The 99,582-nt window shown below is 35.2% G+C and carries 110 protein-coding genes, 2 pseudogenes and 2 riboswitches; of the genes and pseudogenes, 78 read left to right on the plus strand and 34 right to left on the minus strand.

Translation table 11 applies throughout. The annotated features are described in order from the left end of the window. The first annotated feature begins 48 nt into the window (after nt 1-48). From GFJ36_RS05790 to calY, 6 genes are all read left to right on the plus strand, one after another. The gene (locus tag GFJ36_RS05790) at nt 49-276 is read left to right on the plus strand and encodes a hypothetical protein (RefSeq protein WP_000251865.1); all 228 of its coding nucleotides are present in this window, start codon (nt 49-51) and stop codon (nt 274-276) included. Between the two features lie 154 nt (nt 277-430). Then, the gene (locus GFJ36_RS05795; protein WP_002126097.1) at nt 431-1,717 is read left to right on the plus strand and encodes a D-alanyl-D-alanine carboxypeptidase family protein; all 1,287 of its coding nucleotides are present in this window, start codon (nt 431-433) and stop codon (nt 1,715-1,717) included. Nucleotides 1,718-1,914: 197 nt separating this feature from the next. Next, nucleotides 1,915-2,484, plus strand: coding sequence for a signal peptidase I SipW (gene sipW / locus GFJ36_RS05800; RefSeq protein WP_088062543.1), 570 nt, complete (start codon nt 1,915-1,917; stop codon nt 2,482-2,484). A 64-nt stretch (nt 2,485-2,548) separates the two neighbouring features. Beyond that, nucleotides 2,549-3,139, plus strand: a complete 591-nt coding sequence (locus GFJ36_RS05805) for a TasA family protein (protein ID WP_088062545.1) — start codon at nt 2,549-2,551, stop codon at nt 3,137-3,139. A gap of 156 nt (nt 3,140-3,295) precedes the next feature. Further along, nucleotides 3,296-4,039 (plus strand): DUF4047 domain-containing protein, encoded by a 744-nt coding sequence (locus GFJ36_RS05810; RefSeq protein ID WP_097890413.1) that lies wholly within the window; start codon nt 3,296-3,298, stop codon nt 4,037-4,039. A 409-nt stretch (nt 4,040-4,448) separates the two neighbouring features. Continuing rightward, nucleotides 4,449-5,042 (plus strand): biofilm matrix protein CalY, encoded by a 594-nt coding sequence (gene calY / locus GFJ36_RS05815; RefSeq protein ID WP_000053730.1) that lies wholly within the window; start codon nt 4,449-4,451, stop codon nt 5,040-5,042. 73 nt (nt 5,043-5,115) lie between these two features. Here calY and GFJ36_RS05820 read toward each other — a convergent pair whose 3' ends face one another. Together GFJ36_RS05820 and GFJ36_RS05825 are read right to left on the minus strand one after the other, a co-directional pair. After that, entirely contained in the window at nt 5,116-5,439 is a 324-nt protein-coding gene (locus GFJ36_RS05820; protein ID WP_088062549.1) for a helix-turn-helix domain-containing protein, read from the minus strand. 79 nt (nt 5,440-5,518) lie between these two features. After that, entirely contained in the window at nt 5,519-5,653 is a 135-nt protein-coding gene (locus GFJ36_RS05825; RefSeq protein WP_088062551.1) for an anti-repressor SinI family protein, read from the minus strand. Between the two features lie 342 nt (nt 5,654-5,995). Here GFJ36_RS05825 and inhA1 point away from each other — a divergent pair, with 342 nt between their 5' ends. The 11 genes and pseudogenes from inhA1 (at nt 5,996) to GFJ36_RS05880 (ending at nt 19,128) form a co-directional block, all read left to right on the plus strand. Next, on the plus strand, nt 5,996-8,383 hold the full coding sequence (gene inhA1 / locus GFJ36_RS05830; protein WP_157349514.1) for a M6 family metalloprotease immune inhibitor InhA1: 2,388 nt from the start codon (nt 5,996-5,998) through the stop codon (nt 8,381-8,383). Nucleotides 8,384-8,554: 171 nt separating this feature from the next. Beyond that, a complete protein-coding gene (locus tag GFJ36_RS05835; RefSeq protein ID WP_097890409.1) occupies nt 8,555-9,922 on the plus strand; it encodes an aldehyde dehydrogenase in 1,368 nt (455 codons plus the stop codon). Between the two features lie 233 nt (nt 9,923-10,155). After that, nucleotides 10,156-11,139 (plus strand): spermidine/putrescine ABC transporter ATP-binding protein PotA, encoded by a 984-nt coding sequence (potA, locus tag GFJ36_RS05840; RefSeq protein ID WP_000720323.1) that lies wholly within the window; start codon nt 10,156-10,158, stop codon nt 11,137-11,139. Then, the gene (gene potB / locus GFJ36_RS05845) at nt 11,136-11,984 is read left to right on the plus strand and encodes a spermidine/putrescine ABC transporter permease PotB (RefSeq protein ID WP_000715495.1); all 849 of its coding nucleotides are present in this window, start codon (nt 11,136-11,138) and stop codon (nt 11,982-11,984) included. Before potA ends, potB begins: the two co-directional genes overlap by 4 nt. A gap of 6 nt (nt 11,985-11,990) precedes the next feature. Next, complete coding sequence (potC, locus tag GFJ36_RS05850; protein WP_000714201.1) at nt 11,991-12,791, plus strand: spermidine/putrescine ABC transporter permease PotC; 801 nt, start codon at nt 11,991-11,993, stop codon at nt 12,789-12,791. A 38-nt stretch (nt 12,792-12,829) separates the two neighbouring features. Beyond that, nucleotides 12,830-13,879, plus strand: coding sequence for a spermidine/putrescine ABC transporter substrate-binding protein PotD (gene potD / locus GFJ36_RS05855; protein WP_000772499.1), 1,050 nt, complete (start codon nt 12,830-12,832; stop codon nt 13,877-13,879). Between the two features lie 59 nt (nt 13,880-13,938). Beyond that, nucleotides 13,939-14,586, plus strand: a complete 648-nt coding sequence (locus GFJ36_RS05860; protein WP_000727812.1) for a phosphatase PAP2 family protein — start codon at nt 13,939-13,941, stop codon at nt 14,584-14,586. 109 nt (nt 14,587-14,695) lie between these two features. Further along, nucleotides 14,696-16,888 (plus strand): MMPL family transporter, encoded by a 2,193-nt coding sequence (locus GFJ36_RS05865; RefSeq protein WP_157349515.1) that lies wholly within the window; start codon nt 14,696-14,698, stop codon nt 16,886-16,888. Nucleotides 16,889-16,989: 101 nt separating this feature from the next. Next, a complete protein-coding gene (locus GFJ36_RS05870; protein ID WP_060489448.1) occupies nt 16,990-17,406 on the plus strand; it encodes a hypothetical protein in 417 nt (138 codons plus the stop codon). A 100-nt stretch (nt 17,407-17,506) separates the two neighbouring features. Continuing rightward, a pseudogene (locus tag GFJ36_RS05875) lies at nt 17,507-18,431 on the plus strand (RluA family pseudouridine synthase). Nucleotides 18,432-18,522: 91 nt separating this feature from the next. Then, on the plus strand, nt 18,523-19,128 hold the full coding sequence (locus tag GFJ36_RS05880) for a DUF1648 domain-containing protein (protein ID WP_060489453.1): 606 nt from the start codon (nt 18,523-18,525) through the stop codon (nt 19,126-19,128). A 40-nt stretch (nt 19,129-19,168) separates the two neighbouring features. Here the strand turns inward: GFJ36_RS05880 and GFJ36_RS05885 are convergent, their stop codons facing one another. The 4 genes from GFJ36_RS05885 to GFJ36_RS05900 form a co-directional block, all read right to left on the minus strand. Beyond that, nucleotides 19,169-19,996 carry a CAP domain-containing protein gene (locus GFJ36_RS05885; protein ID WP_000747605.1) on the minus strand — a complete coding sequence of 276 codons (828 nt, stop codon included), beginning with the start codon at nt 19,994-19,996 and terminating at the stop codon, nt 19,169-19,171. 465 nt (nt 19,997-20,461) lie between these two features. Then, complete coding sequence (locus tag GFJ36_RS05890) at nt 20,462-21,790, minus strand: (Fe-S)-binding protein (RefSeq protein ID WP_097890405.1); 1,329 nt, start codon at nt 21,788-21,790, stop codon at nt 20,462-20,464. Continuing rightward, nucleotides 21,787-23,199 carry a glycolate oxidase subunit GlcD gene (gene glcD, locus GFJ36_RS05895; protein ID WP_097890403.1) on the minus strand — a complete coding sequence of 471 codons (1,413 nt, stop codon included), beginning with the start codon at nt 23,197-23,199 and terminating at the stop codon, nt 21,787-21,789. Before glcD ends, GFJ36_RS05890 begins: the two co-directional genes overlap by 4 nt. 118 nt (nt 23,200-23,317) lie before the next feature. After that, nucleotides 23,318-24,433, minus strand: coding sequence for a CdaR family transcriptional regulator (locus GFJ36_RS05900; protein WP_048545040.1), 1,116 nt, complete (start codon nt 24,431-24,433; stop codon nt 23,318-23,320). Nucleotides 24,434-24,569: 136 nt separating this feature from the next. Between GFJ36_RS05900 and GFJ36_RS05905 the strand changes: the two genes are divergently transcribed. The 9 genes from GFJ36_RS05905 to GFJ36_RS05945 all read left to right on the plus strand — a co-directional run bounded on the left by GFJ36_RS05905 (nt 24,570) and on the right by GFJ36_RS05945 (nt 32,726). Further along, complete coding sequence (locus tag GFJ36_RS05905; protein ID WP_001234162.1) at nt 24,570-25,544, plus strand: YncE family protein; 975 nt, start codon at nt 24,570-24,572, stop codon at nt 25,542-25,544. Next, the gene (locus GFJ36_RS05910; RefSeq protein WP_000049878.1) at nt 25,537-26,208 is read left to right on the plus strand and encodes a response regulator transcription factor; all 672 of its coding nucleotides are present in this window, start codon (nt 25,537-25,539) and stop codon (nt 26,206-26,208) included. The genes GFJ36_RS05905 and GFJ36_RS05910 overlap by 8 nt, the downstream gene beginning before the upstream one ends. 3 nt (nt 26,209-26,211) lie before the next feature. Beyond that, entirely contained in the window at nt 26,212-27,612 is a 1,401-nt protein-coding gene (locus GFJ36_RS05915) for a sensor histidine kinase (RefSeq protein ID WP_000494801.1), read from the plus strand. 227 nt (nt 27,613-27,839) lie between these two features. Beyond that, nucleotides 27,840-28,529, plus strand: coding sequence for a FadR/GntR family transcriptional regulator (locus GFJ36_RS05920; RefSeq protein ID WP_255256195.1), 690 nt, complete (start codon nt 27,840-27,842; stop codon nt 28,527-28,529). A gap of 168 nt (nt 28,530-28,697) precedes the next feature. Next, the gene (locus tag GFJ36_RS05925; protein ID WP_000869144.1) at nt 28,698-29,417 is read left to right on the plus strand and encodes a (Fe-S)-binding protein; all 720 of its coding nucleotides are present in this window, start codon (nt 28,698-28,700) and stop codon (nt 29,415-29,417) included. Between the two features lie 16 nt (nt 29,418-29,433). Then, nucleotides 29,434-30,855, plus strand: a complete 1,422-nt coding sequence (locus tag GFJ36_RS05930; RefSeq protein WP_000061936.1) for a LutB/LldF family L-lactate oxidation iron-sulfur protein — start codon at nt 29,434-29,436, stop codon at nt 30,853-30,855. After that, nucleotides 30,855-31,565 (plus strand): LutC/YkgG family protein, encoded by a 711-nt coding sequence (locus tag GFJ36_RS05935; RefSeq protein ID WP_000147203.1) that lies wholly within the window; start codon nt 30,855-30,857, stop codon nt 31,563-31,565. The genes GFJ36_RS05930 and GFJ36_RS05935 overlap by 1 nt, the downstream gene beginning before the upstream one ends. Before the next feature lie 112 nt (nt 31,566-31,677). Beyond that, nucleotides 31,678-32,400, plus strand: a complete 723-nt coding sequence (locus GFJ36_RS05940; protein WP_000495730.1) for a prepilin peptidase — start codon at nt 31,678-31,680, stop codon at nt 32,398-32,400. Nucleotides 32,401-32,414: 14 nt separating this feature from the next. After that, entirely contained in the window at nt 32,415-32,726 is a 312-nt protein-coding gene (locus GFJ36_RS05945) for a cyclic-phosphate processing receiver domain-containing protein (protein WP_048545036.1), read from the plus strand. 27 nt (nt 32,727-32,753) lie between these two features. Here GFJ36_RS05945 and GFJ36_RS05950 read toward each other — a convergent pair whose 3' ends face one another. From GFJ36_RS05950 to phaQ, 7 genes are all read right to left on the minus strand, one after another. Next, entirely contained in the window at nt 32,754-33,605 is an 852-nt protein-coding gene (locus GFJ36_RS05950) for a formate/nitrite transporter family protein (RefSeq protein WP_097890401.1), read from the minus strand. A 201-nt stretch (nt 33,606-33,806) separates the two neighbouring features. Continuing rightward, nucleotides 33,807-34,601: a TerC family protein gene (locus GFJ36_RS05955; RefSeq protein ID WP_000383317.1), complete on the minus strand. Its 795-nt coding sequence runs from the start codon at nt 34,599-34,601 to the stop codon at nt 33,807-33,809. A gap of 90 nt (nt 34,602-34,691) precedes the next feature. After that, nucleotides 34,692-34,857, minus strand: a riboswitch (yybP-ykoY riboswitch). Nucleotides 34,858-34,895: 38 nt separating this feature from the next. After that, nucleotides 34,896-36,215, minus strand: coding sequence for a TrkH family potassium uptake protein (locus GFJ36_RS05960; RefSeq protein WP_087984798.1), 1,320 nt, complete (start codon nt 36,213-36,215; stop codon nt 34,896-34,898). A gap of 114 nt (nt 36,216-36,329) precedes the next feature. Beyond that, nucleotides 36,330-36,515, minus strand: a complete 186-nt coding sequence (locus GFJ36_RS05965) for an alpha/beta-type small acid-soluble spore protein (RefSeq protein ID WP_000241212.1) — start codon at nt 36,513-36,515, stop codon at nt 36,330-36,332. 147 nt (nt 36,516-36,662) lie between these two features. Continuing rightward, nucleotides 36,663-37,106 (minus strand): MaoC family dehydratase, encoded by a 444-nt coding sequence (locus tag GFJ36_RS05970; protein ID WP_001067917.1) that lies wholly within the window; start codon nt 37,104-37,106, stop codon nt 36,663-36,665. Nucleotides 37,107-37,207: 101 nt separating this feature from the next. Further along, nucleotides 37,208-37,732 carry a polyhydroxyalkanoic acid inclusion protein PhaP gene (gene phaP / locus GFJ36_RS05975; RefSeq protein WP_000448583.1) on the minus strand — a complete coding sequence of 175 codons (525 nt, stop codon included), beginning with the start codon at nt 37,730-37,732 and terminating at the stop codon, nt 37,208-37,210. A 42-nt stretch (nt 37,733-37,774) separates the two neighbouring features. Beyond that, a complete protein-coding gene (phaQ, locus tag GFJ36_RS05980; RefSeq protein ID WP_000903018.1) occupies nt 37,775-38,227 on the minus strand; it encodes a poly-beta-hydroxybutyrate-responsive repressor in 453 nt (150 codons plus the stop codon). 199 nt (nt 38,228-38,426) lie between these two features. Between phaQ and phaR the strand changes: the two genes are divergently transcribed. The 5 genes from phaR to GFJ36_RS06005 all read left to right on the plus strand — a co-directional run bounded on the left by phaR (nt 38,427) and on the right by GFJ36_RS06005 (nt 43,635). Continuing rightward, nucleotides 38,427-38,909 (plus strand): polyhydroxyalkanoic acid synthase subunit PhaR, encoded by a 483-nt coding sequence (phaR, locus tag GFJ36_RS05985; protein WP_000566954.1) that lies wholly within the window; start codon nt 38,427-38,429, stop codon nt 38,907-38,909. A 153-nt stretch (nt 38,910-39,062) separates the two neighbouring features. Further along, nucleotides 39,063-39,806, plus strand: coding sequence for an acetoacetyl-CoA reductase (locus tag GFJ36_RS05990; protein WP_000250411.1), 744 nt, complete (start codon nt 39,063-39,065; stop codon nt 39,804-39,806). Between the two features lie 82 nt (nt 39,807-39,888). Then, nucleotides 39,889-40,974, plus strand: coding sequence for a class III poly(R)-hydroxyalkanoic acid synthase subunit PhaC (gene phaC, locus GFJ36_RS05995; protein WP_097890399.1), 1,086 nt, complete (start codon nt 39,889-39,891; stop codon nt 40,972-40,974). A gap of 94 nt (nt 40,975-41,068) precedes the next feature. Continuing rightward, entirely contained in the window at nt 41,069-42,262 is a 1,194-nt protein-coding gene (locus GFJ36_RS06000; protein WP_046958233.1) for an NAD(P)/FAD-dependent oxidoreductase, read from the plus strand. A 23-nt stretch (nt 42,263-42,285) separates the two neighbouring features. Next, the gene (locus GFJ36_RS06005; protein ID WP_001204694.1) at nt 42,286-43,635 is read left to right on the plus strand and encodes a TrkH family potassium uptake protein; all 1,350 of its coding nucleotides are present in this window, start codon (nt 42,286-42,288) and stop codon (nt 43,633-43,635) included. A gap of 38 nt (nt 43,636-43,673) precedes the next feature. Here the strand turns inward: GFJ36_RS06005 and GFJ36_RS06010 are convergent, their stop codons facing one another. After that, nucleotides 43,674-44,009: a DUF3905 domain-containing protein gene (locus tag GFJ36_RS06010; RefSeq protein WP_000725963.1), complete on the minus strand. Its 336-nt coding sequence runs from the start codon at nt 44,007-44,009 to the stop codon at nt 43,674-43,676. Between the two features lie 146 nt (nt 44,010-44,155). Between GFJ36_RS06010 and GFJ36_RS29015 the strand changes: the two genes are divergently transcribed. From GFJ36_RS29015 to cbpA, 11 genes are all read left to right on the plus strand, one after another. Further along, nucleotides 44,156-44,308: a hypothetical protein gene (locus GFJ36_RS29015; protein WP_000240799.1), complete on the plus strand. Its 153-nt coding sequence runs from the start codon at nt 44,156-44,158 to the stop codon at nt 44,306-44,308. Between the two features lie 228 nt (nt 44,309-44,536). Beyond that, nucleotides 44,537-45,613, plus strand: a complete 1,077-nt coding sequence (locus GFJ36_RS06015; protein ID WP_000750887.1) for a putative 2-aminoethylphosphonate ABC transporter substrate-binding protein — start codon at nt 44,537-44,539, stop codon at nt 45,611-45,613. 20 nt (nt 45,614-45,633) lie between these two features. Continuing rightward, the gene (locus GFJ36_RS06020) at nt 45,634-46,635 is read left to right on the plus strand and encodes a putative 2-aminoethylphosphonate ABC transporter ATP-binding protein (RefSeq protein WP_088608354.1); all 1,002 of its coding nucleotides are present in this window, start codon (nt 45,634-45,636) and stop codon (nt 46,633-46,635) included. Continuing rightward, a complete protein-coding gene (locus GFJ36_RS06025; RefSeq protein WP_141542782.1) occupies nt 46,636-48,393 on the plus strand; it encodes a putative 2-aminoethylphosphonate ABC transporter permease subunit in 1,758 nt (585 codons plus the stop codon). 21 nt (nt 48,394-48,414) lie between these two features. Then, the gene (phnX, locus tag GFJ36_RS06030) at nt 48,415-49,209 is read left to right on the plus strand and encodes a phosphonoacetaldehyde hydrolase (protein WP_097890397.1); all 795 of its coding nucleotides are present in this window, start codon (nt 48,415-48,417) and stop codon (nt 49,207-49,209) included. 15 nt (nt 49,210-49,224) lie between these two features. Beyond that, nucleotides 49,225-50,322, plus strand: coding sequence for a 2-aminoethylphosphonate--pyruvate transaminase (gene phnW, locus GFJ36_RS06035; protein WP_097890395.1), 1,098 nt, complete (start codon nt 49,225-49,227; stop codon nt 50,320-50,322). Further along, a complete protein-coding gene (locus GFJ36_RS06040) occupies nt 50,319-51,503 on the plus strand; it encodes a saccharopine dehydrogenase family protein (protein WP_088608353.1) in 1,185 nt (394 codons plus the stop codon). Before phnW ends, GFJ36_RS06040 begins: the two co-directional genes overlap by 4 nt. A 40-nt stretch (nt 51,504-51,543) precedes the next feature. Continuing rightward, entirely contained in the window at nt 51,544-52,326 is a 783-nt protein-coding gene (locus GFJ36_RS06045; protein ID WP_000117659.1) for a DeoR/GlpR family DNA-binding transcription regulator, read from the plus strand. Nucleotides 52,327-52,755: 429 nt separating this feature from the next. Beyond that, nucleotides 52,756-55,056 carry an NEAT domain-containing leucine-rich repeat protein gene (locus GFJ36_RS06050; protein ID WP_097890393.1) on the plus strand — a complete coding sequence of 767 codons (2,301 nt, stop codon included), beginning with the start codon at nt 52,756-52,758 and terminating at the stop codon, nt 55,054-55,056. Between the two features lie 248 nt (nt 55,057-55,304). Then, nucleotides 55,305-55,934 carry a class II aldolase/adducin family protein gene (locus GFJ36_RS06055; RefSeq protein WP_048545015.1) on the plus strand — a complete coding sequence of 210 codons (630 nt, stop codon included), beginning with the start codon at nt 55,305-55,307 and terminating at the stop codon, nt 55,932-55,934. Nucleotides 55,935-56,058: 124 nt separating this feature from the next. Then, complete coding sequence (gene cbpA / locus GFJ36_RS06060) at nt 56,059-56,682, plus strand: cyclic di-AMP binding protein CbpA (protein WP_048545012.1); 624 nt, start codon at nt 56,059-56,061, stop codon at nt 56,680-56,682. A gap of 66 nt (nt 56,683-56,748) precedes the next feature. On the opposite strand, the gene GFJ36_RS06065 is transcribed toward cbpA, so the two are convergent. Continuing rightward, nucleotides 56,749-57,519, minus strand: a complete 771-nt coding sequence (locus tag GFJ36_RS06065) for a divergent polysaccharide deacetylase family protein (protein ID WP_046958227.1) — start codon at nt 57,517-57,519, stop codon at nt 56,749-56,751. 397 nt (nt 57,520-57,916) lie between these two features. Between GFJ36_RS06065 and GFJ36_RS06070 the strand changes: the two genes are divergently transcribed. Further along, a complete protein-coding gene (locus GFJ36_RS06070; RefSeq protein WP_000495532.1) occupies nt 57,917-58,198 on the plus strand; it encodes an aspartyl-phosphate phosphatase Spo0E family protein in 282 nt (93 codons plus the stop codon). Between the two features lie 29 nt (nt 58,199-58,227). Here the strand turns inward: GFJ36_RS06070 and GFJ36_RS06075 are convergent, their stop codons facing one another. Then, nucleotides 58,228-59,724, minus strand: coding sequence for a DUF3149 domain-containing protein (locus GFJ36_RS06075; protein ID WP_088608351.1), 1,497 nt, complete (start codon nt 59,722-59,724; stop codon nt 58,228-58,230). Between the two features lie 194 nt (nt 59,725-59,918). Between GFJ36_RS06075 and GFJ36_RS06080 the strand changes: the two genes are divergently transcribed. The 4 genes from GFJ36_RS06080 (at nt 59,919) to GFJ36_RS29410 (ending at nt 63,109) form a co-directional block, all read left to right on the plus strand. Further along, on the plus strand, nt 59,919-60,365 hold the full coding sequence (locus GFJ36_RS06080) for a MarR family winged helix-turn-helix transcriptional regulator (protein WP_000203344.1): 447 nt from the start codon (nt 59,919-59,921) through the stop codon (nt 60,363-60,365). A 160-nt stretch (nt 60,366-60,525) separates the two neighbouring features. Then, nucleotides 60,526-62,220, plus strand: coding sequence for a M3 family oligoendopeptidase (locus tag GFJ36_RS06085; RefSeq protein ID WP_087984813.1), 1,695 nt, complete (start codon nt 60,526-60,528; stop codon nt 62,218-62,220). Between the two features lie 138 nt (nt 62,221-62,358). After that, the gene (locus GFJ36_RS06090; protein WP_087984814.1) at nt 62,359-62,892 is read left to right on the plus strand and encodes a DinB family protein; all 534 of its coding nucleotides are present in this window, start codon (nt 62,359-62,361) and stop codon (nt 62,890-62,892) included. Nucleotides 62,893-62,992: 100 nt separating this feature from the next. Beyond that, nucleotides 62,993-63,109, plus strand: a complete 117-nt coding sequence (locus GFJ36_RS29410; protein ID WP_000038254.1) for a DUF6254 family protein — start codon at nt 62,993-62,995, stop codon at nt 63,107-63,109. A gap of 11 nt (nt 63,110-63,120) precedes the next feature. On the opposite strand, the gene GFJ36_RS06095 is transcribed toward GFJ36_RS29410, so the two are convergent. Continuing rightward, the gene (locus GFJ36_RS06095; protein WP_097890391.1) at nt 63,121-64,329 is read right to left on the minus strand and encodes an ATP-binding protein; all 1,209 of its coding nucleotides are present in this window, start codon (nt 64,327-64,329) and stop codon (nt 63,121-63,123) included. Between the two features lie 207 nt (nt 64,330-64,536). Beyond that, nucleotides 64,537-64,580: riboswitch (PreQ1 riboswitch) on the plus strand. Between the two features lie 93 nt (nt 64,581-64,673). Between GFJ36_RS06095 and queC the strand changes: the two genes are divergently transcribed. The 4 genes from queC to queF are packed head-to-tail and all read left to right on the plus strand — an operon-like array spanning nt 64,674 to nt 67,052. Continuing rightward, nucleotides 64,674-65,336 carry a 7-cyano-7-deazaguanine synthase QueC gene (queC, locus tag GFJ36_RS06100; RefSeq protein ID WP_000711595.1) on the plus strand — a complete coding sequence of 221 codons (663 nt, stop codon included), beginning with the start codon at nt 64,674-64,676 and terminating at the stop codon, nt 65,334-65,336. Next, nucleotides 65,336-65,827: a 6-carboxytetrahydropterin synthase QueD gene (gene queD, locus GFJ36_RS06105; RefSeq protein WP_000368411.1), complete on the plus strand. Its 492-nt coding sequence runs from the start codon at nt 65,336-65,338 to the stop codon at nt 65,825-65,827. Before queC ends, queD begins: the two co-directional genes overlap by 1 nt. Continuing rightward, nucleotides 65,820-66,536 carry a 7-carboxy-7-deazaguanine synthase QueE gene (gene queE, locus GFJ36_RS06110; protein ID WP_000036302.1) on the plus strand — a complete coding sequence of 239 codons (717 nt, stop codon included), beginning with the start codon at nt 65,820-65,822 and terminating at the stop codon, nt 66,534-66,536. Before queD ends, queE begins: the two co-directional genes overlap by 8 nt. 18 nt (nt 66,537-66,554) lie before the next feature. Further along, nucleotides 66,555-67,052, plus strand: coding sequence for a preQ(1) synthase (queF, locus tag GFJ36_RS06115; protein ID WP_000918895.1), 498 nt, complete (start codon nt 66,555-66,557; stop codon nt 67,050-67,052). A 55-nt stretch (nt 67,053-67,107) separates the two neighbouring features. Here queF and GFJ36_RS06120 read toward each other — a convergent pair whose 3' ends face one another. Continuing rightward, complete coding sequence (locus GFJ36_RS06120; protein WP_001165081.1) at nt 67,108-67,293, minus strand: YkvS family protein; 186 nt, start codon at nt 67,291-67,293, stop codon at nt 67,108-67,110. Between the two features lie 263 nt (nt 67,294-67,556). On the opposite strand from GFJ36_RS06120, the gene GFJ36_RS29020 reads away from it, so the two are divergent. Both GFJ36_RS29020 and GFJ36_RS06125 read left to right on the plus strand, forming a co-directional pair. After that, complete coding sequence (locus GFJ36_RS29020) at nt 67,557-67,712, plus strand: hypothetical protein (RefSeq protein WP_063261962.1); 156 nt, start codon at nt 67,557-67,559, stop codon at nt 67,710-67,712. 88 nt (nt 67,713-67,800) lie between these two features. Beyond that, nucleotides 67,801-68,403, plus strand: coding sequence for a histidine phosphatase family protein (locus tag GFJ36_RS06125; protein WP_097890387.1), 603 nt, complete (start codon nt 67,801-67,803; stop codon nt 68,401-68,403). Nucleotides 68,404-68,440: 37 nt separating this feature from the next. Here the strand turns inward: GFJ36_RS06125 and GFJ36_RS06130 are convergent, their stop codons facing one another. Continuing rightward, complete coding sequence (locus tag GFJ36_RS06130; protein WP_097890385.1) at nt 68,441-69,019, minus strand: GNAT family N-acetyltransferase; 579 nt, start codon at nt 69,017-69,019, stop codon at nt 68,441-68,443. Nucleotides 69,020-69,264: 245 nt separating this feature from the next. Here GFJ36_RS06130 and GFJ36_RS06135 point away from each other — a divergent pair, with 245 nt between their 5' ends. From GFJ36_RS06135 to GFJ36_RS06190, 12 genes and pseudogenes are all read left to right on the plus strand, one after another. Further along, a complete protein-coding gene (locus GFJ36_RS06135; RefSeq protein WP_000356682.1) occupies nt 69,265-69,459 on the plus strand; it encodes a hypothetical protein in 195 nt (64 codons plus the stop codon). Nucleotides 69,460-69,484: 25 nt separating this feature from the next. Beyond that, a complete protein-coding gene (locus GFJ36_RS06140; protein ID WP_000502198.1) occupies nt 69,485-69,802 on the plus strand; it encodes a hypothetical protein in 318 nt (105 codons plus the stop codon). 476 nt (nt 69,803-70,278) lie between these two features. After that, nucleotides 70,279-70,638, plus strand: coding sequence for a class Ib ribonucleoside-diphosphate reductase assembly flavoprotein NrdI (gene nrdI, locus GFJ36_RS06145; protein ID WP_000634376.1), 360 nt, complete (start codon nt 70,279-70,281; stop codon nt 70,636-70,638). After that, a pseudogene (locus GFJ36_RS06150) lies at nt 70,625-71,752 on the plus strand (ribonucleotide reductase N-terminal alpha domain-containing protein); the annotation flags it as partial. The gene nrdI and the pseudogene GFJ36_RS06150, both read left to right, overlap by 14 nt. Nucleotides 71,753-72,135: 383 nt before the next feature. Continuing rightward, nucleotides 72,136-73,086, plus strand: a complete 951-nt coding sequence (locus GFJ36_RS06155) for a ribonucleotide reductase large subunit (protein ID WP_306295567.1) — start codon at nt 72,136-72,138, stop codon at nt 73,084-73,086. Nucleotides 73,087-73,179: 93 nt separating this feature from the next. After that, nucleotides 73,180-74,148 (plus strand): class 1b ribonucleoside-diphosphate reductase subunit beta, encoded by a 969-nt coding sequence (gene nrdF, locus GFJ36_RS06160; RefSeq protein ID WP_097890383.1) that lies wholly within the window; start codon nt 73,180-73,182, stop codon nt 74,146-74,148. Nucleotides 74,149-74,364: 216 nt separating this feature from the next. Then, nucleotides 74,365-74,745 carry a GntR family transcriptional regulator gene (locus tag GFJ36_RS06165; protein ID WP_000687513.1) on the plus strand — a complete coding sequence of 127 codons (381 nt, stop codon included), beginning with the start codon at nt 74,365-74,367 and terminating at the stop codon, nt 74,743-74,745. Further along, nucleotides 74,742-75,440: an ABC transporter ATP-binding protein gene (locus GFJ36_RS06170; RefSeq protein WP_048544987.1), complete on the plus strand. Its 699-nt coding sequence runs from the start codon at nt 74,742-74,744 to the stop codon at nt 75,438-75,440. The genes GFJ36_RS06165 and GFJ36_RS06170 overlap by 4 nt, the downstream gene beginning before the upstream one ends. Beyond that, nucleotides 75,437-76,231 carry an ABC transporter permease gene (locus GFJ36_RS06175; protein ID WP_097890381.1) on the plus strand — a complete coding sequence of 265 codons (795 nt, stop codon included), beginning with the start codon at nt 75,437-75,439 and terminating at the stop codon, nt 76,229-76,231. The genes GFJ36_RS06170 and GFJ36_RS06175 overlap by 4 nt, the downstream gene beginning before the upstream one ends. Before the next feature lie 14 nt (nt 76,232-76,245). Further along, nucleotides 76,246-77,148 carry an ABC transporter ATP-binding protein gene (locus GFJ36_RS06180; protein ID WP_088608347.1) on the plus strand — a complete coding sequence of 301 codons (903 nt, stop codon included), beginning with the start codon at nt 76,246-76,248 and terminating at the stop codon, nt 77,146-77,148. Then, the gene (locus GFJ36_RS06185; protein WP_088062593.1) at nt 77,148-77,924 is read left to right on the plus strand and encodes an ABC transporter permease; all 777 of its coding nucleotides are present in this window, start codon (nt 77,148-77,150) and stop codon (nt 77,922-77,924) included. The genes GFJ36_RS06180 and GFJ36_RS06185 overlap by 1 nt, the downstream gene beginning before the upstream one ends. A gap of 195 nt (nt 77,925-78,119) precedes the next feature. Continuing rightward, a complete protein-coding gene (locus GFJ36_RS06190; RefSeq protein WP_098082188.1) occupies nt 78,120-79,133 on the plus strand; it encodes a CPBP family intramembrane glutamic endopeptidase in 1,014 nt (337 codons plus the stop codon). Nucleotides 79,134-79,161: 28 nt separating this feature from the next. On the opposite strand, the gene GFJ36_RS06195 is transcribed toward GFJ36_RS06190, so the two are convergent. Together GFJ36_RS06195 and GFJ36_RS06200 are read right to left on the minus strand one after the other, a co-directional pair. Continuing rightward, the gene (locus GFJ36_RS06195) at nt 79,162-79,344 is read right to left on the minus strand and encodes a DUF3913 family protein (RefSeq protein ID WP_000707107.1); all 183 of its coding nucleotides are present in this window, start codon (nt 79,342-79,344) and stop codon (nt 79,162-79,164) included. Between the two features lie 100 nt (nt 79,345-79,444). Continuing rightward, nucleotides 79,445-79,897 (minus strand): Lrp/AsnC family transcriptional regulator, encoded by a 453-nt coding sequence (locus GFJ36_RS06200; RefSeq protein WP_001175491.1) that lies wholly within the window; start codon nt 79,895-79,897, stop codon nt 79,445-79,447. Nucleotides 79,898-79,960: 63 nt separating this feature from the next. Here GFJ36_RS06200 and GFJ36_RS06205 point away from each other — a divergent pair, with 63 nt between their 5' ends. From GFJ36_RS06205 to GFJ36_RS06215, 3 genes are all read left to right on the plus strand, one after another. After that, nucleotides 79,961-80,452 (plus strand): carboxymuconolactone decarboxylase family protein, encoded by a 492-nt coding sequence (locus GFJ36_RS06205; RefSeq protein WP_097890376.1) that lies wholly within the window; start codon nt 79,961-79,963, stop codon nt 80,450-80,452. After that, nucleotides 80,445-80,999, plus strand: coding sequence for a cysteine hydrolase family protein (locus GFJ36_RS06210; protein ID WP_116363177.1), 555 nt, complete (start codon nt 80,445-80,447; stop codon nt 80,997-80,999). Before GFJ36_RS06205 ends, GFJ36_RS06210 begins: the two co-directional genes overlap by 8 nt. An 85-nt stretch (nt 81,000-81,084) precedes the next feature. Continuing rightward, nucleotides 81,085-81,483 (plus strand): SseB family protein, encoded by a 399-nt coding sequence (locus GFJ36_RS06215; protein ID WP_000435201.1) that lies wholly within the window; start codon nt 81,085-81,087, stop codon nt 81,481-81,483. A gap of 27 nt (nt 81,484-81,510) precedes the next feature. Here GFJ36_RS06215 and GFJ36_RS06220 read toward each other — a convergent pair whose 3' ends face one another. Next, entirely contained in the window at nt 81,511-82,431 is a 921-nt protein-coding gene (locus GFJ36_RS06220; RefSeq protein WP_097890374.1) for a S66 peptidase family protein, read from the minus strand. 115 nt (nt 82,432-82,546) lie between these two features. Between GFJ36_RS06220 and GFJ36_RS06225 the strand changes: the two genes are divergently transcribed. Then, on the plus strand, nt 82,547-83,641 hold the full coding sequence (locus tag GFJ36_RS06225) for an NAD(P)H-dependent flavin oxidoreductase (RefSeq protein WP_097890372.1): 1,095 nt from the start codon (nt 82,547-82,549) through the stop codon (nt 83,639-83,641). 17 nt (nt 83,642-83,658) lie between these two features. On the opposite strand, the gene dltD is transcribed toward GFJ36_RS06225, so the two are convergent. From dltD to GFJ36_RS06250, 5 genes are all read right to left on the minus strand, one after another. Further along, nucleotides 83,659-84,834 (minus strand): D-alanyl-lipoteichoic acid biosynthesis protein DltD, encoded by a 1,176-nt coding sequence (gene dltD, locus GFJ36_RS06230; protein WP_097890370.1) that lies wholly within the window; start codon nt 84,832-84,834, stop codon nt 83,659-83,661. Further along, nucleotides 84,831-85,070: a D-alanine--poly(phosphoribitol) ligase subunit DltC gene (gene dltC, locus GFJ36_RS06235; RefSeq protein WP_000807310.1), complete on the minus strand. Its 240-nt coding sequence runs from the start codon at nt 85,068-85,070 to the stop codon at nt 84,831-84,833. The genes dltD and dltC overlap by 4 nt, the downstream gene beginning before the upstream one ends. A 68-nt stretch (nt 85,071-85,138) precedes the next feature. Then, nucleotides 85,139-86,305: a D-alanyl-lipoteichoic acid biosynthesis protein DltB gene (gene dltB / locus GFJ36_RS06240; RefSeq protein ID WP_097890368.1), complete on the minus strand. Its 1,167-nt coding sequence runs from the start codon at nt 86,303-86,305 to the stop codon at nt 85,139-85,141. Next, entirely contained in the window at nt 86,302-87,816 is a 1,515-nt protein-coding gene (gene dltA, locus GFJ36_RS06245) for a D-alanine--poly(phosphoribitol) ligase subunit DltA (RefSeq protein WP_097890366.1), read from the minus strand. Before dltA ends, dltB begins: the two co-directional genes overlap by 4 nt. 12 nt (nt 87,817-87,828) lie before the next feature. Further along, entirely contained in the window at nt 87,829-87,975 is a 147-nt protein-coding gene (locus tag GFJ36_RS06250; RefSeq protein ID WP_000440293.1) for a teichoic acid D-Ala incorporation-associated protein DltX, read from the minus strand. 328 nt (nt 87,976-88,303) lie between these two features. Between GFJ36_RS06250 and amaA the strand changes: the two genes are divergently transcribed. From amaA to GFJ36_RS29030, 5 genes are all read left to right on the plus strand, one after another. Next, nucleotides 88,304-89,473, plus strand: a complete 1,170-nt coding sequence (gene amaA / locus GFJ36_RS06255; RefSeq protein WP_098082187.1) for an N-acyl-aliphatic-L-amino acid amidohydrolase — start codon at nt 88,304-88,306, stop codon at nt 89,471-89,473. Nucleotides 89,474-89,699: 226 nt separating this feature from the next. After that, nucleotides 89,700-89,876, plus strand: coding sequence for a hypothetical protein (locus GFJ36_RS29025; RefSeq protein ID WP_016088748.1), 177 nt, complete (start codon nt 89,700-89,702; stop codon nt 89,874-89,876). Further along, nucleotides 89,869-90,315, plus strand: coding sequence for a flavodoxin (locus tag GFJ36_RS06260; protein ID WP_098082186.1), 447 nt, complete (start codon nt 89,869-89,871; stop codon nt 90,313-90,315). Before GFJ36_RS29025 ends, GFJ36_RS06260 begins: the two co-directional genes overlap by 8 nt. A 24-nt stretch (nt 90,316-90,339) precedes the next feature. Beyond that, a complete protein-coding gene (locus tag GFJ36_RS06265) occupies nt 90,340-91,113 on the plus strand; it encodes a hypothetical protein (RefSeq protein WP_088062612.1) in 774 nt (257 codons plus the stop codon). A gap of 98 nt (nt 91,114-91,211) precedes the next feature. Beyond that, entirely contained in the window at nt 91,212-91,373 is a 162-nt protein-coding gene (locus GFJ36_RS29030) for a hypothetical protein (protein WP_046958209.1), read from the plus strand. On the opposite strand, the gene GFJ36_RS06270 is transcribed toward GFJ36_RS29030, so the two are convergent. Then, the gene (locus GFJ36_RS06270) at nt 91,370-92,278 is read right to left on the minus strand and encodes an aminoglycoside phosphotransferase family protein (RefSeq protein ID WP_098082185.1); all 909 of its coding nucleotides are present in this window, start codon (nt 92,276-92,278) and stop codon (nt 91,370-91,372) included. The genes GFJ36_RS29030 and GFJ36_RS06270 overlap by 4 nt on opposite strands. Before the next feature lie 83 nt (nt 92,279-92,361). On the opposite strand from GFJ36_RS06270, the gene GFJ36_RS06275 reads away from it, so the two are divergent. After that, entirely contained in the window at nt 92,362-92,880 is a 519-nt protein-coding gene (locus GFJ36_RS06275) for a biotin transporter BioY (RefSeq protein ID WP_097890359.1), read from the plus strand. Nucleotides 92,881-92,943: 63 nt separating this feature from the next. On the opposite strand, the gene GFJ36_RS29035 is transcribed toward GFJ36_RS06275, so the two are convergent. The 3 genes from GFJ36_RS29035 to GFJ36_RS06285 form a co-directional block, all read right to left on the minus strand. Further along, a complete protein-coding gene (locus GFJ36_RS29035) occupies nt 92,944-93,093 on the minus strand; it encodes a hypothetical protein (RefSeq protein ID WP_000743739.1) in 150 nt (49 codons plus the stop codon). 20 nt (nt 93,094-93,113) lie between these two features. Then, nucleotides 93,114-93,287, minus strand: a complete 174-nt coding sequence (locus GFJ36_RS06280) for a hypothetical protein (RefSeq protein WP_000343559.1) — start codon at nt 93,285-93,287, stop codon at nt 93,114-93,116. 70 nt (nt 93,288-93,357) lie between these two features. Continuing rightward, complete coding sequence (locus GFJ36_RS06285) at nt 93,358-94,722, minus strand: MATE family efflux transporter (protein WP_088062618.1); 1,365 nt, start codon at nt 94,720-94,722, stop codon at nt 93,358-93,360. Nucleotides 94,723-94,903: 181 nt separating this feature from the next. Between GFJ36_RS06285 and uppP the strand changes: the two genes are divergently transcribed. Then, a complete protein-coding gene (uppP, locus tag GFJ36_RS06290; protein WP_060489503.1) occupies nt 94,904-95,695 on the plus strand; it encodes a bacitracin resistance undecaprenyl-diphosphatase in 792 nt (263 codons plus the stop codon). Between the two features lie 29 nt (nt 95,696-95,724). Here the strand turns inward: uppP and GFJ36_RS06295 are convergent, their stop codons facing one another. Together GFJ36_RS06295 and GFJ36_RS06300 are read right to left on the minus strand one after the other, a co-directional pair. Beyond that, on the minus strand, nt 95,725-96,312 hold the full coding sequence (locus GFJ36_RS06295) for a thioredoxin family protein (RefSeq protein WP_097890357.1): 588 nt from the start codon (nt 96,310-96,312) through the stop codon (nt 95,725-95,727). Nucleotides 96,313-96,345: 33 nt separating this feature from the next. Further along, on the minus strand, nt 96,346-96,777 hold the full coding sequence (locus tag GFJ36_RS06300) for a YrvL family regulatory protein (protein WP_087984835.1): 432 nt from the start codon (nt 96,775-96,777) through the stop codon (nt 96,346-96,348). Nucleotides 96,778-96,939: 162 nt separating this feature from the next. Here GFJ36_RS06300 and GFJ36_RS06305 point away from each other — a divergent pair, with 162 nt between their 5' ends. After that, nucleotides 96,940-97,359: a MarR family winged helix-turn-helix transcriptional regulator gene (locus tag GFJ36_RS06305; RefSeq protein WP_137035313.1), complete on the plus strand. Its 420-nt coding sequence runs from the start codon at nt 96,940-96,942 to the stop codon at nt 97,357-97,359. 136 nt (nt 97,360-97,495) lie between these two features. Next, a complete protein-coding gene (locus GFJ36_RS06310; protein WP_000184933.1) occupies nt 97,496-97,651 on the plus strand; it encodes a hypothetical protein in 156 nt (51 codons plus the stop codon). 22 nt (nt 97,652-97,673) lie between these two features. Here GFJ36_RS06310 and GFJ36_RS06315 read toward each other — a convergent pair whose 3' ends face one another. Further along, on the minus strand, nt 97,674-98,909 hold the full coding sequence (locus GFJ36_RS06315; RefSeq protein WP_000814822.1) for a dicarboxylate/amino acid:cation symporter: 1,236 nt from the start codon (nt 98,907-98,909) through the stop codon (nt 97,674-97,676). Between the last annotated feature and the right edge of the window lie 673 nt (nt 98,910-99,582).

A 99,582-nucleotide genomic window follows, 5' to 3' on the forward strand; every position in this document is an offset into this window, starting at 1 on the left:
TAAAGTTTCACTTTATAAATATTCAGTAGTAGAGGGAGAATTATTGTAATGGTAAGGAAAACGTTCAAGATGCGCGTATCTAGAAATAGAACGATTTCGATTAATGGCTCGATTCTTGATGTGGATGTTACACATGATGAGTTTTTACAAGAGTTTGTTGAGTGGGTCGATTCTAAAGGCTGGTCGTTTATGGGGATGACAGATGAGATTACACCCGAGGAAGCTAGTCAAAATTTAATAGATTCATTGATTGATGAGAAGGATAAGAAAGAATAATTCCTTCTTATTTTTTATTGTATATTTATGTTCTTTATCGTAAAAGTGTGATATAGTGAAAAAAGTGAATATTCTTCCAAATTAATACAAATTACATATAGGTTGGTAGAGGTATTTTATAGAATGTGAAAGTAAAGGGAAAAGGGAGAGTCATATGGTAAATTTTAAGAAAATTTCGGTTTTCGTTATGGTTATTTGTTTATTTTTTTTGACACCTATGACGTTATATGCTGAGACGAATATTGGAGTAAATCCGGAGCAAGTGGCACCTCCACCTGCGGAAGGGCCGAATGTTTTTAGTCAGTTTGCGACTACGATTGATGCGAAAACAGGAGATATGTTGTACGACAAAAATGCACATCATCGTGCGTTCCCTGCTAGTATGACGAAAGTGTTAACGGCGATTTTACTGATGGAGCATACGAAGCCAGAGGATCAATTTACGTTTTCACAATTAGCATTAGATCAAGAGAAGAGTAATTATCAAATTGAGTTTCACCCTGGTGAGACTATTAATAGAAATACTGCACTTATGATTTTAATGGTGCTGAGTGCGAATGATGTGTCGTATGCGATTGCGGAGCGTATTGGAGGAAGTGTTGAAAACTTCGCCAATATGATGAATGAAAGGGCGAAGCAATTAGGGGCTAAAGATAGTCATTTTGTAACGCCAAATGGATTGCATGATCCAAATCATTATACGACGCCATATGATATGGCCATGATTACGAGAGGTGTGCAAAAGTATCCTGAAATTTTACAAGCGATGAATACGAAAAGAACGACGGTTACGACATCTACGCAAACAGTTTCTATTTTTAATAAGTCTACTTATTTTGAAAATCCATATAGTATGGGTGGTAAGACAGGATTTACGAATGAAGCACGCAATACGCTCGTTTTATTAAATGAGAAGGATGGTAATCGTATTATAAATGTAGTAATGGCTTCTCAAAGACCTGAAATTTATGAAGATTTGAAGCAGATGGCGGAATATTCTTTTGGGCAATTTACGAAGCAAACTGTACTAGATAAACATAGTTGGCACCAAAAGGCAAAGTATTTAAATAAAGATGTTGATTCTGAGCTGGAAAAAAGTGCAGAGCTTATGCTAAAGAAAGATGAAGGGAAAAATATAAAAACGGCTTTTCGGGTTAATTCAGTGGATAAAGAATCTTTGTATCAAAAAGGAATTCATCGCGGTGAAGTAGTTGGTGCGGTAGATATTATAAAGAATAATCAAACGATTGCGACTATAAATGTTCTTTCAAAAGAAGATGTTACTTTTGCGATGCCTAAAAAAGATACAGTTGCACCTGAAGTAAAGGAATCGAATGTGAAAGTGATAAGTGTTGGAATAGGTGCGATTTTATTATTTGGAGCGATTTTATATGTAGTGCTGCGCCGAAATAACCAAGGGATGAAATCAGAAGAAAAATAAATTGCTAGTAGACCGTGATGAGATTTTGTCACGGTCTTTTTTGTATGCATTTCAAAAATGATTTAACTAATAATTGTAAATTTTCTTATTGCATTTCCATATCGTTCGTTATATTATTTACTTGTGTTCTTGTTAGAGAACTAAAGTGAATATTGTATACTTCAAATAACATAAAACAACGGAGAGGGAGAGAAACGATGAAATTAATTTGGAAGGTGATTAGCAACGTTATCTCATTTGTTTTATTTGCATTGATGATTTGCTTAGCTTTTGTAGTTATTTCTTCAAAAGCGAGCGGTGGGGATCCAACAGTGATGGGATATCAATTTAAATCAGTGTTATCAGGATCGATGGAACCGACATTTTTAACAGGATCAATCATTGCGATAGAACCGACGAAAGATGGTTCTAAATATCAAAAAGGCGATGTTATTACGTTTAAAGAGAAAGATGACAAAATTATCACTCACCGTATTATCGGTGTGAAAGATACAAATGGAAAAGTAATGTATGAAACAAAAGGGGATAACAACAACGGACCAGATTTAGCACCAGTACTTGCAGAGAATGTAATTGGAAAGTATGCAGATATTACAGTTCCATACGTTGGTTATGGACTGAATTATGCGAGTTCAAAAGCGGGAGCAGCATTACTTCTCATTATTCCTGGAGTCTTTTTACTTGGCTATTCCGCAATTTCTATTTTTGGCGCTATTCGTAGCATTGACGGAGAAAAGAAAGATAAAAAAGTAGAACAATCCGTCTAGTTCGTTTGGTTATACTTTCCGTTTAGGAAGTTAACAAATATATATATATTAAGGGGATATGGACATGACTTTAAAGAAAAAATTAGGAATGGGTATCGCATCAGCGGTATTAGGCGCTGCATTAGTTGGCGGAGGAACATTTGCATACTTTAGCGATAAAGAAGTGTCAAATAATACATTTGCGTCTGGAACACTTGATTTAGCGCTGAACCCATCAACAATTGTGAAAGTGGATAATTTAAAACCAGGTGATACAATTGAAAAAGAATTTAAATTGGAGAATAAAGGTACACTAGATATTAAAAAAGTACTATTAAATACGGAGTATGATGTAGAAGATGTGAAGAAAGATAATAAGAAAGACTTTGGTGAAGACATTGAAGTAGTTTTCTTGAAAAATATAGATAAAAAAGATGAAGTAATTAAGAGAATGACATTGAAAGAGTTGAAGAGTAAAACAATGACTGCTGCAGAAAATGATTTAGTAAGTTGGTTATGGCCTGAGAAAGGTATTAAAGCAGGAACTAATGATTCATTTAAAGTGAAATTCCACTTTATTAATAAAAATGAACCTCAAAATGAATTCCAAGGCGACAAACTGCAATTAAAATGGACATTTGAAGCACAACAAGGCGATGGAGTGGAGAAAAAGTAATCATAAAAAGAGACTATCAAAAATGATAGTCTCTTTTTATGATAAAAGTGAAATGTACAAAGAAACATAATTTCTTATATCATTTTATAATTCACTTTATTATAATAAAGGTATAGTTCTTGATAAAGAACAAGTTGTTCGATAGGAGAGATTAAAATGCTGAAGCCACCTCGCAAATTCAAAAGGATGCTTATATTGCCATGTTTGTGTTCTATTACTTTTTATTTAGGCTCTCAAATGATGACTTATACAGAAGCAGCTTTCATTCATGAAACGAAAGTTGAGGCTACTATTTCTACAGCAAGTATTTTTCCAAAAACAGTTGATCAATTAACAGAACAAGCTAAGCAACATAAGGAAGTTATTTTGCGTGAGTATGAAGGGATGAAATTGAAATTAACCTTTACTTCCATTCAAGAGTTAGAGCAGGTGCTTGCTACGTGGAAGCAAGGGCGTGAGAAAATAGTTGCGGAAAGAGAATTGTTACAAAAAGTATATGTATCAATAGAGGGTCCTTATAATCAAGTGCAAGAAGAGTTAAAAGGAAATAAAAGCGAATCGAATAAGCCAGTATTCTCATATGTGAATGCTGGTTTTCATATAGTGAAAGACAATTGTGAGTATGTTGATAAAGAGGTAAAGTTACAGGTGATTGATAAACAAATTCAAGATTTTGAGAAATTACTAGTAGAGGAAACAGCAAAACAAGTAAGTGAGGCTAAGAAACAAGAAGAAGCGAAAAAGCAAGAAGAGAGTAAAAAGCAAGAAGAAGCGAAAAAACTAGAAGAGAGTAAGAAGCAAGAAGAAGCGAAAAAACTAGAAGAGAGTAAGAAGCAAGAAGAGGCGAAAAAACTAGAAGAGAAGAAACAAGAAGAACAGAAAAATAAAGATAGCAAGTAAATACAGCAACTTTTCAGAGCGAATAGAGGTTATAAAGCCGAATAGGTGAGAGAGCATTGCGACTCACCTATTCGGCGTGTCTTCTTTATTTTAACAATACACGTCATATACGAGAAAACTGGTTGGCAGCATGATGGTGAAAGATACTAATTAGTATAGATAGTGAAAATTAATTACGTTTTTCTTTGTTTCTCAACAAATTTCCGAAAATTTAAAATGATATTGAGAAATAAAAATAACTGAAAATACTAATAAAAAAATGTTGTATTTATATAGGGTTGTTCGTTATAATGAACTTAAGGTTTTTAAAAGAGAACGAATATTAGCTAAGCTAATATAGTTTTCTTTATGTCCCTTATTGAAAAATTATAGGGGGAAAAATATAAAAAACAGCTAGGGGGAATTGATTGTGAGTCTGAAAAAGAAATTAGGTATGGGAGTTGCATCAGCGGCACTGGGGTTATCTTTAATTGGTGGAGGAACGTTTGCATACTTTAGCGATAAAGAAGTATCAAATAATACATTTGCAGCTGGGACGTTAGATCTTACATTAGACCCTAAAACGCTTGTAGATATTAAAGATTTAAAACCAGGGGATTCTGTTAAGAAAGAGTTCTTATTAAAGAATAGCGGTTCATTAACAATTAAAGACGTTAAACTAGCAACAAAGTATACTGTGAAAGATGCAAAAGGTGATAATGCTGGTGAAGACTTTGGTAAGCACGTTAAAGTGAAATTCCTTTGGAACTGGGATAAACAAAGTGAGCCTGTATATGAAACAACTTTAGCTGATTTACAAAAAACTGATCCAGATCTTTTAGCTAAAGACATCTTTGCTCCTGAGTGGGGAGAAAAGGGTGGATTAGAAGCTGGTACAGAGGATTATTTATGGGTACAATTTGAATTTGTAGATGATGGAAAAGACCAAAATATCTTCCAAGGTGATTCATTGAATTTAGAATGGACATTCAATGCTAACCAAGAAGCTGGCGAAGAAAAATAATAAAAAAGCGGGTATCCCCCGCTTTTTTTTATAAAGAAAAAGAAGTGCTGGTTGTTAGCACTTCTTTCTATTATTATTTTTGATCGTGCTTCCATTTTGTAAATTCAAGAAATTCACGAAATTGTTCTTTGGAGACACCAGAGTTCATTGCATCTTTAACAAGCTGTGTCCATTCGGAGTCTAGGTTAGTTTCCTTTGTTGTTTCATCATGAAGTAAAGTATCAACTGGAATTTGTAGAACTGCTGCGATCTTTTCAAGAAACTGAATGGAAGGGTTTTTTTGTAAATTTCGCTCTATAGAACTAATGTAAGATTTAGCAACACCAGCTTTTTCGGCAAGTTCAGTTAATGAAATACCTTTTTGTAAGCGAAGGCGTTTTATACGTTCTCCAATCATATTTGCGCACCTTTCTATCAATATGTAGTCGTCTTATGATGTCATTATTATAACATAAACTTCGTTAAAAAGAACAAGGCTATTGAGCCTGACTGGATGGCTTCATACGTCTTAAAAAATGTTCGATATCTTGCAGGGCGATACCAGCGTCTAGAGCTTCAAGTATTAAATCAATCCATTCTTGGTCCAGTGCGTCAGTCTTATCTTTGTACAAATGTAATTCCTCCCTAATTATCGGTCATAACTGCTGCTACAGAATATATGATAATGCAATCGCATTTTGTGTTTTATATAGTGAATTATCAAATATTTTGTAGATAAAACAAAGATAAAATCCCCATTAAATTCCCTCTATGGCGATTATAAAGTTTCTGACAAATATTTTCAATATTTTCAGAAAACATTGTTGAATTGTGATATATTCGTATGCTAACTATGGAATTTTTACAAATATGTTAAAAAAATTACATAATATAACTAAATATTGAAAAAATATTGAATTTTTAATAAAATTCAATTTGTAATACATATTTTTTATTAGGGGAGGAAATAAGGGATGAACAAGAAACCGTTCAAAGTTTTGTCATCAATCGCTTTGACAGCTGTGTTAGGTCTTTCATTCGGGGCGGGTGGCCAGTCTGCATATGCTGAAACACCTGTGAATAAGACAGCTACGAGTCCAGTCGATGATCATTTAATTCCAGAAGAACGTTTAGCAAATGCGCTAAAAAACCGTGGGGTAATTGATTCGAAGGCTTCAGAGACAGAAACAAAGAAAGCCGTCGAAAAATACGTAGAGAACAAAAAGGGTGAAAATCCTGGGAAAGAAGTATCAAATGGGGACCCACTTACAAAAGAAGCATCTGACTTTTTAAAGAAAGTGAAAGATGCGAAAGCTGATACGAAAGAAAAGTTAGACAAACCAGCAACAGGAACACCTGCAGCGACAGGCCCAGTTAAGGGTGGTCTAAATGGTAAAGTACCAACTTCTCCAGCAAAGGGAAAAGAATATAACGGTGAAGTTCGTAAAGATAAAGTACTCGTTTTACTTGTAGAGTACGCTGACTTTAAACATAACAATATCGATAAAGAACCTGGTTATATGTATACTGACGATTTTAACAAAGAACATTATGAAAAAATGTTATTCGGTAATGAGCCATTCGCATTAGAGGATGGAAGCAAAATCGAAACGTTTAAACAATATTACGAAGAGCAATCTGGCGGTAGTTATACAGTAGACGGAACAGTTACAAAATGGTTAACAGTTCCTGGTAAAGCTGCTGATTACGGTGCAGATGGTGCGACAGGTCATGATAATAAAGGACCAAAAGGACCACGTGATTTAGTAAAAGATGCATTAAAAGCAGCTGTAGATAGCGGTATTGATTTATCAGAGTTTGACCAATTCGATCAATATGATGTAAATGGCGATGGAAATCAAAAACAACCGGACGGTTTAATCGACCACTTAATGATTATCCATGCGGGTGTTGGACAAGAAGCAGGCGGCGGTAAATTAGGTGACGATGCAATTTGGTCACATCGCTGGACTGTTGGACCAAAACCATTCCCAATTGAAGGCACACAAGCGAAAGTTCCATATTGGGGCGGAAAGATCGCAGCATTCGACTACACAATTGAACCAGAAGATGGCGCAGTTGGTGTATTCGCACATGAATATGGTCATGATTTAGGTCTTCCAGATGAGTATGATACAGACTATACTGGTGACGGTGAACCAATTCAAGCTTGGTCTGTTATGAGTGGCGGAAGCTGGGCTGGTAACATTGCAGGAACAACGCCAACGAGTTTCTCACCACAAAATAAAGAGTTTTTCCAAAAAACAATCGGTGGTAACTGGGCAAATATCGTAGAAGTAGATTACGAGAAATTAAATAAAGGTATCGGTCTAGCAACATATTTAGACCAAAGTGTTACGAAATCTAACCGCCCAGGTATGATTCGTGTTAACTTGCCAGATAAAGATATAAAAACAATTGCTCCAGAATTTGGTAAGCAGTATTACTACAGCACAAAAGGTGACAATCTTCACACAAAAATGGAGACGCCACTGTTCGATTTAACAAATGCAACGACTGCGAAATTTGATTTCAAGTCATTGTATGAAATTGAAGCAGAGTATGATTTCCTTGAAGTACATGCTGTAACAGAAGATGGTCAGCAAACATTAATCGAAAAACTTGGTGAGAAAGCAAATAGTGGAAATGCACATTCAACAAATGGAAAATGGATTGACAAATCATACGATTTAAGCCAATTCAAAGGTAAGAATGTAAAATCAACATTTGAGTACATTACAGATGGTGGTTTAGCATTAAACGGTTTCCTACTTGATAATGCATCACTAAATGTAGACGGTAAAGTAGTATTCTCTGATGATGCAGAAGGTACACCGCAGTTCAAATTAGATGGATTCGCTGTATCTAATGGAACAGAGAAGAAAAAACATAACTATTATGTAGAGTGGAGAAACTATGCTGGTTCGGATAACGCATTGAAATATGCTCGCGGTCCAGAATACAACACAGGTATGGTTGTATGGTATGCAGACTCAGCTTATACAGATAACTGGGTTGGTTTACATCCAGGACATGGTTTCCTTGGCGTAGTTGATTCTCATCCAGAAGCAATTGTTGGAACTTTAAATGGTAAACCAACAGTAGCAAGTAGTACACGATTCCAAATCGCTGATGCGGCGTTCTCATTTGATAAAACGCCAGCTTGGAAAGTTGTATCTCCAACGCGCGGAACGTATACGTATAATGGCTTAGCAGGCGTACCGAAGTTTGATGATTCGAAAACGTATATTAATAAACAGATTCCAGATGCAGGACGTATTTTACCGAATCTTGGCCTGAAGTTTGAAGTAGTAGGACAAGCTGATGATAATTCTGCTGGTGCTGTTCGTTTATATCGTTAATACAGTAAAACTACCGAAAGATTTTCTTTCGGTAGTTTTTTTGTGAGCAATGAATTTTATATGCAAGAAGAAATTATATATAATGTAACTTTACGAATAGAAATTTATTATATATGAAGTCTATATAAATAATGAAAGAATTGGATAAAAATAGTGGGAGAAGGTGAATGAATGAGTGTTTCTTCTATTGTAAATAAACAAAAAGCATATTTTTATAATGGCCATACGAGAAGTGTAGAAGTGAGAAAGAATAATTTGAAGAAGCTTTATGAAGGCATTCAGCGTTTTGAAGAAGAAATATTTCAGGCATTGAAATTAGATTTAAATAAGTCAGTTCATGAGTCGTTTACAACGGAAGTTGGATATGTATTAAAAGAAATTTCCTTTCAATTGAAGCATATTTCATCGTGGAGTAAACCGAAGCGGGTTCGAACAGCACTCACTCATTTTGGATCAAAGGGGAAAGTAGTTCCTGAACCGTACGGTGTGACACTTATTATTGCACCGTGGAACTATCCGTTTCAATTAGCAATTGCACCTCTTGTAGGAGCGTTGGCGGCTGGAAATACAATTGTTTTAAAGCCGTCAGAGCTAACGCCAAACGTTTCCAAAGTACTTACGAGGATGTTAGTGGAATTATTCCAAGAAGAGCTTGTAGCGGTAGTAGAAGGTGGTGTAGAAAAGAGTACGGAATTGTTAGAGGAACCGTTTGATTATATTTTCTTTACAGGTAGTGTCGGTGTTGGAAAAGTTGTGATGGAAGCAGCAGCGAAACGGTTGACGCCACTCACGTTAGAACTTGGGGGAAAAAGCCCATGTATTGTACATAAAGATGCAAAAATAGATGTAACAGCAAGACGAATTGTTTGGGGTAAGTTTTTAAATGCAGGGCAAACGTGTGTAGCGCCTGATTATATGTATGTGCATGCTTCGGTGAAAGAACAGTTAATCGAGGCATTACGACACGAAATTGCGGAGCAGTATGGAAAAGATCCACTAAACAATGACAATTATGTACGAATTGTGACTGAACGTCATTTTGAACGTTTATGTTCATTTTTGAAAGATGGTAAAACGGTAATCGGCGGGAACTATAAAAAAGAAACTTTACATATAGAACCAACAGTGTTAACAAATGTTACATGGCAAAGTACTGTTATGGAAGATGAAATTTTTGGTCCGATCTTACCAATTGTAGAATACGACAACATAGAAGAGGTAATTGGAACAATTCAGCAACATCCGAAGCCATTAGCGTTATATGTATTTTCTGAAGATAAAGAAGTACAAAAGAAAGTGACAAGTAATATTTCATATGGCGGAGGCTGTATTAATGATGTTGTCTATCATCTTGCAACGCCATATTTACCCTTTGGTGGTGTTGGAAGTAGTGGATTAGGTAGTTATCATGGGGAAGAAAGTTTTCGGACTTTTTCACATTATAAAAGCATTTTAGCCCAATCTACGGCATTCGATATGAAAATTCGTTACTCTTCTACAAAAAGTGCTTTAAAATTCATACGAAAGTTGTTAAAATGATGATGGTGTTTATCAGTAGGCGTAGCCGTATGATAATAGCCCCTTCGTAATGGAAGGGGTTTTTCTGTTCGACATATGTATCATGCAAAAATGAATCAAACATACTACATAAAGAATAGAAGAGAACGCTAAACAACCATTTTTGTTTGGATCGAAACAAAAAATAGTCTATAGAACATAAATATTTATTCATGAATATAAAAATTAAAATTTAAGGTAGATAGGACGGGAAAATGAAAAAGATTATTAAAGTTGAAGCAGTAGAAAAACATTTTGGAAATCAAGTGATTATCCCACCTCTTTCTTTAGACATTAAAGAAGGGGAATTTTTAACGATTTTAGGGCCGAGTGGTTGCGGGAAAACAACGTTACTTCGCATGATCGCAGGCTTTGAAACGCCAACTAAAGGGAATCTTTTATTAGATGATGAAAAGATTAACGATTTGCCACCATATAAGCGTCATATGAACTTAGTGTTCCAACATTATGCGCTATTCCCACATATGAATGTGGAGAAAAATATTTGTTTCGGTATGAAAATGCAGAAAGTACCGGCAGCAGAGCAGAAAGAGCGTGCTGAAGAGGCAATGCGTTTAACGCAGTTACTTGAGTTCCGTAATCGTAAACCTGCAAAGCTTTCTGGTGGACAGCAGCAGCGTGTAGCAATTGCGAGAGCGATTGTAAATAACCCGCGTGTATTATTACTAGATGAGCCACTTGGGGCGTTAGACTTTAAGTTAAGAAAAGATTTGCAACGTGAATTGAAAAACTTACAACGTAATTTAGGAATTACATTCATATACGTAACGCACGATCAAGAAGAAGCGATGAGCATGAGTGATCGTATTGTCGTTATGAATAAAGGACATATTGAACAAATTGGAACGCCGAAAGAAATTTACAATAAGCCGAAAACAATGTTCGTTGCGACATTTATCGGTGAAAATAATATTGTGAAAAACGGGGAAGGCTATGTAGCAATTCGCCCTGAAAACGTAAAAGTACGTTCGGTTGAAGAGCCGATTTTAAAAGAATACCATCTTGGACATATTGAAGACGTTGAGTTTGTTGGAAATATGGAAAAGCTGTATGTACGTGACGAGAAAACATCAGAATTACTAATGGCATATCAAACTGCTGAAGAAGCAGCGCAGTGGAGCATTGGAGATAATGTATACGTAGGCTGGGAGCAAGAGGACGAGGTGACCTTAAATTGAAAAAAGGGAAATTACTCGCACTACCGACAGTCGCGTGGCTGTTAATCTTCTTCCTAATTCCCCTTCTGTTTGTATTGGCATTTGCCTTTATGCAGCGCGGGGCATATGGGACAGTGGAAATGCAATTTACGTTAGAGAATATAGCTCGTGTGTTTGATCCACTATACATGGGAACGTTATGGGAAACTGTTAAGATTGCAGTTATTACAACAGTAATCTGTTTAGTAATTGGTTATCCATTTGCTTATACAATTACAATTGTTGATCGCAAATACCGCTCAATTCTTTTATTATTGGCAACGATCCCGTTTTGGATTAACTTCCTTGTTCGTTCATACGCATGGATTGTTATTTTACGTTCACAAGGTCTTGTAAACACATTGCTATTGAAACTAGGTATTATAAGTGAACCTTTAAATTTACTATATAACACACCTTCTGTAATACTCGGAATGGTCTATTCTTTATTACCATTTATGATTTTACCGGTGTATGCAGCGATTGAGCAGCTTGATAAGCGTAAGCTAGAAGCAGCTTATGATTTAGGAGCAACACCAGCAAAGGCATTTTGGAATGTAACAGTACCAATGACGATGTCAGGGATTGCTACTGGTTCTATTTTAGTGTTTGTTTCTTCTATCGGAATGTTTGTTGTATCAGACGTTATGGGTGGATCGAAAGTAGCGTTAATTGGAAACGTAATTCAAAATCAATTCTTAGGAGCGCGTGACTGGCCGTTTGGATCTGCGTTATCTATGATTGTTGTTCTATTCTCTGTTCTGTTAATTTACTTATATTATCGTGCAACGAAAGTATATAAATATGATGGGAACGGAGGGGAATAGGCAAAGATGAAGAAGTTTTTAGTTTCTTATTCTTGGTTAATTTTATTGTTCTTGTATTTTCCAATGATGGTTTTAATGGTATATTCCTTCAATGATTCTCGCATTAATGCGGAATGGGAAGGTTTTACATTCCATTGGTATACAGATTTATTTCAAAAGCAAGATGTTATTGATGCGTTTGTAAATAGTATGACGATTGCGATCGTAACGACGGTTGTAACGACAGTTCTTGGTGTGATTTTCGCGATTGCATTACATCGTTATAAATATCGTTATGAAGGGGCTATTAACGGTCTTGTGTATTTACCAATTTTAATTCCTGATATTTTAATGGGATTATCTTTACTTATCTTATTTAGTCAATTAGGTATGGAACTTGGCAAAACAACAATTATTATTGCGCACATTACATTTAGTATTTCATTTGTTGTCGTTATTTTAGCAGCGCGTCTTTCTGGTATGGGACGTGATTTAGAAGAGGCTGCGAATGATTTAGGAGCAACGCCGTGGCAAACGTTTCGTTATGTAACGTTCCCAGCAATTGCACCAGGGGTTATTTCAGCCGCATTATTAACATTCACATTATCAATTGATGATTTTGTAATTAGTTTCTTCGTATCAGGACCAGGATCAACAACATTGCCATTATACATTTACAGTATGGTTAAGCGCGGAGTATCACCAGAAATTAATGCACTTTCTACAATTTTAATTGTGGCTATCGTAGGATTAATGGTTCTATCTGAAATCTTCCGTAACAAAGGTGCAGATGGTGAAGAAAACTCTGGAGGACACCTTCCTTTATAATACGAACAATATAGAAAGTACGAGGAGGTAATAAACCGATGAAATTAATGAAAAGATTAGCCGGCGCAGCAATTAGCTTTAGCCTTGTTGCTGGTGTACTTGCTGGTTGTGGTGAAAAGAAAGAAGAGTTAAACATTTATAGCTGGGCTGACAATTTTGATGAGCAAGTGCTAAGAGATTTTGAAAAGAAATATAACGTGAAAATTAACTATGATAAGTATGCAAGTAATGAAGAAATGCTTGCGAAATTACAAGCAGGTGGCGCGAAGTATGATTTAATTCAGCCGTCTGATTACATGGTTAAAACAATGGCGAAAATGGATTTATTAGCGCCGTTAGACAAAAAGAATATCCCGAATATCGAAAATATGGTTTCTAACTTCAAAACACCGGCGTTTGATCCGGAGAATAAATATTCTTTAGTATATACTTGGGGCGTAACAGGTATTGCATACAATAAAAAGTATGTGAAAGAAGCTCCTACAAGCTGGGCTGACCTATGGAATGAGAAATATAAAGGGCATGTAACTTTATTAAATGATTCTCGTGAAGTATTAGGTATGGGTCTTAAGAAGCATGGATTCTCAAACAGCACGAAAGACGATACACAGTTAAAGACAGCAGCAGATGATTTAAAGAAGCTGCTTCCAAACTTATTAGCATTTGATACAGATAATATTAAACAAAAATTCATTACAGAAGATGCTTGGATCGGAACAGTTTGGTCTGGAGATGCAGCATTTATCGCAAAAGATAATAAAGATGTAGAGTACGTTGTACCAAAGGAAGGCGGCACAATTTGGGCTGATACGTTAGCAATTCCAAAAGGTGCGAAAAACAAAGAGCTTGCAGAGAAGTTTATGAACTACTTATTAGATGAAAAAGTAAGTGTGAAAAACTACGAGTCAATTGGATACAGTAATCCTAATGAAAAAGCTCATCCTCTTCATAGTAAAGAATATCGTGATAATCATATGATCTTCTTAACGAAAGAAGAATTAGATCGTACAGAATGGCTTGTTGATGTAGACGATAAGCTAAAAGACTATGATCGTTACTGGACAGAGTTAAAAACAAAAGGTAAATAAGTAAGGAAATGCGGTTTCTAAAATAGAAATCGCATTTTTTCATAGTAGGAGGAAATCGCTTGAAAAAGAAGTTGCATCAATATGAGGTAGTATGTATCGTTTTATTACTTGCTGTATTTGGCATTGTTGCTTGGCGCGTACATGCGGGTGGCGTTACAGTGATGGATACATATGTCCGAGCATTAGTAAAAGGATTACAAACAGAAGGTTCGCTTACATTTTTCTCACACTATACAAAATTAGGTTCTGCTATCGGGATCGTAACTACGCTGGCTATAAGTTTACTTGTTTTTTGGAGAAAACGTTATTATGCTGCGATGATCGTGTATCCAATGGGCATTTTAATAACACATCTTGTTAATAAAGGGATAAAAGAAATTGTGAAAAGGGAGCGCCCATCGTTAAATGAAACGTTGGATGCGCTTGGGTATAGCTTCCCTAGTGGACATGCAATGTTATCTATTATGACATTCGGGTTTCTTACTTATATTATTGCGGCAAATTTGAAGAGTGTAACTGGAAAATATGTTATAACGATTTTGATGGGAATTGTAATTGTATCGATTGGATTAAGTAGAGTTATTTTAAATGTACATTATCCAACTGATATTTTAGCTGGTTATTGCGTAGGTGGTATTTTGTTAATTATGGCGATTTACTGCCATCGTTTACTTACCAAGAGATTGGGACTTAATAAAGAGAGATAAAAAACGTCTGGAAAAACTATCATTATAGTGTTTCCAGACGTTTTTTGTTTGTACGAAGATGTGATACAGTATAAATGACAATTGAATTATTTAAAGTAGGTGAAAATGTGTGAAAACAAATGTACATAAAGTAGATAAGTGGGGGAAATTAGGAGCTTTTTTGTATCAGTTTCGTTATACAGTAATTGTAGCATTACTATTGGTTGCGATCGCACTCGGTATTTTCGCTCCAAAGCTGCCGGGAGTATTAGGCGGTGATGGTTTCCAAACGGAAGGGGACTATCAAAAAACGAAAGAAATTTTAGATAAAGATTTTAAGAGGTCTCAAGACACACTTCTACTCGTTTTTGAAAAAAATAAGGGTGCTTCACATGAGGAATTTCAAAAGCAAGTAGAGGGAATTGTAAAGAATGTACAAGAGAAAGAGACATATGAATCTTTCCATCACCCAGTGCAAAATAAAGAAATGTTACAAGATGATATCGGCTATGCGACAATTTTATTTTCCGGGAAAACAAATAAAGAACGAATGGAAAAGACATTGCAATTTGCTGATAAAATCGAAAAGGAAAGTAATGCCGCATTAAAAGTAACGCCTACAGGGTTTCCAAAAATTAATCAAGAGATTAATGAAAGAACGCAAAATGATTTAAAAGTAGCGGAGATGATTGGGTTACCAATTGCATTTCTCGTATTACTATTTTCATTTGGTAGTCTTTTGGCATCTATTTTACCAATTGTAAATGGGGCGCTTAGTGTTATTAGTACGATGGGCATATTATACTTTATAGGTAGCGATAAGGAACTATCTATCTTTGTGTTAAATGTTGCACCGATGATTGGACTTGCGCTATCTATTGATTTTGCACTATTATTTGTAAATCGCTTTCGAGAGGAAGTTGCAAAGCGAGCGGTAAAAGAAGCGATAGCAATTACATATCAAACAGCAGGGCGCGCTATCGTATTTTCAGGGTTATGTGTATTTGTTGGATTATCTGGCTTGTTTTTCTTTAAAATCGATTATATTCAGTCTGTCGCAATTAGCGGAATGATTGTTGTGATTATGAGTATTTTATTCTCACTCACACTTCTCCCAGCGCTATTATCATTAATTGGGAAACGACTATTAAAAAAGAATCAAGTAGCACATACGCCGGCAAAGGCTTGGCGCAAATTTGCGCAATTTGTAATGAAACATCCAATCGCAATGATTATTATTGTTACAACATTTATTGTTATTTGCTTATTACCGTTACGTACAGCTAATTTGCAGTTCCCTGACGTAGAAGCTCTACCTAAACAAAGTGATACAAGAATTGCATATGAGAAGTACGAAGAGACATTTAATAAAACTGCAAAAAAACACGCTGATGTTACGTTAGTGGTAGAGACGAAAAAAGATATGAAAGAAAAAGAAAGTTTACAAAAGATAGAAGAAGTCGTTCAAAAGTTAAAAGATGATAAGAAAGTATATGAAGTTAGAAGTTTATACGACGGGTTAACTCGTATGAAAGCAGATCAAGTTGCTGGAATGTTAGAGTCGCCAGAAGCGGCGAAACTAGCTCCTATATTTGAAGCGTATACGAAAGGAAATAAGACGACGATAGAAATCTTTTTGAAAACAAAACCACGTACTGAAACTGCTAAACAGTGGGTTCGTGATTTTAAACAAAATTATAAAGAAACAGATGTTACGTATTATTTAGGCGGGATGACGACGTTCCAACAAGAGTTAGAAGATGAAATTAAAGATAAAGTTGCAATTGGTATGTCTGTTATATTTGGATCGACCTTTGTTATATTATTATTTGCATTCCGATCTATACTCATTCCAATTAAGGCGATTATTATGAATATACTTAGTTTAAGCGCAACAATTGGAATTGTTGTTTGGTTATTTGAAGGTGGGCATTTTGGTTTAGAAGCGAGTCCTGTTCTATTTGTCTTACCAATCTTTATTTTTGGTCTCGTATTTGGGCTTAGTATGGATTATGAAGTTTTTCTTATTTCACGTATTCATGAGTTATATGAAGAAACAGGAGATAATGATCAAGCAACGTTAGAAGGACTTGTGTCAACAAGTAGGATCATTACATCAGCTGCGTTAATTATGATTGTTGTAACAGGTGCGTTCGCCTTTACTGATATTTTACCAGTACGGCAAATGGGGCTTGGTGTTGCATTAGCAATATTCCTTGATGCAACAATTATTCGTCTTATGCTTGTACCAAGTTTAATGAAACTGTTTGGAGATTGGAACTGGTGGTTACCATTCCGAAAGAAAAGAGAAAAATCATCGTAAAAAATACTCATCTTATAGATGAGTATTTTTTTATGAATAGCAAGACCTACATTTTGCAAATAGTATGTGATAAGAACATTACATATAAGTAGGTGAAGGCAATGTTTCGTTATTTTAAGTTTAAGCTAAATGATACAGTACAGTTTGCAGAAAACGATGGGCATATGTATCGCATTGTCGGTTATCGGTTAGAAAAAGGATATTATCCAAAAGATGAATGGACTCATATCATTTATGAATTACTTAGAGATTTTGATGGGTATACGATGGATGCGGAAGAGGAGGAACTTGTAAAGGTCATTCAAGTAGAGGATGAGTATTACAAAATACAAGAGGTATCGGGCTATCGCTATCCAGTAAAAATGAAGCAAAAACAACAAGTGATGAAAGTAGAAAAAATTGATGACTTATTAGATACGTATAATGATTATAAAAGATTGGCGGATTTCTTTAAAGATTTATCGTATGAGCAAAAAGCGGAAGAAGTATTGCAGGAAATGAAACGGCGTAGAGCGTGAGGGGGCCAGTCTACTATAAGACTGGCCTCTATTTTTGACGGTGCATCAAATTGTGTTTTCCGTTACAATGAGAGAATCAATAGAAATAAGGTGATACAGTATGGAAACGAAGAAGAAGGGCGAATGGTGCGAAATTACTGTTCCAGCGAAATGGAATGGCATAAGTATTGATTCGTTATTAAAAATAGAATGGGAAATACCGAAAAAGTTGTTACATCAGCTTCGTATGGAAAAAGGTATTACCGTTAACGGAGAACAGAGAAGATGGAATGAGCTTTTAAAAGAAGGCGATAAGTTACAAGTGCATATGTTTATGGAAGAAGAATACGATGTAGATCCTGAATATGGTGAATTAGATGTAAGTATATGAAGACGATCACGTACTCATCGTAAATAAGCCTGAGAAGATGGATACGCATCCTGCGGAAAAAGGCGGGATGGGAACACTTGCAAACCTTGTTGCTTTTCATTTTCAAATGCAAGGTTTAGAGACGAAGGTTCGTCATATTCATCGGTTAGATAAAGATACGACAGGTGGTGTCGTGTTTGCTAAGCATAGAATTGCTGGTGCAATTATGGATCGTTTATTAATGGAACGAAAAATTAAAAGAACATATGCGGCGCTTGTGGAAGGGAAAGTAAAAGGTAAGCAAGGAACAATTGACGCAGCTATTGGAAGAGATCGCCATCATGCGACGAGACGACGTGTTTCTCCAAAGGGAGATCAAGCTATCACATTTTATAAAGTAGAGAAGTATTTTAAAAACCAAAATGTTACGTTCGTAACGTTACAATTAGAGACAGGTAGAACCCATCAAATTCGTGTTCATATGAGCTATCATGGTAATCCATTAGTTGGGGATGTATTATATGGTGGGCAAACGCAATATATGTCCAGGCAAGCGTTACATGCGATGAAGATAAACTTCTTACATCCAATTACGAAAGAAGAGATCGAAGTGGATGTACCATTCCCTGCAAAATTAAATGATACAATGAAAGAATTTCAAAGAATGAATGCGTAAAGTGTAAGTTTAAATTTGAGAAAAGTAGATTCTTGCAGGAATTTCTCTAAAAGAAGCGAAGCCGTTAAGAGAAAAGAGAGGTGAGAATTGCTTGGTCAAATATAAATACATACTAGGAATATTTTTCGTTTGTCTTTTAGTTACTCTATGCCTCTATCCATATTTACCAAATGAGATGGCTGTACATTGGGATGAAAATGGTGGGCCGAACGATTTTATGAGTAAACAAGTTGTTATAGCATTTATTCCTTTTTTTCTTATTTTTTTACATGGGTTGATGTATATTATTTCACATAATATATATAAGTTTAATGAAGGCGAGCATGTCATTATAAGTGGATTTCTAAAGACGATTACTTTATTTATGTTGTTTATCCATATGCTCATTCTCTTTATTAATTTTGGAAGTATGATATCCTTTCAAACAGGACTAACAATTGGGATTAGTATGTTTCTTTTTATGCTTAGTAAGTTGTTTAAACAAGTTCAGAGTACGGAAAAAGACCCAATCAAATTACAAAAGATCCGTTTAGTGAGTAGGCGGATTTTTCAAATGATGGCATGTAGTATATTATTTTCATTATTTTTGAACTTGAAGTGGGGGTTTTATGTATTACTTAGTGTAATAAGTAGTGGTTCTATTTTGTTCATGTTTTACATTTTATACTCATACATAATAGAAAGTTATGAAACATAAAAAAGAGTCTTCTCATTATGAGAAGACTCTTTTAATCTATTTACTTCGTAATAAATTGTTGTGTCCAGTAGTTGCCGCTTTCTACATAGCCAACACCGATGTGAGTGAAGCCGTTATTTAAGATGTTTGCACGGTGTCCAGCACTGTTCATCCAAGCTTGTACTACCTCTTCAGGTGTACGTTGGCCTTGAGCGATGTTTTCACCTGCAGATGTATAAGAAATACCAAATTTCTTCATCATGTCAAACGGAGACCCGTATGTAGGGCTGTTATGATCAAAGTAGTTATTCTTCTGCATATCTTCAGATTTAACACGTGCTACTTTGCTTAATTCAGTATCGATTTTTAGTGCTGGTAAGCCTTGTTTTGCACGTTCAGCGTTTGTTAATTCAACAACACGTTGTTCGAATTCGCTTAAAGATTTTGCTTCTTCAGCAGGCTTTTGCTCAGCAGGTTTTTGTTCAGCTGGTTTTTGAGTATTGTTGTTTTCAGCAGGTTTTTGAGCTTCTGGTTTTTGAACTTCTTCAGCAGGCTTTTGTTCAACTGGTTTTTGCTCAGCAGGCTTTTGAGTTTCTGGCTTAGCTGTTGGTTGCTCAGTTACAACATTTTCAGTTGGTTGTTGACCAGGAATAATGCAATTTGGTTGGAAGTTTCCTTGTTGCCATTGTGCTAATGATTCCACGCCCATAGATTGTAAGAATGCTTGTAATTCTTGTTGGCTCATTTGCTTCATCATCACTTTTGAATGCTGAATATTTTGAACCTTTACGTTAGATGGTTGTACTGTTGCAGCTTGTGCATCTAGAGAAGATACTCCTAAAGTAAGAGCCGTTGCAGCAGCTACAGATAATAAAACACGCTTTTTCATGATGTGTGTCCCCCTATATAAAGTTTTAATTTGTTTTCACACGATTTGTTTTTGACAGCCTGTCTGACTGACAAATTCATCGTAGCATAGATTTTGTGAGAAAAAAGATGGAAAAAAATTCATAGACTTAAAATTTACCTAATTTATCCTAAGAGGGGAAAAGAGGAAAAATAAGAGAAACATAGAGTATAAAAGGAATTTTCAGCATTTTTATACTTGGTTTTAAGAGGGGTATTTTGGATGAATTTACCTAAACAGAAAATGAAGAATCCTATTGTATCAATGGTTTGAGAGTTTTTTTTAGGAATATACTGGATTGATTTTTACAAAACTGTAATGTATCTGTTGTTCTTTTTTATAATAAAGTAACATATTTTTAATATTGTAGCGGACAAAAAAGCGGCTATCTCTTTACATAGACGAAGGAGATAGCCGTTTTCCTATTATTACGTATGTTACGAGTTATTACGAGTTGGTTTCAATTGCTTCTAATAATAAATCTACGATGTGAATTCCTCTCATTTTATGAGAAAGTCCTTCTCGTTCAATGCCTAATTTCATTTGTAGTAGACAACCTGGATTTGCAGTAACAATAGTTGCTGCTTCTGTTTCATGTACACGGTCCATTTTATAATCTAGAAATTCCATGGATAGTTCTGAATGAACAATATTGTAAATACCAGCAGAACCACAACAGCGATCCGCATCTTTCATTTCACGATATGTTGCGCCTTGAATTGCTTCTAGTAACATACGAGGTTCTGAAGATGTTCGCATAACATTGCGTAAATGACAAGAGTCTTGATACGTAATAATTTGCGATGGAAGTCGTAAGTCATTTCGTTTATGGAAATCTAGTTCTACTAGAATAGCAGTAATATCTTTAATTTTAGAAACAAACTGCTTTGCGCGTTCAGCCCACTGTGGATCATCTTTTAAAAGATAATCGTAGTCTACGAGGTAAGCTCCGCAACCACCTGCATTCGTAATAATATAGTCGATATTTAAATCTTCGAATGCTTTTATATTTCGTTTCGCTAATTCTTTCGCTCCGCTCTTTTCACCAGCATGCCCATGTAATGCACCGCAGCAACTTTGTGTTTTCGGAATAACGATATCACAACCAGCTAACTGAAGAAGTTTCATCGTTGCGTTATTTGTTTCTAAAAACATCGTATCCATTAAACAGCCTGTGAAGAATGCAACTTGTTTCTTTTTTGTACTTTCAGCAGGTAAAAATGCAGGACGATCTTTCATTGCTTTCATTTTAGGGACTTTTGGTAAAACAAGATCCATTGTTGCAAGTGTTTCAGGGAATAACTTCATAATACCCATTTTATGTGTTAGTGTTTGTAAACCAGAACGTTGGTAAAATCCGATTAAGCCTGTTAATGTTCTCATTCGATTTTGATGCGGGAAGAGCCCTTCAAAAACGACTTTACGAACGGCTCTCACTGGCACCGAGAACTTTTTGTTTTGATTTATAATGTCACGAGCTTCTTCTAATAAATGTCCGTAATTTACACCTGATGGACAAACAGGTTCACAAGCACGGCAGCCAAGGCAAACATTCAATGTATTTTCAACATCTTCATCTGGTTCAATTAAACCGTCAACGACCGCTTTCATTAATGCAATACGTCCTCGTGGTGAATGTGATTCTTTATATCCAGATTGAATGTAAGTAGGACAAGTAGGTAAACAGAAACCGCATCGCATACAGTTTAGTAGTTCATCTTCACTTAATCTTTCTTTAAATTCTTTTTGAATGTTTTCTTTATTTAATGTTGTCATCGCTCAACCACCACTCTTTTGCGAGTGTCTTTCGCGAACATCTTGCCAGGGTTCATAATGTTATTTGGATCGAAGGCTTGTTTAATTCCTTGCATGGCAGCAATACCTTCTTTACCTAATTTCATTTCTAAATAAGGAGCTTTCATCGCACCAACACCATGTTCACCAGTAATTGTGCCACCAAGTTCAATTGCTTTCGCAAATATTTCAGCAAAAGCTTGTTCAGCTCGGTGCATTTCTTCTTCATTACGAGCATCTGTCATACAAGTTGGGTGTAGGTTGCCATCGCCAGCATGCCCAAACGTACAAATAGGAATATTATATTTTTTTGCAATGGCATTAATAGCTTCAACCATCGGAGCTATTTGTGAGCGTGGTACCGTTGCATCTTCTAATATTGTAGTAGGTTTTAATCTTGCAAGTGCTGATAGTGCACTACGGCGAGCTGTCCGAAGCGCATCTGCTTCCGCTTCATCTTTTGCAATGCGAACATCGACTGCATTCATAGAGCGGCAAACGTTAGCCATTTTTTCAATATCTCGATGGACAACTTCAGGTGGACCGTCTTGTTCAATTAATAAAATTGCTTTTACATCAGTTGGTAAACCGATTTGTGCAAACTCTTCTACTACTTCAATTGTCGGCTGGTCTAAAAACTCAAGTGTCGCTGGAATGATTTTATTTGCAATAATAGAAGAAACAGCACGTGCAGCTTCATTAATATCTTCATATAGTGCAAGCATCGTTTTCTTCGTTTCAGGCATAGGAACAAGTTTTAATATTGCTTCTGTTACAACGCCAAGTGTTCCTTCAGAACCGATAAATAAACGAGTTAAATCGTAACCGGCTACATCTTTTGCTAATTTACCGCCAGTACGAATAATATCGCCATTTGGTAAGACAAGTTCAAGACCCATCACATAATCACGTGTTACGCCATATTTTAATCCGCGTAATCCACCTGAGTTTTCATTAATGTTACCGCCGATTGTAGAAATTTTCATCGAGCTTGGATCTGGTGGATAAAATAAACCTTTTTCTTCTACCGCTTTAATAATATCAAGTGTAATTACACCAGCTTGTACAGTAATTGTTAAATTCTCTTCATCAATTTCTAAAATGTTATTCATATGGCGGAAGATAAGGACGATACCGCCTTCAAGTGGACATGTCCCCGCGCAAAGGTTTGTTCCAGAACCACGAACATATACAGGAATTTTGTGAGTGTTACATATTTTTAACACTTCAGCTACTTCATTTGTATTACGAGGAGCAATGACTGCATCAGGCATTGCTTGGAAGTTTGGAGTGGCATCATAACTATACGTTAAACGCCCCATATTGGATGTATCTACATTATCTTCGCCAACAATGGATACGAATGAATGAATAATTTGCTTTTCTAACATTGGAAATCCCCCTCAAACTGTTAACGGTATTTAGTCATCATAAAAAACGTTGTAACAGTGCTTTCATTATAATGATAAAAAAGTTGGGGGATTCTTTCTATGTATAATCATCTAAAGATTAATCTTTTTTATCATTCTTTTTTGTGTGATTATCTAATAAGAGAAGCGAGAAGTATAAAATGTTTAAGTCTTTGAATTGTTTCGGGTCAAGTCCTGTATGCTCCTCAATCTTTTTAAGTCTGTAATGCAATGTGTTGATGTGTATATGTAATTGTTCAGCTGTTTGTTTATAGGATTGGTTATAATCAATAAATAAGCGTAAAGTGTGCATAAGCTCAGGAGATGATAGTAAGTTTTCGATAGTACGCCTTAGAAACTGTTCCCGCGTTTCAGCAGAAATATCTTGTAAGCACATTTCTAAACGTAAATCTTCATTAAATACAATTTTTTTCGTTTCAAGTGATACGGAAAGAGCTTGTAATGCTTGTTCGTACGATAAGTTCATATTGCTTGGTGTAACGGATTGTCCAATCCCAATATATAAAGGAATAGAAAACAAAGTTTCACAGTCTTGTTTTAATCTTTTTAAAAATTGATACGTTTGCTCTTTGGAGTTTGTGGCTGTAAATAAAATGAATCGATCATTTCCCCAACGAACAAATAGATGCTCCTTTGTTAATAGATTGCGTACGTGTTGCCAAATCTTACGCTGAAGCATCGTGTCATTTTGATCGATAGAGAACAAAATAAGTTGTTTCTTCTTATATAAATCAATACCAAGTGTTTTTGCGCGATCGAGAAAGCTTGGAGACCAGTCTGTATTTTGAAGCCAATCAAAGACAAATGCTTCATAAGAACGGTGTTCAAGTTCTAGTTGTTCTAAAAAGTAGTTTTCGTGAATGAGTAGTTCGGTCATTTTACGTAATATTTCTCCGTATTGTGAAATGTTTTCAGGTTCGCCTGTAATTCCAATGACACCAATTACTTCGTCATGAAATAGTAAGGGGAGGTTCATACCCGCCTTTACGCCTTGCAAACGTCGTTCATCTTCTTTTGTAATAATGACAGTTTTCTTTTGTTTCGCGCATCGGAGTGCACCTTCATGAAATTGGCCGATTCTTTCTACATCTGTACTTGCGATAATAACGCCTTGTATATTAATGATAATGATATTTTCTTTAATTAATCTGCGTACTTCTCGTACAATTTTATTTGCTAAATCAGGAAAAAGCATAATTTGCACACCTCAAATTCTATTTGTTGTACATTATATATGTAAATGAAGTAAGAAAGGAAAATTTCACACTTTCCACACATTTATTTGTTATTTTACAATTATAACGAAATCATCCGAAGATGGAGGGAATCTTTTGAGAAAGTATGTTTTTCTTCTCTGTTTTTTATTTCTATTAGTAGGGTGTCAAGGAAGTTCATATACACCGATTGCTAAAGATAAAAGTGTTATTATAACAACGAATATAAAAGAAGGTAGTATTAGTTTTGTTGATGAAAAAACTAAAAAGTTAATTACGACATGGGAACTTAATGAACCAATGGCAGGAGTTGCACTACTTCCAAACGGTGAGGACATACTTGTATATGGCAAGCAGTTAGAGTACATGTATGTATATTCACTAGCAGAAGGAAGGCAAGTGGACAAATATAAAACGGGAAAAGGCATTGTAAATGTGATTGTATCCGAGGATAAAAAACAATTATTTGCTGCCGATCAAACTGCCCAAAAGGTAAGGTTCTTTACGATAAAAGGGAAAGAGACAGGGAGTGTATCAACAGGAAAAGGACCAATTACGATGGTAGAGCACGATAACCAGTTATCTGTATTAAACTTTTATGATACGAAGCTAACGACCATTGATACAAAGAAAAAAGAAGTGATACAATCCTTTATGATTCCCCCAGCATCAACGGGAGCGACAATTAGCCCAGATGGGAAAGAAATATGGATTGGCGGACATGGTGATGGAAATCAAGTCAATGAAAAAGTATTAGTGTATTCATTGCAGAGCGGAGAAATGGTACGTTCTTTACATGCTCCGTTTATGCCTGTGAATATAACGAAGGATAATAAGAATGTATATGCATTAAGTCACGGTTCGAATACGCTTAGAAAGTTTGATGTTAGCACGTATAAAGAGGTGGCTTCTGTAGAAGTAGGATCGAATCCATTTGCATTTTTGAAGAGCGGAGCAGAAGGATACGTAGCAAGCTATGATAGTGATGAAGTGTGTGTCATGGATATGAAGAGCTTGAAAATAAAACAAACAATTAAAGTCGGAAAAGGGCCGTTTCAACTCATAGAAAGGGAAGGGAAGGACAATGAGTAAATATAGGGTGCTAGTTGTAGATGATGAAAGTGATATGAGGCAGCTTGTTGGAATGTACTTAGATAATTTCGGATACGAGTGGGGAGAAGCTGAAAATGGAAAAGAGGCTCTAAAAAAATTAGAGACTGATCATTATGATTTCGTTGTATTAGATATTATGATGCCAGAGATGGATGGACTTTCAGTTTGTAAAGAAATTAGAAAAACGTCGGATGTACCAATTATATTTTTAACAGCAAAAGGTGAAGAGTGGAATAGGGTGAACGGCTTGCGTATGGGAGCAGATGATTATATTGTAAAGCCTTTTAGTCCTGGAGAACTAATTGCTCGTATGGAAGCTGTGCTAAGACGTTATACAAAGCAAGAGCAACAAGAAGAGATTCAGTTTGGACCGATACTTATTAATGAAAAAAGTAGGAAGATTGAGGCTGATGGTGAGCCGATTTCTCTTACAGTAAAAGAGTTTGATTTACTCTATTTTCTTTGCCAACATACGGGACAAGTATTTAGCCGGGAACAATTGCTGGAAAAGGTATGGGGATATGATTATGCCGGAAGTACAAGAACAGTGGATACGCACGTGAAAACGATGCGTTTGAAGCTTGGAGAAAGTGGAAACTACATTCAAACGGTTTGGGGTGTAGGCTATAAATTTGAGGTGTAACGTATGTTTACGATGGTACAGAAGCTTTGGCTTACAGTAGTATGTGCAGTATGTGTAACAGTTTCCTTTCTTTATTTTGTATCTTTATACTCGTATGAAAAACTATACGTTGATAATTTAAAAGATTCATTAGTAATGGAAGGGAAACGTCTTGCTGCGCAATATGATAAGCGTGAAGGAATAGCAACTTTTGAAGAGAAAGTAAGAGCATTTGATCAAATATCTAGTTCAGATGTTCTTTTCGTATCTAATCCGCGTGATTTAAGCGCGTGTTTACCTTTTGATGTGCATCATCATTCTCTTATAAGTGAAGGGGACAGGCAAGCATTATTAGATGGAAAAACTGTGACAAAGATAGGGTATGAGGAACATTTTGACCGAAATATTATGGGGGTTGTCATCCCTGTTTTAGAAAATAAAAAGTTAGTTGGCATTGTATATTCTTATATTCCTTTAAAAAGTATAAAAGACTTAATATATGATATGGGCCTTATTTTAGCACCATTAGCACTTGCTATGACTTTACTGACAATATGGATTGGTAGAAAGATTATTATTGCTATTACGAGACCGCTTTCGCAAATGGAACGAGTTGCCAATCATTTGGCTACGGGAGATTTCTCAGAACGGATTACAATTTCTTCCGAAGATGAAATTGGACGATTAGGAAAAGCATTTAATAAAATGGCAAATTCTTTAGAGACAGAAGACGTAAAGCGTAAGGAATTTTTAGCTAACGTTTCGCATGAACTAAGAACACCGCTTAGTTATATAAAAGGATATAGCGAAGCTATTTTAGATGGTGTAGCGAAGGGGCCACAGCAGGAAAAAGTAACACAGCTCATTCATAAAGAAGCGGGTCGTATGCAGCGTCTCGTTCATGATTTATTAGATTTAGCACAATTAGAAGGTGAACATTTTCCGTTAAAGAAACAACCTATCGTTTTTTCACAACTGATTGAAGATGTGTTAGATACGTATGAGATTAAGTTTATAGAAAAGAAAATTCGTATTTCAACAAATTTAAATCCAGAAATCATTGTAATGATTGATGAGGATCGTATGCAACAAGTGCTTCATAACGTGTTAGATAATGCGATACGGTATACAAATCAAAATGGGGATATTGTGATAACACTCAGGCAGATAGATGATTACTGTGAATTAAACATAAAAGATACAGGAATCGGTATTGAAACAGAGCATTTAGAAAATCTTGGTGAACGTTTTTACCGCGTTGATAAAGCGAGAAGTCGTCAACATGGTGGAACAGGTTTAGGCCTTGCCATTGTCAGACAAATTGTTCATATACATGATGGACAGTGGCGAATTGAAAGTGAAAAAGGGCATGGAACGACGGTTAGTATTAAATTGAAAATACAAGTTGAAGAAAGCATGTTCTAACGTGAAGGACATGCTTTTCTTCATGAGTGCAATGAATAGAGGAATAATTATAAATTAATATCAAATAAATATTAAAAATTTGACGATTTTATGAACAAAACATTTGTACTTCTTACCAATTCGTTCTAAAATAGTTATGATGCAAAGTTCTTATAAATCGTTTCAATTGTTGTTTGGAAGATACTGAGGTGATTTAACTGGAGTACAAATCTATTAAACCGAAAAAGATTTACGAAGAAGTATCTGAAGCTATTTTAACAATGATTAAAAATGGTACGTTAAAACCTGGTGACAAACTACTTCCTGTACATCAATTAGCTGAGCAGTTTCAAGTGGGTAGATCTGCTGTTCGAGAAGCGCTAAGTGCGCTAAGAGCAATGGGCTTAATTGAGATGAAACAAGGAGAAGGTACATATGTGAAGAATTTCGATTCTTCTTCATTAACAAAATCATTAAACAATAAATTATTAATGAAGAAAGAAGATATTTTAAACTTATTAGAAGTACGAAAGGTGCTTGAAGTGGGGGCAGTTCGAGCAGCTGCGGCAAAACGTACGGAAGATAATTTGCAAAATATGAAGCATTGGTTAGATGAAATGGTAAAGAGCATTGGAGATGAAAAGGCTGGCGAAAAAGCAGATTTTCAGTTCCATATGGGAATTGCGGAGTCTTCGCATAACAACATTTTGCTTGAACTCATGAATCACGTTTCAGAGATGATTGCTGAAACGATTGGTGAATCAAGACGCATTATTTTATATGGTGAACAAACAACATCAGAACGACTTATAGAAGAGCATCAAGTTATATATGATGCAGTGTTAAAGCAAGATGTAGAATTAGCGCAGCAAGCAATGCTAGATCATTTAACAAATGTAGAACATATTGTCACAGGTAAAAACGATATAAATTCGTAATTTAATCTTTTAAAAATCAAATTTTTTGATAAAATAGAGAAAGATTAAGTAAGCGTTCTCTTTAGAAGAGGGAGAGGATAGGCCATGGTTGAGCCTACTTCTTCTTTCCTTAGTCATCTGATGACCATACGTTTGTTGGTGGAGTTGTAAAAAGGGGGAGTAATAATTATGAAAGTTACTTTATTTGTTACTTGTTTAGTCGATATGTTTGAAACAAACGTCGGCAAAGCAACAGTTGAAGTGTTGGAGCGTTTAGGTTGTGAAATTGAATTTCCAGAAGCACAAGTTTGTTGTGGTCAGCCTGCTTATAATAGCGGCCATGTAGAAGCAGCAAAAGAAGCGATGAAACATATGATTGAAACTTTCGAAGATGCAGAATATATCGTTACACCATCTGGTTCTTGTGCGACAATGTTTCATGAGTATCCGCATGTTTTTAAAGATGATCCGAAGTGGGCTAAACGTGCACAAAAGGTTGCTGATAAAACATATGAATTTACACAATTTATTGTAGATGTTTTAAAAGTGACAGATGTTGGTGCAAGCTTACCAGGGATAGCTACTATTCATAAATCTTGTCATATGACACGCCTGCTTGGAGTAAAAGAGGCACCAGGAATTTTATTATCAAATGTAAAAGGATTAACTGTGAGAGAACTGCCAAACGAACAAAATTGTTGTGGGTTTGGGGGAACGTTTTCAGTGAAGATGACTCCAATTTCTGAGCAAATGGTAGATGAGAAGGTAGATAGTGCAATGGAAACAGGTGCTGATTATTTAATCGGTGCAGATTGTGGGTGTTTGTTAAACATTGGCGGACGTATTGAGCGTTTAGGAAAAGAAATAAAAGTAATGCATATTGCTGAGGTACTAAATAGTCGCTCATGAAGGGGGAACATAAGCTATGTCTATGAAAATCAGTGAGAAAAAATTTAATGATCGCGTTGGCGATGGAATTCAAGATTCTTTTATGCGCGGAGCAGTATCTTCTGCGCAAACGCGCTTATATACGAATCGCTTAAAAGCAGCGGAAGAATTAGGAAATTGGGAAGAGTGGCGTGAACTAGGTGAACAAATTCGCCAACATACGTTAGAAAATCTTGATTATTACTTAATGCAGTTAAGTGAAAATGTATCAAAAAGAGGCGGACATGTGTACTTTGCGAAAACGAAAGAGGAAGCAGCAAAGTATATTCAAGACGTTGCAAAAAAGAAACAAGCGAAGAAAGTTGTAAAATCAAAATCAATGGTAACTGAAGAAATTAGTATGAATCATGCCCTTGAAGAGATTGGTTGTGAAGTGTTAGAAAGTGACTTAGGAGAGTATATCTTGCAAGTAGATAACGATCCACCTTCACATATTATTGCGCCCGCACTTCATAAAAACAGAACGCAAATTCGTGATGTATTTAAAGAAAAGCTTGGCTATGAAAATTCTGATGATCCATATGAAATGACAAAGTTTGTTCGTAAACAACTTCGTGAGAAATTTATGGATGCAGAAATTGGTGTGACAGGTTGTAACTTTGCAGTTGCAAATACTGGCTCTCTTTGTTTAGTAACGAACGAAGGTAATGCCGATCTTGTTATGTCGATTCCGAAAACTCAAATTGCAGTAATGGGTATGGAACGTATGGTTCCGACAATGGAAGAATTAGATGTTTTAGTTGGTTTACTATGTCGTAGTGCAGTAGGGCAAAAATTAACAAGTTATGTAACTGTAGCGGGACCAATCCAAGAAGAGGAAGTAGATGGACCAGAAGAATTCCACTTAGTTGTTGTTGATAATGGCCGCTCTCAAATTCTTGGGTCTGAATTCCGCTCAGTATTGCAATGTATTCGTTGTGCTGCTTGTGTTAACGTATGTCCTGTATATCGTCACGTTGGTGGACATTCGTATGGTTCTATATACTCAGGACCAATCGGTGCGGTATTAACACCACTTTTAGGTGGATACGATGATTACAAAGAGCTTCCATATGCCTCTAGTTTATGCGGAGCGTGTACAGAAGCTTGTCCAGTAAAAATACCATTGCATGATTTATTATTAAAACATCGTCAAGTAATTGTTGAGCAAGAAGGACGTGCACCACTTGCAGAAAAATTAGCAATGAAAATGTTTAGTATGGGTGCATCTTCAGCAGCTTTATATAAAATGGGATCAAAAATGGCGCCAGCAGCAATGAGTCCATTTACATCGGGCAACCGTGTATCAAAAGGTGTTGGGCCACTTAAAAACTGGACAGATATTCGTGAATTCCCGGCTCCAAGTAAAGAACGATTCCGTGATTGGTATAAAGATCATAAGAAAGGCGGGGACAAATAATGACAGGATTAATTCAAAACCGTGAGTCCTTTCTAGATAATATTGCAAAAGAACTTGGACGTGAGCGGAAAACGGAAGGCGTAAAGCGTCCAGCATGGAAAAGTAATGTGAATGTAGAAACGCTAAAAGATTATTCAAAAGAAGAATTGTTAGAAGTATTTAAAAATCAATGTACAAACATTCATACAACTGTAGTAGAAACGACAAACGACCGTTTACGTGAAGATATTCAAAAAGTAATCGTGGAAAACGGCGGGGGACCTATTATGTTATCGGCAGACGAACGTTTTGATTCTTATGGATTGACTTCTTTATTTAAAGAAGAGCTTCCAAAGCAAAATGTTGAAGTGAATGTATGGGATCCTGAGAAAAAAGAAGAGAATATGCGTATCGCAGAAAGAGCGAATATTGGAATCGCATTTAGTGATTATACTTTAGCTGAATCTGGTACGATTGTTGTACAAAGTCATAAAGGCCAAGGTCGTTCTTTACACTTTTTACCGACTGTATACTTTGCTATTATTCCACGTGAAACACTTGTGCCTCGTATTACACAAGCAGTTCAGGATATGAACACACGTGTAGAAAATGGCGAGGCAGTAGCATCTTGTATTAACTTTATTACAGGACCTAGTAACTCGGCAGATATTGAAATGAATCTTGTTGTCGGAGTACACGGACCATTAAAAGCAGTATATTTCATCGTATAAAAGAGGGGAAAGCAGGCCAGAAAATGGCCTGCTTTTTTAATAGAATAGAAATAATATGAAGTAGAATTTCTCTCCTTTTTTTGCTATGTTCTTCTGGAAAGGAGAGGAAGGGATGTTCACTTATTTATATGCATTGTTAGTGGGGATGGTGTTTGGTTCTTTTTTTATGTTAATTGCGATGAGAGTACCACTTGGTGAGTCTATCATTACCCCGCGTTCACATTGTCATTATTGTAAGTATGTGCTAAAGCCAAAAGAATTGATTCCAATCATTTCTTTTTGTATACAAAGAGGACGTTGTACGAATTGTAAGAGGAAAATTTCAATTTTGTACGTAGTATTTGAACTTGTAACAGGAATGATATTTCTTCTTACTGTATATATGATTGGGGTGGAACGGGAGCTTATCATCATTTTATCGCTTTTTTCTCTACTTCTTATTATTTCAGTTACAGATTACATATATATGTTAATCCCCAATCGTATTTTAGCTTGGTTTGCCTGTTTACTTATTTTAGAATGTGTTTTTGTGCCGTTAGTGACTTGGACAGATAGTATAGTTGGTAGTGGCGTTATATTCATTTTGTTATATTGCATGCAAAAGATATATCCAGAAGGGCTTGGTGGAGGAGATATAAAATTACTTTCGTTACTTGGATTTATAGTGGGACTGAAAGGGATTTTTATGATCTTATTTTTAGCATCTTGCTTTAGTCTTTGTTTCTTTGGAGTTGGTATAGTATTAAAACGTATGAAAATGAGGAGCCAAATTCCGTTCGGTCCTTTTATTAGCCTTGGGGCAATATGTTACATGTTGTTCACGTATACAAAATAGAGAGAGGATAGAACATGAATGTATATATGGATGATCAAAGAAGTTGTCCGTACGGGTATGTGCCCGCCACTACAGTAGAATGTGCCTTGCAAATGGTTCGGGATTATGATGTGAATATTCTTTCCCTTGATTTTAATATGGGATGGGGGAAAAGAAATGGATTAGATTTTGTAGAGGCTTTTTGTAAAGAGGGTTTATATGTAAATGAAATTCACCTTCATACGAATGATGTCATCGGTATGCACAAGATGAAACAGAGAATTAATAAGGGAAAGGAAGAAGGCGAAATTAATCCGCACCTTGTTGTTAAATATGTGGGGAGCTAAAAACTCCAAAGTTTTACTTTGGAGTTTTTAATGTTTCATATGTGCTTGTAACGGAATGATTTCTTCTTGTTGAGCCGCTACTAATTCAGTTTCTTCTTGTTTCACGTCAGGTGCTTTCTTTGTTAAGTAATGGTATACCATGCCGACAAAGACGGACCCGCCAATAATGTTACCGATTGTAACTGGAATTAAGTTATGAATAGCACCTGCAAAAGAAATTGTCTCCGGATGCGGTGAAACTAAAGATAGAGCAAACAGTGATAAGTTTGCAATGCTATGCTCGTAACCAGATAAGAAGAATGTGAAAACGAGTAGCATCATCATCATAATTTTTGCTGTATCACCTTTAACTTGAGAAGGTAAGAAACACGCAAGACATACAAGCCAGTTACATAAAATTGCTTTAAAGAATAATTGCATTGTAGGTGTATTCATTTTTCCTTCTACTACTTTATTCATGAAATGGCCGTGATCAATTGCTTCGAAAATTCCAGTTGCATAAAATAGTAAGGCAAAGAATAAAGCTCCAGCTAAATTCCCTGCATAACAAGCGACCCAGTTACGAAGTGTATCAGAAATCGTTGTTTCTTTTCTTAAAGTTGCTACAGTAAAGTACATTGTGTTTCCAGTAAACAATTCAGCACCGCCATATATAATAAGTACGAGGGCAATTCCGAAAAACATAGAAGCAGCTAAATAAGTTGCCGGTGAATCTGCAATGTGAAAAAAGTTACCTAATTTAAAACATAGTACAATAATAAAACCGATATAAATACCCGCAAGTGCGGCACGAATGAAATATTGCATCGGGTTTGTATCTAGCATTTGTTTTTTGCTCTTAGCCAGTTTGACAACATAATCTATTCCTTGCTCTAGCATGAGTAATACGCTCCTTTAGTACATCATCTATAAATACTCCTTATATGAATAAAGTACATGGAATTGTTCTTAGTTTCAATAAGTTTGTGCAATGTTTCACAAAAAGGACATACATATATCGAGAAAACGCTTACAAATGGTAGTATAATAGAATTTTTTCTGGACATTGAGAGGGGAAGGGAAAAAGAAAAAGCGCTGTAATTACAGCGCTTTTTCGTCTAAATTCTTTTCTACTTTTACTTCTACTTCTTTCGAGAAGAACCAACCGCCAACTGCGATTCCCACTAATACAATCCAGAATGTAAGCTTCCATAGTGTAGATTCTGGGAATGAATGCGGAATTACATTTAATGCAGGGTGCGCTAATGTATAAACTGCTAGTTTCACACCAACCCAACCTACAATTAAGAATGCTGCAGTTTCAAGTCCTGGTTTACGTTTTAAGATTTGTACGAAAGCAGTTGCTGCAAATCTCATGATGATTAACCCGATAAGTCCACCTACAAAGATAACAACGAATTGCCCAGTATCAAGACTACCAATTGTACCTAATCCTGTTTTTGGTAAAGTCATTGCTAACGCAACTGCAGCTAAAATTGAATCAACTGCGAAGGCGATATCAGCAACCTCAACTTTAAATACAGTCCACCAAAAGTTCTCTTGTTTTTTCTTTGCTTCTTTTTCTTCTGTTTCTTCATCCGTATTCTTTTTAACATACGTTTTAAATAAGTGATTACCAGCTATAAACATAAGGTAAATGGCACCGATTGCTTGCACTTGCCATACGTCGACTAAGAACGAGATCATAAATAACGATCCGAATCGGAAAACAAATGCCCCCGCTAATCCGTAAAATAATGCTTTCTTTCGTTTTTCTTCTGGTAAATGTTTTACCATAATTGCAAGAACGAGAGCGTTATCAGCCGCTAAAATCCCCTCTAGTGCAATTAGGATGAGTAATACCCAACCATACTCCAATAATAATGATACATCCATGTACATTCTCCTCTCATTTCTATAAGTACTAAATAAGTGAAGAATTTCCCCACTATTTAGTTTCCCCATACTCCTGCCTATTAACTTTGGAAGAATTTGGAAATTAATACAAAAAAGACCTCTGCCGTTAATAGGCAAAGGTCTTGCTAGACATATGTAATGAAAATGCCAACAAAGCCGGAAGAACTAAGTTCTACGTAATGACGACTTTGTTTCCAAGAAATATTCTTGGACGCTACTCCCCTTTGGAGATATGCTATTGTACTCTCATTATATGGATAATGTATACGGTTGTCAACCTGTTAAAATATCTTCATTCGGATATTTTATTTTTCGGTTCTTTTTACGTGCAAATGAAAAAGCCAATGTTAAAGGTCCCATTTTCCCAAAAAACATCATAAAGATGATAATAGCTTTTCCGATCATAGTTAAGTGTGGTGTGAAATTCATACTGAGACCGACAGTCCCAAATGCAGAAAATACTTCGAAAGCACTCATCAATAGAGGAACTCGCTCAGTAATACTTAAAATTAAAATAGCAAAAAAGATAAATGAAATGGAAATAATAGTGATGGTCAATGCTTTGACAATGAGAGTATCTTTAATAGATTTTTTAAAAACGACAATATCATCTTGTTCTTGTAAAAATTTAAATACCCCAAAAAACATGATTAAAAATGTTGTTAACTTAATTCCACCACCGGTTGAAGCACTACCAGCGCCAATAAACATAAGGAGCATCATTAATAGTAGGGAGGGCTTTGATAATGCAGAAATATCAACTGTATTAAACCCGGCAGTACGAGTTGAAACCGCCTGGAAATAAGCGGCCATTCCTTCTTCAAATGGGGTAAATCCTCTCATAGAAAGGGAATTGTGGAACTCGAATATAAAAATAAAAACAGTCGCAATAATATTGACGATTAGAGTAGAAGAGAGCATAAGTTTTGAGTGTAATGTAAGGTTTTTAAAATTTTTCTTTCTTTTTATATCTACGATTACTGTAAAACCAATCCCACCTAAAATAATGAGGGAGGAAATAACGAGATTGACAAGAATGCTATGAGAATGGGACATTAAATTATCGCTCCACACAGAAAAACCAGCATTGTTAAAAGCAGAGATCGAATGAAAAAAGCTATAATAGATCCCTTTAGCAATCCCGTATTTTGGTACCCATTCAAAAGAAAGAATCAAAGTAGCGATACATTCGACTGTAAAAGAGAATAAAAATAATGCTTTGGCAAGACGAATGACACCACCAATGTTCGTTTGGTTTAACGCTTGTTGCAGTAAAATTCGGTTTTGAAGACCAATTTTTCTGCCGAGCATAATCGCAATTAAAACGGCAAAGCTCATAATGCCAAGTCCCCCTACTTGTATAAGCGTTAAAATGACACACTGTCCAAACAAAGTAAATACTTTTCCGGTGTCTACAACACCAAGCCCAGTAACAGTACAAGCAGAAACTGTTGTAAATAAAGCGTCGATCCATGAAATAGAAGTTGTTGTAGCAATTGGTAGTTTTAATAAGCATGTACCGATAACTGATAACATAATAAAAGACAAAGTAAGAACACGGGGAGGACTCATGCTAATATTAATCCGTTTCATGTCACATATCGTTCCTTTCAGTTTGCTCTTACTAGTATGTGAAAAAGCACGATTATGTATGTTAAAAATAGAAAGAGGCAGAGAATATCTGCCTCTAAGCCATAGGTTATTGTATTATCCACGTAATTGTTGTTGAGCTAAAGCGACTAGTCGTTTCGTTACTTCACCGCCAACTGAACCGTTAGAACGAGATGCTGTATTAGAACCTAAGCTAACACCGAATTCTTGTGCGATTTCATATTTAAATTGTTCAAGCGCTTGTTCTGCACCTGGAACTAGTAATTTGTTTGTTTTTACCATGTTGATACACATCCTTATGAGTAGTCCAATTCAGCTAAATACTTATCTAAACTGGTAACGTTATTTTATGTGGAAACGACGTACTCATACGCGGAAGTAATCGGTGTGATTAGAAGTTATTGGATAGAAAAAAGAGTAGCAAATTTGCTACTCTTTTTTCAGTATTGTCGCTGTACCTTCCACGACAATATCACCGGATTGATTATATATGTTTGTTTGCAACGTAATGATTTTTTTATCGTCTCGTTTTTTAATGACTTCTGCCACAACGCGAAGTGTATCACCGATTTTGACAGGAGCACGGAATGAAACGTTTTGAGATAAATAAATCGTGTTTTTGCCAGGGAGTTTCGTTCCAAGAATCGTCGAAATGAAACTGGAAACGAGCATGCCATGAGCAATACGTTCTTTAAACATTGTTGTTTTTGCAAAAGAATCTAAAATATGAATAGGATTCACATCTCCAGTTAATTTTGCAAAATTAATAACGTCCTCATCCGTAATAGTTTTTGTAAGGGATGCTTGATCACCGACTTGAATCTCATCATAACGAAGCTCCGGAACAGTTTGTGCTTCTTGAAATGGATTCATTTTGGCCTCCTTCTTTTCCATATCGAAAAATGCTAGCCATCTTGATGTAGTAGGAGGAAGAAAGAGTTTTGTTTGTGCTGCAGTTAGCTCCCACATTTTTCTTACTTGATGGAAGTAAATAAATTTTTTGAGTTTTCCTCGAACTGCTTTGCGAGTTCTAGTTGTTTGGACTTGAACTCTCCCAAAAAAACTTCTAACTGTTTTTGAACCTCTTCACGTTGTAATTGTTGTTGTTCAATAAATTGTTTTGTTGTTTCTTCAAATTGACCGCTAGTTTGAGTAAGAATAGACAAAGATGTTTTCGTAGGAGAAACAGTCAGTTGGTGCATTTGATTAGAAAGTTCATTCCATTTCCCTTGCCACTCGTTAATTTGATCATTTAAGGAGTTTCCAGTTAATTGCTTCACGTAATCTGTATATTGGTTATTGAACTGAGCAGTGAATTGTTGTAGTTCTTTTTCTAGTTCATCTACCCCTGATGTTAATTTATGCAAAGCGTCTTGTTGTTGTTTTAAAGTTTCTAAAGTAAGTTGCTCTAATTGTTTCCCAGCTGAAGAGAAGAGGGAAAGAGATTGAGACCAGTTTTTCCAAAATGCATCGACTAATTCGTATGGTTTAGTTTCCATTGTTTGACCTCCAAATGTTTTTTTGCATATTGTGAACGCAGATTACTCTGCTGTACCACCAGGTGAAGATGAAGAATCCTTTTCATCCTTTTCTGGAGAAGTAGAAAATGGAAAGAACGCATTGGTGTATAACGTAAAAAACGTCCGCAACATATTTTGATAATGTTCAAAAGAAGTTGCACATGTTGTTAAATATTGCTCTCCATATTCTGTTAAAGAATAAATTCGTTTCGCTGGCCCGCCTTCACTTGTATCCCAAGTGGAAGAAATGAGATTTTCTTTTTCTAACTTGCGCAATGTTCTATACACATTACCTTGGTCAACAGAAGAAAAGCCGATGTCCATTAGCATTTGAATGAGTTTGTAACCATGAAGACTCCAGTCTTTTAGACAGAGAAGTAAGAAAGGAACTAAGAAGTTTTTGGGCATGGAGTTTGGTTGTTTCGCTTGGTTTTTTTCCAAACTTTCTGGGTGTTCTGGTTCATTATGTAGCATGATTGTGCATCACCTCATGAATCAGTTAGATGGAATTTTTTTGCTTATAAGTGCAATTTACACCTATCTGTTTTTAATGTCAACACATTTATCGGAAAATAAAGAAAAATAAAATATAGACTTGAAGTTTTATTCAGAATATTAGAAAATAGTGAATAGGTTGAATTGTTTCAAAAACGAAAAAGGGAGTGTAGGCGAAGTGATTGATCAAAAATTCGATCCATTGCAAGCATGGAAAAATGCTTATGAACAAACCGAAACATTTTGGGGAAAAGCGCTCAATGAAACAATTAAAACAGAAGAATATTCTGCTTGGATGGGCAGCGTTCTAGATTTGAATTTGTTTTATCAAAAAGCATTAAATGATACGACAAAAAATTATTTAGAACAGGTGAATGTGCCGACGAGAGAGGATATCGCTAGAGTAGCTACGCTTGTTATCAATTTAGAAAATAAAGTTGATAACATTGAGGAAATTCTAGAAGAGAAAGTGGATTCATTAGGACAAGCTCCTACATTAAAGCGTGATGTTACGAAAGTAAAACAAGATATTCGCACGCTAGAAACGAAAGTTGATCAAATTTTAGAGTTACTAGAAAAGCAAAATGCAGTACTAGCGAAACTACAAGTACCTGCAAAAGAAGAAGTAAAACCTGCGAATAAGCCGGAAAATAAAAAATGATAATAGCGTTTGTTTATAACGTGTAAAAGGGAAAGGGAGAATCTCTTTTTCATGTATAAACAACGAAACATAATTAATATATGGACTCTATTAATATGAGTACCAAAATGATTCATAACAATCGTTCACAAATTCATTTAAGGGGGAAAAGAAATGGTTCAATTAAATGGCAAAGTAGCAATCGTAACAGGTGGGGCAAAAGGAATTGGAAAAGCAATTACAGTAGCATTAGCACAAGAGGGAGCAAAAGTAGTTATTAACTATAACAGCAGTAAAGAAGCAGCTGAAAACTTAGTAAATGAATTAGGAAAAGAAGGACATGACGTTTATGCAGTTCAAGCGGATGTTTCGAAAGTAGAAGATGCAAACAGACTTGTAGAAGAAGCTGTGAATCATTTTGGTAAAGTTGATATTCTTGTTAATAATGCTGGTATTACAAGAGATCGTACATTCAAAAAATTAAATCGTGAAGATTGGGAGCGCGTAATTGACGTGAACTTGAGCAGTGTATTTAATACAACAAGCGCGGTACTTCCATACATATCGGAAGCAGAAGAAGGAAGAATCATTAGTATTTCTTCTATTATTGGCCAAGCTGGTGGATTTGGACAAACAAACTACTCTGCAGCAAAAGCAGGTATGTTAGGATTTACAAAATCATTAGCATTAGAGCTTGCAAAAACAAATGTAACTGTAAACGCAATTTGCCCAGGATTTATTGATACTGAAATGGTAGCAGAAGTACCAGAAGAAGTACGTCAAAAAATCGTTGCGAAAATCCCGAAAAAACGTTTTGGTCAAGCTGATGAAATTGCAAAAGGTGTAGTATACCTATGCCGTGACGGTGCATATATCACAGGTCAGCAATTAAACATTAACGGTGGATTATACATGTAATGAATCGAGAAAAAAGTGCATATCCATAGCAGGAATGCACTTCTTTTTTTAGAAATAAATCGACCGAAAAGGAGATAGAAAAATGCCTACATTCGTAACGGAATGGGAAAAGCAATTGGAGTTGTACCCAGAAGAATATCGTAAAGCATATCGCCGTGTGAAAAGAGCGAGCGAAGTTTTATTACGCGAACCAGAACCACAAGTTGGTTTAACACCAAAAGAAGTTATTTGGACGAAGAATAAAACGAAGCTGTATCGTTACATTCCAAAACAAGAAAAAACACAGAGAGTTCCAATCCTATTAATATACGCGCTTATTAATAAACCGTATATTATGGATTTAACTCCAGGAAATAGTTTAGTGGAATATTTAGTAGATCGTGGTTTTGATGTGTATATGCTTGATTGGGGCACATTTGGTTTAGAAGATAGTCATTTGAAATTTGATGATTTCGTGTTTGATTATATTGCAAAAGCAGTGAAGAAAGTAATGAGAACTGCGAAATCGGACGAGATTTCTTTACTTGGTTATTGCATGGGTGGAACGCTAACTTCTATTTATGCAGCACTTCATCCACACATGCCAATTCGCAACTTAATCTTTATGACAAGTCCTTTTGATTTCTCTGAAACAGGATTATACGGTCCTTTATTAGATGAGAAATACTTCAATTTAGATAAAGCGGTTGATACATTCGGAAATATTCCGCCAGAAATGATTGATTTCGGAAATAAGATGTTAAAACCAATTACAAACTTTGTAGGTCCATATGTCGCTTTACTTGATCGTTCAGAAAATGAGCGCTTCGTCGAAAGCTGGAAATTAGTTCAAAAGTGGGTTGGTGACGGTATTCCATTCCCAGGTGAATCGTATAGACAATGGATTCGTGATTTTTATCAAAATAATAAATTAGTGAAAGGTGAACTCGTTATTCGTGGACAAAAGGTAGACCTTGCAAATATTAAGGCGAATGTCTTAAATATTTCTGCGAAACGTGATCATATCGCCCTGCCATGCCAAGTAGAAGCTTTGCTAGACCATATTTCTAGCACAGATAAACAATATGTATGTTTACCAACGGGACATATGTCGATCGTTTACGGTGGAACAGCGGTAAAACAAACATATCCGACGGTTGGAAATTGGCTGGAGGAGCGTTCTAATTAAAAATAAAAAGTCCAACTAGCGTATGTTAGTTGGATTTTTTTATGGGAAATAACAAAAGATAGAAAGGAGAAATTTATATTTTAGGAGTATAATTATGAAACTTATGACTGGTAAGTTGTTTTGGAATACAGGAGTTTCTATACCTTGTTATCCATCATTAGAAAATGATATGATATGTGATGTGCTTGTAGTCGGAAGCGGAGAAGCAGGTGCTCATATAGCGTATTCGTTAGCGAAAATTGGAATGCGTGTTACGCTCATTGAAAAACGAGCAATCGCATGTGGTAGCACAGCTGCTAATACAGGTTTACTACAATTTCTTCATGATAAATCGCTAACCTCACTTATCCATACATTTGGTGAAAAAAAGGGGGTACGAGCATATAAGCTTTGTTACGAAGCGCTACGAACAATGGAGCAAGTTGTACCGACTCTCGATATTGATCCCCAGTTTATTCCGCGAAGTAGTTTGTATTATGCAAGTAGAAATGAGGATGTATCGTTTTTACAAGAAGAATATAATACGTTACGCCATTATGGATTCCCGGTTGAATATTTTACCGATTCACATATGAAGAAGAAGTATTCATTTATAAAACAAGCAGCGTTATATACGCATGGTGATGCCGAAGTGAATCCGTATTTATTAGCGCATAGCCTTTTGCATAAAGCAAATCAAATGGGAGCTACTATACTTGAGCATACAGAGGCCATACATATAAAAAAACGCCAAAATGATTTAATTTGTTACACGAAAACAGGAAATCAAATTGTAGCAAAGAATATTATTATGGCGACAGGTTATGAAGCACTTTTCGGAAAGAAAGAAAAAAATACAACAGTGGAAACATCATATGCAGTGGTGACAAATAAGGTAGATTCATTTGAAGGCTGGCATGAACAATCATTAATTTGGGAAACAGCACGGCCTTACTTATATTTTCGAACGTATCAAAACCGTATTATTGTAGGCGGATTAGATGAAGCGATGCAAATTCAAACAATTGGTGATACGAAATTATTGCATAAGCGTGATATCCTTATTAACATTGTAAAAGAGATGTTCCCGCAGTATAAGAATATACAGGCAGAGTACTATTGGGCGGCAGCATTTGGCGGTAGTCATGATGGTCTCCCTATTTTAAAAGAAGACAAAGAGATACATAATTTATTTTACGCATTGCCATATGGAGGTAATGGAACTGTGTATGGAATGGTATTTGCCAAATTATTTGAGCAGTTATTTACAAATAAAGAAAGTGAAGATTTTTCTTTATTTAATCGATAGAAAAAAGGTAGCGAAGTGATGGAATGAGAGATATAAAAAAGTTTTTACAAAAATTACGTCCTGTACAACTCATTGTTTTATTTTATTTATTAGCAGTAGTTGTATCGGTGATATTGCTTAGTTTCCCGTTTGTTACGAAGTCTGGTGTGAAATGGACATTTATCGATGCCCTCTTTACATCTGTTAGTGCGGTAAGTGTTACGGGACTGTCTGTTGTTACAATTTCAGATACATTTACTACGGCAGGAATTATTATGTTAGCCCTTATTTTACAATTAGGCGGCTTAGGAATTATGGCACTTGGTACGTTTGTTTGGATTATAACGGGGAAAAAGATCGGTTTGCAGAGAAGAAGACTCATTATGGCAGACCATAATCAAGGGAATTTATCAGGCCTTGTAGAATTGATGCGTTCTATTTTAATTGTAATTATTTCGATAGAACTTATCGGAGCGATACTATTAGGTACAAGATTTCTACTTTATTTTCCAACTTGGCAAGAAGCTTATTTTCACGGTTTCTTTGCCGCTGTTAGTGCAACCACGAACGGCGGATTTGATTTAACTGGACAATCATTAATTCCGTACAAAAAAGATTATATTGTGCAAATGATTCATATGTTACTTATTATTTTAGGAGCGATTGGCTTCCCGGTGTTAATGGAAATAAAGCAATTCTTTAGTAAAAGGCGACAGCAACTATTCCGCTTTTCGTTATTTACAAAATTGACGACAACAACATTTTTTGCCCTCGTTATCGTTGGAACCATTATGATTTTTTTACTAGAACGAAATCAATTTTTAGCAGGAAAGTCATGGCATGAAACAGTTTTCTATACATTATTCCAATCTGTGACGACGCGAAGCGGTGGACTTGCTACAATGGATATACGTGAATTGTCACAACCGACGCTTTTATTTATGAGTATATTAATGTTTATAGGGGCATCTCCAAGTTCGGTTGGGGGCGGAATACGTACAACAACATTTGCTGTTAGTATATTATCGTTATACACTTTTGCAAGAGGTGGAAGAACGGTTAGAGTCTTCAAACGTCAGTTACATGAAGAAGACGTGCTAAAAGCATCTGTCGTTATGACGATGGGGATTTTATTATGTGCCACAGCACTCTTTATTTTATCTATTACGGAAAATGTACCGCTTATGAGTTTAATTGTTGAAGTGTGTTCTGCTTTCGGAACGACAGGGCTATCGACAGGTATTACGCCAGATTTAACAACTGTTGGTAAACTTGTACTCATTGTACTTATGTTTATTGGGCGTGTCGGTATTTTAACATTTATACTGGCTAGTGGGGGAAGAGAACAGCCACCTCGCTATAAATACCCGAAAGAGAGAATTATTATTGGATAGTATGAAACCATTCTACCTATGTGAGGTAGAATGGTTTTTTAGTCGTTAATGCCAAATTGCGGATGCATAAAAGCCTCATTTTTATTATCCACTTCTTTTTTTAGCAACTCTTGATTTTCTTCTGAAATCCACCCAATATCATTTGTAGGATGAATCCATTCTTCTCCAGCCATAATGGCAGGGTCTACTTCATCAGTCCAATTGTGAAGTGGACTATTCTCGGAATCATATTTACTGTCTCCGATTACGACGTCATATTGATTTATGAAAGGTTGTTGCATCTTCTTTCCTGTTCCTTTAAAAGATGGGAAATTCATTTGATGCGGGAGCGTTTCATCTAAAATTGGTGACTGGATTTTATCTTTCTTCTTCAAAATAATCGCCCCTTTTCTAATGTTCTTTTCATAGGTAGTATTTCCATCTAGCGGCCTTATGTACTTGTTAACACTTGCCAGTAATAATTATTTAATGTTGTTTCAAACTAGAGTAGAAAGTGAATTCTTGAGAGCAGGTGAATGTATTGGTAAAAAGAAAAGTGAAACAAAATGCGGCAATCAACAATAATAAAACTCCGAAAGAAAGCTTACCAGATGCAGAATTTGCATTAGAGTATGAAGGAGAAAATAGCGCGAAGTATGCAAATCGTAATTCAAAAAAAGGTAAACAAAAATGAGGCGTTTTTTACAAACGCCTCATTTTTTTGTGGGATTATAAAGGTTTTTTTAATTATTTGTAAATTTAGTGTTCATTATTAGCAGAAAAATGCGAAAAAACATAGAAGTAGCAACGTATTACACAAAAACAAACAACAAACAAAAGATTAATGTTGGTTTAATACTGCTTTTACACTAGTTGTTTATATTAGAGTTGTACATAAGATTTATAAAAGGAGAGAGAGACAGTGAAAAAAACAATCTTTAAAGCTGTAGCAACTGGAATGGTATTTTCGTTATTAATGGGGTGTGGTGCAAAGAAAGAAGAAAGTGCTGGGGCAAAAGTAAAGGATGATAAATTATCTGGATCATTAACTGTTTACACAGCGATTGAAGAAGAACTTGTACCAATTTATCTTGATTCTTTTAAAAAGAAATATCCAGATGTGAAACTGAATATTGTTCGTGATTCAACTGGAGTTATTACAGCGAAATTGCTAGCTGAAGGAAAAAATACACAAGCAGATGTTGTATGGGGAACAGCAGCGTCTAGTCTATTAGCTTTAGATAAAAAAGATATGTTAAAAGGATACTCTCCAAAAGGAGCGGATCGTGTTCTTCCGCAATTTAAAGATGATAAGCAACCAGAAAAATGGGTAGGTAATACGGCATTTATGACGGGGATTGCTATAAATAAAGAAGAATTAAAGAAGAAGAATTTACCGATGCCAGAATCATACGAAGACTTAACGAAACCAGAATATAAAGGAACGCTTGTTATGCCACATCCAGCTTCTTCTGGAACAGGATTTTTAACAGTTTCTGCATGGTTACAAATTATGGGTGAAGATAAAGGCTGGGATTACATGAAGAAACTTCATGATAATATGGCAACTTATACTCATTCAGGTTCAAAACCAGCGAAATTAGCAGGCGCAGGTGAATATCCAGTTGGCGTATCAATGGTTTATAGTGCTTTGAAAGAGAAACAAAAAGGTGCACCAGTTGAAGTTGTATTGCCGAAAGAAGGATTAGGTTGGGAAGTAGAAGCGAACGCACTTATTAAAAAAGATAATGCAAAAAATGAAAAATTAGCGCAAGCATTTTTAGATTGGGCAATTACTGATGATGTAATGAAGTTATACTTCGAGAAAAATGGATTCGCGACAATTAAAAATGATTATAAACTTCCAGATGGATTCCCTAAAGATGTGACAGAAAAGTTATACAAAAAGAATGACTTTAAATGGGCAGCAGAAAATCGTGACAAAATTTTAGAAAAATGGGAAAAAGAGTTTGGCCAAAAAGCAGAACCGAAAAAGTAAGTGAGTGGGAGAGAGAAAAAATGAGCGAATATTTATCAATTCAACACATTCAAAAACAGTTTGATGCATTTACAGCGTTAAAAGATATTTCTTTTACTGTGAAAAAAAATGAGTTTGTATGTTTATTAGGCCCAAGTGGTTGTGGGAAAACAACATTGCTTCGAATTTTAGCAGGGCTAGAAGAGGCAACAACAGGTAGTATCGCTGTGGATGGAAAAGATATTACAGCATTACCTCCTGGAAAGAGGAATTTCGGAATGGTGTTTCAATCGTATGCATTATTTCCGAATTTAACAGCACTTGAAAACATTGAATATGGCTTAAAGACAAAAAAATATGGAAAAGCAGAAGTAAAAGAGAAAGCGCTAGAGGCGTTAGAACTTGTAGATTTGCTGAATGTAAAAGATAAATATCCTGCTCAAATGTCTGGTGGACAACAGCAGCGAGTAGCACTTGCACGTGCGCTCGCTCTGTCTCCGGATATTTTGTTACTCGATGAGCCATTATCTGCTTTAGATGCAAAAGTGCGTGAAAAGTTACGTAGAGAAATGCGTGATTTGCAAGAAAAAGTAGGAGTAACAACTATTATGGTTACGCATGATCAAGAAGAGGCATTAACGATGGCCGATAAAATTGTTGTAATGAATCATGCGGAAATTATGCAGATTGGCACACCAGAGGAGATTTATCAAAGACCAGCCAATCCATTTGTGGCAGATTTTATTGGTTCTATTAATTTCTTTTCGAAAAACAATGAAGAACATGCAATTCGTCCTGAGCATGTAACAGTTGTACAAAAGGATGGTATTAAAACGGTTGTGGAAAGCATGGAATTTCGCGGATCTGTATATCGGACGGAAGTGCGGGTCGTAGAAGAAAAAACACATCTTTATAACGAGAAAATTGTAGTGGATATATTGGCATCAGAAGTAGAAGCAACCGCAATTAGAAAAGGAAAGCCGATTCAAATCTCTTTCTTAGAAAATCATATGTTGTCATATGGAAAGAAGGTCATTGTATAGATGGAGATGTTAGAAGATTTCAAGGTAGAAAGTACGAAAAAAAAGATTAAGAGACGTATCGGTAAAGAAGAGTGGATACAAAGACTATTAATTATTGGTATGCTTCTCGCGTTTTTGATCATGCTTGTATTACCTCTATTACAATTGTTTACACAAGCTTTTTATGATAAAGATGGAGCTTTCATTGGTGTTGCGAATTTCAGTAAATATTTCACAACACCAACGCTAGTTCAATCATTACAAAATACGATATGGATTTCGGGCGCGACAACAATTATTGCAGTAACACTCGCTTTCGCTTACGCCTATGCGATCGCTCGTACGAATGTGTTTGGAAAGCGTGTATTTCAATATATTGCGTTGTTACCATTATTCGCACCAACGATGATGCATGGTATCGCACTTACATATTTATTTGGTAATCAAGGGTTAGTAACGAAAGGAATGTTTGGTTTGTTTGAAGGGATACAAATCCCTTTATATGGACCAGTAGGAATTGTAATGGCTGAAGTCATGTATACATTTCCGCAAGCATTTCTTATATTATTAATTGCTTTTCAAGGCTCTGATTATCGTTTATATGAAGCTTCTAATATGTTAGGAGCGAGTAAAACAAAGCAATTTTTCACTGTTACTTTACCTAGTGTAAAGTACGGATTAATTAGTGCGATGTTCGTTGTGTTTACACTTAGTTTCACTGATTTTGGGGCACCAAAAATTGTTGGGGGGCAATATAATGTACTTGCTACTGACGTATATAAGCAAGTAATTGGGCAGCAAAATATGCCGATGGGTGCAACTGTCGGAATGATTTTATTAATCCCAGCTATATTTGCCTTTGCAGTTGATCGCATTACGCAAAGAAAGCAGGCGAATCTCTTATCTTCCAAATCAGTACCTTACAGAATAATAAATAATAAGAAACGAGATGTTATTTCGTTCGTATATTGTAGCGTAGTAACGCTTATGATCATTCTATTATTTGTGGCAGTTGGTATTGCTGCAAGTGTGAAAGTATGGCCATATAATATGAGCTTTACATTTGAGCATTTTAATTTTTCCAGTTTAACAGGAGATGGACTTGAAGCATTTAAAAATAGCGTAATTGTTTCAGCAATTACTGCGGTTATTGGAGCGGTTTTAACATTTATGTTCGCTTATGCGATTGAGAAAATAGGTCAGCTACAATTTTTCCGAAAAGCAGGTTACTTTTTCTCTATCGTCCCTTTAGCGATACCGGGTTTAGTACTTGGGTTAGGCTACGTCTTCTTCTTTAGTCAACCAACAATACAAATCTTTGGACTTTCCGTAACGAACCCGTTCCATTCTCTATACGGAACAATTGCTGTGCTAGTACTAGTCAATATCATTCATTTTTATTCTGTAACATTTGTTACGGCAACGACAGCTTTAAAGAAATTGGACCGAGAGTTTGAACTTGTTTCACAGTCGATGGGGATACCGTTTTATAAAACATTCTTTCGAGTTACGGTACCGATGTGTTTACCAGCCATTTTAGAAATGGTAATGTACTACTTCGTAAATTCAATGGTAACTGTCTCAGCAGTTGTATTCCTGTATGCAGCTGATTTTAAACTAGCTGCCGTATCAATTGTAAATATGGATGATGCAGGAAATGTAGCACCAGCAGCTGCAATGAGTGTACTTATTGTTGTTACAAATATTGTAGTGAGAGTTGTATATGAATGGGGAACGAAAGCACTTCGTAACCGAACGTCACAATGGCAAAAAAGATAAATAAGAAGGGTGATGGATTAGATGAAAGTAGAAGTAGTTATTTTTGATTGGGCAGGTACAACAGTTGATTACGGATGTTTTGCACCACTGGAAGTATTTATGGAGATTTTCCATAAACGCGGTGTTGCAATTACTGCAGAAGAAGCCCGTAAGCCAATGGGATTATTGAAAATTGATCATGTTAGGGCATTAACAGAGATGCCTCGTATTGCGAGTGAGTGGAATCGTATTTTCGGACAATTACCAACAGAAGCAGACATTCAGGAGATGTATGAAGAATTCGAAAAGATTCTCTTCACTATTTTACCGCGCTATGCGTCGCCGATTAATGGAGTAAAAGAAGTGATTGCTTCTTTACGTGAAAGAGGAATTAAAATTGGTTCAACGACTGGTTATACGAGAGAAATGATGGACATTGTAGCAAAAGAAGCAGCACTACAAGGGTATAAACCTGATTTTCTTGTAACACCAGATGATGTTCCAGCAGGTCGTCCGTATCCGTGGATGTGCTATAAAAATGCGATGGAGCTTGGTGTATATCCAATGAATCATATGATAAAAGTTGGAGACACGGTATCAGATATGAAAGAGGGAAGAAATGCTGGTATGTGGACAGTGGGTGTAATTCTCGGCAGTAGCGAACTCGGCTTAACTGAAGAGGAAGTGGAGAATATGGATCCGGTAGAACTTCGTGAAAAAATAGAAGTAGTTCGCAATCGTTTCGTTGAAAATGGGGCGCACTTTACGATAGAAACGATGCAGGAACTCGAAAACGTAATGGAACATATCGAGAAACAAGAACTTATTATTTCATAAAAGGGGAATAGGATCATGACTGAAAATCACTATTTATTATTAACGCCTGGACCATTAACAACAACCAAAACAGTAAAAGAAGTTATGTTATACGATTGGTGTACGTGGGATGCTGAATATAACAAAATGGTACAAGAGGTAAGAGCTAAGCTTGTATCGTTAGCAACGAAGGAAGAAGGGGCATATACAACTGTTCTCATGCAAGGAAGCGGTACGTTTTCAGTTGAAGCAGTGATTGGATCTGTCGTTCCTAAAAATGGAAAGCTGCTCGTATGTACAAATGGTGCGTACGGTAAGCGAATTGTACAAATGGCAGAGCTGTTACATATAGATGTCGTGGTCAGTCAAACAGAAGAGTGGGAGCCTACTAATATTGCAGAGGTAGAAAAGATATTGCAACAAGATAAAGAGATTACACATATTGCAGTTGTTCATTGTGAAACAACAACAGGTATTATCAATCCAATTGTAGATGTATGTAAATTAGGGAAGCAATACGGAAAAGTAACACTAGTTGATGCAATGAGTAGTTTTGGTGGTATTGAAATAAATATCGCTGAGTTGCAAATTGACTTTCTAATTAGTAGTGCGAATAAATGTATTCAAGGGGTTCCTGGATTCGGCTTTGTTATTGCAAAGCGCGATGAATTGGTGAAATGTAAAGGGCAGGCACGTTCATTATCATTAGATTTATTTGATCAGTGGGAAACGATGGAAAATCAAAATGGGAAATGGCGTTTTACGTCACCTACACATGTTGTACACGCTTTTTATCAAGCACTACTTGAATTAGAAAAAGAGGGCGGAGTAGAAGCGCGTTACAATCGATATTATAACAATCAAAAAATATTAGTGAATAGAATGAGAGAAATCGGATTTAAGCCACTAGTAGATGAAAAATATCAATCGCCTATTATTACATCCTTCATTTATCCAGAAGAGGGGTTTGATTTTGGACAGTTATATAATGAATTAAAGTGCGATGGGTTTGTTATTTATCCAGGTAAAATTTCAAAAGTAGATACATTCCGTATTGGGAATATCGGTGATGTACATGAGGCAGATATCCATCGCTTAGTTGATAGTATCGCTAAAGGAGTTGTTATAGGTTGAAAGTATTTTGCTTAGGTGGAGCAGGTAAAATTTGTCGTGAAGCAATTTTAGATTTAGTGCAATTTTCATCTTTTGAGGCGATTACAGTAGCTGATTTTAATGAAGAAGAGGGCCTGAAAGTAGTAGAATGGCTCAACGATCCTCGTGTTGATTTTGTGAAAGTAGATGTAACGAATCACGAGGATACGGTTGCAAAAATGAAAGGTTATGACATTGTAATGGACGGTACGACAATTAAGTTAAATGGATTGTCTACTCGATGTATTGCAGAAGCGGGTTGTCACGGTGTGAATTTGAATGGATTTGGTGAAGAAAATGAATCTCATTCTATATTTGCTCAAAATGAAAAAACGTGTTTACCTGGTTTTGGTATGACGCCAGGTGTAACGCAAATGATGGCAATGCATGCAGCAAATCAGCTAGATACTGTAGAGTCAGTACGTGTAAGTCATGGCTCGTACCGTCCAATTGCTTTTTCTGCATCAATTACAGAAACAACGACATATGAATATGATCCACATTTACCATCACGTACAGTATATGAAGATGGTGAGTTTAAGCAAGTACCTCCGTTTGCACGTCCAAGAGAAATTGAATTACCGGCGCCTTATGGTAAGGCAACGCAGTATATAATACCGCATTCTGAAACGATTACGTTAGCAAAAGCATTAGAAAATAAAGGCGTCAAACTGATAGAGACGAGAGGAACTTGGCCAAAGCAAAATATGCAGCTCGTACGTGCTTTATATGATTATGGTATATTGCGTAATGATCTGGTTGACATAAATGGGAAAGAAATTGGTATTATGGATTGTATTTCGAAGTATTTATTGCAATCGAAAGAAGGGAAAGAAACAGAAATTTACGGTTATGCACTTCATGTAGAAGTAATAGGTATGAAAAATAATGAGAAACAAAGGCACATATTATATCATACACACCCGTTATCTGATGGTTCTGTTGTAGGGTGGGAAAAATTAAGAGCTTATACGAGAAACGTCGGTATTCCATTTGGGATTGCTACAGAGTTAATCGCAAAAGGGAATGTAAATAAAGTTGGTGTTGTGACACCTGAGGAAGCTTTTGTAAATCCACAAATTATTTTTGATGAACTAAAAAAGCGTGGTATTCATATTCATGAAGAAATTTTAACTGAAAAAGAAAGTTATAACTTTGTATAAGTAAGGCAGTGTATGAGGTAGAAATCAACGGGGTGAAGCTATGTCTGTAGTAGGTGAAGAAAGAAAGCGAACCATTCTTGAGAAGGTAGAGTTTAAAGGGAAAGTAAAAGTTTCAGAGTTAGCGAGAGAGTTTGCTGTATCAACAGAGACGATTCGTCGTTATTTAGAAGAATTGGATCGTGAAAAGAAGTTGAAGAAAGTGTATGGTGGAGCCGTCCAACTTCCGGGAGCTGGAATAGAGGCACCAATGTTAGAACGAGAGATGCTGCATATAGAAGAGAAGAAGAGAATTGGGTATAAAGCAGCAACGTTTGTGGAAGATGGGGATGTGATTGCGATTGATGATGGAAGTACACCACTTCAAATGGTGCCATATCTTGTTCATCGTAAAAATTTAACGATTGTAACAAGTTCATTTCCAGTAGCTACACAATTAATTTCTTCTATTAATAAAAAGATGTTTCACGGTGAAGTTTTATTTATTGGTGGAAAAGTATCTCCAAAGCATTCACGTGTGTCAGGTTCTATTTCGCAGCAAGTAATCCAGCAATTTCATTTTCATAAAGCATTCGTTTCGATTGATGGATTGTTACCTGGTTTTGGGGTTTCTAGTTTTGAATTAGAAAAGGCGAAACTGTCAGAAGCGATGCTGAAATTAGCGGAGAAAACATATATTTTATGTGATCATACAAAAGTAGGGGTAAAAGGAAATTACCGAATAGCAGCATTTTCACGTATTCAACATGTAATTTGTGATAAGAAAATGCCCTATAGTTTTGAAGAGGAAGTCAAAAATCATAATATTCAATGGACAATTTGCTAAATAAATTGAACTCCCACCTGTTTTTGAGGTGGGAGTTTTACTGTCCGCAAATAGCGGGATAAAAGATTTGTATGTATGCAAAAAGTGGACACATTTTCTCATCTCTTTCATATAATTTACCAATACAAAAAAAGTTGGTCGAAGGAAAGAAGGGAGAAGCATGTCAGAACGGATATATAATAAACTTGTATTGTATGCAAATATTTTGCAAAAAATTGGTTTTATTAATGAAAAAGAAAAAAGTGAAATTCTTCATACGCTAGGTAAAAAGGCCCTTTGATTAAAGGGTTTTTTATTTTTTATCTTTGGAAATATAAACTTAGTGTAATATTACCATTGACAATGATAATGATATTCATTATCATTTATTTGTAGATAATTGATAACGTTTATCAATTATGAAAATTATATATGATAGGGGATATTATTTTGAAAAAAAGTTATATTAAGGCGCTAGTAGTAGCCACAACATTAGCAATTCCATTTGCTACATACTCTACTCCCGCATTAGCAGCACTAAAAGCTGAAGCGAACCAGTCGGTGGCAGCAGCTAGTGAACGTACATACGATACTGAGATTAAAATATATAAGGATCAAAAAGATGAGCCATCTATGGTTTCTCAGTACATAAAAAATCCTAAAGTAGCAATTGAAGATGGGAAAAAAATCGTTACTGTAACAATACAAGATAGCGATTATTTTCAATATCTTAGAATAGAGGATAAAAACCAACCTGGTGTATTTCAAGATGTGAAAGTTTTATCAGAAGATAAGAGGAAAAATGGAACGAAAGTGGTCCAATTTGAAATTGGCGAATTTGAGAAGAAGCATAATATGCAAATGCATATACTTATTCCGGCCATCGGATATGATCACAAATATCAAGTTCAATTTGAAATTAAAGATTCAACTGTAGGTGACAAAGAAACAGAGAAACCAGATGATAACTCTAATTCAGGCAATACGGAAACGGATCGTCCAGTTGATAGTCAAAATATGATAACAGATAACAAATTAAGAGAACTTGTTAATAAAAAAGTATTTAATAGAAAAGATTTAAATACACCAATTACGAAAGAGGAGTTATTACAAGTAAAGGACTTGTTTTTAAACACGAATGAGATTCTTGATTATAGTGCATTAAAATATATGCCAAATTTAAAATCTTTAACAGTTGCGAATGCGAAGATAACAGATCCGTCGTTCTTTGCTAATTTAAAGCAATTAAATCATTTAGCTTTGCGTGGTAATGAATTTTCAGATGTAACACCACTTGTTAAGCTGGATAATTTAGCATCTCTTGATTTGAGTAATAATAAAATTACAAACGTTGCACCACTCGTTGAAATGAAAAATGTAAAAAGTTTATATCTATCAGGCAACCAAATAGAAGACGTAACAGCATTAGCGAAAATGGAACAACTAGATTACTTGAATTTAGCAAATAATAAAATTACGAATGTTGCTCCATTAAGCGCGTTGAAAAATGTAACATACTTAACTTTAGCAGGTAATCAAATTGAAGATATTAAACCGTTATATTCATTACCTTTAAAAGATTTAGTATTAACGCGTAATAAAGTTAAAGATTTATCGGGTATTGATCAAATGAATCAATTAAATAAATTATTTATCGGTAAAAATCAAATTGAAGATGTGACACCACTTGCTAAAATGACTCAGCTTACAGAATTAGATTTACCTAATAATGAGTTAAAGGATATTACTCCATTATCAAATCTAGTAAACTTACAAAAACTTGATTTAGAAGCAAATTATATTTCAGACTTATCGCCAGTTAGTAAGTTGAATAAGTTAGTATATTTAAGTTTTGTTGCAAATGAAATCCGCGATGTTAGACCAGTAATAGAACTAAGTAAGAAGGCTTATATTAATGTTCAAAACCAAAAAGTCTTTCTAGAGGATACAGAAGTAAATAAAGAAGTAAAAGTACCTATATACGAAAAAGACGGCGAGGTATCTACAAAAATCCGTCTGAAGAGTGATGGTGGTACGTATAGTAATGGTGTAGTGAAATGGAGTACACCAGGTGAGAAAGTATATGAATTTGGAGTGAAAGATCCATTTGCAGATACAGGTATTTTCTTTACAGGATCTGTAATTCAAAATGTAGTAGAAAGTAAAGGGGACAACAATTCTAAAGAAAACAATACTTCTAAAGAAGATGAAAAAGTAGAAGTAGTAGAATTTAAAGATGTACCAAAAGGACATTGGTCAGAAGAAGCAATTCATTATTTAGCGAAAGAAAATATTTTCAAGGGATATGGAAATGGACAATTTGGATTTGGGGATAGTATTACTCGTGGACAAGTTGCGTCTTTAGTACAAAGGTACTTGAAATTAGAAAATAAAGTAGAGCAGAAAGAGAGATTTACAGATACGAAAGGGCATATGTTTGAGCAAGAGATTGCCACAGTTGCGCAAGCTGGAATTATGCAAGGAGATGGTACTGGGGAGTTCCGTCCAGATGGAGTATTAACTCGATATGAAATGTCAGTAGTATTACAAAAAGTATTTCAGTTAAAGGGAAATGAAAAGAGTGTAGAGAGCTTTACTGATGTGCCAAAAGGTCATTGGGCAGAAGGCTATGTGAAAGATTTAGCGGATAATAATATATCAAAAGGTGATGGAAAAGGAAACTTTTTAGGTGATGATTTCGTAACACGTGAACAATATGCACAGTTTTTATATAACGCAATAAAGAAATAAAAGATGAGAAAATACGTTATTCTTTGATTTAAAAAGAATAACGTATTTTTTATGTACAAAATGAAATAGGGAATAGACAGAAGTATAGATATATGGATGGCCCATTTTAAAGAAGAGCTATGAAACTATATTGACAAAAAGGCGTTATCATGTGATAATTCAATTAAATTTTTAGAATAATCAAAAAATACTCCTTTTACATAGAAAGGATTCGAACATTATATAAATATTATGCCGGGGGTGACGAAATGTTATTTTTTCTAAAAAAATGGAATGAATTAAAAGATGTGAAATCTGAATTGGCACTTCGTGATTGGTTTTATGGTACAAAAATTAGTTTATCACTCTGTACGTCAAAAGAGCCGTTAACTTTTTTAATAAACGTTGAGGGAAGAGATAAAGGGTTATTTTCAGAAGAAGACTTTATTGTTGTTAATTGTATGTGTGAGCCAGTATTTGAAAATGAAGAAAAACCAGCTGCAGAATCGTTTATGCATGCGGATATTTATAAAAAAAGTAGTGCAGAATGTATTTTACAAGTGCAGACTGTAGATAGTCATTTAATATCAGAGTTATATGGAGAAGAAGGGGAAGTAACATTCGATAAACGTAGTGTGGAACGTGTTTTTGGAAAAGAAGGTATAACAGAAATGACAATTCCCATTGTAGAAGATGAGAAGAAATTTGCTGATTTATTAGAAAATAATGTACCGAATTTTATTGAAGGTGGAGGAGTAGTTCTTGTTCATAATTATGGCATGATTGTGTGGGGGAAAACTCCAGAAGAAGCGAAAAAATGGCTAGAGGGTATAGAATATTTAATGAATTACCATGTAAAGTTGTTAATGATAAAAGGTGCAAAGAGCTCTGTTATATAAAATGTTTGTGATGTCGTTACAAGTCAATAAAAAATGAAAGCGTTTTAAAAATAATTTCACTCATAAAATATAGGTCTCCTTATTATATATAGATTACATGTTGACATGTAAGGAGGAACATATTTTGCGAGTTAAATATCATTTTCTGCCAAAACAGCAAGTAACATTTTGCAAAATGAACGATTCAGGTGAAGAGGCTTTGCACATTATGAATGAAACGGGATTTCGAGCAATCCCTGTATTAGCAGAAGATGAAAAGAAATTCATAGGGATTATTTATAAAGTAGATCTTTTAGAAAAGAAGTGTAATAGCGGATTAGAGAAATTAAGTGCGGAACATATGCTGGGAGATTCCTCCGCATTTATTTTTGAAAAGGATTCTTTTTTTAGAGCATTTTATGTTATTCGTAGACTTCCATTTTTAGCTGTGCTAAATGACTATAATGAATTTGTCGGTATCTTAACGCATTCCAATATATTTGATGTTATTGAAGATTCATTCGGTATGCGGACGGGTGGTTATATATTAACAATTGCAACACAAGATTGTAAGGGAACGATTAAAGAACTTGGGACATTGTTGAAAGCATTTAATATCGGTGGATTATTTACACTAGATAACGGTGATCAATATATTCGCCGCGTTATCGTAAATATAGCAGATGAGTTAAATGAAAAAAGATTAAAGCAATTAATCGAAAAAATAGAGAAAAAAGGATTCAGGGTGAGTCATGTAGATTATATTTAAGGTGAAAAGGAAAGGTACCAATTTGCTATATGCAGATTGGTACCTTTTTAGTGTAAGTAATGAATCTTATTTTGAAACAGGAGGTGGAGATAGTGCTAAATCAGATAAAAAAATAAAATCTGCATGCGCGCGAATGTTAGGAATAGAAGTTTCTATAACACGTGATGTAATTTCACCTGGAGGTCCAACGTGTCCAATAGCTACCATAATCGGTTTTTCTTGAAGTTTTTTAATGAGTAATTGGGCTTGTTTTGAAATATGTGCCGCCGTATACACATCATCAAAAAATAATTGATTTTCAATAATAGGCACTCCTAATTCTTTCCCGATTTTTGGGACAACACTCTTAGGATTTGTTTTGCTATCTAAATAAAATAAACCGTGTTTTTTACAAGCTGCAAGTATAAGTCGTACAATTCTTTCGTCCGCGGTCACTTTTGATCCCATATGATTGTTCATGCCAATTGCATGCGGTACTTCTTGAATCGCTTGTTCGAGTCGGTTATTTATTTCTTCGTCGCTTAAATCAGTTGTAATTGCTTTTGGTCCAAGCCATTCTTTTTTACCTTTAATAGGTTCCATTGGCATATGTATAATAACTTCGTGCCCTTTCTTATGAGCCGCTATCGCATCTTCCTTTGTGGAAGGGAGAAAAGGCATAACGGCAACAGTCAGTGGAATAGGAAGTGATAACATTTTATCAGTCCCCTTCATATTATTGCCGAAGTCATCAATGACAATAGCGACTTTGTTTGTATGGGCCTTTGCTTGAACAGGAAACAAGAAGGATGGTAAAAACATAGTAAATATAAGCAATGCAATCGTATATTTGCGCATATAAATATTTCCTTTCTATTTTATCCCGCTATTTGCGAGCAGTGAGGAATGGACAAAATCCCCAATGATTAAATTTCACTTTATCAATCATCATTATGTTTTGCGTTTTTATATAAATTAAACAAAAAATGTCGAAGAAAAGTATATGGAAAATAGAGAATCCGCTATTTAATTGGTATTTGTAAAAAAAGAAGATGAAAAAAATGTCTATTATTGCGAATGTATTTACAAAGATAGAATAATTTGTAATAATTCTCAAAGTGAGGGTAAAGATTTGTAAATTACAGGGAGAAAATGTTAAATTTTCTGATTCTTCAAATTCAAATATGATTAAGTAGTTAAAAGGCCGATGGAGAAGTAAAGTCGAGAGCACGGAAGTATAATAAGGGGGATATGGATGTTTACTGTAAAAAGGAAGTACACATTAGAAAAGCTTTCACGTGATATTCATATGAAACGTGAAGAAATGATTCAATTAGGTTTAACAAGTGGGTTAAATAGTATGGAGACAATTCAAGTGAGTCAAGAATTGGACAAGCTTATTTTACAGTACCAGTGTTATAAAGAAAAACAAACACCAAAATGGTTATCAATTATAAAGGTACCTATTTTTCAAATTGGGTATGAAGGGAAATCAAGTAATTTTTGGCGAATGCTTGTGGCTGGTTTTATGAAATAAGTATAATTACCCTTTTGGGATAAGGATAATTATACTAGGTGTAACGGAATTTCGATATGAACTGTCGTTCCTTCATTTTCTATACTATCAATAAAAATATGCCCATTGTACATCTCTACAATTCGTTTACATATGACAAGTCCAAGACCGGTTCCAGTATCTTTATTAGTAAAGAACGGATGAAAGAGGTGTTTTTGAATATGTTTCGGAATTCCCTTTCCAGTATCTGTAATTTTCAATTGTGCGTGTGTCTCATTGTTTGTTACGGAAATGGTCAGTGTGTCACCAGAATTCATGGCTTCAATTGCATTTTTTGTAATGTTTAAAACCACTTGTTTCATATGGTCTTTTGAGCAACGGATATGAACAGGATGGTCTGGCAAATGTAAATGGAATACAATGTTATGTAGATTCGCCTCAGATTGAATAATTAATGCTACCTCATTTAGAATGGTTCTCACATCATATGTTTGTTCAATGATAGCAGTTGGCTTTCCAAGAATAAGAAATTCGCTTACAATTTCATTAATCCGTTCTATTTCTTGTTCGATGATGGAAAAATAAAACTGATCTTGTTCATCTTTATATTTCTCTTTTAATAGAGCGACGAGCCCTTTAATTCCGGTAAGAGGATTACGGATTTCGTGGGCTGTACTAGCTGCAAAAGTTCCAACTAATTCAATTTTTTGTAGTTCATTTTGTTGTCTTTCCAGTTTTGTTTGACGTTTTAACAACATATATTGAGCAAGTAAAAATAAAATAGACATTAAAAATAAAGTAGCTATACACTCTATTGCAACCCACTGATATAAAGTTTTTTGATGGATAGGCAATGGAGAAACAGAGACCTTCCAATTTAATCTTTTGAGTGGGGTAGTAAGCATATTAGAATGCGCATCACTTGTTTCGTTATTATCATCGGTGAGAAAAACTACATCATGTTTATCAGTTACTTCAAAATGATATTGTGGCTTAATGGCATTTAAAGATGCTGAAATGTAGTCAAAGCGTAAACTTGCTAACAATAAGCCTGAGATTTCCTTCTGTTTATTGAAAATGGGAGAAGCAATCATAATAGCTTGATGTCCAAGAACACGATCTGTAATGACTGATGATACAGTTGTTTTCTTCGTTTGCAATACGTCTTGAATATATTTGCGATCTGAGACATCAACAGGTGGCCGGTCGCCTTCAGATGCGATTGTAATGATTCCTTCTGGTGTAGCGTAATATAAACCAGAAAAACGTGCATCGTTTCCATCTGTATCATGTACAATTTGTTTAACTCCATTTATATTTCCAGTCTCGGTTCCTACGACCTTTGAGAGCATTTTTAATGCGGAAATTGCTTCACCAAGGTGATGATCTAAATAGTCTCTATATAAAAAGAGAACCGTGTGAGCAGATAGTTTGTTTTCCTGCTTCATTTTATACGAATGATATGAATAAAATGTAGCACCAATCCCTATCGTTGGTAGGATAACAAGAACTATATATAAAACTATGCTGTGGAATTTGACTTTCAAATTTGGTACTCCTTCTTTTTTATTATCATTATATATAAACTATGTTAAAATTGTCATGTTTTTATTCAAGAATCATTCATAATATATTTGGGGAGAGGAAATGAATGAGTGAATACTCATTCGGAATTCAGATGAAGTACTAAGTTGTTTTTTCTTTTTATTACTGAGAATTTAAGTGAAGGGTTGAAAGTTGTATGACATCAAATAATGAACGAGAAGATATTTCTCAATCTTTAAAAGTATTTATTGCATTATCTCGTGTACATCGTTCTGTTATGGATACTACAAATAAATCTATACAAAGTAACGGGCTAAATCCAACTGAATTTGCTGTATTAGAACTGTTATATCATAAAGGCGGTCAACCACTTCAGCAAATTGGTGAGCGTATTTTAATAGCTAGTGGCAGCATTACATATGTTGTAGATAAGCTAGAGAAAAAGGGACTAGTAAAGAGAATTCCGTGCCCGAATGACAGACGTGTTATTTATGCACAACTAACTGAATCTGGAGAGAGCTTTATTGCTTCTATTTTTCCAGGGCATGAGCAAGTTATACATCAGTCTTTTGAAATGTTAACGAAAGAGGAAAAGGATGAATTACTAGCTCTATTAAAAAAGATTGGAAAATATGAAAAATAATAGTATGTTTCAAAAGAGCTTTGGATAAAGAAATCCAAGGTTCTTTTGTTTACATGTAATTATGACAGCATCTGCCGTATTTTGTTGAAGAATAAGAGGAGATTTGTAAGTAAGCATTGAATTATAGTAAGGATGCACATAATGGAGAGGAGGCTCGTTCATGTCATTTAAAGACTATGAATATAAACGGCCAAATATTGAAGAATTAAAAGAAAAGTTTACCGTTGCTTTAGAGAAGTTTGATAACGTAAAAACGGTAGAAGAACAAAAACAAGTCATCAATTCAATTAACGAAATTCGCAACGACTTCGGTACAATGGGGAACCTTTGTTACATTCGTCATTCTGTTGATACGACAGATGCTTTTTATAAGGAAGAGCAAGATTTCTTTGATGAATTCTCTCCAGTTGTACAAGGATATGGTACAAAGTATTATAATGCGTTAATTCATTCTCCATTCCGTGAAGAATTAGAAGCGTATTATGGAAAGCAATTATTTGCTTTAGCGGAGTGTGATTTGAAAACATACTCTGATGAAGTTGTGAAAGATTTACAATTAGAGAATAAATTGTCTTCACAATATACACAGTTATTAGCATCTGCAAAAATTGACTTTGCAGGAGAAGAAAGAACGTTATCGCAACTGATTCCGTTTATGCAAGGGAAAGAAAGAAGTGAACGTAAAGCAGCAAGTGAAGCATATTACGGATTTTTAGCTGAGAATGAGGAAGAGTTAGATCGTATTTATGATGAGCTTGTTAAAGTGAGAACGAAAATCGCCAAATCTTTAGGTTTCAAAAACTTTGTTGAACTTGGATATGCAAGAATGTACCGTACAGATTATAATGCGGAAATGGTGGCGAATTATCGTCAGCAAGTACTAGATTATATCGTTCCCGTTACAACGGAGTTAAGAAAACGACAACAAGCACGTATTGGTGTAGAGAAGTTAGCATATTACGACGAAAACTTTGAGTTTGCTACTGGTAATCCAACTCCAAAAGGAGATGCGGATTGGATTGTTAATCATGGGAAAACGATGTATAAAGAGTTATCGGCTGAAACGGATGAATTTTTCAATTTCATGCTAGATAATGATTTATTAGATTTAGTTGCGAAAAAAGGAAAAGCTGGTGGCGGATATTGTACATATATTGAGAATTATAAAGCGCCATTTATTTTCTCAAACTTCAACGGAACATCTGGCGACATTGATGTATTAACACATGAAGCTGGTCACGCTTTCCAAGTATATGAAAGTCGTAAGTTTGAAATTCCAGAATACAATTGGCCAACATATGAAGCATGTGAAATTCATTCTATGAGTATGGAATTCTTTACATGGCCATGGATGAAGTCATTCTTTGAAGAAGATGCAGATAAATATTATTTCTCTCACTTAAGTTCAGCACTTCTGTTTTTACCGTATGGTGTATCTGTTGATGAATACCAACATTATGTATATGAAAATCCAGAAGCATCACCAGAAGAGCGTAAGACAGCATGGCGTAATATAGAGAAAAAGTATTTGCCGCATCGTGATTATGAAGATAATGATTACTTAGAGCGCGGTGGATTCTGGCAACGTCAAGGACATATTTATAGCTCGCCGTTCTACTATATCGACTACACATTAGCACAAATTTGTGCACTGCAATTTTGGAAACGTGCAAGAGATAATAGACAAGAGGCATGGGAAGATTATGTGAATCTGTGTCAACAAGGTGGAAGTAAATCATTCTTGGAATTAGTAGAAGTTGCAAATTTAACATCACCATTTGCTGAAGGCTGTGTGAAAAGTGTCATTACAGAAATTGAAGCGTGGCTACGTGCGATTGACGACACAAAATTGTAAAAAACATGCGCTTTTTTTCACATGTTTAACATCGACATAACTAGAAAATGATGAGATAATAAAAGAAAATTCAGAATACTAAAGAGGTGTTTCTAATAAGGAGCACCTCTTTCACCAACAAAAAGGGGGGAAAGAATTATGCTTCAATCTAATATGGATGTGAGTTTAGAAAGTTTGGTGAACTCATTACAGTCTACTCGAAGCACGCTATTATCAGAAATTGAAATGTTAAATGATACAGAAGTGAATGTAAAGCCACGCCGTGATAAATGGAGTATTATTCAAATTTTGCATCACTTGCATTTAGTTGAACAATCAGTTACATCTGCCCTTGTATATGCTTTACAAAAAAATGAAAGAAACACGACTCCATTTAAAGACCTCCAACTTACGCTTGATCGCACACATAAACGAGAAGCTCCTCAGCAAATGGAACCAACAGAAACGTTAATGAAAAAACAGCAAGGAATTCAATTACTAGAACATTCACGACAAGAACTATTACACGCGCTTCATAGTGTGATAGATGAAAAAGATTTATTTGAAAATGGATTAAAGCATCCTATTTTTAATGATTTGAATTTGTATCAGTGGGTTCAATTTCTTGATTTGCATGAACAAAGACATCTTACGCAGTTAAAAGAGGCGAAACACGCAATTTTGCAACGATAATCAGAAGGAAGTGGGAGACCACTTCTTTTTTGATACGTGCATAGTTTTCTTTCTTATTTTGGAATACTACATGGAGAAAGAACAGAAGGAGTTGAAAAGTATGTCCAAGAAAAAGAAAGAAGAAGAGCGCGCGTGGAAAGCACGTAAAGAAAATCAAAAACCACATGGTAAAGTGAAAGCCTTTGCTGAATTAGTTGAAGGAACAGAAAAAACGTGATGAGTATTTCATCACGTTTTTTGTATGAGTGGAAAAGTTAATAAGAAGGTTGTACCTGTACCTTTTTCGCTTATAATATCAATTTTTCCGTTCATAGCTTGAATAACACTGAATACGACCATCATTCCAAGACCAGTTCCTTTTTCTTTCGTTGAGTAGAAAGGGGATCCAAGGCGTTTTACTTGTTCTTGATCCATACCAACTCCTGTATCTTTTATATACAATTGTATATGCTTATGCTCTGGAACTAAAGTGAGTACGAGATCACCGCCTGTAGGCATTGCCTCAATACAGTTTTTTAAAATATTTAATAAACATTGGTTTAGTTTTTGTTTTTCACCAGCGATATAGAAAGATGTACTTTGTTTGATATAGTGGATACGAACATTTGTTAAATTAGCAAGAGGTGTGATTAAAGATAAGGCATGCAATAATTCTTCCTCTACTTGTAACTGTTGTTCTTTTTCAATACTTGGTTTCGCGAAAGTTAAGTAGTCTGTAAGAACATGATTTGCTTGTTCGATTCCGTTGATGGCTATGTCGATATATAATTTTCGCTCTTGCTCAGTGCATGTATTTGACTGCAAGAGTTGTAAAAATCCTTTTGTTGAAGTTAATGGATTGCGAATCTCATGAGAGATGGACGCTGCCATTTCTCCAATTAAATGGAATTTTTCGGCATTCATAAGTTCGTTTTGAAGACGAACTTGCATTTGTAGTATGTGTAGCAAATATAAAATAAGGATTGTTCCAATTATTGTACATATTTCGTACACGATAATATGGGGTATGTAATCGGCGCTATTTGTAACCTCTGAGAGGAAAGAAGGTACCCAGCCCAAGCCAAATATGAGACTGTAAAAGATAGCGAGTGCTATTTTTATTCGATTAGAACTTCGGTTAAATAGTTTGTATGTTAATAGTAGAACAATAAACAGTAGAACCGAAGCGATAAGGGATGGAAAAACACCTATTCCCCCTAATAAGAAGCGGTATATGTTTAATACAGTTAAGATGGAAGCACCAGCAATAGGGCCCCCTGTTAATGTACCGACAATTAATACGATATGGCGCATATCAAATTGAAATCCATAATTTGTTTTTGCTCCGAAAGTAATACATAGTATGGTAGCGAGGCAACATAATGCAATAAATATAGCTGAATTTAATTTAGGAGAACGTTTCCCTTTTTGATTCCAAAATAAATGGTATACGAGCATTGTAACAAGGATGAATAATATATTTAGAAAGAGATAAATAATAAAGGGTTTCAGTGGGGTGCCTCCTCTCTTCTCGCATTAAATTCATCATACTATAAAATGAAAGAAATGAAATGAAAAATAGCGGAAAAATCAGAAATTTTTTCTGGTAGTATACAATATGTTACAATAAGCTTTGTCAATGAAAGAAGGAATTCCGTGCATTGCACGGGAGAGGTTCGCGAACTCCCTCTATAAAAAACTATGGAAACAACAATATCTTTAGGTATTGTTTTGTTTTTTTATTGTGACAGTTCAAGAACGTTCTTTCTTCTTATTCGTAGTAGAGAAGGAGAATGAGTGAAATGAAAAAAGAAAAGGCAGTTGTTGTTTTTAGTGGAGGACAAGATAGTACGACATGCTTATTTTGGGCAATAGAGCAGTTTGCAGAAGTAGAAGCTGTAACGTTTAATTACAATCAACGTCATAAACTAGAAATTGATTGTGCAGCGGAAATTGCGAAAGAGCTAGGAATTAAACATACGGTGCTAGATATGAGTCTATTAAATCAACTTGCTCCAAATGCGTTAACGAGAACGGATATGGAGATTACACATGAAGAAGGTGAATTGCCATCGACGTTTGTAGATGGACGAAATTTACTATTCCTATCATTTGCTGCTGTATTAGCAAAACAAGTTGGAGCACGTCATATTGTAACGGGTGTATGTGAAACTGATTTCAGTGGTTATCCAGATTGCCGTGACGTGTTTGTGAAATCGTTAAACGTTACTTTAAATTTATCCATGGATTATCCGTTCGTAATTCATACACCACTTATGTGGATTGATAAAGCGGAAACATGGAAATTATCAGATGAACTTGGAGCATTCGAGTTTGTTCGAGAAAAAACATTAACATGTTATAACGGAATCATTGGTGATGGTTGCGGTGAATGTCCAGCATGTCAGCTTCGTAAAGCAGGATTAGATACGTACCTACAAGAACGCGAAGGAGCAAATAACTAATGGATAATTTCTTTGGATTTCGCATCGTAGAAAATTTGCAAAAAATGGACAAGGATATTCAGCGTAAACAGCTCAAATATCATAATAAAAGAGTAATGGTCAGCAAGGAATTTACATTTGATGCAGCACACCATTTACACTGTTATGAGGGGAAATGTAAAAACTTACATGGTCACACATATAAAGTTGTATTTGGGATTAGTGGATATGTAAATGAAATAGGTCTTGCGATTGACTTTGGAGATATAAAAGAAATTTGGAAGAATGAAATAGAAATTTATTTAGACCATCGTTATTTAAACGAAACGTTACCAGCAATGAATACGACTGCTGAAAACATGGTCGTTTGGATTTATGAAAAGATGGCAGAAGCATTACTAAAAGATAATCGTGCGAACGAATATAAAGGAGCTCGTGTTGAATTTGTTCGTCTTTTCGAGACGCCAACTAGTTATGCGGAAGTAAGACGGGAGTGGATGCTCGATGAGTAAAATCCCTGTCTTAGAAATATTTGGTCCGACCATTCAAGGTGAAGGAATGGTTGTGGGACAAAAGACGATGTTTATCCGTACAGCTGGCTGTGATTATAGTTGCGCATGGTGTGATTCTGCTTTTACGTGGGATGGATCGGCTAAGGAACAAATTAGACAGATGACAGCAGAGGACGTTTGGAACGAGCTTGTAGAAATTGGTGGCGAAAATTTTTCTCATGTTACGATTTCAGGTGGAAATCCAGCATTGTTGAAAAATATTGAGTTTCTTCTTTCTATATTAAAAGAGAATGGAATGCGGACGGCAATCGAAACGCAAGGGAGTAAATGGCAAGATTGGTTACTTCAAATTGATGAGATAACGATTTCTCCAAAACCACCAAGTTCGACGATGAATACTGATTTTCAGAAGTTAGATGCTGTTATTCAGAAACTAGCAGGAAAAGATATTAGTTTAAAGGTAGTAGTATTTGACGATTATGACTTTGAGTATGCAGTTAAGATGCATGAACGTTATCCAGATGTTCCATTCTTCTTACAAGTAGGGAATGATGATACAAAAACTGTGGATGATGCGATGTTGATTAAAAAATTATTAGATAAATACGAGTGGCTTATTGAAAAAGCGGTTAACTGTAAAGAAATGAATAATGCAAAAGTATTGCCACAGCTTCATGCGTTAGTATGGGGAAATAAACGCGGAGTATAATGAGAAGGGATGTTTAAAATGGCAGGAAGATTAGATGAAGATTTAAAAGATGTAACTTTATTAGGAAATCAAAATACAAAATATTTATTTGAATATAGCCCAGAAATTTTAGAGGTATTTGATAACAATCATCCAAACCGTGATTATTTTGTGAAATTTAATTGCCCTGAATTTACAAGCTTATGTCCGAAAACAGGTCAACCAGATTTTGCAACAATTTATATTAGCTACATTCCAGAACAAAGAATGGTAGAGAGTAAATCTTTAAAGCTATATTTATTTAGTTTCCGCAATCATGGTGACTTCCACGAAGATTGCATGAACGTTATTATGAATGATTTAATTAAATTAATGGATCCGCGTTACATTGAGGTATGGGGGAAATTCACACCACGTGGAGGGATTTCAATTGATCCTTACTGCAACTACGGTCGCCCAGGCACGAAGTATGAACAAATGGCAGACTACCGTATGATGAACCATGATCTATATCCAGAAACAATTGATAATCGTTAATATATAATAGAAAGAAAGGATCTGTATGTTATACAGATCCTTTCTTTCTATTATATTATGCATTTTGATTAATGACAGTATAGTTTTTATGACTTACAACTGTAAGAGGTTCCATATCTAGTTCTCTAAAATTTTCCATAATTGTTATATCTACAATAACGGAGTTTTGATTTACTTTTTGAACACGGCCTTGCATTCCACCTTTAAATTCAATGATATCTCCAGTTTCTGCGATCTGCATAAGCAACTCTCCTTGTTACAGTTTTCCAAAAAAAGAATAATTTTGGTTTTTTTTTATTTCCTCTTATTTTGAACCATATTGTCTAGTTTGTAAATGTTTCCAAAGTAAAAATTCGAAAAATATTCACATTTTGTAAGAAAATATGCAAGAACTCCAAGTTATTAGAAAAAAAGAACGGTTTAAATGCGTGCATCTTTATATAGGGGTATAATGAAAAAATACAATAACCTACTAAAGTGGGAGAAATTAGAGGCGGTAAAATGATGTTTGAATTTGTGGGGAGTGTTATAGCATTAACTTTATTTGTATTTTCTTATATAAATTTAAAAAAGATTCGTCATCATGAAACGACTACATATTTTGATGGGATGGATGGTATACATGCTGGGGTCACAAATGAGAGTGGTGGGGATATGTAAAGGTGTATAACTTTCTTTTTTTGCGTGGTATGATATTTAAAAATAGTACATAATAGAGTTCGTAAGTGATGAATGGAGAGTGGAAAGAATGAAGATTTCTTTTATTCGTCATGGCCGCTTAGATCGTACTATAGAACCAATGACGGTTACATCCTTTCATGAATGGATGAAAGGATATGACTTACATACTATAACAGAAAAAGCACCTATACCAATGGAAACAATGGAAGCGGTTGAAGCAGCAAAGTTGATTGTAACGAGTGATCAAAGGTGTGCTATACAGTCAGCAGTTGAATTAATGAATTCTTTATCTTTTATGCAAAATTCTCTTTTTAGGGAAGCTGAAATTCCGACGAATTTTTATGCTCCAACATGGTTGAAATGTAAACCTAACGTATGGATGTTTATCGGGCGAACATTATGGATACTTGGTTACCATAAAGGTGTTGAGTCTTATAAGGAAGTAAGAGAGAGGGCAAGGCAAGCGGCTTACTTATTACACCGTTATGCTCTCGTACATGGAAGTATTGCTCTTGTAGGTCATAATTACATTAATGCAATGGTTGGTGCGGAGCTGAGAGCGATGGGATGGTCTGGTTCTCCTATTTTACATAGGAAGCCATGGGGATGTACAACCTATACATTCCACGAAGCGATGGATGGAAATATATTAAATACAAAATTAACATAAAAGCACACGATTTATATATAAATCGTGTGCTTTCTTTTTAAGATATAGAAATTTTGATGTTTAATGTTTTTACGAGGTGTGCATAAGGTTCGCCTACAAGCATAACGATTTGATCTTTTTTATAACCTAGTTTTTCATATAGTGAATAGGCACGTTTGTTTTCTAAATTAACAAGTAATGCGATTTTTTCATGCTCCTTTTCAGTTGCATGGATTTCAGCAGCTTCAATTAATTGAGAACCGATTCCTTTTCCGCCATATGCACTTGAAACTGATAATGTATCAATGTAATATTCATCAAGTTCAGCTTCTTTTTCTAATGTAATTGATTCATCTTTATGTAATTCTCTTAAGTAATGTACAATTGGTGCATCAAGACTTGTTGCTTCACTACCGTGATAAGCGACAATAACCCCAACTGCAACCCCGTTTTGTACATATACAAAACAGTTTTCATAGCTCAGTCGATTTCTCTCTTTTGAGAACCATGTTTCAAGTCCTAGTAATACTTCTGTCTCAACTGTGCTGCCTGTGATTTTTTCAGCAATTTCGTGCAGAGCGTTATATAATAAAGGTGCAATTGCCTTCGCATCTGTCTTTTTTGCTTTCCGAATCATAGTATCCCTCCTAATTCTATTTATATATTGTAGCATAGTGGTATGGAACTTTGCATAATTGAATGCTGAAATGATTGATATAGAGAAGTAGCTATGTTAGTATATGATATTTAGTGGACATATACTAAAGAGATCTTTTTTGAAAAATAATGAAAATGAAATGAAGGTATAGCACCTGGATAATTTTACAGTTGTTGACCTATAGAATATACGATAAAATAAAATATTGCATAGAGGTGAAATACATGGATAAAGAATTAGCAAATGCAATTTTGGATCAGCTGAAAAATGGTGAAATAAAGGAGTATGTTGTTACGAAAGATGTATTTTATACGTTCAGAGAAGTTGTAGTAAGTCGAGAAGATTTTAAACATATTATTGGGAACGCACAGCGCGGCGGACAAGTAATTTATACATATTCAGAAACGCCACGTTCGTAACTAGAAGAATATAGGGAGGAGAATTATGGGCGATTTTAAACAAGGCATATTACCGCATTGGGATTATATGTGGAAAGATAGAGCTGGCAATAGGTTTATGGGGATGGTCATGTATCCAGAGAAACGAAAGTGTTCGGCAAAAATGCTTCAGAAAATAAAAAGAGCATATGAAGAGGCTATAGAAATTAAAGTAACCGTACAAGTTCAACATACATATCAGTACGTAGAAGGAATGATTGTGTACTTTGATGAAGAAGCTCCTGTATGTACAATGATTGATAAAGATGAAAATCCACATCATATATTTGTAAAAGATATTTTGCGCATTGAGCACTCAGAATAATCTTTTCATAAATAAGTTGAATTTCCATAATAATAATCTTTTTCTATAATAGTTATCTTTTAGTATGTAACGCGAACCGAAAGTATATGTATAATATTTAATAAAGTAAAACTGATAAATGTAATCGTTTTTTAGAACAGATTATCGTTTCATGTCTGTTCTTTTTTGCGTGATGCTGGAGAAATATATTCCTCCAGCATTTGCCGTTTTATGACAAAATATATTGGTAACTTTTTTAAAAATAAGGTTAAATTCGTTGACAACTTTTTTGAAAAGCACTTTATTGACATGAGTTTTAGAATGTTGTTTCATAGTCATTGTATTGAAAAAAATCGACTGTCTTGTCGAAAAGTAAAATTTAAAAAAAGAAAGAATTTATACATATATCTTGTGTCTTATTTTGAAACGTAATACAATATATAGAGAAATCAAGAAACAACATACAGAGAGTATAGATTGGAGAGGGAGGGTCGGAAATGATAGTTGCATATGATTCTATGACAGGAAACGTGAAGCGTTTCATTCACAAATTAAATATGCCGGCCGTTCAAATTGGTGAAGATCTAGTAATAGATGAAGACTTTGTTTTAATTACGTATACAACAGGTTTTGGCAATGTACCAGAACGTGTTTTAGAATTTTTAGAGCGCAATAATGAAAAATTAAAAGGCGTATCTGCAAGCGGCAATCGTAACTGGGGAGACATGTTCGGTGCAAGTGCTGACAAAATTTCTGCTAAATATGAAGTGCCTATTGTATCAAAATTTGAGTTATCAGGAACAAATAATGATGTAGAATATTTTAAGGAAAGGGTGCGGGAGATTGCGACACATTGAACTGAATAATGAAATCACGCAAATGCAGGACGGTTTTTATCAGCTTCATAAAGATAAAGAGGCATTAGAAGTCTTTATGGAAGAAGCTAGAGAAAATACCGTTCATTTTAATAGCGTGGCAGAGCGAATGGAGTATATGAAAGAATATGATTACTATTACAACGTTCTGGACGAGTATAGCTTGGAGGAAGTAGAAGAGGTATATAACATCGCTTATGGTGAAAACTTTGAGTTCCAATCTTATATGGCAGCATCTAAGTTCTACAAAGATTATGCGTTAAAAACAAATGATCAAAAACAATACTTAGAAAGCTATGAAGATCGTGTAGCAATTGTTTCATTATACTTAGGACGCGGTGATGTTGCGAAGGCAAAACACTTCGCAAGCATGATTGTAAAACAAAACTACCAACCAGCGACACCAACCTTTTTAAATGCGGGACGAAGCAGAAGAGGAGAAATGGTGTCTTGTTTCTTGTTAGAGATGGATGATAGCTTAAATTCAATCGGCTTTAACATTAATACTGCAATGCAATTATCAAAAATCGGCGGTGGAGTAGCTTTAAACTTGTCTAAGCTACGTGCACGCGGTGAGCAAATTAAAGGTATCGATAACGCTGCAAGTGGTGTAGTACCTGTTATGAAATTACTTGAAGATTCGTTTTCATATGCAAATCAACTTGGGCAACGAAAAGGTGCCGGCGCAGTATACTTAAACATTTTCCATTGGGATATTATTGAATTCCTTGATACAAAAAAAATAAATGCCGATGAGAAGAGCCGTATTCAGTCTCTATCAATCGGAATTATCGTTCCAAGTAAGTTCTTTGAGCTTGCTGAGAAAAACGAACCTTTCCATGTTTTCGCGCCTTATACGGTGTATAAAGAATACGGAAAGCATTTAGATGATATAGACATTGATGAAATGTACGATGAATTAATGAGCAATCCGAAAGTGAAGAAGAAGCCGCTAGATATTAGTGCACGTGATATGCTTATTAAAATTGCTATGATTCAGCTTGAGTCTGGTTACCCATACTTAATGTTTAAATCAAATGCAAATAATCAACATCCACTGAAGGATATTGGAACTGTGAAGATGTCGAACTTGTGTTAAATATGTAGCACCTTCTAGTAGAAATGCTAGTCGAAAACTCCGTTAAACGGGGAAAGCCTCAAATTTGAGGTAACCTACCGTGCTAAATCTTATCTTAGAATGAAAATATAAAAGTTCAGAATGTATCTTATTATTTTGTATAGCAGAGTTATGGGACAACATAAAGTAATAAGATACATTCTGAAGTATGTAAGATAAGTAAAAGCCTAACGACTATCCCTTATGGGAGTAGAGCGCAAGCGATTGGCGTTCGAAAAGCGGAGCACCTAATCAGGTAATGCTGTAGGTGATGATATAGTCTGTCCTGTATGGTGACATACAGCAGTTGCATGAGCAACGGACTGAGGAGTAGCGGACTCGGTTGAACATTCGAGACAGAAATCTTCCAGCTTCAAGAAACTTCTGAAATAAATGATTACGGTACAGATGATATTATCCGTCGTGATATTAACTGTAATTTAGGATCGTTAAATATCGTGAATGTAATGGAAAATAAAGAAATTCGTGAAGCTGTTCATGCGGGAATGGAAGCTTTAACAGCTGTGTCTGATATGACGATCATTCCGAATGCACCAACTGTGAAAAAAGCAAATGATGAGCTTCATTCAGTTGGACTTGGCGCAATGAACTTACACGGATATTTATCAAAAAACAAAATCGCATATGAAAGTGCAGAAGCGAAAGAGTTCGCTCGTACATTCTTTATGATGTTAAATTACTACTCTATTGAAAAAAGTATGGAGATCGCTAAAGAAAAAGGCGAAACATTTAAAGACTTCGATAAGTCTGATTATGCGAATGGCACATACTTTGAAAAGTACGAAACGACAGATTACAGCCCAGTAACTGAAAAAGTTCAGCAACTATTTGAAGGAATTCATATTCCAACAAAAGAAGATTGGACAAGTTTAAAAGAGCAAGTGAAGAAGAATGGATTATATAATTCATACCGTCTTGCTATCGCTCCAACACAATCTATCAGTTACGTTCAAAATGCAACTTCAAGCGTAATGCCGATCGTAAGTCAAATCGAATCAAGAACATATGCGAATGCGACAACATATTATCCAATGCCGTATTTATCAAAAGATACGTTCTGGTACTATAAATCTTCTTACGATATGAATCAGTTTAAATTAATTGATTTAATCGCAGAAATCCAAGAACATATTGACCAAGGAATTAGTACAATTCTTTACGTTAATAGTGATATTTCAACACGTGAATTAGCACGTTACTACATCTATGCACATAAAAAAGGCTTGAAGAGTCTTTATTATACGAGAACACGTAAGTTAAGCGTGGAAGAGTGCGTAGCTTGTACCGTTTAATATAAAAAGTGAGACATCATGAGCAGGGTTTTCTGAACCCTGCTCATGCTTAGTTATCAATTTTTCATGTTTATTTAGAGAAGGGGCGATTGAATGCGTGCGGTAAACTGGAACAAAAAAGAAGATGATTTTAGTTTAATGTTTTGGAAGCAAAACATCGCTCAGTTTTGGACAGAAGAAGAAATCGCAGTATCTTCTGACAAAAATACTTGGGCACAATTATCAAAAGAAGAGCAGGTTGCTTATAAGCGTGTATTAGGTGGTTTAACACTTTTAGATACGAAACAAGGTGGCGAAGGGATGCCACTTGTACTTGTTCATCTTGAAAATTTACAAGCGAAAAGTGTATTAGCTTTCATGGGAGCTATGGAAGAAGTACATGCGAAGAGTTACAGTCATATTTTCACAACGTTAGCTACTGAAGAAGAAATTGATGATATTTTTGACTGGGTAGACAATCATCCATTACTTGAGAAAAAAGCTGGTATTGTTACTAGTTACTATCGTCGTTTATTAAAGCCTGAAGTAACGAAAAAAGAGTTATACATGGCGATGGTAGCAAGTGTATTCTTAGAAAGTTACTTATTCTATAGTGGATTCTTCTACCCACTTTACTTAGCAGGTCAAGGTAAATTGACAGCAAGTGGTGAGATTATTAACCTAATAATTCGTGATGAGTCAATTCACGGCGTATTCGTCGGTATTTTAGCACAACAACTCTTCGCAGAACTTTCTGCAGAAGATCAACAAGAAGTGCAAAAAGAAACACAAGAGTTATTAATGGAACTATATGAAATTGAAATGGCATACACAGAAGAAATTTACACTTCTATCGGTCTTGTAGAGGATGTAAATCGTTTCGTTCGTTACAATGCGAATAAAGGACTTATGAACTTAGGACTTGAGCCGAAGTTTGAAGAAGAAGAAATTAACCCAATCGTTTTAAATGGTTTACGTACAGATACGAAAAACCATGATTTCTTCTCTGTAAAAGGGAATGGTTACGTAAAAGCAACGAACGTTGAAAAGTTAGCTGATGATGACTTCGTGTTTGATTTTTAATATATACTCATAAAGAAAAGCTGTCTTATTCATTGATAAGACAGCTTTTCTTTATGGATTTGTTTACATAACACTATTATTTTTGTATAACGAGTTCTGTTTAAAAAGTTCTATCCAGCAAATGGATAGAACTTTTTTGTAATTAAATGGGTATTTACAAACTATTTGTATCGGTGTATTATTTAACTAGTACACCAATACAAAAGGAGGGAAGAAATGAAAATAGAGTTTTCTCCAAATACACCAATTTACATTCAGGTAATGGAATACATAAAAAAAGAAATCGTAACAGGACATTTATTGCCGGGTGATAAAATTCCCTCTGTACGTGAATTAGCGAGTGAATTACAAGTAAATCCAAATACGATTCAGCGTACATTCCAAGAGCTAGAACGGGATGGGGTTGTTGTCACACGTAGAGGAATGGGACGATATGTAACGAATGAAGGGGAGAAAATTATGGAGCTGCGAAAAGAGATGGCGAAAGAATTACTTCATTCTTTTATAGATGGAATGGACAATTTAGGTTTTTCAGAAGAAGAAATTCTTACAATCCTTCGCTCTTCATTACACGAGAAGAGGGAGGAGAGCGAATGACAGAGTTATTAAAAATAGAAAACTTATGGAAGAGATACGGATTGAAAGCAGTGATCCGTGAATTAAACATAGAGATTACGGAAGGGAAAATTATAGGACTCGTTGGAGATAACGGGAGCGGGAAAACGACGTTATTGAAAATGATTGCCGGTCTGCAGCATCCTTCCGAAGGCAGTATTACAATCGCTGGTAAAAAGGTAGGATTAGAAACGAAAGAAATTGTTTCTTTTATGTCGGATAAACCAGTATTTGATGATTGGATGACGGTAAAAGATTCTTTATTCTTCTATCGAGATTTTTATAAAGACTTCGACATTCAAAAAGCGGTAGATACAATTGCGGAATTTAAAATACCGTTAGAAGAAAAAATTACAGCTTTATCAAAAGGTATGGTTGAAAAGCTACAAATTATTTTAACATTTTCGAGGAAAGCGAGGTTATACGTACTAGATGAACCATTGGGCGGGATTGATCTCGTTTCTAGGGAGCATGTACTGGAACTTATTTTACAGTTTTATCGCGAAGACTGTACTATTTTAATTGCAACACATTTAATTGGAGAAGTGGAAAATATTTTTGACGAAGTAATCTTTTTAAAAGATGGTGAGAGTGTATTGCATGAAAATGTAGAGGAATTACGTTTCCAAAGAGGAAAAGCTGTTACGGATTTGTTTAAGGAGGTGTTTAGTAGATGAAGGCCAGTTTAATATATATGTACAATGCGAATAAAAAACAAATTTTCATTTCGTTATTGTCATTCATATTTATTGCAGCTGTCGCTTTTGTAAGTATGGGGAATTATATTAAACAAGAATCAGGAGAAGTAAGGCAAATGATTATAGTTGCCTTAGTATTCTTAGTTTATATAATTTTTGCGGTATTAGTATTTCTGCAGGCGATGTCTGCGTTTGGGAAAATGACCGAAAGTACATTATTTCGATTAACACCGATATCTGGTAAAAAAATTGTTTTAGCAATATTGTTATATGCGGCAATTAGCTTAATGTGTTTTGAAGTAATAGGTACTATGTTTTTCTATAGCATTTCGATGAAAGTAATAAAAGGTACAGAACTCTATGGATTGTTATTTACCGAAAGTACACTTACGTTAGATATAGTAAAACAATTATTTAGCAGTGTGTTATATGTATTTAATTTATCAAGTGTATTGTTAGTTTTACTTTTTACAGTAGCTGGCGTTAAAGTATTTTCTTTGAAAAAGAAAAAAATGGAGTATGTAATTATTTTCTTCTTATTTTTACTAGTAACGAAAGTAATCAATATGATATATGAAATGCTAGGTGGACTTGCACCTACACCTGCTTTTATAACAAAGTTAGTGTATATAGATGAATCATCAGAAGCAAATGTGTTTCTTTATCCAGAAAAGCTTATGAATTTATATAGTATTGCTTTTTCAATCGGTATATTTGTTTTATTTGTTTATATAACAGGTCGCATAATCGATAAGAAACTAGAAGCCTAAAGGAGGAATCAACATTGGGAAATGTAGTAGTAAAGTTAGAGAATGTTCGAAAAAAGATTGGTGGAACGGAAATTATCCGCGGTTTATCATTTGAAGTTCGTGAAGGGGAAGTGTACGGGTTTCTTGGACCGAACGGTAGTGGTAAAACGACGACAATTCGTATGATGACAGGTCTTATATCAATGACAGAGGGCGATATTACAATTTGCGGTCATAGTATTCGCACGGAGCGTGAAAAGGCGCTAGAGCAAATTGGGGCAATTGTAGAAAATCCTGAACTATATGATTATATGACTGGAATGCAAAACTTAAAGCATTTTGCGAACATGGCAATTACACCAATTAGTAAAGAGCGCATTGCTGAAATTGTAAAGCTTGTCGAATTAGAGCACGCAATTCATAAAAAGGTGAAAACATATTCACTTGGTATGAAACAACGTTTAGGAATTGCACAGGCATTACTTCATCAGCCGAAAATCTTAATTTTAGATGAGCCAACAAATGGATTAGATCCAGCAGGTATTCGCCAAATTCGAGATTATTTACAACGTTTAGCGAAAGAAGAGAATATTGCTGTAATCGTATCAAGTCACTTATTAAGTGAAATTGAACTCATGTGTGATCGCGTCGTTATTATTAAGCAAGGTGAGTTTGTGCAGGAGTACAACTTACACGAACAAGCGAAACACGATGAGACAGTAGTTGTAGCGTTTGAAGTAGATCAAGTACAGAAAGCAAATGAAATCATTAAAGGTAAGACGCAAGGAAATGTAATTGCAGTATCTGTAATGAAAGAGGAAATCCCACAACTTGTAAAACGACTTGTAAATGACGATGTGCTTGTATACGGAGTTACTGTTCAAAATAAAACGTTAGAGGATGAGTTCTTAGCGATTACAGGGGGAGTGAAAGCGTAATGTTTAAATTAATTCAAAATGAATTTTTAAAGTTACATGCGAAAAAAGGTATGTATATTTTAATTGGTGTCATTGCAGTATTGGAGATTTTGGGAGTTTTAGCGATGCTGAAATGGGGAGACGGAAGTGAATTTAAAGGATCATATTTAGATTTTGCAAGTTCAGAGATTGGTTTAATTACTTTGTTTGCAACAATTTTTGGGATTACGATTGCTTCTCGTATGATTACTGATGAGTTCCAAAAAGGTACAATTAAGCAGTTATTAATCCGTCCAAGAAAGCGAATTACAGTTTTATTCTCTAAATATATTACAGTGTTACTTACTATAGTATTTATCATATTTGCTAGCACGTTAATTGCAATGATTATTGGCGGAATTGTAATGGATGGTAGTAAAACAGAATTAACGGTAGGAATCGTAATGAAATCTACTTTATATCAAGTACTTTCGCCGTTCTTCTTTGCGACGCTTGCATTTTTCTTAGCAAACGTATTTAGAAAGTCTGTATTACCATTAATTATTACGATGTTTCTCTTCTTCTTACAAGGAGCAATTAATATGGTATTAATGATGTTTGCAAAAGGTGTAGCGAAATTTGTAGTGTTTTTCCATTTAAATTTAAGTGTGTACGATAGCAATAAACTAGTAAGTGGCGGAACGGAACCAACATTTACAGAGTTTACATTTACAACTTCCTTATTACTTGTAGCTGTATACTTTGTTGTATTACTTGTAGCATCAAGTGCATTATTCCAAAAACGTGACGTATTATAATAAAAGAAATCCCCGCTTGTAAAAACGGGGATTTTTATTACATAACTTTCTTGTATATTTCAACTGGAAGAAAAGAATGATTACTATATATATTGTTCGAAAGTATTTGAGAAAAATAGGAAGAACTTCAACTATATTCATATTATAATTTAGTTATCACACCATTTACTTTTACTATTTTTGGAGGTGTTCTATGTGCACTATGCATTTTCACGTATAAGACTACGTAGCTTTTTTGGATGGATGATTATAGGATTGTTCCTTACGATGATCCCATTAAGTCTATCAAATGTTTCTGATAATACGGTGGAAGTTATTTCACAAATAACTGTATTTTTTCTATTTCCGTTATTTTGGTTATACGTAAAAACAAATAAAAATAATATTGTATTTAATAGTTTTTTTGATAAACCAGGACGTTTACCGTGGGGATTAATTGTATTAGCAACGATAATGGGAATGATTTTTTCAGTTGGTATATCTCATATTCAATTTTACATATTAGCACATACGTTACCGAATTTCTTAGTTACTATGTTAGAAGAAGGAAATGTTATTAACACGAGTAACGTATATATGACGATATTTACTTTCATTTCAGCATGTGTATTAGCACCTATTATGGAAGAGGTTATTTTTAGAGGCTTCTTTTTACAGCGCATGGCTTATAAATGGGGCATTAAAAAAGCTGTAATCATATCTTCACTTATTTTTGGTTTAGGACATTTTGATGTTATTGGTGCATTTATGTTTGGTATTGTAATGTGCCTTTTATACATAAAGACGAAAAATATATGGACGAATATCGCTGTACATGCTCTAAATAATTTAATTGCAACAAGTATGCAATTTGTCGGTGGAGAAGAGAGTAGCGCAATCTCAATTCCTGAATTACAAGCGCAAAGTAATTTATGGATCGGTATTGGTCTGACAGTTGTTGGATTACTTTGGTTAATTCCTTACGTTTGGAAACAATGGCGTACAGTAAAAGAAGTGGGTGTGCCACCAGTGCGCTTTATAAATGAGGAAAAAGTGGTGAGTGCATCACAAGAAAATGAAGTATATAGTCAAGTGATCGTAACAGATAGACTGATGGCTGTAGAGCTACCAGATGAGGCTGTAAATAAGCTTCGATTAGAAGAAAATGATTATGTAACAGTATCTGTAGAAGAAGATAAAATCGTTATAAAGAAAGCGCGTGATAGATAATTAAAAAGTAGCTCTTAGGAGCTACTTTTTAATTTGTAATAATTTCTACACGAAAATTATTACCGTTCTTTACATATTTAATATCTGTAACAGTGCGGACTGTTTTTAAAATCTCCACTTTTTCACCAATTCGAGGGATAGTCGGAACATTATCCCAAATGCCAAGTAAATCATCTAATTGTGCCGTTTTTTCATAAAACCAGATTTTCAATGTAAAGCCCCTTTCTCGAACTTTATGTATTTTAATACATAATATATTATTTTTATTCTTATTGTAAGGGGTTTTTTTGTATTTTATGAATAAAAATAAATTAAGCTTCTGGGAAGATATGTTCAATATCAGGAGTAAGAGATACTTCTGATAATACGATATGAGAAACTGTCGTTGCATATGAAGAAACATCATTGATAAAATCTTCAAGTTCAACGAGTGAAGGAACAGAAATTTTTACAATGTAGCATAAGCTTCCTGTTACTCGGTAACAAAAACTTGCAGATGGATAAGACTGAATAAACTGTTGCATACGTGTTGTATCACCATTTTTTAAAGTGATTTCTAAAATACAATCTAAAACAAGTCCTGCTTTTTTATAATCAATATCGATTGTATACTTTTGAATCACGCCTTCACTTTCAAGTTTGCGAACACGTTCTGCAGTAGACGGAGCAGATAAATTTACTCGTTTCGCCAATTCACGCATGGAAAGGCGACTATCATTATATAATTCATTTAAAATCTTTCGATCGACACGGTCTAGTTGCATTTGTAAATATACCTCCAGTAAAATAATAATTTTTGTAAAGGAAAAATATAAATTAAGATTCATATGAAATGTAAAGTGAACTTTATTTATTTTACAATAAAACGGAAGGAAATAGGAGGGGAAATGTTGGAGAGAATTTCATTATCAAATGTAGGAGTTACAAAGTTTCAAAAGTTATTAGGGCATAATCCAGATCTATTACATTCATGGAGTATGGTAGAGAATACACTGTATAATAAAGGAACTCTGTCGGCAGAGCTAAAGGAGCAAGTAAGAAGAACATTAGCGTATGGGAATGAATGTCCGTACTGTATGGCAAAGGGAAGACCTGATGATATGCAAAAGGTAGAAGAAATGAGTGTAGCAGTTACTTTTGCACATACATTTGTTCATGATAAAAAGGCAATAGATGATAATATGTTTCATGCATTGAAACAATATTGGACGGAAAAAGAAATTGTAGAGCTTTGCGCTTATATTTGTTTTATTACTGCGTCACAACAACTTGGTTTTCTGTTTCAATTACAGCCGAATGAAGGAGAAAATGATGACTAATCAAATAGCACTTATTATAATTGATGTACAAAAGGCGTTTCAGTTACCATACTGGGGCGAGAGAAATAATCTTTTTGCTGAAGAAAACATGAGAATGTTATTAGCAGAATGGAGAAAAAGGAAACGACCAGTTTTTCATATTCAACATGTAAATAAAGAAAATGCTCAATCGATGTTTTATGAAGGAGCGGAAACGGTGAACTTTAAAGAAGAGCTGAAGCCATTACCAGGTGAAGTGATTATTCAGAAATCTGTTAACAGCGCGTTCATTGGGACAAATTTAGAAGAGCAATTAAGAGAGAACAAATGTAATGCAGTAGTGGTTGTAGGATTAACGACAAATCATTGTGTGGAGACTACGACACGAATGGCAGGAAATTTAGGCTTTACAACGTATTTAGTGAGTGATGCAACGGCTACTTTTAACCGTAAAGGTCTAGATGGTAAAGAGTATAATGCAGAGGATATTCACAATATGACACTTGTAAATTTACATGAAGAGTTTGCTACGATTGTAACGACAAAAGAAGTGTTAAAATTATTTTAAGAAAATAATTGCGAATTATGTAGAAAAAAATAAGAATATTTCGTATAATCTAAGTACAATCATTTTGAAATAGGGGTGGCATCATATGGAGCAAATTCCGGTAAAGAGAATAGAAGAAGTACTTGTTGTAGCAGGGGACGATAAACAGAAGCAAAAGGAATTTTATGAATTGCTCTTATCTACTGAGTTTTATGTTGCTGGTTCACTAGAAGCAGAGGACGGGGCAACAGAAGGAATACTTCGGTTGCGTCATTTCCAAGGAGAGGGTAGATGGATCGTTCCGTTCTTTACACAAATGGAATTTGTAAAAGACGTGTTGCCAGAAGGAACGCCCCTTATTACGATACGTGGAAAAGAATTATTTGGTAGCATTGAGAAAGATGCTACAGCAGTATTAAATGTTGGCACTGATATAAGTAAAACATTTATTCCAGAAGAAGTTGCAGATATCGCATCTGGACGAATTTTTAATTATTATAAATAAAAGGAAAAGCGGAATCGCTTTTCCTTTTTAATTTGAATACGGATTGGCTACGCCAGAAGAAATAGAGATTGTTTTATTATTTGTATTTATTGTCGCTGTAGCTCCAAGAGGAATCCCGATGTTTGGGCTTATATGTCCAATCGGTAAACCGAATAGGACAGGTATATGATATGGTGCGAAAAATTCATATAGTATTGTTTGCAATGATTGAGATGGTTTAGAAGGAGTGCAGTCGTGACAACTTGTAAAAATAACACCGCTACATTCATTAAACTTTCCAGATATAAGTAGCTGATTTAACATACGGTCAATGCGATACGGTTCTTCCCCAATGTCTTCAAGCAACAAAAGTTTATTAGCCGTATTTATCTCATAGGGTGAGCCAATTATACTCGTTAATACAGTTAAATTTCCTCCCACCAATGTGCCTGTAACTGTACATGGAGAGGTAGGTACGATACATTCTGAAGCTGATAAGATGGTTGAATACGGATGGAATAGTTGATTGAAAGAAGATAAAGAAAGAGAATCTACACCTTTACCTAATTCTTCAACCATTGGACCATGAAAAGTAACAAGCTTTGCATAACGTGAAAAGGCCGTATGTAAAGCTGTAATATCGCTATATCCCCAAAAGATTTTTGGATTCTGCTGAATGATTTCATATTGAATGTGAGGGAGGAGACGAGCACTTCCGTAACCACCTCGTGCACAGAAAATGGCCTTTACTTCATTATTTGTAAATGCTTCATGTATATCATCGAGCCGAACTTGATCACTTCCAGCTAAATATCCATATTTCTCATAAACACTCTTCCCGATTACTACAGATAAACCCATTTCTTGTAATAGGGTTACCCCTTTTAATACATTTTCAATTGTTGGTGGGCCGGACGGTGCAATAATCATAACTGTATCACCTTGTTGTAACGCATTTGGATATATCATTGTTGTCAGCCTCCTTCACTTTCAATATATTCGCTTCATAGGAAGTTCAACCCTTGTAAAAGAAGGGGAAAGTTTGTCAAATAAAGAAGATATAAGGGGAATAGGAGGAGAAATGATGTTTACAAGTCGAGTTATAGATACATTACAAATTAAGTATCCCATCATTCAAGCAGGTATGGCAGGTGCAATTACGACGCCTGAGCTTGTTGCAGCTGTAAGTAATAGCGGAGGATTAGGAACGCTTGGAGCAGGCTATATGAGCCCTGAACAAATTCGTGATGCAATTTATAAAATAAGGGAACGAACGGATAAGCCTTTCGGTGTGAATTTACTGTTAACGAAAGAGATACAAATAGAAGAAGAGAAGATAAACTTGGCCAAGGGATTACTTAGCGGAGTGAATAGAGAATTCGGTATAGAGGAAGAAGAGCAGTTAAAGCTTCCAAAAAGTTATAAAGAACAATTACAAGTGTTAGTAGAAGAAAAAGTGCCAGTCGTTAGCTTTGCATTTCAAACGTTAGAAAAAGAAGAAATAGATGAATTGAAAAGAAGAGAAATCAAAGTCATCGGAACAGCTACTCATGTGGCAGAGGCGAAAGTGCTTGCTGAATTAGGAGTAGACATTATTGTCGGTCAAGGTAGCGAGGCAGGAGGGCATAGAGGAACGTTTATTGGGAAAGAACAGGAAGCTATGATTGGGACGTTTGCATTAATTCCACAGTTAGTAGCAGCAGTCCCGCATATCCCAATTGTTGGAGCAGGTGGTGTAATGAACGGACAAGGGCTTGTTGCGGCATTTACACTGGGAGCAGAAGCTGTTCAAATGGGATCGGCTTTTTTAACGAGTAAAGAAAGTATTACGCATGATGTATATAAACAAGCGGTTTTACGTAGTACAGATACGAGTACAACTGTGACTCGTGCGTTTTCCGGGAAATATGCGCGGGGTATTCGTAATGAATTTATAGAGAGACATGAAGGGAAAGAAGAAGGGCTTCCGATGTATCCAGTGCAAAATGTATTAACCTCTAAAATACGCCAAGAAGCAGCAAAACAAAATAAAGGAGAATACATGTCGCTTTGGGCAGGGCAAGCGTCATCGTTAGCACGAATAGAATCAGCTCAGCATGTAGTGGAGCGAGTTATGAAAGAAGCAGAGAACGTAATCGAACAATTACAAAATATATATAGAAAAAGACCACTTGAATAATTCAAGCGGTCTTTTCGTTAGTTTGCTTTATAAAATTGTTGGATGGCCTCATCGATATAAACCCAGCCTTTCCAACCTAAGTGCATATGATCTTTTAAGAAGTATTTATCATATTCATGATTTGAGAAGTCGGCAATTGGATAGCCAGCTTTCTCAATTTGCTCATGAACTTTCTTATAGTACAATTCGCGACGTTCTTTCGGGAAGCCAGCGTAATCGTACCAAGGACCTTTTACAGGGACAGAAATGAAGAGTGGTTTTGCACCAGATTGTTTTAATAAATCAAGTACAATTTGTAAATCTTCATATTCTGGCGATTGATCATAAGCATCATTTTTTAAGTAGCCTTCACGTTGCTTTAATTTCTTCTTGATTTTGCTGTTGAAGTAATCATCTTCGATACCATATTCGTTAGAACCTGATTCTACTGCACCAGTTTGATCTGCATGTTTACGAGCTTCTTCCCAATTCATTTGTTTTAATGAAGGGTCAAGTTTTTCTTTATGCGGTTTAATATCAAACATTGCTGTAAATAAATCTTTACGATCTAAAATGTTACGATAAATATAAGCGAAAGGTTTAGCAGCAAGTGCTTTTACTTTATGCTTTGTATCATCATAAACGATACCTTCAAGCGAAATTTTTAGTAAAGTTTCTTTCTTGACGATCTCAAAGTTTAATAAACGTTTTGCAATTTGCTTTTTCATTTCAGGCTTTAAGTCATCATTGAAAAGCAAGTGATAGCCTTGTTGTTTTGAAAAGTTAGGTGCAAAGTGTGTTTCATCAATACCTTGTGGTACAAACCATTGAGGAGAAAGAACGAATACCATTTTCTTACCCTTCAATTGATCCATTGTAGATGCAAAGTTTAACACATGTACAAGGTCTTGTGTTCCTCCGCGTCCAAGTAGGAATGGTGTGAACCCTTCAGGCTTTACTTTGAAATAATTTGATGGATGGAAAGCATCCATACGTGCGAATTCCGATGAACCGTACATCGGAAGGTATTTCGGGTCTGCTAACATTTTTTGCTGTAATATCATACTTTGAATCTTTTCTTCTTTTAAAGAAGTGGCAGCTTGTTCTACTTTTTCATCACTTAAAAGTGGAAGTAGAAAGCGCGTTGGAATAAGTAAGAATACAGCAAAAAGGGCCAATGCTAAAAGCATCGGACCAAATTTTGCTTTGTTCATCGGATTTCTTCCAACTTCTTGATAACCATGTTTGGTGTAGCCCACTCGTCACGGTCAAAATCAGAAATAGAAACTTCAATATCTAAACGCTCTTGGAATTCAACTAATAAAGATACTACAGCGAAAGAATCAAGAATACCTTCTTCAAATAATTGAACATCTAAGTTTTCTTTCACAATATCGTTTTCACATACTTCTTCTAAAATATCTAATACTTGCTCTTTAAATTCTGCCATTTTTAAAATCTCCTTTATATCCGAAATATATTATATGTGCAACTTCTTACTAGTATAAGAAGGGTGCATTAAAAGTATCTGTTAAGGTGTCCAGAGAAAATTAGGAAACCGAAACATACAACGTGGAACGTAATTACAATCGCAAGGATGTGTGTAAATTTATTGTTTGGCCAAAACTTATGCTTCTTGTTTTTTCGCTCGAAAATATCGAATAAAATAAACAGTGCGGCATGATAAAGACCATAAATAATGTATTGATACACATGCTCACCAGTAATATGCCATATTCCCATGATGAAAAAGTTTAAAAATGCACCGATATACGAAATTGTGTAACGGTTTTTAATTAACTTTTTCTTCGTTGCAAAAAAGACGAAACGCATGTAAATAAAATCACGGAACCAGAATGATAAGGTCATGTGCCAGCGATTCCAGAAGTCTTTAATGTTACGACTAATGAATGGTTTATTAAAGTTTTCTGGAATTTTAATTCCCATCATATAACTTACACCAATTACAAATGAGCTATAACCAGCGAAGTCAAAGAATAAATATAAGCTATAGCTATACATGTAAATCATATTTGATAGGATTGTATCTTGCTGAGCGAATGCCGGATCCATAAAATATTGCTTTATTAAGTAAGCGATAATAAATTTATACAAGAAACCTTGGAAAATACGGTTTAGCCCTGTATATAGTAAATTTTGATATTCTTCTGCACTAGGTGGCTTTTGAATATCTTTTTGGAATCTGCGGTAACGATCGATAGGTCCCGTTGAGATAGCTGGGAAGAATAAAATGAATTCCCAAAAATTAAAGAAGGAAAGTTCTTTAATTAAGTTATCACGAACTTCAAATACCATTTGTACTGCTCTAAATGTTACATAGGACATTCCTAAAAATACAACAAACTTTAGCTCAGGTACAAACGGTGCAATTTTTGCTAAAACGAGCGGTAAAATCGACAAAATAACAGCTATACAAAACATGAATGTACTATTATTTTGTTTTCTTAAAATTAAATAGCCTTTAATAAGGGCATATTGCCAAATAATAAATGCGGCTAACATAATCGCTTGCTTCGGTTTATCCGAGAAGATAATAACGAGCATTACTAATGTTAAAACGGCATTATATTTACGCAACATTTTACCTTTTAGTCCAGCTATGATAGTAGGTATTAATAAAATGCCCACTATAGCGAAAAAATAAAATGATCCATATGCGGTCATGCTGTAACCTCACTCAATAATTTTTTGCGATCTACCTTTCCATTTGGTGTCATTGGAATAGAAGATTGATACATGAATTTACGTGGAATCATGTAGTTTGGTAATCGCTCATTGAGTTCTTTTTTAATTGCAGATGTTAATTTGAATTCTTTTTCAAATGAATGTTCGCCAGGAACAACAACCGCTAATAAATAATCGTATTTCTCACCTTTTTTAATTGGAACGATAACTGCTCCTTCTACGTAAGAACACGCACGAAGGTGATGCTCAATTTCTTCTAATTCCATTCGATAACCATGCAGCTTAATTTGGAAATCAAGACGACCATTATAGAATAGAAGACCATTTTCAACATAGCCAGCATCGCCTGTTTTATAGGCGCGCTCACCGTCAATCATAGTAAATGCTTTTTCTGTTAATTCAGGGCTTCCTAAATATCCAACACTTACGCTTGGACCGACAATTACGATTTCACCTTTTTCACCATCAGGTGCAAGCGTACCATCTTCTTTCATAATAAGAAGGTGGCAATCTGATTTACAGTAGCCAACTGGAAGTGATTTGTATTGATCAAGCACTTCTTCTGTAACGTGAATACCTGTTACAGCGACAGTAGCTTCTGTTGGACCGTACGTATTCATAATTGTCGCTTTCGGGAAACGCTCAATTAATTTTCTAGCTACTTCATTTGGTAACACTTCACCGCAGAATAAGAATGTTTTCATGTTCGGTAGCATAGTCTCAGAGAAAGATGCTTCCATTAAACACATCTCTGCGAAAGATGGTGTTGAAGTCCATACTTGTATATCCGATTGCTCTAAAGAAGCAAACAAGTCTTTTGGACGTGCAATCATATCTTTATCGATTGCCCAAAGTGTACCACCTGTTACTAATGATGGGTAAATATCCATGACAGATAAATCGAATGAGAAAGGTGCTTGGTTTAAGAATACTTGTCCTGTTTGTAAGTTGAAATCTTCTACAGCCCATTTTGTAAAGCTTACAAGGCAGTTATAAGTAATCTGAACCCCTTTCGGATTACCTGTGCTTCCTGATGTGTAAATAATGTAGAAGTTCTCATCACCTTTTACCGCATGTTCAGGATTTGGAGTGTTCCCTTTATGAGTAAAGAAAATATCTTTTAAGTTGTCTTCACTTACAATGCGAACTGGTAAATCAGTTACAGTTACTTCAGTTCCTGATAAAAGTAGTTTCGCACCAGAATTTTCAGCGATACGTTGTACACGATCAGCTGGGATAGATAAATCTACAGGAATATAAGCGTGTCCAGCTTTTACACATCCTAAAAAGTTAATAATCATTTCAGGTTGCATATGGCCATACACCATAATTGGTGAACGATCATCTGGATACTCAGAAGAAATCCAATGTGCTAACGCATCAGAATCTTCCTTTAATTGTTTGTACGTAATTTTCGCATCTCGCCAAACAAAAGCAGTTTGATCAGGCGTTTCAATAGCCCACTTTTCAATTTGTTCTAATAACTTCATAACGTTCCCACCCTAAAATTCGTTGTAAATAAATGTACTTGTGTTTGTATCATGGAATCCATACAACCAAAGCAATGCAAATAAAATTGCAAGGTAATAAACCGTCTTTGCAACCCATTGTGTGAGTGGTCGAGACCATATCTCTTTTAATCTTTCCATGTCTTTCCCTCTCTTAATGAAATGATAGCTCTTTGTAGGTATCATGTCCTACATTATTGTGAAAAAAACAAAATTCCACATTTTAGGTAAAAATAAGTCAAAAGGCTCTTTTCTGATATTAGCACTAAATACTAAAAAAGAAAATCCCTAACTTAGCAATTATATTACATTCAGTATGAATTTGTAATGGGTTTGACATGTAAATAGGAAGTGGATTGTGTGAATGTATAAAAGTGGTCTGGGAGAATGGATAGAAATGTAATATTTGTTTGAGTTTTTCATAGTTAATATATGAATTGTTAAAGTTTCATAAGAGGAGGAATTTCTGATGAAGAGGATGTGGAAGGATCTTATTTCAGAAGAAAACATTATTAAGTGGAGACAGCATTTTCATAAATATCCGGAATTATCATTTCATGAAAAAGAAACTTCACAATTTATATATGATACATTATGCTCATTTTCTTCTTTTGAAGTAACGAGACCGACGAAGTATAGTGTACTAGCAATTAAAAGAGGGACGGGACAAGGGAAAGTAGTTGCAATTCGAGCTGATATAGATGCTTTACCAATTCAAGAGGAGACAAGTAAATCTTATACGTCTGTGAATAAAGGAATGATGCATGCATGTGGGCATGATGCTCACGCAGCTATTTTGTTAAGTACAGCAGAGGTGCTATCAAATATAAAGGAAGATTTCGTAGGTGAGATTCGTCTCTTCTTTCAGCACGCAGAAGAGGTGTATCCTGGCGGGGGACAAGAAATGGTTGAGGCAGGCGTGATGGATGGTGTTGATTATGTAATAGGTTTACATGTTATGTCTGGATTGGAGAGCGGGAAAATCGGAATTGCGTATGGACCGATGATGGCGGCACCGGACGTATTTACAGTTGAAATTCAAGGGAAAGGAGGGCATGCGGCGAGGCCAGAAGAAACGATAGATCCTATTGCTATCGGAGCGCAGATTATTACAAATTTACAACATATCGTATCAAGAAATACAAGTGCTTTCATGCAAAGAGTTGTTTCAGTTACGCAGTTTCATGGGGGAATGGCTGATAATATTATTCCTAATGCAGCAACTTTAATGGGAACTGTGCGTTCTTTTAATCAAGCGTTAAGAATAGAAGCAGAAGAGAAAATTGAGCAAATCGTGAAAGGAATTACAAAAGCGCATGGAGGGAAGTATACATATACGTATCGATATGGATATGATCCGGTTATTAATGATGAATATATTACGAAAGTAGTAGAAGAAAGTGCACTACATTTGTTTGGGAATGAGCGTGTTGTGAAGCTTGAACCTTCTATGGGAGGAGAAGATTTTTCAGCATATTTAAGAAAAGCACCGGGTTGCTTCATTAAATTGGGGACGGGGAATGAAAAGATAGATACTTGTTATCCACATCATCATCCAAAATTTGATGTAGATGAAGCAGCTTTAATTTATGGAGTGGAATTATTTCTAGAGACAGCAATAAGATTACTAAAATCGTAAAAAAGTATAAAAAAAGGCAACTGCGCTCTATCGCAGTTGCTTTTATTTCTTTCCGTCAGAGAGGGCTGAGAAAGAACTATGCTCATTTATAGTATATGAATAGCTAACGGACAAGCTTGTACATTTTAATCATTTTTTTAAAAATAGTTATTGACATTGATAATCACTGTCAATTAATCTAAGGGTAGTTGAAATTGATAATTATTATCAATAGGATGGATGCGACATGTTAATGAGAAAAAAATTTCACCTTCTGCGGAGGGGATTAAAAGATAAAAATAAAGATGTTGATCAGCATATGGAATGGCAACGAAATGTAATTCGATCTGAATATGTAGATGAGAAGAGTACACTTCCAACAGAAAAAGAGATACAAGGTAAAAGGAGAGATTCAGTTGAGTAAGTTAGTAATGATATTTGCAAGTATGAGTGGAAATACAGAGGAAATGGCTGATCATATTGCGGGTGCAATTCGTGAAACAGAAAATGAAATTGAAGTGATCGATATTATGGATTCACCAGAGGCTTCTATACTAGAACAGTATGATGGAATTATTTTAGGTACTTACACTTGGGGAGATGGTGACCTTCCTGATGATTTCTTAGATTTTTATGACGCAATGGATTCTATTGATTTAAATGGGAAAAAAGCAGCAGTATTCGGATCATGTGATTCGGCTTATCCGAAATACGGCGTGGCGGTTGACATTTTAATAGAAAAGCTACAAGAGCGCGGAGCTGCAGTTGTGTTAGAAGGACTAAAAGTAGAATTAACGCCAGAAGATGAAGATGTAGAAAAATGTTTACAGTTTGGAGCTGAATTTGTAAAACACCTTTCTTAATGGCAGAAGGGAGATGAAGAGCAAGTGCACGAGAAAATCGCAATCAAAACGATGACAGATTATCATTTGTATGATTTTATGCGTTGCCCGCATAAATTTTATTTTCGTCATATAAAAAGAAGAGAACCTTCTTCGTTTGAATGGCAACAAATCGCACAAATGATTGTGAATCGAATTATTAACGAATATTACACACTACCTGCGGGCCAACAAACGAAAATTGTACTTTTAATATTAATAGAAAAGTATTGGAAAAAAGTAAGGGTTAATATGTTTGCTTCGAAGGCGGAGTATTATATTGTGTTAGCGAAGCTAACAGATCACTTATTACAGTTTGTTGAAAGAGATGATAGTCAGACACCGCCGTTATTTTTGTATGAAAAATTTCAAACATATATGGAAGAGTTAGGTGTCCACATGTCATTGACATTAGAAGTTGGTGAGTGGAGTACTGAGTCGTTTGTAATTAAAAAGTATGTTGTCGATGCGGATGAGGAAATGCTTGCTCTTTGTCAAAAGTTAATGACAGTATTCAGTTATAAAGCTTTCGGCATTCTTCCAGGAAAAATTGAAGTTATTAATTTAATAGAAGGAACTAAGTATGAGTACATTCCGAAACAGGAAGATATTATAACTGGCATGGCTGATTTATCTAGAATGAAAGAAATGTTGCAACAACCTGAGCATTATACAGAGCGTCATTTTCGTTCTGAGTGTATGAGTTGTGCGTTTCGTAGTGAATGCCAAAGGGAAGAAGTAAAGAAAGAAGCGAAGCAGAAGAAAAATATCGTACATTAAAGGATGCAATTTTGCATCCTTTTTTGTTATTGACATGAAAAGCTTTTCATCATTTACCGTATATTTGTAGCAGATTTTAATAAAGGGAGGAATAATCAATGAAAGATGAAACGAAAGTATTTCAATGGTTAAAAGAACAGAATGCTCCTTTTGGAATTCAACTGCAAATTTTACAAGCGTTTCAACTGTATCAAATTATTGTTGAAATGGATAAAAAGTTAATGATGTATGAAGAGAGAGAATATCGGGAGAGAATTTAATCTCGGCCCTGTAGTATTACTTTCAGTTTTTCTGTACCTGCTAGGAATTCAAGTTCATTCTTTGTTTCAAAGTTATAAATCATATTATGTAATAAAGGACTGTATTGATAAAAGGTCGTGATGCGATGAATGAGTAATGGATCATGGTGTGAAATAAGCGTACTGTATTGTTCATATACTGATGTAGTAAATTCATGTCCAAAATCATAATATAGCCCAGCAAAGTCAAAGGCGGGATCTCCTATTTGAGCATCACCAAAATCGATAATCCCTGAAATGGTTTTATTTTGGTGATCAAATAAAATGTGATGATGTGTAAAGTCAGCGTGAATAATTGTTTTTTGAAAAGTGGATGTATCGATACATGTAAAGAAATTTTCGAATAAACAATTTAACGCTGATTTCTGGTATGAAGTAAGACTGTTAGTAAGATATTGAGTTAATTTTGTTTGTAGCTCTTTCCAGTAGGTGAGTGTTTTTTCTATAGGGAATTCTAATGCCTTCACACGCTTTAAAGGAATACCATGTAGAGCCGCAAGGAAAGTCGCTAATTGTGTAATAATTACTTCAAGTTCTTTTTTCTCTAGCTTGGTAACTATCTCTTTTTTAAACGGTTCACCATGAATGAGAGTATAGTAACTACAGAGGGGAACAGTATCAGTATCCTTTTTATAGAATAGGTGATACTTTGGAACCTCGATTTCTTGTAGCAAATGAGAGAGAATTATGCACAGTTCTTTTTCTAAAGGAATTCGCATTGCATATTCTTGTTTTCGCGGGAAACGAAACAGTAGCTCATCATTTACTATAACTGCTACATTATCCCATCCTTCTTCATTTTGTTTATATGAATGTATAGAAAGATTAGGCAAAGCTTCTTTTATATACTGTTTGTAAGAGTCCATAATTGCTCCTCGTTTCTGAATTAAGTTATTCCACTTCATGATATCAGAATTTTCTTTCTATATGTTAAAATATAACTATCATTATGAAGAAGGGCGGGAGTATTACGAAGAAAAGACTATTCATCATTTCTCTATGTATCGCTTTTGGATTGTTTTGGTCATATAAAGAAGAGGTTTTTGCTAGCTTTAAACCGATTAATAAGTACGGATTAAATAATGAATTAAAGAACAAAAGTATAGAAACTTTAACTCATAATGAAATGAAAAAGGTAGGAAAACATTTTGTGACAGAGCAATTATCAGTGTTTGAGCTTAATAATAAAGAAGATGTGAAACGAAAAGGTGAAGTACTATTTGTAAATAGAGGGTATGAACAATTAATAGGAAATTATTATCCAAATCGGTTTCGGGATTTAGAGTATAAATTTACAAACGAGGACATACGTGAAGTGACGGATGAAAGTTTTCGTTATCAAACTGTAGCGTACGTTGCGGGTGCTGAAAATGGTAAGAGAAGCGAAATGAAATTGAATTATGAAATAAAAATTGTAAAGGTTAATAATATATTTAAGGTGTTAGAACAAAAACAGTATGTAAAATAAAGTGAAACATGAATTAGTGCTACAAATAGCGGATAAAAAAATCCCCCAGTTCTTTGAGGGATTCTAAAGGTTTTCATTTTGTTGACCAAGTTCTTTTTGAGCAATATATAAATTTCCTTGCTCGACTTGTTTCTGTGTAAGAACAGAATCACCTGCATACCCTTTTTCTGTTTTCACAGTTCTTTTTGAACGATTGGAATCTTGTTTCTTCATATATAATATGTCACCTTTCCTTAAAAATAAACGAAAATGATGAGTACGAGTAACACCGCAGCAAAAATGGTAATGCCCATTAAAAACGAGGTGTTTTTATATTTAGGTGGCTTATGTACATCTTGCCGATATCCAGGAGAAATTTCAGGGGCGAATTCTTCATCGAATGATTGCTTTTTTTCTTTTTCGTCCATATGTATCCACCTTTCTTTTTCATTATGTTATACGTTCAAAGAAAAAATATGCATAAAGAAAACCGCCCCTCTATCGTGAGCGGCGGTTTTCTGTTGTATATTTTCTTTGAACTTGAAAGAGACGGACAAGAAGGAAGATAGCGCCAAATGCTAGACCGATAATAAGACCGATCCAATATCCTTTTGCTGCCCAGTCAGTATAAGTTGCTAATATGTAACCGAGAGGGAGACCTATTACCCAGTAAGCGATTAATGTCATAATTAAGGAAACATTTACGTCTTTATAACCACGTAGTGCCCCTTGTACAGGAGTTGCAATTGCATCTGAAATTTGAAATAAAATCGCAAATATAAGAAATTCTTTTGCTAAATGATGAACTTGTATATCTGTCGTATAAATTGAAGCAATTGCATCATCAAAGAAGTAGAGAAGAATTGAATATAATAGGGCGAATGCAAGTGCTAAGCCAATCCCGATAAATCCATATTGTTTTGCGTTATTGTATCGCTTTGCTCCAACTTCAAATCCAACAGCGATGGTCATTGCCATTGCTAAACTTAAAGGAGTCATATATAACAAGGAAGCGAAGTTCATAGCTGCTTGATGAGCAGCGATTGTTGTCGTACTAAAATTACTCATCATAAGTGTCACCGCAGCGAAAATACTCGTTTCAAAAAAGATAGCAAATCCGATAGGGACGCCAAGTTTTAAGAATTCAGTCCAACTTGAAAGAGAAGGACGATATAATTGTTTAAATATATTGAAAGATGCGAAAGGCTCTTTCGTACGAATAATAATAACGGTAATGATTAAAATGCACCAATAGGTTGCTGCAGAAGCAATTGCCGCTCCAACACCACCGAGTTTTGGAAAACCGAAATGACCAAAAATTAATACATAATTTAATACTACGTTAATTGGTAATGATAGTAATGTAATGATCATCGTTGTGCGAGTTTTTCCTAATGCATCAATAAAGCCGCGTAAAACAGTGTAAGTAAATAAAGGGATAATTCCAATTGCAATAATACTTAAAAATTGTGCCGCAATACGTTCCACGGGTTCTTCCAGGCGCATGCCGTTTAAAATAGGTGAAACAGTGAAGAAACCGATAAGGATGACCACGAAACTAGCACAAATTGCTAAATATACTGCTTGTATGACAACTTGGGGAACATCCTCTTTTTTCTTTGATCCAACTAGCTGCGCAACAATTGGAGTAGTAGCCATTAAAATTCCTGTTAATCCGGTACTAACGGGAAGCCATATACTTGTTCCGATAGCAACACCCGCTAAATCAATAGGACTTGCGTGCCCGGACATTGTCGTATCGAAAAAACTCATTGCAAATAATGACATTTGCGTTACGAAAATCGGGAAAAATAGTAATACAAATTGCTTTAATTTTTGTGAGAATGAATTAGTTTCTTTCATAAAATCCCCTTTCCGCTAAAAAAACAAACTCATACTATCATACAATTTAATCAAAAAATAGAAAAGAAATACGCGCATACAACATGTACAATCAATAAAAAAAGGATGCACTTTAAAAGGGGATAAGGTATTATGATAAGGTGTGAAAAATTACATATTTGTTATTAAGGAGGCACTACTCGTGGCTGATTGGTTAATTGGAATAATCATGGGTGCTGTTGAAGGTTTAACAGAGTTTTTACCAGTTTCATCAACAGGACATATGATTTTAACAGGTCATTTACTTGGATTTGACGACGAGAGAGCGAAAGTTTTCGAAGTTGTTATTCAATTGGGATCGATTTTAGCAGTTGTTGTTATATTTTGGAAGCGTCTATGGTCTTTAGTAGGTATTGGGAAAGTAACAGATGGACCATCGTTAAATTTATTACATATTATTATCGGGATGATTCCTGCCGGCGTACTTGGCGTATTGTTCCATAGTGCGATTAAAGAAGTTTTATTTGGGCCAGGCCCAGTTGTCATCAGTTTAGTGGCTGGTGGTATTTTAATGATTGTTGCTGAGAAGTTTTCGAAACCAAGTACAGCAAGAACATTAGATGAAATCACATATAAGCAAGCATTTACAATTGGGATGTTCCAATGTTTAGCGCTTTGGCCAGGATTTTCTCGTTCTGGTTCTACAATAAGTGGTGGTTTATTAGCTCGCGTGTCACATACAGCGGCGGCTGAATATACATTTATTTTAGCAGTACCAATGATGGTAGCTGCAAGTGGTTTAGATTTAATTAAAAGCTGGGATATATTAAGTGCGGCTGATATCCCGTTATTTGCAACAGGATTTATTACAGCATTCGTTGTTGCGATGCTTGCAATTGTTTCATTCTTAAAATTATTAGGTCGTGTAAAACTAACACCGTTCGCTTACTATCGTTTCATTTTAGCTGCGGTATTCTATTTCTTCATTATGTAATAAAAAAACTGCCGAGTTCGGCAGTTTTTTTATTTTACTACTTTTTCCATCATGCTTTCCATTACATGTTCCCAAAGAGAAGTATCATCAGCTAATGTAGCACGGAAATTAGCGTACATTTCTTTTTGTTTCTCTTCGAATGTTGGATCTTCTTTTTCAGGCAATGTAGCGCGCATTGAAGTTACTAACTCTTGTACTTTTGGAGCGCGTGGTCCCCAAGCGGCTTGTTCATTTCCATCTTTATCAATGAAAATAAAAATTGGAATGGCACGTGCTGTTCCATTTGTTAAATATTGATCCATTAATTCTAAGTTTTCATCGCGAATTAATAATCTCATATCAATATTTGCAACTTCAGAAATTCGTTTCATAACAGGTACGCATAAAAGAGCGTCACCACACCAATCAGCTGTTAATACGATAACACGCCAGCCATCATTTTGGCGTTCTTCTAATACAGGAAGTAATTCATTTGGAATTGAAAAGTTATTGTAAATGTGCAGTAGCTCATATTGATTTACTTTCATTTCATTCACATATGTATCAAAGGACATACCTTTATCAGCCCATTGTTGTAAGTTCATAAGTAACACCTCTTTAGTATGATTTGTTTTCATTGTACCAATTTTTATATAGAAAAGCTTGCATTCTTACTCTTTCTTGTCACTTAATAATTGATTTAATAGGAAAAGGAATAGTACGACACATAATTCAGTAAGATTGGACAGTTGTACGCTCTCTATCCAATCATCGGCAGTATGAATGACGAACCAATCTAGCGTAATTTCAATGATTGCAAAAAGAGTAATAGCCAGCCAATTTGGCATGTTTTTTGTCATTGGATATAGCAACGCCTTGAGGAAACCGAAGATAAAGAATGTAATACCGTCTAAGAAAGTGATTAATAGAAAAAATAGAAGTAAAGCAGTGCGTGATCTATACTCTATACCTGTAATATGAAAGATTCCTACATAAACAAAGAATATAAATGCAAAAATTATAATGAGAAACAGAATAACAAAACCAATAATCAAAGTCTTATCTTTTAGATTGAGATTAGAAAATTTTTCTTCTTCACTCACTATTCCATCCCCTTTTTCTGGAAAATCAACTTTATTGTATCATGAAATATCTATTAAAAAACTACGAATTGTGGGAAAATAAGGTGACAAAAAGTAAGATTTCATGTAAAATTATTAATAAGGTTTTTATTTAACTAAATGAAATAAAAGGGGCTGTCAAAGTTGTCTCAAAATCGAGAGCAATTAATGGAAGAACTATCGACAAATGTTTTTGCTATGTTCCGCACGTTGCGTAATGATATTGGAAAGATATTTGGTGGTTACATACCGTGGAATGAGTTCATCGTCCTTAGAATATTGAATCGTACGAATAAAGAAATGGTATCACGTGTAGCCAATGAGTTAAATGTGTCGAATAGTCATATTACAGCTGTTACAGAAAAATTAATTAATAAAGGTTTTGTAACTCGTTCACGTTCTACGTCAGATCGCAGAGTTGTATATTTGGAGATTACAGAACAAGGAAAAGATTTAGTTGCAAAAATGGAAGGGGAGAAAAAGAAATATTTACAAGAAAGATTCTCCACGCTTTCAGAAGAAGAAATGAATATAATGATATCAATTTCTAAAAAACTTATTTAATTCATCACAGGTAAGAAAACGCTTACGTAATAAAGGAGAAGACCTTCCTTATGAGAGGAAGGTCTTCTTTCGTATGTAAAAGATTATAAAAAAGAAAATATGTAACATACTACTAGTAAAGGAAGGGGGCAGACATATGACAAATCGAAATGGTAGTAAAGGGAGCGGAAATCAAGGCTCACCAAAATCAGGACAATTTCAGCAAGAGTTTAGTACTGAATTTGAGACTGGTAATGATAATAAAGGAAAAGAATATCGTTCGAAAAAAGGAAGTAAATCAAAAAAGGAGTGAAATAATTCACTCCTTTTTTGATTTAAGATGCTGCGGATTGATCCGTATTATATTTTTCTTCTGATTTTGCGACGATCATTGCGCAAATTGCATCACCGGAAATATTTACAGCTGTTCTTGACATATCTAAAATGCGATCAATACCGATAATTAAGGCAATACCTTCTACTGGTAGATTTACTTGATTTAAAACCATCGTAAGCATTACAAGTCCAACACCTGGTACACCAGCAGTACCGATACTAGCTAGTACAGCAGTTAATACGACGACAGCTAATTGGGACATAGTAAGCTCAACTCCGTATACTTGAGCGATAAACACAGTTGCTACACCTTGCATAATGGCAGTACCATCCATATTAATTGTTGCACCTAGTGGTTGTACAAAAGAACTTATCGCTTTTGGAACGCCAAGTTTTTCTTGTGCTGTTTTCATTGCAAACGGAAGAGATGCATTAGAGCTAGATGTACTAAACCCAATTGCCATTACCGGTCCGAAATGTTTAAAGAAACGGACAATACTTTCTTTTGCTAATACCTTTAATAATCCGCCATAGACGAAGACGCCGTGAATAATAAGTACTAGCATAACGACAATCATATACTTGAACATCGCAGCGACGCCTGCAAGACCCATTTTACCAACGGATGAAGCGAGCAATCCAAATGTTCCGATTGGAGCTAATTTCATAACGAGATTAACAAGATACATCATTAATTCGTTGCCCTGTTCAAGTAATGAATGGATACCTTGAACCCGTTTTCCTAAAATAGCTATACCGAGTCCGATTAATACGGCAAAGGCAATAATTTGTAACATGTTTCCATCAGCCATCGCTTTTGCTGGGTTATCTGGTACGATATTTAGCAATGTATCGACGAAAGATGTTTCGGTTTTTGCCCCTTCATATTTAAGCCCTTCGGTTTTAAAGTTACCGCCAGATCCTGGTTGTATAATCAGTGCAAATGTAACTGCAATAGAGATGGCAACGGCTGTAGTTACAAGAAAGAATGAAATTGATTTTAAGCCGATTCTTCCAAGTTGTTTCGGGTCTCCAAGCCCAGCAGATCCAAGCACGATAGAAATGAATACAACAGGAACAACTAGCATTTTAATGAGGCGAATAAATAATTGACCAAGTGGATTGAACACATATTGATTTAATGGTTCAAAAATGGATGGTGCAGCTAAATTTAAAGTGAGTCCGACGACTAAACCGAGAAATAATGCGATTAAGATTGCTTTTGTTTGTTTCAATAAAACCCCCCCTTTATTTTTGTGAAATTACTTTCTACATTAATTGTACAGAAAAACCGCCTATTTTGACAGTATTTTCTGAATATTTTGTATGAAAATATGTATTTAAATATAGATTGCTTTTGCTAAAGTAAGCAAAAAAGTTGGGGAATCTAGTTAGAACACAAAGTAGACCATCACATAGGATGGTCTAGGGAAGGGGACAATTTATGTCGATTTAATTAGGGATGGAAGCCATTCAAAGACACTGGGGAATGTCTTATAAATTAGGGAGGAACAACTTCGATACATATACTATAAAAGTTGGATGTGCCCCCCATGTGAACATAGAGTGAAAGAGAGAGGGAGTTTTATATAAGAGGTAGAGAAAACAAAAAATAAGACCATCACAAATGATGGCCTAAGGAAGGGGACAATTTATGTCAATTTAATTAGGGATGGAAGCTATTCAAAGACACTGGGGAATGTCTTATAAATTAGGGAGGAACAACTTCGATACATATACTATAAAAGTTGGATGTGCCCCCCATGTGAACATAGAGTGAAAGAGAGAGGGAGTTTTATATAAAGTATAGAGTAAACAAAAAAATAAGACCATCGCAAATGATGGCCTAAGGAAGGGGACAATTTATGTCAATTTAATTAGGGATGGAAGCTATTCAAAGACACTGGG

Source organism: Bacillus sp. EE-W1 (assembly GCF_009760835.1).
In the GTDB taxonomy this organism is placed as follows: domain Bacteria; phylum Bacillota; class Bacilli; order Bacillales; family Bacillaceae_G; genus Bacillus_A; species Bacillus_A wiedmannii.

What these genes read in the sequence shown, in the direction of transcription:
- GFJ36_RS05790 (WP_000251865.1), top strand. Translation starts at nt 49, where the DNA reads ATGGTAAGGAAAACGTTCAAGATGCGCGTATCTAGAAATAGAACGATT.
- GFJ36_RS05795 (WP_002126097.1), top strand. Translation starts at nt 431, where the DNA reads ATGGTAAATTTTAAGAAAATTTCGGTTTTCGTTATGGTTATTTGTTTA.
- sipW (WP_088062543.1), top strand. Translation starts at nt 1,915, where the DNA reads ATGAAATTAATTTGGAAGGTGATTAGCAACGTTATCTCATTTGTTTTA.
- GFJ36_RS05805 (WP_088062545.1), top strand. Translation starts at nt 2,549, where the DNA reads ATGACTTTAAAGAAAAAATTAGGAATGGGTATCGCATCAGCGGTATTA.
- GFJ36_RS05810 (WP_097890413.1), top strand. Translation starts at nt 3,296, where the DNA reads ATGCTGAAGCCACCTCGCAAATTCAAAAGGATGCTTATATTGCCATGT.
- GFJ36_RS05820 (WP_088062549.1), bottom strand. Translation starts at nt 5,439, where the DNA reads ATGATTGGAGAACGTATAAAACGCCTTCGCTTACAAAAAGGTATTTCA.
- inhA1 (WP_157349514.1), top strand. Translation starts at nt 5,996, where the DNA reads ATGAACAAGAAACCGTTCAAAGTTTTGTCATCAATCGCTTTGACAGCT.
- GFJ36_RS05835 (WP_097890409.1), top strand. Translation starts at nt 8,555, where the DNA reads ATGAGTGTTTCTTCTATTGTAAATAAACAAAAAGCATATTTTTATAAT.
- potA (WP_000720323.1), top strand. Translation starts at nt 10,156, where the DNA reads ATGAAAAAGATTATTAAAGTTGAAGCAGTAGAAAAACATTTTGGAAAT.
- potC (WP_000714201.1), top strand. Translation starts at nt 11,991, where the DNA reads ATGAAGAAGTTTTTAGTTTCTTATTCTTGGTTAATTTTATTGTTCTTG.
- potD (WP_000772499.1), top strand. Translation starts at nt 12,830, where the DNA reads ATGAAATTAATGAAAAGATTAGCCGGCGCAGCAATTAGCTTTAGCCTT.
- GFJ36_RS05870 (WP_060489448.1), top strand. Translation starts at nt 16,990, where the DNA reads ATGTTTCGTTATTTTAAGTTTAAGCTAAATGATACAGTACAGTTTGCA.
- GFJ36_RS05885 (WP_000747605.1), bottom strand. Translation starts at nt 19,996, where the DNA reads ATGAAAAAGCGTGTTTTATTATCTGTAGCTGCTGCAACGGCTCTTACT.
- GFJ36_RS05890 (WP_097890405.1), bottom strand. Translation starts at nt 21,790, where the DNA reads ATGACAACATTAAATAAAGAAAACATTCAAAAAGAATTTAAAGAAAGA.
- glcD (WP_097890403.1), bottom strand. Translation starts at nt 23,199, where the DNA reads ATGTTAGAAAAGCAAATTATTCATTCATTCGTATCCATTGTTGGCGAA.
- GFJ36_RS05900 (WP_048545040.1), bottom strand. Translation starts at nt 24,433, where the DNA reads ATGCTTTTTCCTGATTTAGCAAATAAAATTGTACGAGAAGTACGCAGA.
- GFJ36_RS05910 (WP_000049878.1), top strand. Translation starts at nt 25,537, where the DNA reads ATGAGTAAATATAGGGTGCTAGTTGTAGATGATGAAAGTGATATGAGG.
- GFJ36_RS05915 (WP_000494801.1), top strand. Translation starts at nt 26,212, where the DNA reads ATGTTTACGATGGTACAGAAGCTTTGGCTTACAGTAGTATGTGCAGTA.
- GFJ36_RS05925 (WP_000869144.1), top strand. Translation starts at nt 28,698, where the DNA reads ATGAAAGTTACTTTATTTGTTACTTGTTTAGTCGATATGTTTGAAACA.
- GFJ36_RS05930 (WP_000061936.1), top strand. Translation starts at nt 29,434, where the DNA reads ATGTCTATGAAAATCAGTGAGAAAAAATTTAATGATCGCGTTGGCGAT.
- GFJ36_RS05935 (WP_000147203.1), top strand. Translation starts at nt 30,855, where the DNA reads ATGACAGGATTAATTCAAAACCGTGAGTCCTTTCTAGATAATATTGCA.
- GFJ36_RS05940 (WP_000495730.1), top strand. Translation starts at nt 31,678, where the DNA reads ATGTTCACTTATTTATATGCATTGTTAGTGGGGATGGTGTTTGGTTCT.
- GFJ36_RS05945 (WP_048545036.1), top strand. Translation starts at nt 32,415, where the DNA reads ATGAATGTATATATGGATGATCAAAGAAGTTGTCCGTACGGGTATGTG.
- GFJ36_RS05950 (WP_097890401.1), bottom strand. Translation starts at nt 33,605, where the DNA reads ATGCTAGAGCAAGGAATAGATTATGTTGTCAAACTGGCTAAGAGCAAA.
- GFJ36_RS05955 (WP_000383317.1), bottom strand. Translation starts at nt 34,601, where the DNA reads ATGGATGTATCATTATTATTGGAGTATGGTTGGGTATTACTCATCCTA.
- GFJ36_RS05960 (WP_087984798.1), bottom strand. Translation starts at nt 36,215, where the DNA reads ATGAAACGGATTAATATTAGCATGAGTCCTCCCCGTGTTCTTACTTTG.
- GFJ36_RS05965 (WP_000241212.1), bottom strand. Translation starts at nt 36,515, where the DNA reads ATGGTAAAAACAAACAAATTACTAGTTCCAGGTGCAGAACAAGCGCTT.
- GFJ36_RS05970 (WP_001067917.1), bottom strand. Translation starts at nt 37,106, where the DNA reads ATGAATCCATTTCAAGAAGCACAAACTGTTCCGGAGCTTCGTTATGAT.
- phaP (WP_000448583.1), bottom strand. Translation starts at nt 37,732, where the DNA reads ATGGAAACTAAACCATACGAATTAGTCGATGCATTTTGGAAAAACTGG.
- phaQ (WP_000903018.1), bottom strand. Translation starts at nt 38,227, where the DNA reads ATGCTACATAATGAACCAGAACACCCAGAAAGTTTGGAAAAAAACCAA.
- GFJ36_RS05990 (WP_000250411.1), top strand. Translation starts at nt 39,063, where the DNA reads ATGGTTCAATTAAATGGCAAAGTAGCAATCGTAACAGGTGGGGCAAAA.
- phaC (WP_097890399.1), top strand. Translation starts at nt 39,889, where the DNA reads ATGCCTACATTCGTAACGGAATGGGAAAAGCAATTGGAGTTGTACCCA.
- GFJ36_RS06000 (WP_046958233.1), top strand. Translation starts at nt 41,069, where the DNA reads ATGAAACTTATGACTGGTAAGTTGTTTTGGAATACAGGAGTTTCTATA.
- GFJ36_RS06005 (WP_001204694.1), top strand. Translation starts at nt 42,286, where the DNA reads ATGAGAGATATAAAAAAGTTTTTACAAAAATTACGTCCTGTACAACTC.
- GFJ36_RS06020 (WP_088608354.1), top strand. Translation starts at nt 45,634, where the DNA reads ATGAGCGAATATTTATCAATTCAACACATTCAAAAACAGTTTGATGCA.
- GFJ36_RS06025 (WP_141542782.1), top strand. Translation starts at nt 46,636, where the DNA reads ATGGAGATGTTAGAAGATTTCAAGGTAGAAAGTACGAAAAAAAAGATT.
- phnX (WP_097890397.1), top strand. Translation starts at nt 48,415, where the DNA reads ATGAAAGTAGAAGTAGTTATTTTTGATTGGGCAGGTACAACAGTTGAT.
- phnW (WP_097890395.1), top strand. Translation starts at nt 49,225, where the DNA reads ATGACTGAAAATCACTATTTATTATTAACGCCTGGACCATTAACAACA.
- GFJ36_RS06045 (WP_000117659.1), top strand. Translation starts at nt 51,544, where the DNA reads ATGTCTGTAGTAGGTGAAGAAAGAAAGCGAACCATTCTTGAGAAGGTA.
- GFJ36_RS06055 (WP_048545015.1), top strand. Translation starts at nt 55,305, where the DNA reads ATGTTATTTTTTCTAAAAAAATGGAATGAATTAAAAGATGTGAAATCT.
- GFJ36_RS06065 (WP_046958227.1), bottom strand. Translation starts at nt 57,519, where the DNA reads ATGCGCAAATATACGATTGCATTGCTTATATTTACTATGTTTTTACCA.
- GFJ36_RS06070 (WP_000495532.1), top strand. Translation starts at nt 57,917, where the DNA reads ATGTTTACTGTAAAAAGGAAGTACACATTAGAAAAGCTTTCACGTGAT.
- GFJ36_RS06080 (WP_000203344.1), top strand. Translation starts at nt 59,919, where the DNA reads ATGACATCAAATAATGAACGAGAAGATATTTCTCAATCTTTAAAAGTA.
- GFJ36_RS06085 (WP_087984813.1), top strand. Translation starts at nt 60,526, where the DNA reads ATGTCATTTAAAGACTATGAATATAAACGGCCAAATATTGAAGAATTA.
- GFJ36_RS06090 (WP_087984814.1), top strand. Translation starts at nt 62,359, where the DNA reads ATGCTTCAATCTAATATGGATGTGAGTTTAGAAAGTTTGGTGAACTCA.
- GFJ36_RS29410 (WP_000038254.1), top strand. Translation starts at nt 62,993, where the DNA reads ATGTCCAAGAAAAAGAAAGAAGAAGAGCGCGCGTGGAAAGCACGTAAA.
- GFJ36_RS06095 (WP_097890391.1), bottom strand. Translation starts at nt 64,329, where the DNA reads ATGCTCGTATACCATTTATTTTGGAATCAAAAAGGGAAACGTTCTCCT.
- queC (WP_000711595.1), top strand. Translation starts at nt 64,674, where the DNA reads ATGAAAAAAGAAAAGGCAGTTGTTGTTTTTAGTGGAGGACAAGATAGT.
- queD (WP_000368411.1), top strand. Translation starts at nt 65,336, where the DNA reads ATGGATAATTTCTTTGGATTTCGCATCGTAGAAAATTTGCAAAAAATG.
- queE (WP_000036302.1), top strand. Translation starts at nt 65,820, where the DNA reads ATGAGTAAAATCCCTGTCTTAGAAATATTTGGTCCGACCATTCAAGGT.
- queF (WP_000918895.1), top strand. Translation starts at nt 66,555, where the DNA reads ATGGCAGGAAGATTAGATGAAGATTTAAAAGATGTAACTTTATTAGGA.
- GFJ36_RS06120 (WP_001165081.1), bottom strand. Translation starts at nt 67,293, where the DNA reads ATGCAGATCGCAGAAACTGGAGATATCATTGAATTTAAAGGTGGAATG.
- GFJ36_RS29020 (WP_063261962.1), top strand. Translation starts at nt 67,557, where the DNA reads ATGTTTGAATTTGTGGGGAGTGTTATAGCATTAACTTTATTTGTATTT.
- GFJ36_RS06125 (WP_097890387.1), top strand. Translation starts at nt 67,801, where the DNA reads ATGAAGATTTCTTTTATTCGTCATGGCCGCTTAGATCGTACTATAGAA.
- GFJ36_RS06130 (WP_097890385.1), bottom strand. Translation starts at nt 69,019, where the DNA reads ATGATTCGGAAAGCAAAAAAGACAGATGCGAAGGCAATTGCACCTTTA.
- GFJ36_RS06135 (WP_000356682.1), top strand. Translation starts at nt 69,265, where the DNA reads ATGGATAAAGAATTAGCAAATGCAATTTTGGATCAGCTGAAAAATGGT.
- GFJ36_RS06140 (WP_000502198.1), top strand. Translation starts at nt 69,485, where the DNA reads ATGGGCGATTTTAAACAAGGCATATTACCGCATTGGGATTATATGTGG.
- nrdI (WP_000634376.1), top strand. Translation starts at nt 70,279, where the DNA reads ATGATAGTTGCATATGATTCTATGACAGGAAACGTGAAGCGTTTCATT.
- nrdF (WP_097890383.1), top strand. Translation starts at nt 73,180, where the DNA reads ATGCGTGCGGTAAACTGGAACAAAAAAGAAGATGATTTTAGTTTAATG.
- GFJ36_RS06165 (WP_000687513.1), top strand. Translation starts at nt 74,365, where the DNA reads ATGAAAATAGAGTTTTCTCCAAATACACCAATTTACATTCAGGTAATG.
- GFJ36_RS06170 (WP_048544987.1), top strand. Translation starts at nt 74,742, where the DNA reads ATGACAGAGTTATTAAAAATAGAAAACTTATGGAAGAGATACGGATTG.
- GFJ36_RS06175 (WP_097890381.1), top strand. Translation starts at nt 75,437, where the DNA reads ATGAAGGCCAGTTTAATATATATGTACAATGCGAATAAAAAACAAATT.
- GFJ36_RS06185 (WP_088062593.1), top strand. Translation starts at nt 77,148, where the DNA reads ATGTTTAAATTAATTCAAAATGAATTTTTAAAGTTACATGCGAAAAAA.
- GFJ36_RS06200 (WP_001175491.1), bottom strand. Translation starts at nt 79,897, where the DNA reads ATGCAACTAGACCGTGTCGATCGAAAGATTTTAAATGAATTATATAAT.
- GFJ36_RS06205 (WP_097890376.1), top strand. Translation starts at nt 79,961, where the DNA reads ATGAAATGTAAAGTGAACTTTATTTATTTTACAATAAAACGGAAGGAA.
- GFJ36_RS06210 (WP_116363177.1), top strand. Translation starts at nt 80,445, where the DNA reads ATGACTAATCAAATAGCACTTATTATAATTGATGTACAAAAGGCGTTT.
- GFJ36_RS06215 (WP_000435201.1), top strand. Translation starts at nt 81,085, where the DNA reads ATGGAGCAAATTCCGGTAAAGAGAATAGAAGAAGTACTTGTTGTAGCA.
- GFJ36_RS06220 (WP_097890374.1), bottom strand. Translation starts at nt 82,431, where the DNA reads ATGATATATCCAAATGCGTTACAACAAGGTGATACAGTTATGATTATT.
- GFJ36_RS06225 (WP_097890372.1), top strand. Translation starts at nt 82,547, where the DNA reads ATGTTTACAAGTCGAGTTATAGATACATTACAAATTAAGTATCCCATC.
- dltD (WP_097890370.1), bottom strand. Translation starts at nt 84,834, where the DNA reads ATGAACAAAGCAAAATTTGGTCCGATGCTTTTAGCATTGGCCCTTTTT.
- dltC (WP_000807310.1), bottom strand. Translation starts at nt 85,070, where the DNA reads ATGGCAGAATTTAAAGAGCAAGTATTAGATATTTTAGAAGAAGTATGT.
- dltB (WP_097890368.1), bottom strand. Translation starts at nt 86,305, where the DNA reads ATGACCGCATATGGATCATTTTATTTTTTCGCTATAGTGGGCATTTTA.
- dltA (WP_097890366.1), bottom strand. Translation starts at nt 87,816, where the DNA reads ATGAAGTTATTAGAACAAATTGAAAAGTGGGCTATTGAAACGCCTGAT.
- GFJ36_RS06250 (WP_000440293.1), bottom strand. Translation starts at nt 87,975, where the DNA reads ATGGAAAGATTAAAAGAGATATGGTCTCGACCACTCACACAATGGGTT.
- amaA (WP_098082187.1), top strand. Translation starts at nt 88,304, where the DNA reads ATGAAGAGGATGTGGAAGGATCTTATTTCAGAAGAAAACATTATTAAG.
- GFJ36_RS29025 (WP_016088748.1), top strand. Translation starts at nt 89,700, where the DNA reads ATGTTAATGAGAAAAAAATTTCACCTTCTGCGGAGGGGATTAAAAGAT.
- GFJ36_RS29030 (WP_046958209.1), top strand. Translation starts at nt 91,212, where the DNA reads ATGAAAGATGAAACGAAAGTATTTCAATGGTTAAAAGAACAGAATGCT.
- GFJ36_RS06270 (WP_098082185.1), bottom strand. Translation starts at nt 92,278, where the DNA reads ATGGACTCTTACAAACAGTATATAAAAGAAGCTTTGCCTAATCTTTCT.
- GFJ36_RS06275 (WP_097890359.1), top strand. Translation starts at nt 92,362, where the DNA reads ATGAAGAAGGGCGGGAGTATTACGAAGAAAAGACTATTCATCATTTCT.
- GFJ36_RS29035 (WP_000743739.1), bottom strand. Translation starts at nt 93,093, where the DNA reads ATGAAGAAACAAGATTCCAATCGTTCAAAAAGAACTGTGAAAACAGAA.
- GFJ36_RS06280 (WP_000343559.1), bottom strand. Translation starts at nt 93,287, where the DNA reads ATGGACGAAAAAGAAAAAAAGCAATCATTCGATGAAGAATTCGCCCCT.
- GFJ36_RS06285 (WP_088062618.1), bottom strand. Translation starts at nt 94,722, where the DNA reads ATGAAAGAAACTAATTCATTCTCACAAAAATTAAAGCAATTTGTATTA.
- GFJ36_RS06295 (WP_097890357.1), bottom strand. Translation starts at nt 96,312, where the DNA reads ATGAAAACAAATCATACTAAAGAGGTGTTACTTATGAACTTACAACAA.
- GFJ36_RS06310 (WP_000184933.1), top strand. Translation starts at nt 97,496, where the DNA reads ATGACAAATCGAAATGGTAGTAAAGGGAGCGGAAATCAAGGCTCACCA.